The organism is Jiella mangrovi, from assembly GCF_017815135.1.
Lineage (GTDB): Bacteria > Pseudomonadota > Alphaproteobacteria > Rhizobiales > Rhizobiaceae > Jiella > Jiella mangrovi.
This window is the reverse complement of sequence record NZ_JAGJCF010000003.1, coordinates 111,889-223,223: the sequence shown is the minus strand read 5'-3', so window position 1 is coordinate 223,223 and position 111,335 is coordinate 111,889. Positions and strand designations below refer to the sequence as shown.

General features: G+C 64.7%; 112 protein-coding genes, 2 tRNA genes and 1 pseudogene (2 of these 115 only partly in view). 48 read left to right on the top strand and 67 right to left on the bottom strand.

Features of this window, described 5'->3' with window-relative positions; translation table 11 throughout:
* Window positions 1-444 carry the beginning of a tRNA dihydrouridine synthase DusB gene (gene dusB / locus J6595_RS06305; RefSeq protein WP_209593604.1) on the bottom strand. It extends 603 nt beyond the left edge of the window, so only the first 444 of its 1,047 coding nucleotides appear in the window; its start codon is at window positions 442-444; its stop codon lies off the left edge, out of view.
* Between the two features lie 154 nt (window positions 445-598).
* Between dusB and J6595_RS06300 the strand changes: the two genes are divergently transcribed.
* Entirely contained in the window at window positions 599-1,807 is a 1,209-nt protein-coding gene (locus J6595_RS06300; protein WP_209593603.1) for a bifunctional 2-C-methyl-D-erythritol 4-phosphate cytidylyltransferase/2-C-methyl-D-erythritol 2,4-cyclodiphosphate synthase, read from the top strand.
* Window positions 1,804-2,304: a CinA family protein gene (locus J6595_RS06295; RefSeq protein ID WP_209593602.1), complete on the top strand. Its 501-nt coding sequence runs from the start codon at window positions 1,804-1,806 to the stop codon at window positions 2,302-2,304. Before J6595_RS06300 ends, J6595_RS06295 begins: the two co-directional genes overlap by 4 nt.
* A gap of 142 nt (window positions 2,305-2,446) precedes the next feature.
* Here the strand turns inward: J6595_RS06295 and J6595_RS06290 are convergent, their stop codons facing one another.
* Window positions 2,447-3,469 carry a nucleoside recognition domain-containing protein gene (locus J6595_RS06290; RefSeq protein WP_245197657.1) on the bottom strand — a complete coding sequence of 341 codons (1,023 nt, stop codon included), beginning with the start codon at window positions 3,467-3,469 and terminating at the stop codon, window positions 2,447-2,449.
* 105 nt (window positions 3,470-3,574) lie between these two features.
* On the opposite strand from J6595_RS06290, the gene J6595_RS06285 reads away from it, so the two are divergent.
* Both J6595_RS06285 and J6595_RS06280 read left to right on the top strand, forming a co-directional pair.
* The gene (locus J6595_RS06285) at window positions 3,575-4,027 is read left to right on the top strand and encodes an Lrp/AsnC family transcriptional regulator (RefSeq protein ID WP_209593601.1); all 453 of its coding nucleotides are present in this window, start codon (window positions 3,575-3,577) and stop codon (window positions 4,025-4,027) included.
* A gap of 192 nt (window positions 4,028-4,219) precedes the next feature.
* Window positions 4,220-4,372, top strand: coding sequence for a hypothetical protein (locus J6595_RS06280; RefSeq protein ID WP_209593600.1), 153 nt, complete (start codon window positions 4,220-4,222; stop codon window positions 4,370-4,372).
* A gap of 98 nt (window positions 4,373-4,470) precedes the next feature.
* On the opposite strand, the gene J6595_RS06275 is transcribed toward J6595_RS06280, so the two are convergent.
* The 3 genes from J6595_RS06275 to J6595_RS06265 form a co-directional block, all read right to left on the bottom strand.
* Window positions 4,471-4,917, bottom strand: a complete 447-nt coding sequence (locus J6595_RS06275; RefSeq protein ID WP_209593599.1) for a type II toxin-antitoxin system RatA family toxin — start codon at window positions 4,915-4,917, stop codon at window positions 4,471-4,473.
* 12 nt (window positions 4,918-4,929) lie between these two features.
* Window positions 4,930-5,904: a lipoyl synthase gene (lipA, locus tag J6595_RS06270; RefSeq protein ID WP_209593598.1), complete on the bottom strand. Its 975-nt coding sequence runs from the start codon at window positions 5,902-5,904 to the stop codon at window positions 4,930-4,932.
* 114 nt (window positions 5,905-6,018) lie between these two features.
* A complete protein-coding gene (locus J6595_RS06265; RefSeq protein WP_209593597.1) occupies window positions 6,019-6,918 on the bottom strand; it encodes a DMT family transporter in 900 nt (299 codons plus the stop codon).
* A 94-nt stretch (window positions 6,919-7,012) separates the two neighbouring features.
* On the opposite strand from J6595_RS06265, the gene J6595_RS06260 reads away from it, so the two are divergent.
* Window positions 7,013-7,726, top strand: coding sequence for a pyrimidine 5'-nucleotidase (locus tag J6595_RS06260; protein ID WP_209593596.1), 714 nt, complete (start codon window positions 7,013-7,015; stop codon window positions 7,724-7,726).
* Between the two features lie 383 nt (window positions 7,727-8,109).
* On the opposite strand, the gene J6595_RS06255 is transcribed toward J6595_RS06260, so the two are convergent.
* Entirely contained in the window at window positions 8,110-8,400 is a 291-nt protein-coding gene (locus tag J6595_RS06255; RefSeq protein ID WP_209593595.1) for a hypothetical protein, read from the bottom strand.
* Window positions 8,401-8,706: 306 nt separating this feature from the next.
* Here J6595_RS06255 and J6595_RS06250 point away from each other — a divergent pair, with 306 nt between their 5' ends.
* Window positions 8,707-9,381, top strand: coding sequence for a fused DSP-PTPase phosphatase/NAD kinase-like protein (locus J6595_RS06250; protein WP_209593594.1), 675 nt, complete (start codon window positions 8,707-8,709; stop codon window positions 9,379-9,381).
* 56 nt (window positions 9,382-9,437) lie between these two features.
* Here the strand turns inward: J6595_RS06250 and J6595_RS06245 are convergent, their stop codons facing one another.
* Window positions 9,438-11,024, bottom strand: a complete 1,587-nt coding sequence (locus J6595_RS06245; RefSeq protein ID WP_209593593.1) for a trypsin-like peptidase domain-containing protein — start codon at window positions 11,022-11,024, stop codon at window positions 9,438-9,440.
* A gap of 222 nt (window positions 11,025-11,246) precedes the next feature.
* Entirely contained in the window at window positions 11,247-12,410 is a 1,164-nt protein-coding gene (locus J6595_RS06240) for a DNA recombination protein RmuC (protein ID WP_209593592.1), read from the bottom strand.
* 133 nt (window positions 12,411-12,543) lie between these two features.
* Between J6595_RS06240 and def the strand changes: the two genes are divergently transcribed.
* From def to truA, 3 genes are all read left to right on the top strand, one after another.
* Complete coding sequence (def, locus tag J6595_RS06235; protein WP_209593591.1) at window positions 12,544-13,059, top strand: peptide deformylase; 516 nt, start codon at window positions 12,544-12,546, stop codon at window positions 13,057-13,059.
* Between the two features lie 4 nt (window positions 13,060-13,063).
* A complete protein-coding gene (fmt, locus tag J6595_RS06230; protein WP_209593590.1) occupies window positions 13,064-14,029 on the top strand; it encodes a methionyl-tRNA formyltransferase in 966 nt (321 codons plus the stop codon).
* A 106-nt stretch (window positions 14,030-14,135) separates the two neighbouring features.
* Entirely contained in the window at window positions 14,136-14,915 is a 780-nt protein-coding gene (truA, locus tag J6595_RS06225; protein WP_209593589.1) for a tRNA pseudouridine(38-40) synthase TruA, read from the top strand.
* Between the two features lie 66 nt (window positions 14,916-14,981).
* On the opposite strand, the gene J6595_RS06220 is transcribed toward truA, so the two are convergent.
* Both J6595_RS06220 and dapE read right to left on the bottom strand, forming a co-directional pair.
* Window positions 14,982-15,572, bottom strand: coding sequence for a hypothetical protein (locus tag J6595_RS06220; RefSeq protein WP_209593588.1), 591 nt, complete (start codon window positions 15,570-15,572; stop codon window positions 14,982-14,984).
* Between the two features lie 4 nt (window positions 15,573-15,576).
* Entirely contained in the window at window positions 15,577-16,767 is a 1,191-nt protein-coding gene (dapE, locus tag J6595_RS06215; protein WP_209593829.1) for a succinyl-diaminopimelate desuccinylase, read from the bottom strand.
* A gap of 206 nt (window positions 16,768-16,973) precedes the next feature.
* Here dapE and J6595_RS06210 point away from each other — a divergent pair, with 206 nt between their 5' ends.
* Entirely contained in the window at window positions 16,974-18,047 is a 1,074-nt protein-coding gene (locus J6595_RS06210) for a lytic transglycosylase domain-containing protein (RefSeq protein ID WP_209593587.1), read from the top strand.
* 34 nt (window positions 18,048-18,081) lie between these two features.
* On the opposite strand, the gene J6595_RS06205 is transcribed toward J6595_RS06210, so the two are convergent.
* On the bottom strand, window positions 18,082-18,843 hold the full coding sequence (locus J6595_RS06205) for a phosphodiester glycosidase family protein (protein WP_209593586.1): 762 nt from the start codon (window positions 18,841-18,843) through the stop codon (window positions 18,082-18,084).
* Window positions 18,844-19,065: 222 nt separating this feature from the next.
* On the opposite strand from J6595_RS06205, the gene J6595_RS06200 reads away from it, so the two are divergent.
* Together J6595_RS06200 and J6595_RS06195 are read left to right on the top strand one after the other, a co-directional pair.
* Window positions 19,066-20,337, top strand: coding sequence for a hypothetical protein (locus J6595_RS06200; protein ID WP_209593585.1), 1,272 nt, complete (start codon window positions 19,066-19,068; stop codon window positions 20,335-20,337).
* 41 nt (window positions 20,338-20,378) lie between these two features.
* Complete coding sequence (locus J6595_RS06195; protein ID WP_209593584.1) at window positions 20,379-21,152, top strand: peptidoglycan recognition protein family protein; 774 nt, start codon at window positions 20,379-20,381, stop codon at window positions 21,150-21,152.
* A gap of 166 nt (window positions 21,153-21,318) precedes the next feature.
* Here J6595_RS06195 and dapD read toward each other — a convergent pair whose 3' ends face one another.
* Window positions 21,319-22,173 carry a 2,3,4,5-tetrahydropyridine-2,6-dicarboxylate N-succinyltransferase gene (gene dapD, locus J6595_RS06190; RefSeq protein ID WP_209593583.1) on the bottom strand — a complete coding sequence of 285 codons (855 nt, stop codon included), beginning with the start codon at window positions 22,171-22,173 and terminating at the stop codon, window positions 21,319-21,321.
* A 117-nt stretch (window positions 22,174-22,290) separates the two neighbouring features.
* Here dapD and J6595_RS06185 point away from each other — a divergent pair, with 117 nt between their 5' ends.
* On the top strand, window positions 22,291-23,145 hold the full coding sequence (locus J6595_RS06185; RefSeq protein WP_209593582.1) for an LOG family protein: 855 nt from the start codon (window positions 22,291-22,293) through the stop codon (window positions 23,143-23,145).
* Between the two features lie 30 nt (window positions 23,146-23,175).
* Here the strand turns inward: J6595_RS06185 and J6595_RS06180 are convergent, their stop codons facing one another.
* From J6595_RS06180 to J6595_RS06165, 4 genes are all read right to left on the bottom strand, one after another.
* Complete coding sequence (locus J6595_RS06180) at window positions 23,176-24,591, bottom strand: ChaN family lipoprotein (protein WP_209593581.1); 1,416 nt, start codon at window positions 24,589-24,591, stop codon at window positions 23,176-23,178.
* Between the two features lie 197 nt (window positions 24,592-24,788).
* Window positions 24,789-25,928: an acyl-CoA dehydrogenase family protein gene (locus J6595_RS06175; RefSeq protein ID WP_209593580.1), complete on the bottom strand. Its 1,140-nt coding sequence runs from the start codon at window positions 25,926-25,928 to the stop codon at window positions 24,789-24,791.
* A gap of 310 nt (window positions 25,929-26,238) precedes the next feature.
* Window positions 26,239-26,313 (bottom strand) — tRNA-Glu (locus tag J6595_RS06170).
* 254 nt (window positions 26,314-26,567) lie between these two features.
* On the bottom strand, window positions 26,568-26,927 hold the full coding sequence (locus J6595_RS06165; RefSeq protein ID WP_209593579.1) for a hypothetical protein: 360 nt from the start codon (window positions 26,925-26,927) through the stop codon (window positions 26,568-26,570).
* Between the two features lie 97 nt (window positions 26,928-27,024).
* On the opposite strand from J6595_RS06165, the gene J6595_RS06160 reads away from it, so the two are divergent.
* The gene (locus J6595_RS06160; RefSeq protein ID WP_209593578.1) at window positions 27,025-28,050 is read left to right on the top strand and encodes an RluA family pseudouridine synthase; all 1,026 of its coding nucleotides are present in this window, start codon (window positions 27,025-27,027) and stop codon (window positions 28,048-28,050) included.
* Between the two features lie 239 nt (window positions 28,051-28,289).
* Complete coding sequence (gene rpoH / locus J6595_RS06155; RefSeq protein ID WP_209593577.1) at window positions 28,290-29,192, top strand: RNA polymerase sigma factor RpoH; 903 nt, start codon at window positions 28,290-28,292, stop codon at window positions 29,190-29,192.
* A 230-nt stretch (window positions 29,193-29,422) separates the two neighbouring features.
* On the opposite strand, the gene J6595_RS06150 is transcribed toward rpoH, so the two are convergent.
* The gene (locus J6595_RS06150) at window positions 29,423-30,445 is read right to left on the bottom strand and encodes a DUF2125 domain-containing protein (protein ID WP_209593576.1); all 1,023 of its coding nucleotides are present in this window, start codon (window positions 30,443-30,445) and stop codon (window positions 29,423-29,425) included.
* Window positions 30,446-30,508: 63 nt separating this feature from the next.
* On the opposite strand from J6595_RS06150, the gene J6595_RS06145 reads away from it, so the two are divergent.
* Window positions 30,509-31,021 (top strand): gamma-glutamylcyclotransferase, encoded by a 513-nt coding sequence (locus J6595_RS06145; RefSeq protein WP_209593575.1) that lies wholly within the window; start codon window positions 30,509-30,511, stop codon window positions 31,019-31,021.
* Here the strand turns inward: J6595_RS06145 and J6595_RS06140 are convergent.
* The 4 genes from J6595_RS06140 to ftsE all read right to left on the bottom strand — a co-directional run bounded on the left by J6595_RS06140 (window position 30,997) and on the right by ftsE (window position 34,488).
* Window positions 30,997-31,806, bottom strand: coding sequence for a lysophospholipid acyltransferase family protein (locus J6595_RS06140; protein WP_245197656.1), 810 nt, complete (start codon window positions 31,804-31,806; stop codon window positions 30,997-30,999). The genes J6595_RS06145 and J6595_RS06140 overlap by 25 nt on opposite strands.
* 119 nt (window positions 31,807-31,925) lie before the next feature.
* Complete coding sequence (locus J6595_RS06135; protein ID WP_209593573.1) at window positions 31,926-32,651, bottom strand: YdcF family protein; 726 nt, start codon at window positions 32,649-32,651, stop codon at window positions 31,926-31,928.
* A gap of 195 nt (window positions 32,652-32,846) precedes the next feature.
* Window positions 32,847-33,836, bottom strand: a complete 990-nt coding sequence (locus tag J6595_RS06130) for a cell division protein FtsX (protein WP_209593572.1) — start codon at window positions 33,834-33,836, stop codon at window positions 32,847-32,849.
* On the bottom strand, window positions 33,829-34,488 hold the full coding sequence (ftsE, locus tag J6595_RS06125) for a cell division ATP-binding protein FtsE (RefSeq protein WP_209593571.1): 660 nt from the start codon (window positions 34,486-34,488) through the stop codon (window positions 33,829-33,831). The genes J6595_RS06130 and ftsE overlap by 8 nt, the downstream gene beginning before the upstream one ends.
* 164 nt (window positions 34,489-34,652) lie before the next feature.
* Between ftsE and J6595_RS06120 the strand changes: the two genes are divergently transcribed.
* From J6595_RS06120 to J6595_RS06110, 3 genes are all read left to right on the top strand, one after another.
* Window positions 34,653-35,399 carry a hypothetical protein gene (locus J6595_RS06120; protein WP_209593570.1) on the top strand — a complete coding sequence of 249 codons (747 nt, stop codon included), beginning with the start codon at window positions 34,653-34,655 and terminating at the stop codon, window positions 35,397-35,399.
* Entirely contained in the window at window positions 35,396-35,932 is a 537-nt protein-coding gene (hpt, locus tag J6595_RS06115; RefSeq protein ID WP_209593569.1) for a hypoxanthine phosphoribosyltransferase, read from the top strand. The genes J6595_RS06120 and hpt overlap by 4 nt, the downstream gene beginning before the upstream one ends.
* Before the next feature lie 272 nt (window positions 35,933-36,204).
* The gene (locus tag J6595_RS06110) at window positions 36,205-36,618 is read left to right on the top strand and encodes a response regulator (RefSeq protein WP_209593568.1); all 414 of its coding nucleotides are present in this window, start codon (window positions 36,205-36,207) and stop codon (window positions 36,616-36,618) included.
* Window positions 36,619-36,849: 231 nt separating this feature from the next.
* Here the strand turns inward: J6595_RS06110 and sciP are convergent, their stop codons facing one another.
* Entirely contained in the window at window positions 36,850-37,140 is a 291-nt protein-coding gene (gene sciP / locus J6595_RS06105; RefSeq protein WP_209593567.1) for a CtrA inhibitor SciP, read from the bottom strand.
* Between the two features lie 305 nt (window positions 37,141-37,445).
* Between sciP and mnmA the strand changes: the two genes are divergently transcribed.
* Window positions 37,446-38,636, top strand: coding sequence for a tRNA 2-thiouridine(34) synthase MnmA (mnmA, locus tag J6595_RS06100; RefSeq protein WP_209593566.1), 1,191 nt, complete (start codon window positions 37,446-37,448; stop codon window positions 38,634-38,636).
* Between the two features lie 270 nt (window positions 38,637-38,906).
* Here mnmA and J6595_RS06095 read toward each other — a convergent pair whose 3' ends face one another.
* The 5 genes from J6595_RS06095 to J6595_RS06075 form a co-directional block, all read right to left on the bottom strand.
* Window positions 38,907-39,854: a Gfo/Idh/MocA family protein gene (locus tag J6595_RS06095; protein ID WP_209593565.1), complete on the bottom strand. Its 948-nt coding sequence runs from the start codon at window positions 39,852-39,854 to the stop codon at window positions 38,907-38,909.
* A 299-nt stretch (window positions 39,855-40,153) separates the two neighbouring features.
* The gene (gene rpoD, locus J6595_RS06090) at window positions 40,154-42,175 is read right to left on the bottom strand and encodes an RNA polymerase sigma factor RpoD (protein ID WP_209593564.1); all 2,022 of its coding nucleotides are present in this window, start codon (window positions 42,173-42,175) and stop codon (window positions 40,154-40,156) included.
* 341 nt (window positions 42,176-42,516) lie between these two features.
* Complete coding sequence (dnaG, locus tag J6595_RS06085; protein ID WP_209593563.1) at window positions 42,517-44,478, bottom strand: DNA primase; 1,962 nt, start codon at window positions 44,476-44,478, stop codon at window positions 42,517-42,519.
* Window positions 44,479-44,620: 142 nt separating this feature from the next.
* A complete protein-coding gene (locus J6595_RS06080; RefSeq protein ID WP_342453109.1) occupies window positions 44,621-45,043 on the bottom strand; it encodes a type II toxin-antitoxin system VapC family toxin in 423 nt (140 codons plus the stop codon).
* Entirely contained in the window at window positions 45,040-45,468 is a 429-nt protein-coding gene (locus tag J6595_RS06075; protein ID WP_209593562.1) for a DUF7662 domain-containing protein, read from the bottom strand. The genes J6595_RS06080 and J6595_RS06075 overlap by 4 nt, the downstream gene beginning before the upstream one ends.
* 247 nt (window positions 45,469-45,715) lie before the next feature.
* Here J6595_RS06075 and J6595_RS06070 point away from each other — a divergent pair, with 247 nt between their 5' ends.
* From J6595_RS06070 to J6595_RS06060, 3 genes are all read left to right on the top strand, one after another.
* On the top strand, window positions 45,716-46,090 hold the full coding sequence (locus J6595_RS06070; protein WP_209593561.1) for a CidA/LrgA family protein: 375 nt from the start codon (window positions 45,716-45,718) through the stop codon (window positions 46,088-46,090).
* Window position 46,091: 1 nt separating this feature from the next.
* Complete coding sequence (locus J6595_RS06065; RefSeq protein ID WP_209593560.1) at window positions 46,092-46,814, top strand: LrgB family protein; 723 nt, start codon at window positions 46,092-46,094, stop codon at window positions 46,812-46,814.
* Between the two features lie 213 nt (window positions 46,815-47,027).
* Entirely contained in the window at window positions 47,028-48,713 is a 1,686-nt protein-coding gene (locus tag J6595_RS06060) for a DUF2793 domain-containing protein (protein ID WP_209593559.1), read from the top strand.
* Between the two features lie 57 nt (window positions 48,714-48,770).
* On the opposite strand, the gene J6595_RS06055 is transcribed toward J6595_RS06060, so the two are convergent.
* Entirely contained in the window at window positions 48,771-50,225 is a 1,455-nt protein-coding gene (locus J6595_RS06055; protein ID WP_209593558.1) for a RimK family protein, read from the bottom strand.
* Between the two features lie 9 nt (window positions 50,226-50,234).
* Entirely contained in the window at window positions 50,235-51,398 is a 1,164-nt protein-coding gene (locus J6595_RS06050) for a GNAT family N-acetyltransferase/peptidase C39 family protein (protein WP_209593557.1), read from the bottom strand.
* Window positions 51,399-51,840: 442 nt separating this feature from the next.
* On the opposite strand from J6595_RS06050, the gene J6595_RS06045 reads away from it, so the two are divergent.
* Window positions 51,841-52,326 carry a chemotaxis protein CheW gene (locus J6595_RS06045; RefSeq protein ID WP_425342127.1) on the top strand — a complete coding sequence of 162 codons (486 nt, stop codon included), beginning with the start codon at window positions 51,841-51,843 and terminating at the stop codon, window positions 52,324-52,326.
* 88 nt (window positions 52,327-52,414) lie between these two features.
* On the opposite strand, the gene J6595_RS06040 is transcribed toward J6595_RS06045, so the two are convergent.
* The 3 genes from J6595_RS06040 to J6595_RS06030 form a co-directional block, all read right to left on the bottom strand.
* Window positions 52,415-53,161 (bottom strand): SDR family oxidoreductase, encoded by a 747-nt coding sequence (locus J6595_RS06040; RefSeq protein WP_209593556.1) that lies wholly within the window; start codon window positions 53,159-53,161, stop codon window positions 52,415-52,417.
* 99 nt (window positions 53,162-53,260) lie between these two features.
* Window positions 53,261-54,130: a C40 family peptidase gene (locus J6595_RS06035; RefSeq protein ID WP_209593555.1), complete on the bottom strand. Its 870-nt coding sequence runs from the start codon at window positions 54,128-54,130 to the stop codon at window positions 53,261-53,263.
* 76 nt (window positions 54,131-54,206) lie between these two features.
* Window positions 54,207-55,613 carry a leucyl aminopeptidase family protein gene (locus J6595_RS06030; protein WP_209593554.1) on the bottom strand — a complete coding sequence of 469 codons (1,407 nt, stop codon included), beginning with the start codon at window positions 55,611-55,613 and terminating at the stop codon, window positions 54,207-54,209.
* Window positions 55,614-55,832: 219 nt separating this feature from the next.
* Here J6595_RS06030 and J6595_RS06025 point away from each other — a divergent pair, with 219 nt between their 5' ends.
* Window positions 55,833-56,657 (top strand): tetratricopeptide repeat protein, encoded by an 825-nt coding sequence (locus tag J6595_RS06025; protein ID WP_209593553.1) that lies wholly within the window; start codon window positions 55,833-55,835, stop codon window positions 56,655-56,657.
* An 81-nt stretch (window positions 56,658-56,738) separates the two neighbouring features.
* Here the strand turns inward: J6595_RS06025 and J6595_RS06020 are convergent, their stop codons facing one another.
* The 9 genes from J6595_RS06020 to J6595_RS05980 form a co-directional block, all read right to left on the bottom strand.
* Window positions 56,739-57,098, bottom strand: coding sequence for a DUF2934 domain-containing protein (locus J6595_RS06020; RefSeq protein ID WP_209593552.1), 360 nt, complete (start codon window positions 57,096-57,098; stop codon window positions 56,739-56,741).
* Between the two features lie 491 nt (window positions 57,099-57,589).
* The gene (gene gph / locus J6595_RS06015; RefSeq protein WP_209593551.1) at window positions 57,590-58,267 is read right to left on the bottom strand and encodes a phosphoglycolate phosphatase; all 678 of its coding nucleotides are present in this window, start codon (window positions 58,265-58,267) and stop codon (window positions 57,590-57,592) included.
* Window positions 58,267-58,824, bottom strand: a complete 558-nt coding sequence (locus J6595_RS06010; protein ID WP_209593550.1) for a thioredoxin family protein — start codon at window positions 58,822-58,824, stop codon at window positions 58,267-58,269. Before J6595_RS06010 ends, gph begins: the two co-directional genes overlap by 1 nt.
* A 161-nt stretch (window positions 58,825-58,985) precedes the next feature.
* Entirely contained in the window at window positions 58,986-59,192 is a 207-nt protein-coding gene (locus J6595_RS06005) for a hypothetical protein (protein ID WP_209593549.1), read from the bottom strand.
* A gap of 215 nt (window positions 59,193-59,407) precedes the next feature.
* Window positions 59,408-60,217 carry a formylmethanofuran dehydrogenase subunit C gene (locus J6595_RS06000; protein ID WP_209593548.1) on the bottom strand — a complete coding sequence of 270 codons (810 nt, stop codon included), beginning with the start codon at window positions 60,215-60,217 and terminating at the stop codon, window positions 59,408-59,410.
* Window positions 60,214-61,158, bottom strand: a complete 945-nt coding sequence (fhcD, locus tag J6595_RS05995; RefSeq protein ID WP_209593547.1) for a formylmethanofuran--tetrahydromethanopterin N-formyltransferase — start codon at window positions 61,156-61,158, stop codon at window positions 60,214-60,216. The genes J6595_RS06000 and fhcD overlap by 4 nt, the downstream gene beginning before the upstream one ends.
* Window positions 61,146-62,786 (bottom strand): formylmethanofuran dehydrogenase subunit A, encoded by a 1,641-nt coding sequence (locus tag J6595_RS05990; RefSeq protein ID WP_209593546.1) that lies wholly within the window; start codon window positions 62,784-62,786, stop codon window positions 61,146-61,148. The genes fhcD and J6595_RS05990 overlap by 13 nt, the downstream gene beginning before the upstream one ends.
* Before the next feature lie 28 nt (window positions 62,787-62,814).
* Window positions 62,815-63,927 (bottom strand): molybdopterin-binding domain-containing protein, encoded by a 1,113-nt coding sequence (locus J6595_RS05985; RefSeq protein WP_209593545.1) that lies wholly within the window; start codon window positions 63,925-63,927, stop codon window positions 62,815-62,817.
* Between the two features lie 173 nt (window positions 63,928-64,100).
* Entirely contained in the window at window positions 64,101-64,472 is a 372-nt protein-coding gene (locus J6595_RS05980) for a 4a-hydroxytetrahydrobiopterin dehydratase (protein ID WP_209593544.1), read from the bottom strand.
* A gap of 75 nt (window positions 64,473-64,547) precedes the next feature.
* Here J6595_RS05980 and J6595_RS05975 point away from each other — a divergent pair, with 75 nt between their 5' ends.
* From J6595_RS05975 to J6595_RS05940, 8 genes are all read left to right on the top strand, one after another.
* Window positions 64,548-65,531, top strand: a complete 984-nt coding sequence (locus J6595_RS05975) for a beta-ribofuranosylaminobenzene 5'-phosphate synthase family protein (RefSeq protein WP_209593543.1) — start codon at window positions 64,548-64,550, stop codon at window positions 65,529-65,531.
* A gap of 90 nt (window positions 65,532-65,621) precedes the next feature.
* Complete coding sequence (locus tag J6595_RS05970) at window positions 65,622-66,518, top strand: NAD(P)-dependent methylenetetrahydromethanopterin dehydrogenase (protein ID WP_209593542.1); 897 nt, start codon at window positions 65,622-65,624, stop codon at window positions 66,516-66,518.
* Window positions 66,515-67,639: an ATP-grasp domain-containing protein gene (locus tag J6595_RS05965; RefSeq protein ID WP_209593541.1), complete on the top strand. Its 1,125-nt coding sequence runs from the start codon at window positions 66,515-66,517 to the stop codon at window positions 67,637-67,639. Before J6595_RS05970 ends, J6595_RS05965 begins: the two co-directional genes overlap by 4 nt.
* On the top strand, window positions 67,636-68,607 hold the full coding sequence (mch, locus tag J6595_RS05960; RefSeq protein ID WP_209593540.1) for a methenyltetrahydromethanopterin cyclohydrolase: 972 nt from the start codon (window positions 67,636-67,638) through the stop codon (window positions 68,605-68,607). Before J6595_RS05965 ends, mch begins: the two co-directional genes overlap by 4 nt.
* Window positions 68,591-69,538 carry a RimK family alpha-L-glutamate ligase gene (locus J6595_RS05955; RefSeq protein ID WP_209593539.1) on the top strand — a complete coding sequence of 316 codons (948 nt, stop codon included), beginning with the start codon at window positions 68,591-68,593 and terminating at the stop codon, window positions 69,536-69,538. The genes mch and J6595_RS05955 overlap by 17 nt, the downstream gene beginning before the upstream one ends.
* Window positions 69,535-70,428, top strand: a complete 894-nt coding sequence (locus J6595_RS05950; protein ID WP_209593538.1) for a triphosphoribosyl-dephospho-CoA synthase — start codon at window positions 69,535-69,537, stop codon at window positions 70,426-70,428. Before J6595_RS05955 ends, J6595_RS05950 begins: the two co-directional genes overlap by 4 nt.
* A gap of 236 nt (window positions 70,429-70,664) precedes the next feature.
* Complete coding sequence (gene fae, locus J6595_RS05945; protein ID WP_209593537.1) at window positions 70,665-71,174, top strand: formaldehyde-activating enzyme; 510 nt, start codon at window positions 70,665-70,667, stop codon at window positions 71,172-71,174.
* 311 nt (window positions 71,175-71,485) lie between these two features.
* Window positions 71,486-72,259: an NAD kinase gene (locus J6595_RS05940; protein WP_209593536.1), complete on the top strand. Its 774-nt coding sequence runs from the start codon at window positions 71,486-71,488 to the stop codon at window positions 72,257-72,259.
* Between the two features lie 149 nt (window positions 72,260-72,408).
* Here the strand turns inward: J6595_RS05940 and J6595_RS05935 are convergent, their stop codons facing one another.
* The 3 genes from J6595_RS05935 to J6595_RS05925 all read right to left on the bottom strand — a co-directional run bounded on the left by J6595_RS05935 (window position 72,409) and on the right by J6595_RS05925 (window position 74,863).
* Window positions 72,409-73,536, bottom strand: coding sequence for a DUF2336 domain-containing protein (locus J6595_RS05935; protein WP_209593535.1), 1,128 nt, complete (start codon window positions 73,534-73,536; stop codon window positions 72,409-72,411).
* 119 nt (window positions 73,537-73,655) lie between these two features.
* Window positions 73,656-74,276, bottom strand: coding sequence for a flavin reductase family protein (locus J6595_RS05930; protein WP_209593826.1), 621 nt, complete (start codon window positions 74,274-74,276; stop codon window positions 73,656-73,658).
* Window positions 74,277-74,278: 2 nt separating this feature from the next.
* The gene (locus tag J6595_RS05925; RefSeq protein WP_209593534.1) at window positions 74,279-74,863 is read right to left on the bottom strand and encodes a nitroreductase family protein; all 585 of its coding nucleotides are present in this window, start codon (window positions 74,861-74,863) and stop codon (window positions 74,279-74,281) included.
* A gap of 225 nt (window positions 74,864-75,088) precedes the next feature.
* On the opposite strand from J6595_RS05925, the gene J6595_RS05920 reads away from it, so the two are divergent.
* On the top strand, window positions 75,089-76,264 hold the full coding sequence (locus J6595_RS05920; protein ID WP_245197655.1) for a hypothetical protein: 1,176 nt from the start codon (window positions 75,089-75,091) through the stop codon (window positions 76,262-76,264).
* A gap of 16 nt (window positions 76,265-76,280) precedes the next feature.
* Here J6595_RS05920 and J6595_RS05915 read toward each other — a convergent pair whose 3' ends face one another.
* From J6595_RS05915 to J6595_RS05895, 5 genes are all read right to left on the bottom strand, one after another.
* Window positions 76,281-77,057 (bottom strand): SDR family NAD(P)-dependent oxidoreductase, encoded by a 777-nt coding sequence (locus J6595_RS05915; RefSeq protein ID WP_209593533.1) that lies wholly within the window; start codon window positions 77,055-77,057, stop codon window positions 76,281-76,283.
* Window positions 77,058-77,327: 270 nt separating this feature from the next.
* A complete protein-coding gene (locus J6595_RS05910; RefSeq protein ID WP_209593532.1) occupies window positions 77,328-78,176 on the bottom strand; it encodes a PCC domain-containing protein in 849 nt (282 codons plus the stop codon).
* A gap of 2 nt (window positions 78,177-78,178) precedes the next feature.
* Complete coding sequence (locus J6595_RS05905; RefSeq protein ID WP_342453107.1) at window positions 78,179-79,813, bottom strand: acyl-CoA synthetase; 1,635 nt, start codon at window positions 79,811-79,813, stop codon at window positions 78,179-78,181.
* Window positions 79,810-80,982 (bottom strand): acetyl-CoA acetyltransferase, encoded by a 1,173-nt coding sequence (locus tag J6595_RS05900; protein WP_209593531.1) that lies wholly within the window; start codon window positions 80,980-80,982, stop codon window positions 79,810-79,812. Before J6595_RS05900 ends, J6595_RS05905 begins: the two co-directional genes overlap by 4 nt.
* Window positions 80,979-81,857: an IclR family transcriptional regulator gene (locus J6595_RS05895; RefSeq protein ID WP_209593823.1), complete on the bottom strand. Its 879-nt coding sequence runs from the start codon at window positions 81,855-81,857 to the stop codon at window positions 80,979-80,981. The genes J6595_RS05900 and J6595_RS05895 overlap by 4 nt, the downstream gene beginning before the upstream one ends.
* A 206-nt stretch (window positions 81,858-82,063) precedes the next feature.
* On the opposite strand from J6595_RS05895, the gene J6595_RS05890 reads away from it, so the two are divergent.
* The 3 genes from J6595_RS05890 (at window position 82,064) to J6595_RS05880 (ending at window position 85,034) form a co-directional block, all read left to right on the top strand.
* Window positions 82,064-83,080, top strand: coding sequence for a DctP family TRAP transporter solute-binding subunit (locus J6595_RS05890; RefSeq protein ID WP_342453106.1), 1,017 nt, complete (start codon window positions 82,064-82,066; stop codon window positions 83,078-83,080).
* A gap of 122 nt (window positions 83,081-83,202) precedes the next feature.
* On the top strand, window positions 83,203-83,694 hold the full coding sequence (locus J6595_RS05885; protein ID WP_209593530.1) for a TRAP transporter small permease: 492 nt from the start codon (window positions 83,203-83,205) through the stop codon (window positions 83,692-83,694).
* 2 nt (window positions 83,695-83,696) lie between these two features.
* The gene (locus J6595_RS05880; protein ID WP_209593529.1) at window positions 83,697-85,034 is read left to right on the top strand and encodes a TRAP transporter large permease; all 1,338 of its coding nucleotides are present in this window, start codon (window positions 83,697-83,699) and stop codon (window positions 85,032-85,034) included.
* Between the two features lie 139 nt (window positions 85,035-85,173).
* Here the strand turns inward: J6595_RS05880 and J6595_RS05875 are convergent, their stop codons facing one another.
* The 5 genes from J6595_RS05875 to J6595_RS05855 all read right to left on the bottom strand — a co-directional run bounded on the left by J6595_RS05875 (window position 85,174) and on the right by J6595_RS05855 (window position 90,549).
* Window positions 85,174-86,121: a CobW family GTP-binding protein gene (locus J6595_RS05875; protein ID WP_209593528.1), complete on the bottom strand. Its 948-nt coding sequence runs from the start codon at window positions 86,119-86,121 to the stop codon at window positions 85,174-85,176.
* Window positions 86,118-87,644 (bottom strand): amidohydrolase family protein, encoded by a 1,527-nt coding sequence (locus tag J6595_RS05870; RefSeq protein ID WP_209593527.1) that lies wholly within the window; start codon window positions 87,642-87,644, stop codon window positions 86,118-86,120. Before J6595_RS05870 ends, J6595_RS05875 begins: the two co-directional genes overlap by 4 nt.
* A 64-nt stretch (window positions 87,645-87,708) precedes the next feature.
* Window positions 87,709-88,695, bottom strand: coding sequence for a TRAP transporter substrate-binding protein (locus J6595_RS05865; RefSeq protein WP_209593526.1), 987 nt, complete (start codon window positions 88,693-88,695; stop codon window positions 87,709-87,711).
* A 22-nt stretch (window positions 88,696-88,717) separates the two neighbouring features.
* The gene (locus tag J6595_RS05860) at window positions 88,718-89,251 is read right to left on the bottom strand and encodes a TRAP transporter small permease (protein WP_209593525.1); all 534 of its coding nucleotides are present in this window, start codon (window positions 89,249-89,251) and stop codon (window positions 88,718-88,720) included.
* Window positions 89,252-89,262: 11 nt separating this feature from the next.
* A complete protein-coding gene (locus J6595_RS05855) occupies window positions 89,263-90,549 on the bottom strand; it encodes a TRAP transporter large permease (RefSeq protein ID WP_209593524.1) in 1,287 nt (428 codons plus the stop codon).
* 167 nt (window positions 90,550-90,716) lie between these two features.
* On the opposite strand from J6595_RS05855, the gene J6595_RS05850 reads away from it, so the two are divergent.
* From J6595_RS05850 to J6595_RS05840, 3 genes are all read left to right on the top strand, one after another.
* The gene (locus J6595_RS05850) at window positions 90,717-91,487 is read left to right on the top strand and encodes a TetR/AcrR family transcriptional regulator (RefSeq protein ID WP_209593523.1); all 771 of its coding nucleotides are present in this window, start codon (window positions 90,717-90,719) and stop codon (window positions 91,485-91,487) included.
* Window positions 91,488-91,596: 109 nt separating this feature from the next.
* Window positions 91,597-91,944 carry a RidA family protein gene (locus tag J6595_RS05845; protein WP_209593522.1) on the top strand — a complete coding sequence of 116 codons (348 nt, stop codon included), beginning with the start codon at window positions 91,597-91,599 and terminating at the stop codon, window positions 91,942-91,944.
* A gap of 56 nt (window positions 91,945-92,000) precedes the next feature.
* Window positions 92,001-93,239: an NAD(P)/FAD-dependent oxidoreductase gene (locus J6595_RS05840; RefSeq protein WP_209593521.1), complete on the top strand. Its 1,239-nt coding sequence runs from the start codon at window positions 92,001-92,003 to the stop codon at window positions 93,237-93,239.
* Between the two features lie 226 nt (window positions 93,240-93,465).
* Here the strand turns inward: J6595_RS05840 and J6595_RS05835 are convergent, their stop codons facing one another.
* The 5 genes and pseudogenes from J6595_RS05835 to J6595_RS05815 all read right to left on the bottom strand — a co-directional run.
* Entirely contained in the window at window positions 93,466-94,530 is a 1,065-nt protein-coding gene (locus J6595_RS05835) for a phosphotriesterase family protein (protein WP_209593520.1), read from the bottom strand.
* Between the two features lies 1 nt (window position 94,531).
* Window positions 94,532-95,845, bottom strand: a complete 1,314-nt coding sequence (locus tag J6595_RS05830; RefSeq protein ID WP_209593519.1) for an aminotransferase class III-fold pyridoxal phosphate-dependent enzyme — start codon at window positions 95,843-95,845, stop codon at window positions 94,532-94,534.
* 28 nt (window positions 95,846-95,873) lie between these two features.
* Window positions 95,874-97,385, bottom strand: coding sequence for an amidase (locus J6595_RS05825; protein ID WP_209593518.1), 1,512 nt, complete (start codon window positions 97,383-97,385; stop codon window positions 95,874-95,876).
* Window positions 97,386-97,695: 310 nt separating this feature from the next.
* On the bottom strand, window positions 97,696-97,950 hold the full coding sequence (locus J6595_RS05820) for a hypothetical protein (RefSeq protein ID WP_209593517.1): 255 nt from the start codon (window positions 97,948-97,950) through the stop codon (window positions 97,696-97,698).
* Between the two features lie 31 nt (window positions 97,951-97,981).
* Window positions 97,982-98,119: pseudogene (locus tag J6595_RS05815) on the bottom strand (transposase); the annotation flags it as partial.
* Between the two features lie 124 nt (window positions 98,120-98,243).
* Here J6595_RS05815 and J6595_RS05810 point away from each other — a divergent pair.
* Window positions 98,244-98,996, top strand: a complete 753-nt coding sequence (locus tag J6595_RS05810) for an alpha/beta fold hydrolase (RefSeq protein ID WP_209593516.1) — start codon at window positions 98,244-98,246, stop codon at window positions 98,994-98,996.
* Here the strand turns inward: J6595_RS05810 and J6595_RS05805 are convergent.
* From J6595_RS05805 to J6595_RS05780, 6 genes are all read right to left on the bottom strand, one after another.
* The gene (locus J6595_RS05805; protein WP_209593515.1) at window positions 98,962-99,681 is read right to left on the bottom strand and encodes a GntR family transcriptional regulator; all 720 of its coding nucleotides are present in this window, start codon (window positions 99,679-99,681) and stop codon (window positions 98,962-98,964) included. The two genes, J6595_RS05810 and J6595_RS05805, sit on opposite strands and share 35 nt — an antisense overlap.
* A gap of 61 nt (window positions 99,682-99,742) precedes the next feature.
* Window positions 99,743-100,510 carry a class II aldolase/adducin family protein gene (locus tag J6595_RS05800; RefSeq protein WP_209593514.1) on the bottom strand — a complete coding sequence of 256 codons (768 nt, stop codon included), beginning with the start codon at window positions 100,508-100,510 and terminating at the stop codon, window positions 99,743-99,745.
* Window positions 100,511-100,514: 4 nt separating this feature from the next.
* Entirely contained in the window at window positions 100,515-101,270 is a 756-nt protein-coding gene (locus J6595_RS22725; protein WP_209593513.1) for an ABC transporter permease, read from the bottom strand.
* A complete protein-coding gene (locus J6595_RS05790) occupies window positions 101,255-102,007 on the bottom strand; it encodes an ABC transporter permease (protein WP_209593512.1) in 753 nt (250 codons plus the stop codon). The genes J6595_RS22725 and J6595_RS05790 overlap by 16 nt, the downstream gene beginning before the upstream one ends.
* Window positions 102,004-102,852, bottom strand: a complete 849-nt coding sequence (locus J6595_RS05785) for an ABC transporter ATP-binding protein (RefSeq protein ID WP_245197653.1) — start codon at window positions 102,850-102,852, stop codon at window positions 102,004-102,006. The genes J6595_RS05790 and J6595_RS05785 overlap by 4 nt, the downstream gene beginning before the upstream one ends.
* Window positions 102,853-102,890: 38 nt before the next feature.
* Entirely contained in the window at window positions 102,891-103,904 is a 1,014-nt protein-coding gene (locus J6595_RS05780; RefSeq protein ID WP_209593510.1) for an ABC transporter substrate-binding protein, read from the bottom strand.
* A 244-nt stretch (window positions 103,905-104,148) separates the two neighbouring features.
* Here J6595_RS05780 and J6595_RS05775 point away from each other — a divergent pair, with 244 nt between their 5' ends.
* The 7 genes from J6595_RS05775 (at window position 104,149) to J6595_RS05745 (ending at window position 110,814) form a co-directional block, all read left to right on the top strand.
* Window positions 104,149-105,549, top strand: a complete 1,401-nt coding sequence (locus tag J6595_RS05775; RefSeq protein ID WP_342453105.1) for an amidase — start codon at window positions 104,149-104,151, stop codon at window positions 105,547-105,549.
* A gap of 77 nt (window positions 105,550-105,626) precedes the next feature.
* Window positions 105,627-106,589 carry a cupin domain-containing protein gene (locus tag J6595_RS05770; RefSeq protein ID WP_209593508.1) on the top strand — a complete coding sequence of 321 codons (963 nt, stop codon included), beginning with the start codon at window positions 105,627-105,629 and terminating at the stop codon, window positions 106,587-106,589.
* Window positions 106,586-107,923, top strand: a complete 1,338-nt coding sequence (locus tag J6595_RS05765; protein WP_209593507.1) for an LLM class flavin-dependent oxidoreductase — start codon at window positions 106,586-106,588, stop codon at window positions 107,921-107,923. The genes J6595_RS05770 and J6595_RS05765 overlap by 4 nt, the downstream gene beginning before the upstream one ends.
* 53 nt (window positions 107,924-107,976) lie before the next feature.
* On the top strand, window positions 107,977-108,762 hold the full coding sequence (locus J6595_RS05760; RefSeq protein WP_209593506.1) for an SDR family oxidoreductase: 786 nt from the start codon (window positions 107,977-107,979) through the stop codon (window positions 108,760-108,762).
* A 7-nt stretch (window positions 108,763-108,769) separates the two neighbouring features.
* Window positions 108,770-109,474, top strand: a complete 705-nt coding sequence (locus tag J6595_RS05755; RefSeq protein WP_209593505.1) for a maleate cis-trans isomerase family protein — start codon at window positions 108,770-108,772, stop codon at window positions 109,472-109,474.
* Window positions 109,471-110,007: a flavin reductase gene (locus J6595_RS05750; protein ID WP_209593504.1), complete on the top strand. Its 537-nt coding sequence runs from the start codon at window positions 109,471-109,473 to the stop codon at window positions 110,005-110,007. The genes J6595_RS05755 and J6595_RS05750 overlap by 4 nt, the downstream gene beginning before the upstream one ends.
* A 111-nt stretch (window positions 110,008-110,118) precedes the next feature.
* The gene (locus tag J6595_RS05745) at window positions 110,119-110,814 is read left to right on the top strand and encodes a Gfo/Idh/MocA family protein (RefSeq protein ID WP_245197652.1); all 696 of its coding nucleotides are present in this window, start codon (window positions 110,119-110,121) and stop codon (window positions 110,812-110,814) included.
* A 96-nt stretch (window positions 110,815-110,910) separates the two neighbouring features.
* Here the strand turns inward: J6595_RS05745 and J6595_RS05740 are convergent.
* Together J6595_RS05740 and J6595_RS05735 are read right to left on the bottom strand one after the other, a co-directional pair.
* Window positions 110,911-110,987, bottom strand: a tRNA-Pro gene (locus J6595_RS05740).
* 83 nt (window positions 110,988-111,070) lie between these two features.
* Window positions 111,071-111,335, bottom strand: partial view of a Fur family transcriptional regulator gene (locus tag J6595_RS05735; protein WP_209593503.1) — the 3' portion only. The gene runs 161 nt beyond the window's last position; only the last 265 of its 426 coding nucleotides appear in the window; the start codon falls outside the window, past its right edge — the gene reads right to left on this strand; its stop codon occupies window positions 111,071-111,073.

Genomic DNA, 111,335 nt, shown 5'->3' with positions numbered 1-111,335 from the left:
CACCGTGACCGGCACGTCGCCCGCGCCGGCGACCACGGCCTCGACGATGGCCAGCGCAAGCTCGGGCTCGCGCATCAGGGCCGACCCCGACAGACCGCCGACGACCTTCTTGGCCGGGCAGCCGAAATTGATGTCGATGAGATCCGCGCCCGCACCGGCCAGCCGCGCCGCGGCCTCGCCCATCACGGCCGGCTCGCGCCCAGCGAGCTGCACCGCATGAATGCCCGGCGCGTCGCGCAGCGCGCGAAGGCTCGTCTCGCCGACGCCTTTCAGATATTCTCCGCTCGCGACCATCTCGGAGACGACGAGCCCCGCACCGAACCGACGGGCGAGCCGGCGCAACGGCACGTCGCTGACGCCGGACATCGGCGCGAGCAGGACGCGATTGGCGAGCGTCAGCTCCCCGACCGCCAGAGGACGGGAAACGTCTTTGATCCTTCTCATTTCGCCTAAAGTCTGAGCGATCATCGCAACTGTCGATTCTTGCAGCACCTGGGCTGTACTTAATCGGAGCGTGCTCAAATGACAAGCAAATTGCTTGCCTTTGCTGACTGCTTTGTGCTCCTGCGAAGCGAGTTTTCGAACGAGGACAGACCGGATGACGACGAGCATCGCGGCGATCCTGGTGGCGGCCGGCCGGGGCGAGCGCGCCGGCCACACCACGGAGGGCCCCAAGCAGTATCAGAGCATCGGCGGCCGGGCCGTCCTCGCCCATACGGTCGCGCTGTTTGGCAGCCACCCGCGGATCGACAGGATCGTCGTCGTCATCCATGCCGATGACCGCGACCTGTGCGCCCGCGCCCTCGGCGAACGAGCCGACGGCCTCGAAATCGTCATCGGCGGGGCCGAACGGCAGATCTCGGTCTGCCGCGGCCTCGACGCTCTTGCGGCGGCCGGAACGGGCCCCGATCTCGTCCTCATCCACGACGCCGTGCGCCCCTTCGTCGACACGGCGACGATCGACCGTGTGATCGATGCGGCGGCAACAAACGGCGGTGCGATCCCGGCCGTTGCCATCGCCGACACAATCAAGCGTGCCAACAGCGACCGCTCGATCGCCGAGACGGTGCCGCGCAAGGGCCTTTATGGCGCGCAGACGCCGCAGGGCTTTCGCTTTGCGGCAATCCGGAGCGCCCATAGAGACGCTGCGAGCTCCGGCCGCTCGGATTTCACCGACGATGCCTCGATCGCCGAATGGGCGGGGCTGGCCGTCACGCTGGTCGAGGGCTCGTCCGGCAATGTGAAACTCACCACCCGCGAAGACATCGTCGCCGCGAACGACAGGCTGAAGGAGACCTTGCCCATGACCGCCCCTCAGATCGACGTTCGCACCGGCAATGGCTACGACGTCCATCGCCTCGTTGCTGGCGACCACGTCACGCTTTGCGGCGTCAGGATCCCCCATGACCAGACGCTCGACGGCCATTCCGACGCCGATGTCGGCCTCCACGCCCTCACCGACGCGCTGCTGGCCACCTGCGGGGCCGGCGACATCGGCGATCATTTTCCGCCGAGCGATCCGCAGTGGAAGGGGGCGGCGTCCCATATCTTCGTCGAGAAGGCCGTGGAGATCGTCGCGGCCAGGGGCGGGCGGATCATGAATGCCGACATCTCGCTGATCTGCGAGGCGCCGAAGATCGCGCCGCATCGCGAGGCGATGCGCGAGGCCATTGCCAGGATGACCGGGCTTTCGATGGACCGGGTGTCGGTCAAGGCGACGACCAACGAGACGATCGGCTTCGTCGGCCGCCGCGAGGGCATCGCCGCGATCGCGACGGCCTCGGTGGTCTATGGAGAGGCGCAATGACAGACGACCCGCTGGACACCGAGAACCGCATCACCGCCCTCGCCCGCGAGATCGTCGAGCGCTACACAGCTGCCGGCTGGACGATCGCCACGGTCGAATCCTGCACCGGCGGCCTCGTCGCCGGCGCGATCACCGACATCGCCGGCTCCTCCGCCGTGATCGACCGCGGCTTCGTCACCTATTCCAATCAGGCAAAGATCGAGCTCGTCGGCGTCGATCCGGCGGCGCTTGAGTCCCATGGCGCCGTGTCGGAGGTGGTCGCCCGGCAAATGGCCGAGGGCGGGCGAGAGCGTTCAGGAGTGACGGTAGCGGTGTCGATCACCGGGATCGCCGGGCCGGGCGGCGGGTCGGAGACGAAACCGGTCGGGCTGGTGCATTTCGCCTGCGCAGGGCCGGACGCTACGGTGTATCGGGAGAAGCGGTTCGGAGACTTGGGCCGCGCCGGAATACGGGCGGCATCGGTGATTGTAGCGCTGGAGATGCTGCTGAAAAACTAGCAACTTGAAGCTCCAACCGCCCGGGGTATGGCGAACACCGATTTCAGTATTTTGCAATTTATAGACGGTGGCGTAGGGGCCATTATGGAATCGCTGGGATGAGTGGTTTGCTGCCGCTCGCAGGGCCATGGTTCGATGTCAACTATGCAACCCGCTTTCGACGCCAGAAACGCCAGCCCCTCCTGTTTCTCTTTCGCTCATCGCGAAACGCCCATTTTCGGAAGCTTTCTTCGGAAAGGGCTCTGACACAGAAGGCGACGACGGCCGTGAAGGCGATTGCGACCGCCACCCTCCCCACGAGTACGCCCCAGATATCGGCTCCGAGCGCCACGACGACAAGCGTGTCCTCGATGATGCTGTGTGCGAAGCCCATGAAGACGCAGGCGACGAAGATCTGGCGAGGCTCGACGACATCTGATCTGGCTTCCCGGATCAGGAGCGCGCCTCCATAGGAGATGCCGAGCAAAAGACCGATTGCGGCGAATGGACCTACGTCCCTGCTCATGCCGGAAAGACGAAGCACCGGCCTGATCATTGCGATCAGTCGATCGAGAACGCCAAGTCGTTTTGAAAGCTCCAGTCCTACGGATAAAGCCCAGAGGATGGCGAACATCGAAATCAGGGTCTCGGCTAGACTGCCGAACATCGATACCCAGCCCCCTGTGGCGTCCTCCATCGGGACCCACGCAGGAGCGAGCGGTTGGGAGAGCCAACCCGTCGCCGCGAAGAGATGATGCAGCATGAATGCGTAGAGCAACCCGCCACCAAGGCGGAGAAGGGAAGTCAACAGGAATGACGGCCCGGCCTGCGCGATGATCCGCTGCTCCACCGGCAGGCCATGCGCGATCAGGAGAAGAGCCGAGAAGACCGTCATGTCGGCCGTGCTCAGCTGTTCCACCGGAACAAGGGTGAAGACGATCGGGACCGCCCCCCAGAGCCCGACTAACAAGCCAGTCAGCCAAGCGAGGCCGAGTTCTGGCGGTAGCCCGATAAGCGCCATAACCGGTCCGAAGGTCGGCGAAATGAAATCGAGCGCACCGAGTTCTTTTAAGAGTTCCGTCGCGAGGATGACGGGCACCATGATGCGCACGAGAAGCCAGTAAATCTCAAGCGTCTCGCGTGTCTGGCGAGCAAGAAATCGGACAAGCTTCATATCGACCTCCATGGAGTTGCTATCCATTGGATAGGCCGAGCGCGATCGAAGATGCGGTCAAAGATTGCAAAACGATGCAATTTTATTGCATGACGGGGCAGCTGTGTTGGGAGTCCGATGGACAGAATTGACAGAAAGCTGTTGGAGCTGCTGCAGCGAGACGCCTCGCGGACGAACGCCGATCTTGCAGAAAAGATCGGCCTGGCGCCTTCGAGCTGCCTGCGTAGGGTCCGGCGTTTGCGAAAGACAGGGGTTATCGACAGGATCGTCGCGATCTTGAACCCAGCCAAGGCGGGGCGCACTTTGAAGGCTGTCGTCACAGTGGAGCTCAAGCTGCACGGCGAGCAGCATATGCGTCGGTTCTTGGACTTTGCCACACGAGAAAACGCGGTATCGCAGGCCTACGCGGTTACCGGTCAGACCGATGTCATCCTGATCCTACGTCTACGCGACACGGAGGAACTCAACGCTGTTTGTGAGCGTCTCTTCGAGGATCAATCGAACGTGACGCGCTTCTACACGATGCTGGTCAGGCGGACTGCCAAGGATGACACGGCCATATCGATGTGACGCTCGACCTTTAGAACGCAGCCAAAGTCTGACGCCGACATTCGCCGCATGTTCTCGGAACGTCCCACAAGGGTCGAAATCCGCCGATCATCTCTTCTGAAACAGAATTGATGATTCCATTCCCATTATTTCGCCCCCTCAACGAAAGAGCATTTCACGCCATTTCAGAACGAAACCCAACGGCATCACGAAATGAGCGAAAGCGACGGGAAAATGCGTGATGCTCAAAAAGCCAATTCCAAACCGATTTCAAAGGAAAACGCCGCCAAGGCATCGACGGTAAGGAAGCTGTTGGTTATTGCTCTTGCAATTATTGTCGGAACTCTGCTCGGCCTTCTTGTTTAGCCGATCGGTGCGCTTTTGAAACCTCTTCATCGTATTCTGGTTCAAACGCGGAACTGGCGATTCGTTGATGATGGCAGGCCCTGCACCCGCCATGCCCTTCACCCATAGACCTTGTCCGCCCGCTCCTCGAACGCCACGGCGAACCGTCTGAACGCGTAGTCGAACATCGTGCCCATCAGCATGCCGAGGGTGCGGCTCTTGAACTCGTATTCGATGAAGAACTTGACGTCGCAGGTGCCCTCGCCCGTCGGCACGAAGTCCCAGCGGTTGTCGAGGAACTTGAACGGGCCGTTGACATAGGAGACCTCGATCCGCCGCTCCTCGGGCTTCAGCAGCACCTGCGACGTGAAGGTCTCGCGGACCATCTTGTAGGCGACCGTCATGTCGGCGACGAGCAGCCGCTTGCCGTCCTTCTCGCGCTCGGAGCGCACGGTCAGCGCCTGGCACAGCGGAAGGAATTCGGGGTATTTCTCGACATCGGCGACGAGGGCGAACATCTCGTCGGCGGTGTGATGGACGGGGCGGGTCGTTTCGAATTTCGGCATGATGCTCGGGGATCAGGCGGCGGACTGGCGCGCCAGGCGGGCGGCCTTCAGGCGTTCGAAATCCTCGCCGGCATGATGCGAGGAGCGGGTGAGCGGGCTTGCCGCGACGACGAGAAAGCCTTTGGTCAGCGCCACCGTCTCGAAGGACTTGAACTCCTCCGGCGTCACATAGCGGATCACCGCATGGTGCTTCTTGGTCGGCTGGAGATACTGGCCGATGGTGAGGAAGTCGACGTCGGCGGTGCGCAGATCGTCCATCAGCTGCAGAACCTCGTTCCGCTCCTCGCCGAGGCCGACCATGATGCCGGATTTGGTGAAGATCGTCGGGTCGAGCTCCTTCACCCGCTGCAGCAGCCGGATCGAGTGGAAATACCGCGCACCGGGGCGCACCGTCAGATATTTCGACGGCACGGTCTCGAGATTGTGGTTGAAGACGTCGGGCTTGGCCTCGACCACCCGCTCCAGGGCGCCTGGCTTCCTCAGGAAGTCCGGCGTCAGGATCTCGATGGTCGTGCCGGGCGCCGCAGCGCGGATCGCGCGGATCGTCTGGACGAAATGCTCCGCGCCGCCGTCGGCGAGATCGTCGCGATCGACCGAGGTGATGACGACGTGGTTGAGCCCCATCTTGGCAACCGCTCGCCCGACACTTTCCGGCTCGCTCTCGTCGAGCGCGTGCGGCATGCCGGTGGCGACGTTGCAGAAAGAGCAGGCGCGCGTGCAGATGCCCCCCATGATCATGAAGGTCGCGTGCTTCTTTTCCCAGCAGCCGCCGATATTCGGACAGCCCGCCTCCTCGCAGACCGTGACAAGCCTGTTCTCGCGGGCGATTTCGCGGGTCTCGAAATAGCCTTTCGAAACCGGCGCCTTCACGCGAATCCAGTCCGGCTTCGGCGGACTGGCGTTGGCGTCCGGCCGGTGGGCCTTTTCGGGGTGGCGAAGCCTCGGCCTGTCGGCCTCTGACTGGCGGGTATCGAGGATGGTGACCATGGAGCCTACTTAGGACGCAGAATGGCGTGATGCAATCGGCTTTGGCGCATGGTGGATATGCTTGGCGGAAGGACCACGTCCCGCCGGGCCGGCAGCGATGAGGCCGCCGGGCGATCAGGCGCCGGCGATGAGCCCGAAGATCGCAAGCACGATCACCGCCGCGCCGGCAAGCTCGAGGCGGGTGACGGTCTCACGAAACCAGAAGAGCGACGAGGCCAGGGTAAAGACGAGCTCGATCTGGCCCAGCGCCCGGACATAGGCGACCTTCTGCAATGTCATCGCAGTGAACCAGCCGGCCGAGGCACTGGCGCCGGCGAGGCCGACCAGAAGGCCCGGCGCCCAGGCCATCGCCACGCGACGCAATTCGCCGCGGTCCCGCAGCGTCATCCAGGCGAGCATCACGGAACTCTGGATGAAAAGGGTGACGACGAGCGTCAACGCCGCCCGCATCGCTACCGATCCGTCCGCGATCGCGAGGGCGGCCGCCCGAAAACACACCGCCGAAACGCCGAACAGGGCGCCGCAGGCGATGCCGATGAGCGCTTCCCGCGAGCCGAGCCCCCTGAGCACGCTGCCACCGCCCGAATTGCCGATCGATATGAGGACCACGCCGACCACGCCGGCGACGACCGCCAGAAGGCCGAAGGGCGAGACCGTCTCGCCCAGAATGAGGAAGCCGAACAGGGCTGCCTGGACCGGCTCTGTCTTGGAATAGGCCGTGCCGACCATGAAGTTTCTGAAGCCGAAGAGATAGACGAGGAGGAAGGTCGCACCGATCTGGGCGATGCCGCCAGCCGCCGCGGCCGCAAGGAATACGGCAGTCGGCCGGGGGACCGCCTCGCTGTTCACCCCCGCGACAAGGATCAGATAGACGATCGCGAAGGGCAGGCCGAAGCCGAAGCGCACGAATGTCGCGCCGGTCGTGCCCATGCGTCCCTTGAGACGCTTCTGCATGCCCGATCGCAGGTTCTGGCAGAAAGCCGCTGCGATTGTGATCGGAATCCAGAGGGGCATCAGACGAATCGTCCTGTCTTCGGCAAGGTCCGCCGTCTATCATCGGCGGATGTTTCAAAAATCAAACAGATCCTCGACACCAGCGGACACCCCGATGTCATCCAGCATCCAGAAGACCGAGGACGTGAAACGCGGCGATTTCGCCGGCATCCGTGATTGGGTGTTCGATCTCGACAATACGCTCTATCCGCGCCACTCAAACCTGTTTTCGCAGATCGATCAGCGGATGACCCTGTTCGTCGCCGATTTCCTCTCGCTTCCCAAGGACGAGGCCCGGCTTCTCCAGAAAGATTTCTATCGCCGCCACGGCACGACCTTGCGCGGGCTGATGCTGGAGCACGACGTCGATCCCGACGTGTTTCTCCAGTATGTCCACGACATCGATTACAGCTGGCTCAGCCCCGATCCGGCGCTCGGCGAGGTCATCGCAGCGCTTCCCGGCCGCAAGTTCATCTTTACCAATGGCGACCGGAGACACGCCGAGAGCGCCGCGCGCCAGCTCGGCATCCTCGAAAATTTCGAGGACATCTTCGATCTCGTCGCCGCCGATCTCGTGCCGAAGCCCGCCGCCGAAACCTACGACAAGTTCCTCGCGCGGCATGAAATCGACGCCCCGAACGCGGCGATGTTCGAGGATCTGGCGCGCAACCTCGAAGTGCCCAAGCGTCTGGGAATGCGGACCGTCCTCATCGTCCCGAACAATTTCGAAGACACCTTCGGGGACGTTTGGGAGCATGAAGGCCATGACGGCGACCATATCGACTATGTCACGGACGATCTCGCCAAGTTCCTGAAAGGCCTGACATAGGTCAGGCCCTGCCATGCCATGAGGCGACAAGGAGGGCTGATGCGGAGCCCCACAGTGGCTGACAGTCTCGTCGAACGGCGAACACCGAGTGACTGGCACTGCGCGATCAGGCGTCAGCTTTCATCACGCTCGTCGTGCTCGGGCGCCGCGCCGAGCATCCTGCGCACCACCTAAGCTTCTGTTTTTCCAAAGTTTCTGGATTCTCGGGACGGGGCCCGAGAATGACGAAGCGTTGAATGGTGCGCCTTCTCGATGAAGTCGTGGCCGGCCCTGGAGTACCGTGTCATCGGCTATGGCGGAGCATCCGAGAAAACGCCTAACTGGCTCTTATCCCTATGAAAATAGGGTGCCGGCAGTGATCACTCTAGCCTCCCGCGCCGACCTCAGCCGCCGAGGAGCGACCGCCCCCGTCTGACGAGCCCCTTCTTGGGGTGACCGGGCTCGGCGCTTTCAGGTTTCGAAGAGCCTTCCTTCGCGCCGTTCTGGCGCAGGATGGCGTCCATCTGGTCCTCCTGCGAGCCGCCTTCTCCCTCCAACGCAGCTTGCCGCTCTGCGGCGCTTTGCGCGTCGCTGTCGGCCTGCCGGCGCGCCCCGTCCTTCTCGCCAGCGTTTTCCTTCGTATCCCTGTCCTGCTGTTCACGCATCATTTTCGGGTCGGTGTCGAGGTCGGGCATGACGGTCTTCTTCTGCCTTGGCGTCGTTGGACGAAACGTTTGGTCACGGCGAAATCATCGTCGCGATCCATGGTCTCATGGGCGAACGAGGTGGGTGAGCGAGAGTTCCGTCGCAGCCAGCACGAACAGGGCTTCGCGCCACTCCTCGACCGCTAACAGGCGGACATGACGCCCCCGGACCGGCCAAGCGTTCCCGAATGACGCTTCCCTCGCGCGGCGCTCGGTCGCCAGATCCGCCATGGCTCTTAACGGCTTACCCCGTCAAGGAACCGTCAGAACGCCGGTCTTGCAACGGACATCAAAGCGTTGCCCGTCTGCCATGCAACTGTCAGCGCGATGAGATCGGCGGCCGCTATTCCCTCTTCCCGAAAACAAGGGGGAAGATGGATGAAGCAGCTGCGCTTGATCACGGTTTGCGTCACAAGCGTCTTCGTTGTGTGGATCGGCATCCTGATGGCGAATCTCGCTTATATTCATCTCACCGGCAATATTCATACGGTGGAAGCCGGACGTCTCTACCGGTCCGGAACTCTCTCGGCGGGTAGGCTCGAGCGGCTTGTCGAGACAGCCGGGATCCGCACGATCTTGAACCTGCGAGGCGACGAAGGCCGCCCGTGGTACGAGGCCGAGCGCGCCGTGGCCAGGCGTCACGGACTGGACTTCCTCAGCTTTCACCTGTCGGCGAAGCACGCTCCCGACATGAACACGGTCGAGGAACTCCTCTTCGTCCTGAAGACCGCTCCAAAGCCCATTCTCGTCCATTGCAGATCAGGCTCGGACCGTGCCGGCCTGGTTTCGGCCCTCTATGAACGGTTCGTCGCGGGCAAGAGCGTTTCAGAGGCGGAACGACAACTCTCGTTCCTCTACGGTCATTTCCCGTGGCTGGGGAGTCGAACGGTCGCCATGGACGAAGCCTTTGCGCAGATCACCGCACCACCGAAAATCCGCGAGGAAGAGAGCGTGCAGGTCGCGGCTGACTGATGGGAAAGCACCAACCGGGCGTCGTGAAAGAGGCCTTGGATAGTTCGGCTGGTGTCTCAGTCGGTGCAGACGACCGGATAGACCGAGTCCTTCACCTTCGCCGTGGCGTCCGGCACGCTTTCGAGTGCCGATTTCGGATTGGCCGTGCGGAAGGCGATCTTGTTCTTGTGAAGGAAGGCAGACACGGTATCGGGACGGATAGCGAAATTGATGGACTGCGGAATGTCCCCCGTCGCATCGGCGACCGCGACCGCATCGAGCTTTGCCGTGACCACTCCGACCACACGTCCGGCCAGATCGACAAGCGGGCCACCGGAATTGCCGGGCTGAACGGGCGCCGAGATCTGCAGATAGCGCGGATCGTTCATCAGCCCGAGAAGCGAGGAGACATTGCCGCGGGTGACGTTGAGGGAGTCCGCCAGGATCGAGCGCAGCGGAAAGCCGAGCGCCAGGATATCCTCGCCGAGGCGCGGCTTTGCCGCCGAAATCGCCAGGGGCGAGCCGAGGCTTTGCCCCACATGGACGAGAGCCAGGTCGTTGGAGGAGTCGATGCGAACCTCGGATGCGGGAATGTTGTTGCCGACCTCGACCTTGCGGCAGCCACGAACGACATGAGCGTTGGTCAGGAGCCAGCCATCCGAGACGACGAAACCGGACCCGGCCATGTCGAAGGCCGGTGCGGCGCCGGCTTGCCGGCCGGCTTCCTGAGCGGGCTCGATCGCCGCATTGTCGTAGCTGCGCTCGCGGGGCAACTCGAACAGATGGGAACGACGGCCGTCCGCGTCGTTGTCAGCCATCGCATATCGCGCCGTTCCCGACTTGTCTGCGGAACGCCGCCGTTCGAGCAGTGCGGAGAACGAATTGCCGCGATTGTCCGCAACGAGCGGCGCTTCGGGCTCGCCGGCGAAAGGCTCGAAGAGATTGGACGCAACCGTCACGAAAGAAGCGACTTCGCTCTCGTCGCTTTCCTTGTAGGAGACCGAAAACCCGCGCAGATCAGACTTCGACCCGGAAAACCGCATGAAGTACCGCCGGCCGGATTCGACCCCGGCGACAGTGAACCAGTCATCCGCCTTCTGTGCACCGAGCACCGAACGCTCGGCCGTCGCCTGGCTCAGCGTATCGTAGAGCCCCGACAAGGTCTGACCGGTATCGGCAATCCTGACCGTCTCGATCTCGACACTACCGTCTTGGGCGCGCCAGAGATGCCCGACCTCGGTCCGGCCGGCGTCCTTGACGAGATTGAGAGGAAGCGCGAGGCGCACACCGGTTTCACGATCATCGACGACGGACACACCAAGATCGGACTGCACGGCATCGGATAGTGCGATCAGCTTCTGCAGCATCGCCTCGGTGATGACGCCGTCGGCACGCAGACCGTGGCGGGCCTGGAAATCGCGGATGGCCCTAAGTGTGGCCGCCTCGATGACGCCCGAGAACGGCCCGGCATAGTCGCCCGTCCAGCCCAGCCTGATCTGCAGGCCGCGGCGGAAGGAAAGGTCCGTCTGCGTGTTGTAAGCGAGCGACAGATCTGCCGGCGAGGACGTGATAGCAGTCGTGCTAGAGGCAAAATCACGCGCAGATGCTGCCGGCGAAGCCGCCAGCACACATGCCGCCATGATGATCCCCAAACCGCGTCGCATATCATTCCCCTGCGGTGACCGACGTTTAGCCTATAATGCAGCCAGAGCTGGTTCGATCCGTCGAGCGTAATCTTTTTTTAAGGTTTCTCGACAGACTTAACCCTTACGCAGCGGAATTGACATCGCATCACGAAGCGTTGATGTCATACTGACGAAGGTTGCCGGCGATGACCGCCGTCGCACGGGGCTCCTCCACGGCAGCCTCAGCCATCGAGCGGAGCGTCAGTCGTTGGCGACCTGACGTTCGCGCGCGGACGCCTCCTCGCCGAGTTCGATGTCGGTGATACGGCGTCCCCTTCGCTGCAGCTTTTCGCTCGACACGGCGATCTGGTCGAGGTCCCGCGAGGTCTGGGCGAAGTGGCCCTTGAGGGCGGCGACGCGCGTTTCCAGCCGATCGAGATCTTCGGCGAAAAGCCGTACCTCGGCCTGAATGCGCCCAGCCGAAGCGCGCAGCCGCGCATCCTTCAGGACGGCCTGCACGACCTGTATCGAGAGATTGAGCAGGGACGGCGAGACGATGACGACGCCTGCCCGGTAGGCCCTTTGAACGATATCGTCGAACTCTTCGTGGAGCGTGGCGAAAATCGTCTCCGAGGGAACGAACATGAATGCCGTGTCCTGCGTCTCGCCGGGAATGAGGTATTTCTCGGCGATCGCCTTTACATGAACGTCCATGTCCCGGCGAAGCCGCGACGCGGCCGAGGCCCTCGCCTCGCCGTCCTGCGAGGCTTCGAGCGCCGAATAGGCCTCGAGGGGAAATTTCGCATCGACGACGAGACCGGGCGCGCCGTTTGGCATCTTGATCAGACAGTCGGGCCGGCGACCGTTGGAGAGCGTTGCCTGAAAGGCATAGACCGAGGCCGGCAGGGCGTCCGCGACGATCGCCTGCATACGACTTTCCCCAAAGGCGCCACGGGTCTGCTTGTTGGCGAGAATGTCCTTCAGCTTCACCACCTCGCCCGTCAGGTTGCGGATTTCACCCTGCGCACGGTCGATGACGGCCAGCCGCTCGGACAGGACCGAGAGCGACGCCTTCGTCTCCTTGGTGGTTGCGAGGATCGACTGGCCGACCCGGCTGGTCAGGCCGTCGAGCCTGTCCGACAGCGACCGCGTCAGATCGGCCTGACGCGCCCCGATGATCTCGGCCATGGTCTGCATCCGGCCGGACATCTCGGTCTGCGCCCGCATCAGAGCATCCAGCCTTCCGGCATCGGCCTCGGCGGCGTCGGCTGCGGCGTCGGCCGTCCTCGCCCGCGCGGCCGCCCGCAGCCACAGAGCCACGACGGCCAGCAGAAAGCCGCAAAGCAGGAGTGCGAGACCCGTCACCTCGACGCCGGCGACGAAGACGATGGGCTGGTTCAGGAAGGCGGTGATGTCGCGAATCATGGGGTCACGATAGCAGGGATTTCTTAACAAAGAGACCAAATCGGGAACAAATGCGCCGAAAGCTTCCCAGAAGGGTATTTTCCGCCGCACGAACCGGATTGACCCGTTTCACGCCAGCGACTACCTCACCGCCATGACGATCAAGCCGCTTATCATCCTGCCCGACCCCAAGCTGCGCGAGGTTTCCAAGCCCGTGGAGCGGGTCGACGACACCCTTCGCAAGTTCGCCGACGACATGCTGGAGACGATGTACGATGCGCCCGGCATCGGCCTCGCCGCGATCCAGGTGGGCGAGCCGCTCCGCATGCTCGTCCTCGACGTGTCCAAGGAGGACGAAGAGAAGGCGCCGCAGGTGTTCCTCAACCCCGAGGTCGTGGCGAGCGCCGAAGAGCGCAGCGTCTATGAAGAGGGCTGCCTGTCGATCCCCGACTACTATGCGGAGGTTGAACGTCCCGCCGGTGTCACCGTGCGCTATCTCGGCCTCGACGGAAACATGCACGAGCAAAGCGTCGACGGGCTCTTCGCCACCTGTCTGCAGCACGAGATCGACCATCTCGATGGCGTCCTCTTCATCGACTACATTTCGAAGCTGAAGCGCGACATGGTGATCAAGAAATTCACCAAGCAGGCGCGGATGAAGGCAGGCTGAGCCGGTGGCGCTCACCGTCACCTTCATGGGAACGCCGGCTTTCGCGGTGCCGACGCTCTCCGCCATTGCAAACGCGGGACACAGGGTGCCGGCGGTCTACTCGCAGCCGCCGCGAAAGGCCGGTCGCAGAGGCCTGAAGCTGACGCCCTCGCCCGTCCAGATCGAGGCCGAGCGGCTCGGGCTGTGTGTGCGCACACCGCTGAATTTTCGTGACCCGGCCGAAATCGAGGCCTTCGCCGCGCTGAAAGCCGACGTTGCCGTCGTCGTCGCTTACGGGCTGCTCCTGCCGCAGGCGCTGCTCGACGCCCCGCGCTTCGGCTGTCTCAACGGCCACGGCTCGCTGCTGCCCCGCTGGCGCGGCGCGGCACCCATCCAGCGGGCGATCGAGGCCGGCGACGCGCGAACGGCCATGATGGTGATGCAGATGGAGGCGGGGCTCGACACCGGCCCGGTCGCCCTCACGGCCGAAACGGCGATCGGACCCAGTGAGACCGCCGGCGAATTGCAGGAGCGGCTTGCGCTGATCTCCGCCGAGCTTCTGGTCGAGGCGCTGGCAAAGCTCGAAGCCGGCACCCTCGCCTTCGAGGATCAGGCCGAGATCGGGGCGCGGACCGGCCGCCAGCCTGTCTATGCCAAGAAGATCGACAAGGCGGAAACGCGGATCGACTGGCAGGCGGACGCAAGAGACATCGCGGGAAAGATCAACGGGTTTTCGCCCATGCCCGGCGCCTGGACGACGATCGCGTTTTCGAAAGAACCGGAGCGGATGAAGCTGCTGCGGGCCGAGGTCGCCGCGGGTTCGGGCCCGGCCGGAACGGTCATCGGCGACGATCTGACAGTCGCCTGCGGCACGGGCGCCGTGCGGCTCCTGGAAGTTCAGCGCGCCGGCGGCAAGAAGATCGCGGCAGGCGAACTCTTGCGGGGGACCCCGGTGCCCATCGGCACGGCGCTGGGTGGAGAGCCGGCGTGAGCCCGGAGCGCCCTCATGCTTCAAGACTGGCGCCGCGCAGCCACTCGCATCGCGGGATCGCGGGCGGTCGCCTCGATGCCCGGCCGCAATCGTCCCCCGCCAGCTGATGCCGCGCTACAAGCTCACCATCGAATATGACGGCACGCCCTATTGCGGCTGGCAGCGCCAGAAGAACGGCCTGTCGGTGCAGGAAGTGATCGAGACCGGCATCCACGGCTTTTCCGGCGAGCCGGCGGTGATCTTCGGCGCCGGGCGGACCGATGCCGGCGTCCATGCCACCGGCCAGGTCGCCCATGTCGATCTTTCCCGCGCCTGGGACGACGACACGGTGCGCGACGCGCTCAACGCCCATATCCGCGACGAGCCCGTTTCCATTCTCGCAGCCGAGCGTGTCGCCGATGATTTCGACGCCCGTTTTTCGGCACGCAAGCGCTGGTATCTCTACCGGATCTTCAACCGCCGGGCACCGCCCGCGATCGATCGCGGGCGGGTCTGGTGGGTCTCGAAGCGGCTCGACGTCGAAGCGATGCACGAGGCTGCGCAGGCACTCGTCGGAACCCACGACTTCAACACCTTCCGCTCCAGCCACTGTCAGGCCAAGAACCCGATCCGCACGCTGGAGGAACTCTCCGTCGCCAAGGGGCCGGGTGACGAGATCCACATCACCGCGATGGCCCAGTCCTTCCTGCACAACCAGATCCGCTCCTTTGCGGGAACGCTGAAGCTGGTGGGTGAGGAGCGATGGACGAAAGACGATGTGGTCGCCGCGCTGAAGTCCCGCGACCGCACGCGCTGCGGGCCCGTGGCGCCGCCGGACGGGCTCTATCTGACGAAGGTGGAGTACGGCAACGCGCCGAAGCGGACGTTGCCGACAACGGCGGTATGACGGGCGCAAGAGACGTATGCCGTAAGATCCGGCCTGCCTGCATAGAGCGCCTCCCCGGCCCGCCGGCTACACCAGCGGAACGCCGGTCACGTCCATCACCGCGCCGTAGCTCATCAGCGATGCGACGATCATCATCACTGTGATGGCGACGGCAGCGGCGAAATCCTTTCCCAGAGCGAAATAGATCAGCCGCATGGTGGCGGTCACGGTCGCGATGGTGACGATGAGGCCGATGAAGGAGGTGACCTCGCTGACGCCGAACAGGACGACGATCAGCCAATAGGGAACCACCGCCCAGGCGAGCAGCGCCCCGCCCCAGTTGGTGGCGACGACGAGTGGCACGATCTTCTTCGAATAGCCGATCCGCCTGGCCGCGAGCATCAGGATGAAGACCGGCAGGAGCCAGGCGAGAACGTCGGCGAAGGCATGAGCGCCGTAGGTGACGAAGCCGTTTGCCTCGTTTCCCGAAGGCTGGCTGCCACCGACTTCATAGGCGAGCCAGGACAGCGCCAGCGGCGGCAGGGCGACGAGCACCGCGGCGAAGGACTGCCAGAACCCGTCGGCCGAAAGGTCGAAGCGCCTCAACCCGTCGGGCCGTCCGGCCATCAACAGCACGGCAGCGGAAAAGAACCTGAGGACGTCATCGAAACTTGGCATGGACTCAGGCGTTGGCGGCGAACCAGCGGGCGATGAAGGCTTCATAGATTTTCGTCAGTCCCTCGAGGTCGGACAAGGCGACACGCTCATTGGACATGTGCATGGTCTTGCCGACAAGCCCAAATTCGATGACCGGGCAATAATCCTTGATGAACCTGGCATCCGACGTTCCGCCTGATGTCGACAGCTCCGGGCGGCGTCCGGTCGTTTCGAGGATTGCCCCGACGAGCTCGCCGGTCAAGGCGTCGGAGACGGTGGAAAAGGCCTCGGACGGCCGCTCGCGCCAGATGATCTCGTAGTCGGGTAACGCTCGCCCAGGCCGCAGCCGCTCGCCGGCCGCTCCCCGCGCCACCCGTTCCGCGATTTCGTCCTGAAGCGCCTCGATGCTCCAGAGATCGTTGAAGCGCACGTTGAAGAGGATCGAACAACGCGACGGGATGACGTTGACGGCGCCATTGCCGGTGTCGATCGCCGTGATTTCCAGATTGGATGGCTGGAAGGCATCGGTGCCCTGATCGAGCGGCGTCGCCAGAAGTTCGCCGGCGATCTCGACCGCGACGGGCACCGGGTTGTCGGCAAGATGGGGATAGGCGACGTGGCCCTGCCGCCCGGTGATCCGGATCTCGCCGGAAAGCGAGCCGCGCCGGCCGATCTTGATCATGTCCCCGAGAGCGTTCGGATTGGTCGGCTCGCCGACGAGGCAGGCATCGAACCGCTCGCCCCGCTCGGCCGCCCATTCAAGCAGCTTCACCGTCCCGTTGACCGCCGGCCCCTCTTCATCGCCGGTTATGAGAAAGGACAGCTGCCCCATCGAGGCGCCATTCCTGCGGGCGTGGCGTGCGCTGGCCGCAAGGAAGGCTGCGATGCCGCCCTTCATGTCGGCCGCGCCGCGGCCGACCATCTCGCCGTCGACGATCTGCCCAGCGAAGGGATCGACGCTCCAGTCGTCGAGACTGCCCGGCGGCACGACATCGGTGTGGCCGGCAAAGACGAGATGCGGGCCGGCATCGCCGAGCCGGGCAAAGAGATTTTCGACCGGATCCGTGCCCTCCTCTTCGAAGACCGGGCGGCTGACGGCGAATCCCTCTCGCGCGAGAAGAGCCTCAAGCAGCCCCAGCGCACCGCCTTCGCGCGGCGTCACCGAGGGGCATCGGATCAGGCCGGCGAGAACGGCGACGGGATCGGTGGGGTCGATGCCGGCGGCGATGGTTTCGGCCTCGGCGGCGGAATGGAATGCTTGCGTCATGATCGAGGGATAACCCAGTTGATGCTGCATCGCCACACCAGCCTGGCAGAGTGACCTTTTGTTAAGGTTTGTCGCGACCGGGAGCCGCCTTGCCACGATAGTGCCGCGATCGGCCGGGAGAGGCAGTCAGGGGATGATTTCGAGCGGGGACGAGTGTGCTGACTGAACGGATGGACCGCTGGATCGATCTGCACCGGGCGCGGGCGTCGGCCTCCTGCGCGCTCGTCGTCGCGCTATTGGCCGTATCGGGCTGTATCGCCGATGGTCCCGGCGGTTCGCCGCTCGGCGTCGCCTTCGCCGGCAAGGAAGACGGCGCGACGGAGGATCAGCCGGAGGAATCGGCAAAGACCGCCGAAGTCTCGACCCACGACGTCAAAAAATCCGACCGGGTGATCGCCAGACGCGAATCCGCACAGGCGGCCGAGAGCGGGACGATCTCCGGCAGCGCGGCCATCGACCGGATGATCGTCCAGCACGCCAGGGAAAATGGCATTCCGCCCGCCCTCGCCTTCGCGGTCGTCCGGGTCGAAAGCCGGTATAATCCCCGGGCGCGCGGCCGCGGCGTCTACGGCCTGTCGCAGATCAAACCGGCCACCGCGCGCAGTCTCGGCTTTTCGGGCTCCGCGAGCGACCTTCTCGATGCCGACACCAACCTCACCTACGGCATGCGCTATCTGAAAGGCGCCTGGGAAAAGAGCGGCCACGACGTCTGCAGAACCGCGATGAAATACAAGGGTGGCCACCGGGCAACGCGAATGAGCGCCTCGGCCCGCAGCTACTGTTCCAAGGTCAAGGCGCATATGGCCGAGCTCGACCTCTCCCGCCGCGGCCCGGCCCTTGCCGTGCCGGCTTCGATCACCACCCGCGCGTCCCGGCAACACGCAACGCCCGGCGTCGTTACGGCTGCGGCCTTCGCGCCGGGGGCAGAGCCGGACACGGCCATGGACGACAGGCAACGCTCCGCCCCGGTCGAGGCCGTGCCCCGGACCATCCGGGTGACGACGGGCCACAGGGACCCGGATGCCGTCTCCCGCAAGGCTGGACGCCTCGCCGCCTCGACGAAGAGCGAGCCCGCCACCGAGGCCGAGCGTCAGGCGTCGAAAGAACGGGACGAAAACCTCGCCGCGCGCTTCGGCGATGAGACGGGCGGCGACACGGGCAGCCGCGATACCGCCGACGCAGGCGGCTTTGTGCCGGTTCCACAGTTGCGGCCGTCATTGAACGACTGAGGCTCCCTGCCCCCGCGATACTGCGCGAATGCCCTCAGCGATCGGTGACGACCAGCATCGGACCGAGGCGATCGCGGCGATAGTCGATCCCGCCTTCGGGATAATATAGGCTTGAAATCGTGCCGTCGAAGAACAAAGCGTCACGGCAGCCGAGCTGATCCTTGAAGAAACTGCCGAAGTCCCAGAAATTCACTGGCGATCGGGACAGAACGAGGGTGACGAGCCGGCCACCCTCCCGCGCGCAGACGCCGTTGCGCACATGGCGGCTGTCGGAATTCTCGATGAAGCGCGGATGCAGCTTGCCGTCGATCACCAGCATCGGCCCGGACTGGGTGGCGAGGTCCGGGCGGTGATCGCCGCTCGTGTAGCGGGTCGATTCCATCACATGCGCCCGCCCGTTCTCGACGAAGAACACGCCGTTGGGGCGAAGCGAATAGTTGCCGCTGCCGGTGCCGAGCACCGCGCCGTGAACCTCCCTGCCGTCCTCGACCGCAAGCCCGACGGGCCGTCTGTCCGCGTGATACATGCCGGCATTCATGATCAGCCGCACATTCGCACCGCCCATCGAGGCCCTGGCCGCCTCGAAGGTCTCATAAGGCTTGCCGGCTTCGTCGACAGCGCGAAGCGATAGCCGATAGCGATCGAGCGGCACATCGCAGACGATATACTCGACGTTCCGGACCGTCTCCGTCCGGCAAAGGCCGGCATGACCCGCCGGCAGATCGGGAACGACCTGAAAGAAGCCGAACAGGCTGGTTGCGGCAGTGATGGCGGCAGCGAGACTGAGATGGAGCATGGCTTTCGGTTCTTAGGCCGTTTGCGAAACATCCTCAACCAATCGAGGATGTGCGGCCTCGATCGCGCGCCATGCGACGGGATGAACCGTGTCCACATAACTCGAACCGCGCAGGGAGTGTAGCTCCAAACAACAATTTTATATTGTAAGAACCACAACTTCCAATATACTCACCTTCCGTTGCGTCTCATGCGAGTGAGAGATCTCATGGCACCGTTTCGAGTGGCCGACATCTATGTGGGTGAGAAGGATTGCACGGGTAAGGTCGTGGACTTCGTCTATGCGAAAGTCACGGGGCGATATGCCGTCTACCGCACGCTCGAGCGGGTCCTCGTTCAATTCGCCGACGAAGAGGTCATGGCCGACAGCGGCACCCCTCTCGGCCGAGAGCAACGCCTCTCCTTGGCAAAGCTCGGCCCCGTGCGTGGGCAGATCAACGGCCTGATCGATGGCTGGCGCACGAAGAAACCCCGATCGAAACACGCGGCTCTCGCAAAGCTTTTCGATCGGCGTACGGCCGATGCGCTCGTCATCAGTCTCCAGGGTTACCAGGATGTCGCACTTGCCATCTTGAATGAGGTCAAGGCCGACATATTGGAAGAACGTCTGTCGCTTGGACGAACCCAACATCTCAAGGCGGCAGGATTGACCGCCATTGTCTTCCTGATCCCGGCATTGATCGAAATCTTATGGAAGACGTTTTTCACGTCTGTATTCAGCACGAATTTTTTTGAATACATCGGATCCAGCTATCCTTCGGACACCGGGAATGCGTCCGGACCTTCGGGGGATTTCTGGATCTATTTTCTCGAATTTGCTTCCTGGTTGACGCATTTCTTCGGTCTGTTTTTCGCAGAGGCCAGTTTCTGGCGTTTCGTATCAAGCAGCAACATAACGCTCGCGATCGCGCTCGGTGCCATCGGCGCGATGTTCTCGATAGCGATCAGTATCCGGGATCGCAGCATCAAGACCGATATCCAGAGACGGGACAATATCTGCGACGCCATTTTGCGGATATTTATCGGGGCGACGTCTGCCGTCATCCTGTTTTCGATCTTCAAGAGTGGCCTCATCTCGCTGACCATCGGCGAGCGACCGATCGATCTGACGATTGGTGGGCCATCCGGCGACTTTGCACCGTCGCGAATCACGCATCTTGAAATCGTCGTCGCATTTCTCGCCGGCTTTTCCGAGAGACTGGTCGGCGACGTGCTCAATCGGTTTGCCCGAAATCTTTCGAATGCCGAGAACCTCGCCGGCAGCGAGGGCATGGCCGTCGGAACCGATGGCAAGGCCGGCCAGGGCGAAATGAACCCCCTCGGATCTGCGGCCGAAGGACAGGCGGCCAATCAGCAGGCAGCAGCCTCGGCAAGCGCCTTCCAGGCCTCCGACGAGCTCGGCGATGGCTGCATCCACAAGAGCCCGCTGCGGGCGGCTGACATGACCAAGGACGAGAACCTCCCCGCTTCGACAGGCGGCGTGAAGGCGGCCTGACTGCGGTCAAGCGGTCGAAGAATGGGAGAAGGAAGACAAACTTGGCGTATGCTCTCACATGGTTGGCGGGGACGCTTCTTGATCACGGATTGAAAGTCGCGGAGGTCGACGGCTGGGAGGATCGTGGCACGGCACAGATCGGCAGACCGCTCGGCGTGATGTGCCATCACACCGGTTCGAAGGACGGCGCCAACATGCCTGCCCTCGACGTTCTGACCAAGGGGCGCCCCGGTTTTTCGGGGCCTCTCGCCAATATTGGCGTCGGCCGCGACGGCACGTTTTACGTCATTGCGGCGGGACGCGCCAATCATGCGGGTCGCGGATCGTGGAAGACCGTGACCAACGCCAATGCCGGCTTCATTGCGATATGCGCCGAACACAGCGGCCTTGCGCCCGACCCCTGGCCGGCGGCCCAGATGGAAGCGTTGCAGTGGGGTGCTGCGGCCCTTTTGAAGAAGCTCGGTGCCGGCGCTGAAATGTGCTGCGGACACAAGGAATATGCGGAGCCATTTGGCAGCTCCTCCGATCCCGCCTTCGACATGGAAGCCTTCAGGCGCGCGATCAGCGGCATCCTTGCCGGAGACGCGCAGACGGCGACGATGATCGAGGCCGTCGATCCGTCGTCGAAGAAACCCACCCTTCGCCGCGGCGCAAAGACCGAAGACGTAAAGATCATCCAGAGAAAACTCGGCTCGAGCGAGACCGGCGAGTTCGACCATATGCTCGAAGCCGGAGTGCGCGCATTTCAGCGCACCAAAAGCCTCAACCCGGACGGCATCGTCGGGCCGAAGACGTGGTCTGCCATTCTCAGATAGCGATGCATGTATCGGGCTGAACGAAGCAGCACGAACAACGCGCCGCCATCTGGAGCGTTTCCGGCGAACACGAGCTCGCCCGAAACCCTCGTCACTTTGTCGAGCCGCATTGTCCGCCGATGAAAGCCGAGCCGGCCTTCACGGGAAATGGCCCAGCCCGAGCGTATCAGCTGCGCAGCAGCTCGTTGATCGATGTCTTGGAGCGGGTCTTCTCGTCCACGCGCTTGACGATGACGGCGCAGTAGAGGCTGGGGCCGGGCTCGCCGTTACCCATCGGCTTGCCGGGCATCGCACCCGCAACGACGACCGAATAGGGCGGCACTTCGCCATAGCTGACCTCGCCGGTGGTGCGATCGACGATCTTGGTCGACTGGCCGATATAGACGCCCATGCCGAGGACGGAGCCCTCGCGCACGATGCATCCCTCGACCACTTCCGAGCGCGCGCCGATGAAGCAGTTGTCCTCGATGATCGTCGGCCCCGCCTGCAGCGGCTCGAGCACGCCGCCGATGCCGACGCCGCCGGAGAGGTGAACGTTCTTGCCGATCTGGGCGCAGGAGCCGACCGTCGCCCAGCCGTCGACCATCGAGCCGGTATCGACATAGGCGCCGAGATTGACGAAGGACGGCATCAGGACGACGTCCTTGCCGATGAAGGAGCCCTTGCGCACGATCGAGCCGGGAACGGCACGAAAGCCCGCCTCGCGGAAACGGTTTTCGCCCCAGCCCTCAAATTTCGACGGCACCTTGTCCCACCAGGTGGCGCCGCCGGCGCCGCCCTCGATCACCGTCATGTCGTTCAGCCGGAACGACAAAAGCACCGCTTTCTTCAGCCACTGATGCACCGTCCAGGCGCCGTCCGCCTCGCGGCTGGCGACCCGCGCCTCGCCGCTGTCGAGCAGCTCCAGCGCCGCCTCGACGGCCTCGCGCACCTCCCCGGTCGTCGAGGATGAGATGTCGGCGCGGGCCTCGAAGGCGCGTTCGATCGTGGCTTCGAGGGCGGCGCGGTCGGGCGCGGTCATCGGCATGGCTCCATATCAGGCAAGGAATGGACGGCGGCAGGCCCTGTCCAAATCGCCGCGGACCCTAGTTGCCCGACTTCGCAAGGTCAATCGAAGCAGAAAGATGCAGCGCCTGCCATGACAGACGAAACGCCTCGAAACCACGACGGCTGGGATCCCTTTCCAAGTTCGCGCCGCGACCGGAACGACGCCGCGGCCAAATCCGGCGGCACGCCGCAGACCCGCTCTCCGACCTACCGCCTCGCCTTCGACGATCCGGAATTCCTGACCCGCGAAGAAACGCGCGGCGTTCGGTTGCAGCTGGAACTGATGAAGCCCGAGCTCGCCTTTCTCGATGCCGGCATCCTGTCGACGGTGGTGCTCTTCGGCGGCGCGCGAATCCCGGAGCCGGGCAAGGACGCCTGGGCCGCACGCAACGAGACGCAGAAGAAGAACCTCGAAGCGAATTCGAAATTCTACGACGAGGCGCGCCGCTTTGCGCAGATCGCCTCGAAGCACTCGGCCACCTCGTCGGGAAGCAAGGAGTTCGTCATCGTCACCGGCGGCGGCCCCGGTGTGATGGAGGCCGGCAACAAGGGCGCGTCGGAGGTCGGCGCACCGTCCATCTCGCTCAACATCACCCTGCCGCACGAGCAGGAGCCGAACCATTTCGCGACACCGGAGCTGTGCTTCAACTTCCACTATTTCGCCATCCGCAAGATGCATTTCCTCCTGCGGGCCAAGGCGATGGCGATCTTTCCCGGCGGCTTCGGCACGATGGACGAGCTGTTCGAGGCGCTGACCCTCATCCAGACCAAACGGATGCAGAAGATCCCGGTGGTCCTGTTCGGGGAAAAATTCTGGAAGCGGGTGATCGACTTCGAGGCGCTGGCCGAGGAAGGCACGATCGCGCCAAGCGATCTCGACCTCATCACCTTCGCGGAGACAGCCGAGGAAGGCTGGAAAGCGATCCGGGATTTCTACGGGTTCTGACTGCGGCGGCTATCGGCTTTCGATACGCCGTCACTCGGAGGCGGTGCCCGCCTTGCCCTTCAGCCGGGCGCGCAACGCCTCGCACGGGTCATCGACATCGGCCCGAGGGGTGAAGATCGTGAAATCATAAGGCGCCGGCGCCTCGGCCGTCAGGCCGTAATCCGCCAGGTCGCCATCCTCGTCCGCGACTTCCATCATGCGGACCGAAAGCGTCTGCGCCTCCGGGTCGTTGCGCTTGATGATCGACGGGACGCCGCGATCGTCGCGGACATGGCCTGCCCCGGCGATCAGGACCGCCTTGTCGCCGGTCTTGGCAGCATCGACCATGGCAGCGGCAAGCGAACCGTCTCGGGCGCGCTGCGCATCGACCATCGGCATGATCGCAGCCTCCGGCATCAGGCCGCAATGGGCGCTGCGGACTTCTTCGCCGAGATCGGCGATCATGGCTGGATCAGCGGCGCCGTCGAGAGACAGGCGCGCGCGCTCTTCGGCCGAAAGGCCGGAAACGCCGTTCCTGGCGATGGCGCTGACCACGTCCCGGTCGAGATCACCGGCCTCGACGGACAGCCCCTGGCGCTTCGCCGTCTCGAACAGCGGCCGGTACATGGAAAATTCCGGCCAACCACGGTCCGACCATTCCAGCCGGTCCGCCATCGAATCGAGATCGATCGAACTGCTCCGCGACGTGCCAAAGCTCGCGACCGCATCGCCGAGGCGGTGGGGGATCATCTCGAAGACCAGCGCCAGATCGGTCGACTGGTCCGCAAGATCGGAAACGATGTCGCTTTGCAGGCGGTGGTGATCCGGATTGTCGTGGGTCTCGCCGAGCAGAACGTAGCGGGCCGATTTTGCCGCGCCGATCAGACGCTGGGCATCGGACCGGTTTCCGTCACCCTGGAAAATACCGCCGACGAGCGGGTTGTCGGCAAAGAAGCGTGATTGCCAGGCCGGTTCGTCATTATCGATCAGCCGGCTCGAAAGCCGCGTCGTCTCGAAGGCGGGAGCTTGCGCCGGCGCAGCATCGGTCTGATCGCCACTGGCGGCGGCATCGCCGGCCGCCGCGACCTTTCTCAGGAAGGCGGAGGCACCGTTCTGTGCCGGATGATCCGAACCTTTGGAAGCAAGCGCCGTCTCCCCGGCGATGTGTGCCTCCGACGTCGCGGCGATCCTCGCCGCGATATGATGTTCGACCGCCGAAGCACCGCCGAACGGCTCGACCGTCGCAACCTTCACTTCGGCGAAATTCTCATCGCCCTTGCGGCGATAGCTCAGCGAGACCCGGTCGGACGTCCCGGGCGTCTCGGCCTGCGCCAATGATTCCCGAACGGCGGGCGCAGCCGGCGTCGTATTGGCCATCTGCGCGGACGACATGTTCTGCGCGACCCCGTAGCCGATCCCACCGAGGGCGGCTGCAAGCGACGGAACGATCCAATGACGGCTCTTCAAGTCCTGTGACCCCCAACCCCGGCTGTCGCAAGCGACCCCATCCCCATGAGACCGCCGCGTTCCAGAGCATTACGAATTACGCCATGATGTGGCAAAACTATTGCAGATCCACCCTCGCAGCCAAATAAATCGCCATATTCGGGCAGGCGCGCCCGAAATCGCGGGTCTGCCCACCGATTCGCGGCGCCGGTCGCGGCTCAGTGCTCCGCAAGCACCGCCCTGGCGACGATCACCCGCATGATCTCGTTGGTGCCCTCGAGAATCTGGTGCACCCGCAGATCGCGGACGATCTTCTCGATGCCGTAATCGGCAAGATAGCCGTAGCCGCCATGCAGTTGCAGGGCCATGTTGGCGACCTCGAAGCTCGTATCGGTGACGAACCGCTTGGCCATGGCGCAGGCCTTGGTTGCGTCGGGGGCCTTGCGGTCGAGCTTCCAGGCGGCCTCGCGCAGGAAGATGCGCGCAGCGCAAAGCTCGGTCTCCATGTCGGCGAGGCGGAACTGCAGGGCCTGGAACTGCGTCAGGGACTTTCCGAAAGCCTGCCGCTCGCGCATGTAGCCGACCGATTTGTCGAGGGCGGCCTGGGCCGCGCCAAGCGCGCAGGCGGCGATGTTCAGCCGCCCCCCGTCGAGCCCCATCATGGCGTAGGAGAATCCCCGGCCCGCCTCACCAAGAAGGTTGGCCGCCGGTATCCGGCAGTCCTCGAGCCGGACTTCGGCCGTCGGCTGGGCGATCCAGCCCATCTTCTTCTCCTGAGCCCCGAAGGAAAGGCCCGGCGTTCCCGCCTCCACCAGAAAGGCCGAGATTCCTCTCGGCCCGGCCTCGCCGGTGCGGGCCATGACCACGTAGAGGTCGGAGAACCCCGCGCCCGAGATGAAGCTCTTGGTGCCGTTGAGGATGTAGCCGTCGCCATCCGCCCTGGCGGTGGTTCTCAGCGCGGACGCATCTGAGCCCGAGCCGGGCTCGGTGAGGCAGTAGCTGGCAATGGCCTGCATCGAGCAGAGCTTCGGCAGCCACTCGGCCCGCTGCTCTTGGGAACCGAAACCGTCGATCATCCAGGCGACCATGTTGTGGATCGACAGAAACGCCGAGACCGACGGATCACCATAGGACAGCGCCTCGAAGATCAGCGCAGCGTCGAGGCGCGAGAGGCCGGAGCCGTGATCGTCGCGGACATAGATCCCGGCCATGCCAAGGGCAGCCAGCTCTTCCAGAACCTCGCGCGGCAGCCGCTTTTCGGCCTCCCAGGTCGTAGCGAAGGGCGCCATCTTCTCGGTGGCGAAATCCCGCGCCATCGCAAAGATCTGCTGCTGCTCGTCGGTGAGTGAAAAATCCATGGCTGGCCTCCTCCCGCCTCGTTTGATCGTTCCATGGAAGCATAGTCGGCGTCCCACCGCCTTTTCGCAGCCTCATCTCGACCAAGGCGTCTGGCGGCCACCCAGCTTCTGTTTAAAGCACATATAGCTGCGCCGTCCGGCATCTATGCCAGGCCGGCCGCCTCGGGCCGAAACGGACAGCTATCCTCAGGCAATCGGTTGGCGACGAAGCCTTCGGTTACAGCGTCCTGGGAGAAGATCTCGTCAGACCGACGCTCACGGCAACGAAATGGCGATCGATTTCGCATTGGATGTCGAAGGGGGAGGTAATTGGTACGCCCAAGGGGAATCGAACCCCTGTTTGCGCCGTGAGAGGGCGCCGTCCTAACCGCTAGACGATGGGCGCGTGCCAATGCGGCGGGATATAACTGGCCGTTTCCGGATTGGCAACCCGTTTCGGCACGGTCCGCTGTGGAAATTCTCATTGCCCGGGAGGAGCCGGTGCCGTGCCATCGACAGCCGCTCCTTTCCAGCCGGCTTTACATGGCTTCCGGCGCGGTTCCGGCGAACACGAGTTCCCCTGAAACTATCCTCGCTTTGTCGAGCCGAATTGTCCGTACTTGAAACCCGAACCGGCTCTCACCGAAAAGGCTGCAGGGCCTACTGCCCGGCCGCTTCTGGCGCGATCTGCAATCGTTTGAGAATCCGGCCGTCGGCGATGGCGACGACATAGAGGTGGTCGGCACCGTTCGCCCGGGTGTGAATGAGGGCGCGATCGCCGTCGAGGCTCGTATCGACGATCTCTTCGCCCGGCGCCAGAACGACGGTCGCCGTTTCCTCGCCGAGGCCGCCCGCCTTCGGCAGGGTCTTGTAGACAACGACGCCGAGCACCGCCATAACGCCGATGATCATGATCCCGATCGAGACGACCAGAAGGCGCACCATCTTACGGCGCAGGCGCTCCGCTGCCGGGTCGAGGGGCTTGTCGTCCTCGACTGCGTCCTGATTGCCGAAACCCATGATGCGTCCCCTCGCGGTGCCATACGTTCTTTCCGGCACACCGCATCACTGGTGCGGCTGCCTCGTCGTTCCGGCCGCTCCTACAAGGCTTTAGACCATGCAGACAAGACGCTTCCTCGTCGACGACACTCAAGACGGCGAGCGCCTCGACGTGTTTCTGACCGAGGCCTTGGAGGGAGAATTGTCGCGCAGCCGCCTCAAGACGCTGATCGAGACGGGCCAGGCACGGCTCGGCGGTGCGCCGGCGCGAAGCGCCAAGCAGAAGGTCGTCGCCGGGGAAACGGTCGAGTTCACCCTCCCCGCGCCCGAGGATCCCAAGCCCAGACCCGAAGCCATCCCCCTCGACATCTGCTACGAGGACGACTGGATCCTCGTCCTCGACAAGCCTGCCGGCATGGTCGTCCATCCCGGTGCCGGCAATCCGGACGGGACGCTGGTCAACGCCCTCGTCGCCCATTGCGGCCCGAGCCTCACCGGCATCGGCGGCGTTCGCCGGCCGGGCATCGTCCATCGTCTCGACAAGGACACCAGCGGCCTCCTCGTCGTCGCCAAGACCGAGCTTGCCCATCGCGGCCTGTCGGAACAATTCGCCGCCCACGGCAAGGACGGAAGGCTCGTGCGGGCCTATCTGGCCGTGGTCTGGGGCGAGCCGCAGCCGCGCAAGGCGAGCGTCGATGCCGCGCTGGGGCGCTCGGCGACCAACCGGATCAAGCGCGCCGTGGTGCCAGCCGGGCGCCCTGACGCCCGGCATGCGATCACCCATTACGAAACGCTCAAGGTCGGCGATGCGGCTGCCAAAGCCTCGCTCATCCGGTGCCGGCTCGAGACCGGGCGCACCCACCAGATCCGCGTCCACATGGCCCATATCGGCCATCCGCTCGTCGCCGATCCGCTCTACGGCGCAGGGATGAACACCAAGAGCGCCAAGCTCGACCCCACCGCGCGGGCGACGGCTGAGGGCTTCGGACGGCAGGCATTGCACGCCGCCGAACTCGGCTTTCGCCATCCGCAGGACGCCCGACGCCTGTCGTTTCTTTCGCCGCTTCCCGCCGACATGGCCGCCCTCTGCCACGCATTCGAGATCGGCGTTCCCGAAAACGTGACCACCCGCTCCGACGGCTGAGCATGCAACACAATCGGCCATAGCCCGTTCATCTCGAACACTTGTGGCGCGCCGGATTCTGCCGGCCGCCTTCGATCAGCGATGCGGATAAATTGTCGGTCATCTTTGCCGCGCAAATGATGCAATCGATTGTCAGCATCCCCATATCACCACATGGGCGATTGCGGGCTGGCGACAGCGGCCTGCACGCCGGCCGGGTTCTTGACGAAGCGGCCGAATTCTAGCGATGGAGGGCGCATATGGCCCAGATGAATCTTCCCACCCTGTCTTCGGGTGACGGCGGACTGACCCGTTATCTGGAGGAGATCCGGCGGTTTCCCATGCTGCAGCCGCAGGAAGAATACATGCTTGCCAAACGCTATGCCGAGCATGACGACCGGCAGGCGGCGCATCGGCTCGTGACCAGCCATCTAAGGCTCGTCGCCAAGATCGCAATGGGTTATCGCGGCTATGGCCTGCCGATCGGTGAAGTGATCTCGGAGGGCAATGTCGGGCTGATGCAAGCCGTCAAGCGCTTCGATCCCGAGCGTGGCTTCCGGCTGGCGACCTATGCGATGTGGTGGATCAAGGCCTCGATCCAGGAATATATCCTGCGCTCGTGGAGCCTCGTGAAGATGGGCACCACGGCCAATCAGAAGCGGCTGTTCTTCAACCTGCGCAAGATGAAGAGCAGGATCCAGGCGCTCGACGAGGGCGACCTCAAGCCTGACCAAGTCAATCAGATCGCGACGACGCTCGGCGTTTCGGAGGCCGAGGTGGTTTCGATGAACCGCCGGCTTTCCGGCGATTCGTCCCTCAATGCGCCGATCCGCGCCACCGAGGGCGAATCCGGCGAATGGCAGGACTGGCTGGTCGACGATTCGGACTCTCAGGAGGACGTCCTGGTGCGTCAGGACGAGTACGACCAGCGGCGCGGCATGCTGCAGTCGGCGATGGATGTCCTCAACGACCGCGAGCGCCGGATCTTCGAGGCGCGGCGACTGTCGGAAGATCCGCTGACCCTCGAGGCCCTGTCGGGCGAGTTCGACATTTCGCGCGAGCGCGTCCGTCAGATCGAGGTTCGGGCTTTCGAGAAAGTGCAGAAGGCCGTTCGCGACAAGGCGGACGCTGCGAAGGAGGCTCTGACCCCCGTCAGCGCCTGATCGCGGTTGATAGTGAGCGATCGAGACGATGAGGCCGGGGCAGACGTCCCGGCTTTTGCGTGTCTGCTTTCCGGCGCGAGCCCTCGGACGAGCGGGCTACAGCATCGGCCCAAAAATCGGAATCGCTTTTTGGAAAGCACGATGCGTAGATTCAATAGGTTAGAGCGTCCTTTGTGCGTCCATTCGGATGCACGGCGCTCTAAGTCGTGAACGGCGTGCCGCCGGGGCCCTCACCGCAGCGACGGCAACTTGCCAATCGGGAAGATGCCGACGGCAACGACGCCGTTCTTCACCCGCAGCTCGATCGACGTGCGCCCGTCCGCCTGGCGTCCGGCCATCGGCAGCGCCGAGGCGATGCCGCTCGCAATGTCCTTGAGGTTCGGCGCAACGGTGGTGACGAGCCGGGCGATTTCCTTGGGATCGGCGATCGCGAGGTTGAACTTTCCCGAGACCCTCCCCTCGTCGTCGAAGGAGAAATCCCCGCTGAGTTCGGCATTCGCCGAGGCCATCTCGACCAGCAGCGACCGCAGCGAGACGTGGCGGCCGGCAAAGAGCTGCCGCCCCGTCAGCCCGCGCGCCGCCCCGGACAGCCAGTCGGCGGCGCCATCGATCGTCAGGTCTGTGCTCGCATCGAGCGGCGGGAGATCCGGCGCGCCGGGAAAGACGAGTTTGCCGCCCTTCATCAGCGTGAAAATGTCGAGATCGCCGTCCCTGCGCCGCGCGTGCAGCTCAGAATGATCCGCATCGACGAGCCCCTCATTGCCGGCGGCCGGCTGAACCATCGCGATCTTCGGATCGTCGGTCACGACCGAAAACCGGTCGAGCCCTTCGGTCCAGAACGTCGCCGAGGCCTGAGCCAGCGACCAGCGGATGTCGAGGGGCGGCAGGGACGGGCCGGAGATCAGAAGCGGCCCGTCGAGCTCTCCCACGAGACGGTTCGGCCGGTAGATCTGGGCGGCGGTCCGCACCGCCCCTGCGGAGGCCCGGCCAAGCCGGCCGTCATTCCTGATGACCGAGATCGCGTCGCACCGAAAACCGATCCGGAACGGAAAGCCGAAGACCTCGCGGTTGGGGCACTCGATCTCGGTGCCCCTTGCCCGCACCTGCTCGATCGCGCGCGTCAGCTCGCCATCGAGCCGGCTCGACAGGTAGAACCACGCGCCGCTGAGGGCGACGGCCAAAAGCACGACGACAGCCACGACCCAGAAGAGGGCGCGGCCGGCCTTGGAGGGACTGTCGCTTGACGAGGCCATCCCGTTATCCTCTTAGACGGAGCCGATTGTGCTGGATGCACGGGTCGGAAAGATTTGCAGTCAATGGAAGATTTTTGGGTATTCGGTTACGGGTCGCTGATTTGGCGTCCCGGTTTTGACTATGAGGAACGTTTAAAAGCAAGGCTTTCCGGCTTCCATCGTTCCCTCTGCGTCTATTCGCACGTCCATCGCGGCACACCGGAGCGCCCGGGCCTCGTATTCGGTCTCGACCGTGGCGGCTCCTGTATCGGTATGGCCTTTCGCGTCGCAGGATCCAAGCGCCAGGAGACGCTGGATTATCTGAGAGCGCGCGAACTCGTCACCAACGTCTACCGCGAGGCCAGCCTGCCGATACGCACCGCCGACGGCCGGCGGCTTGCAGCCGTCACATATGTCGTCGATCGCGGCCACACCCAATATGCCGGAAAGGTCGACGCCGCGCACGCGGCGGCGATCGTCGCGCGCAGCCACGGCCAGTCCGGGCCGAATGTCGAGTATGTCACGAGCGCCTTTGAACACATAGAAGCGCTCGGCCTGAAAGACCGCTGGCTTCAGGATGTCGTTTCGCGGCTTTGATCAGGCCCGTTTGTCGTGTCGGCGGGATGGCTGTCCGGCGCGCCGGACCGGGAAGGCCCCGGGTCGATCCAGCCGGCTTCCGCCATCAGTTCGCGCGAGCGCGTCTCGATGGCCGTTCGAAGCGTATCGAGAAAGCGGCGGCGGTCGAGCCCCGGCCCGATGGGGTCGAGGAAGTCGCCCCGGATCGTTCCGGACCGCTTCATGAAGCTGTTGCGGCCCCAGTAGAGACCGGAATTGAGCGCCACCGGAACGACCGGCAGATCGAGCGCCTCATACAGCCTGAAGACGCCCTGGCGATACTCGACGGCATCGCCCGGCGCGGTGCGGGTGCCTTCGGGAAAGATGATGATTCGCCGGCCATTGGCGATCGCGCCCTTTGCCGCTTCCATCATTTGCGGGATCGTGCCGCGCCCCTTCGCCCTATCGACGGGGATCATGCCCATGTGGCGCGCGAAGGCGCCGAACAGGGGAATGCTCAACAGCTCCTTCTTCAAGATGAAGGTCGGCCGATCGACGGCGACAAGGAGCGCCAGGATCTCCCAGACCGACTGGTGCTTGGCGGCGACGATCGCGGAACCTTGGGGAAGATGTTCACGGCCCAACAGGACGGACCGTGCGCCGGCGACATGTTCGAGCAGCCAGAGGCTCGACCGCGCCCAGTTGCGGACGATCCGCCATCCCGTCGCCTCGCTGCAGAAGAAGAAGAACGGCGACCAGAAAATCAGCTGCAAAGTGAGATTGCCGTAGAAGAGCACATTGAATGCGATCGAACGCAAAAGCGTCATGGCCGAACCAGTTCCCATCGGTCGCGCGCGCCGGAAGGCGCGCGTCGATCCGTTCATAATCGGCGATGGGCGCGACGCAAAGTCTCTGCCTGGAATGTGGGAAGCGCCCTGCCCGCTCGTCAGAGCTTCTGCAGGCTTGCGAGATAAGCGATGGCCTGTTCCTGCTCCTCGGGACCGAGGCCAAGTGCTCCGCGGACACGGGTCGCGATGAACTTGCCGTATTCCGTCAGAAGCAGCTTGAGGCCGGAGCCGGTCGGCAGCGTGTCGCGGCTCCACAGATCGGCCCTGCGGACCGCCACGGGAACGACGGATCGAATGCCCTCGACCCGGTCGAATTCGAGCAGCGAGCGCGGCATATGATAGTCGCTCGTCACCAGAATGAGGTCACGATAGCCGCGTCTTTCGGCCCAGCGCCCGGCGATCTCCGCATTGCCGATCGTGTCGGCGGCGACGTAGTCGATGTCGACACAGCAATCGAACCAGGATTCGTCGGTCTTCGTCAGGCGGGCCAGCGTCGCTACGCTGGTGCCCGGGTGAACGCCGCTGATCAGAAGCCGCTTGCCGTGACCGCTGCGGAGCAGGTCGAGCGCGTAGTCGATCCGCATCGCACCGCCGGTGAGAACCACGATCGCATCCGCGTTCGGGCTGGACGACGCGATCGAGAGCCGATCAACCTCCTCGGTAAACCGCCAGAAGCCTCCCAGGAGATAGCCGGAGACGGCGGCGAGAAGGAGCAGTGCGACGAGCCGTTTGCGGGCCTTCGGGATCGCTCGCCGCGCGCCTTTGCCGCTCGCCTTGCGATCACGGCGCACAGGATCAAGCGATGGGTCGACAGCAACCGTCATTGGATCTCCAAATCGACGGGGAACGAGGCTTGCGAACAAGGGCTCATGGTTTCGTCGATTAGCATCTGAAAATGGCACCAAGCTGAGCGGATTTCCATCCCATCGGCCATCTGCGCCTTGCAGGTCTCGTTCTTCCCTTGCCATCGGCGCTGGCCGACGCCGCTTCCAGCCTCGGCCAATCGAATGAACCGTTGCTTAATTTTCCACCGGCGAGATCATGTCGATCTCCGCCAGATGCCGGGTCACGGTCAGTCGCGACGTCAACGCCGTCAGGGTCGCAACCGTTGCAATGAGGATTATCACGCCGGCATAGCCTGTCCAGCCGATGGTGAAGGAGCCGAACAGCGCGCTAATCTGGTCGGCCTGCGGCGTCTGGCGGTTGACCTCGGTGAAATAGCCGATGAGGACGAAGAGAACGATCGCGACACTGCCGCCGGCCACTGCCCCCATCAGGCCGAGCCGGAGGAAGTGGCGCTCGAATTCGCGCGCGATGAAGCCGGACTGCGCGCCGACGAAATGCAGCACCTCGACGATATGGCGGTTGCCGGACATCGCGCCGCGTGTGGCGAAGACGACGGTCATCGTCGTCGCGACGATGACGAGGGACAGGACGAAAACGCCGATCAGCACGACCGTCCGAGCCATGGTGACGAGCCGCGACACCCAGGCCCGATGGTCGTCGAGCTCGGCCTCGGGCACCGCCTCCTTCAGCTCCTCGCGCATGAAGGCGAAGTTCGGCGGATCGTTGGTGTCGATCGAGACGATGACGAGACGCGGCACCGGCAGGGCGTCGAAATCGATATTGTCGCCCAGCCAGGGCTCAAGAAGCCGGCTCGTCGCCGCCTGATCGAGGATCGAAGCTCCGGTGACGCCGGGTGTCTGCAGCGCGATCTGCCGGGCCGTTTCGAGCGCCGTCGGCATGTCGATGCCCTCGGCGGGCTTCACCTGAACGGTCACTTCGTCGGAAATGTCGTTCTGCCAGCGCGACGCGGTATCGGAGACGAGGCTCACCGTGCCGACGGTCAAGGCCGCCAGAAACGTCATGATCGCAATCACCGTCGTCAGGGCCCTGCCGGCGACGTTGCCGGCCGGCACGATCGCGGTCTGGCGTTCGCCGCGCATCCGCGTGGCCAGCCGTTTGGCTCGCGCTACGAGGACGGCGGAAGAAGCTGCGGCGTCAGTCATAAAATTCCAGTCGTCCGTCGGAAAGCACCAGCCGGCGCGCGTCCACCTGATCCATCAGACCAAGATCGTGGGTGGCGATGACGACGGCCGTGCCGGACCGGTTGAGTTCGAGAAAGAGCCGCAGCAGCCGCCGCGCCAGCGGCGCGTCGACATTGCCGGTCGGCTCGTCGGCGAGCAGGATGTCGGGCTGGTCGATCAGCGCCCGCGCGATCGCCGCGCGCTGCTTCTCGCCGCCCGAAAGAACGATCGGCAGCGCGTTCATGCGCTCGCCAAGCCCCACCCACTTGATGAGGTCGACGACGTCCTGGCGGTATTCGCTCTCCTCCTTGCCGCGCACTCTCAGCGGCAGCGCGACGTTCTCGTAGGTCGTCATGTGGTCGAGGAGCCGAAAATCCTGGAAGACGACCCCGATTCGGCGCCGGATCGAGGGCAGGTCCTTGCGCGAAAGGGTCGCGACGTCACGGCCGAGAACGGTGATCAGCCCGCGAGTCGGCTTCAGCGCCAGAAACAGCATGCGCAGCAGGCTGGTCTTGCCCGCGCCCGACGGTCCGGTGAGAAACTGGAAGGACTGGCGGCGGATCTCGAAGGTCAGATCCCGCAGCACCTCCGGCCCCATGTCGTAGCGCAGACCGACATTTTCGAATCGTATCAAACCGGAAGCCCCATTTCCTTCTGATCTCGGCAGAACGACGCTCTGACGCCACCATGATGGCCATTTGACGATTGCCCGCCGCAGTGGTTTGCCGACACGAGCAATTTCACCGCTCGTTAACCATAAATCCTTACGGTTTTCTGGATCGGCGATCGGAGGCAGGCATGCGCGAGCAAAAAGACCCCGCGGTTTCCCGGATGACGGCGAGGGACGCAGCCACCGGCGCGACTTCCGGCGTGGGGTACATCGAAGGCGTCGCCGAAGTCACATCCCGGCGCTCCGGCTCCACGGGCAACTCCGCGCAGGCGAACCAGCCGCTTCCGGCCTTTGGCCGTCGCCGCACCGATGCGCCCCGGGAGTGGACGAGCATTCAGCCTCGCCAACCCGCCTCACCGGCAATCGGTGACACGGGCGCCGCCGGCGCAGAAGCGCTCGCCGGGGCCGAGACGACCCGCAAGCCCCGGTCCGGCCATCGCCGGGAACGAGCCCGTATCGCACCCGGCCGTCTCGGTCTCGTCGCATGTGCCTTCGCCTTCGGCCTTCTGCTGCTGCCGGCCTTTCTCGTCTCTTTTCCCGACACGCCCGTCGCCGCGACGGCGTCGAATGTCGGCGGCTACGCCGTCAGGCTCGACACCGTCAGCGCCAGCCTTGTCAGCCATGGCAATGGCCGGATCCTGAAGATCGCCGGCAAGATCTCCAATTCCGGAACCGCCATCGCCAGCGTTCCTCCATTGAGGATCGACTTCGCCGATCGCAGCGCGGGCTTGCGCTCGCGCACGCTTCAGACCAGTGTCGGCCGTCTCGGCGCCGGCCAATCCGTCGACTTCGTCTCGATGATCGCCGTGCCGGACAATGCGAAGGGAGATGTCCGGGTGGGCTTCTTCGGTACAAGCGGCAAAGGCGAGCAGTGATCACAGTCAGTGGAAGATCGATCGAGGTTCTGTTCAGCAGCGAACAGATTGCGGCAGAGGTCCAGCGGTTGGCCGAGGAAATTGCCGCTGCGGCCGATAAAGACCTCGTCGTCGTCTCGGTTCTGAAGGGCGCATTCGTCTTCGCGGCGGATCTCGTCCGGGCCATGCATCATGCCGGCGTCGCGCCGCAGGTCGAGTTCATCTCACTGTCGAGCTACGGGGCGGGAACGCAAGGCGGCGACGTGAAGATCATGCGCGACATTGACGCCGACGTTGAGGGCCGGCCGGTCCTTCTGCTCGACGACATCCTGGAATCGGGACGCACGCTCGCCTTTGCCCGCAAGCTGCTTCTCGGCCGCGGCGCGACCAAGGTCGAACTCGCCGTCCTCCTCGACAAGAAGGGCCATCGCAAGGCCGATATCGAGGGCGACTATGTCGGCTTCGACTGCCCGGACTATTTCGTCGTCGGCTACGGCATGGATGTCGGCCACGCCCTGCGCGAGCTGCCCTTCATCGGTCACGTTGTCGACTAGGCCAGCGCGAGACCACAGTCCTCCGGACGCCTGACCATCCCGCCACGACCGGCATCGCTGCGAAGGCTATCGCCGCAATCGCGATTTTCGTCTGAAAGCATTTGCCGGACCTCAAAACGCTGCCTCGGCGAACACGCGACGGTAAAGCTTTGGGGAAAACCCGGCGTCGTTGTCGCAGCGCTTCGCGCAATTCATTAAAAGCAAGCTCCACACAAGTGATTTCGGCGAAGGTCGTATATCTATCGATTCGTCGATGATTGAGGGAGTTTCACGTGGCCAAACTGCTGATCGCAGAAGATGACACGAGTGTGCGCCTCCTGGTGGAGCGTGCGCTGCGTCTGGAAGGCCATGAGGTCATTTCCGTCGAGGACGGCGAACTTGCCCTCGAAATGCTCGAGGAGCACGACGGCGCCTTCGATCTGCTTTTGTCCGACATCCGCATGCCGGCGATGACCGGGATCGAACTCGCCCATGCCGCAGCCAGCCGGTGGCCCGGCCTGCGCATACAGCTGATGACCGGCTATGCGGAGCAGAAGGAAGCGGCCGAGGATCTGGCGGCGATCATCGTTGGAGTGATCGACAAGCCGTTCAGCCTCGTCGATATCCGCCGCCATATCGGCCGGGTTCTCGCGTCACCGACCTCGAGATCGCACGGCGGCGAGACGGCCGAGCGCTTCTGCGCCTGAGGGGGAGTGCCCGACCATGATCGGCGGCGGGCAGAATCGATCGCCGGCACGAGCTGTGGCGGGCACGATCGACGGTCAAACTAATCCTCTCAAACGCCACGGGCGTGCCCTGCTTGCAGGGGCATGGGCCGACAGAGTTCTCGAAGTGGCTATGCGCCCGGCGGCCTTGCGGCTCGCCCGGCGATGTAAGGCACTGATCAAACGCGCCGGGCGATCTCGTCGCCCGCCGCGTCAGTGGAGATCCACCTTGCGGCGATACTCCTGAAGCTGGGTCGTCCGAAGCCCGGCCAGGCCGTGCTGATCGATCGACATCTGCCAGGAGACGAACTCCTCGACAGTCAGCGTGTAGCGGGAGCATGCCTCGTCGAGACTGAGCAACCCTCCCCTGACGGCCGCGACGACCTCCGCCTTGCGACGGATCACCCATCGCCTCGTGTTGGTCGGCGGCAAATCCGCCAGTGTCAGCGGGCTTCCATCCGGCCCGATGACATATTTTACCCGTGGTCTAACCTGATCGGTCATTGCACTCTCGATACGCTGATACTCTAATCACAGACCCAATCAGGCTGAGCGTACGCCCGGCTTCTAAAAAAAGAGTCAAGCCACGCGTAAGGTTTCGATAAGAAGTTGCTGAAAATCCTTGGCGAACTCAGTGCACTCGCATGCCTGAAGGTCGAAACTTGACCTTGCTTGCCAAATTTGCGCCCCATCCATGCGTTGAAAGGGCGGCGCAAATCGCCGATATGGCATCGGAACGATTGTTTCGGCTCGCCGCTTTTCAAGATTTTCAGACGCGCGAACGAAACGGACGTCACAAAGGTCCGAGCATGTCCCCGCACGTTTCGCTGAACAGCCTCGATATCGCCAAGCCTCCGGCCGAGACCCGAATTGTCGTCGCCATGTCCGGCGGCGTGGATTCGTCGGTGACTGCGGCGCTGCTCGCCGAGGCCGGCTACGATGTCGTCGGCATCACGCTCCAGCTCTACGACGCCGGAACAGCGCCGCGGCGCGCCGGCGCCTGCTGCGCCGGCCAGGACATCCACGACGCCCGCCGTGTCGCCGAGACGCTCGGCATCGACCATTACGTGCTCGACTACGAGGAGCGTTTCCGGAAGGCCGTGATCGACCCCTTCGCGGACAGCTATCTCTCAGGCGAGACGCCGATCCCTTGCGTCGCCTGCAATCAGACGGTCAAGTTCCGCGATCTTCTCGCCACGACCGAGGATCTCGGTGCCGACGCGCTGGCGACGGGCCACTACATCGAAACCCGCCAGCGCGGCCCCCACCGGGCAATGTACCGGCCGAAGGACCTCGACCGCGACCAGAGCTATTTCCTCTATGGCACCACCCAGGCGCAGCTCGACTTCCTGCGCTTTCCGCTGGGCACCATGACCAAGGACGAGACCCGGCAGGTCGCCGAGCGCTTCGGGCTTTCCGTTGCGGCCAAGCCTGACAGCCAGGACATCTGCTTCGTCTCCAAGGGCCGCTACTTCGATGTCATCCGCAAGCTGCGCCCAGAGGCGGGCGAGCCGGGCGACATCGTCCATCTCGACGGCCGCGTCCTCGGCCGGCACGAGGGCATTGTCCACTACACCATCGGCCAGCGCCGGGGCCTCGGCATCGCCGCCGGTGATCCGCTCTACGTCGTGGCACTCGATGCCGCGAACGCGACGGTGACCGTCGGCCCGCGCGAGGCGCTGATGACGCGGCGCATTCGCCTGCGCGACGTGAACTGGCTCGGCGAGCGGACGCCAGAGGCGTATCTCGGCGCCGAAGGCGATCTCTTCGTCAAGGTCCGCTCGACGCGCCCGCCCGCTCCCGCGCGCATCGTCGCGGTCGACGAGGGCTCGGTCGAGGTCGAGCTGGTTCTCGGCGAAGACGGCGTCGCGCCCGGCCAGGCCTGCGTCTTTTATGACGGCATGGAGGCCGGCGCCGAAGTGCTCGGCGGCGGCGTCATCGCGGAAAGCCTTCCGGCGGGCCGCCTTCCTGCACGCGAAGCGGTCGCGGCGAGCGCGTAGGGTTTCGCTCGAGGCTGGTTTTTGTGGTTTTGGCCGGTGGGTTCTGACAGGCAGCGGCTGTGCGCCCCCCTCTGCCTGCCGGCATCTCCCCCACGAGGGGGGAGATCGGCAGCTTCAGTGCCGTCGCTCTTTGCTGAAATGCCAGTGCAGAACGGAAACGCTGCAGGAAGACCACTGTCGCCGAAGCAAGATCAATCTCCCCCCTTGTGGGGGAGATGTCCGGCAGGACAGAGGGGGGTAAGACGCCAGCCGCAAGCCCCCACCCCACACTCACCCCAGCGGAGACGCCTCGTTCAAAATCCGCACCGTCTCCACGGCCTCATCCGCGCCGGTCTCCGGCTGACGGCGGTTGACGATGCAGTCGATGAAGTGCCGAAGCTCGCGGTCGAGCGGCAGTCCGGGCGAAACCGGCAGATAGGTGACCGGCGCATTCTCGAAGGCGAAGACCGCCCCGTCGCGCCAGACCTTATGGGGATAGAGACCGAGCTTCTCCCCCTCCGGCGCGAGGTCGTCGAAGACGATCATGCCCTCGGTCCCGATCACCGAGAAGCGCCGATCGCGATAGGGCGAGACGCGCGAGGCGTGAACCTCGGCCTTCAGCCCGCCGGCGAACTCCATGAGGATGTCGGCGATGTCGGTCGCATCGGACATGACCGTCCGGCGCATGGCCGTGACCGAGAGCGGCATGGAACCGGCCATCTTCAGGATCAGCGAAAGGTCGTGGGGGGCGAGATCCCAGACGACATCCATGCCGAGGAAGCGGCCGAGCCCCATGCGATTGGCGATGATGTGGCGCACCGTGCCGATCCGCCCTTCCGCCACGGTGGCGACGAGCTTCTGGAACACCGGATGAAAGCGCAGGACATGGCCGACCATGAGGATGCGGTCGGCCTTGCGGGCGACAGCGGCCGTCAGCTCGGCATCGGCGACGTCGAGCGCGATCGGCTTTTCGATCAGGACGTCCTTGCCGGCCGCGAAGGCCGCGCGCGCTACGGGCCCGTGAACGCTGGCAGGCAGGGCCAGGACGAGAGCATCGATCTCGGACGATGCGATCGCCTCGTCAGGGTCCATGGCGGCGACGCCATGGCGCTCGGCAAAGACTTCCGCCCTCTCGAGATTGCGGTCGGCGACTGCGGCGAGCGCCCCGATCTCGGCAAGAGTTCGAACGTGGTTCTGTCCCCACTGCCCGCAGCCGATCACGGCGATCCTTGGAAGCATGGTCCTCTGGCCCTTCGTACTCTGAGTTACTCGGTCGGCCGAAGGCGAATGTCGGGACAATCGCGCCAAGCCGCCCCCCTGAGGGGCAGCCAACTATACCCCAGGGCGGCCGAGGGCAAGGCTGAGGGGCCGGGCCCGGCATCCTCGGGTCCCGCCCATGTCGGGCTTTGCGGAACACCCGCACGGTGGCGACTGTCGCGACCGGGCGCGACCCGACCATCGATCGCGCAGGCAGAAACGGAGACGGCCCGCGCGATCGTCAGATCACACGGGCCGTCATCGATCTCTGTCGCAGGATGTCAGCTGTCGAGGAAGCTTCTGAGCTTGCGCGAGCGCGACGGGTGCTTGAGCTTCCGCAGCGCCTTCGCCTCGATCTGGCGAATGCGCTCTCTTGTCACCGAGAACTGCTGGCCGACCTCTTCCAGCGTGTGATCGGTGTTCATGCCGATGCCGAAGCGCATTCTGAGAACGCGCTCCTCGCGCGGCGTGAGCGAAGCCAGCACACGGGTCGTCGTCTCGCGCAGATTGCCCTGAATGGCCGCGTCGATCGGCAGGATGGCGTTCTTGTCCTCGATGAAGTCGCCGAGATGTGAATCCTCCTCGTCGCCGACCGGCGTTTCGAGGGAGATCGGCTCCTTGGCGATCTTCAGGACCTTGCGGACCTTTTCGAGCGGCATGGCGAGCTTTTCGGCCAGCTCTTCCGGGGTCGGTTCGCGGCCGATCTCGTGCAGCATCTGGCGCGAGGTTCGCACGATCTTGTTGATCGTCTCGATCATATGCACCGGAATGCGGATGGTGCGGGCCTGATCGGCGATCGAACGGGTGATCGCCTGCCTGATCCACCAGGTCGCATAGGTCGAGAACTTGTAGCCGCGGCGGTATTCGAACTTGTCCACCGCCTTCATCAGGCCGATATTGCCCTCCTGGATGAGATCCAGGAACTGCAGGCCGCGGTTCGTATATTTTTTGGCGATCGAGATGACGAGCCGAAGGTTCGCCTCGACCATCTCCTTCTTGGCCTGCCTCGCCTCGGCCTCGCCCTTCTTGACCATCTGGACGATGCGGCGGAACTCGGTGATCTCGAGGCCCGTCTCGGTAGCGAGGTTCTGAATCTCCTGGCGGAGATTCTTGATGCCGTCCTTGTCGTTCTGGACGAATTTCAGCCAGCCCTTGCCGGAGAGATTGGCGACGTGGCGGGTCCAGTTCGGATCGAGCTCGGAGCCCTGATATTCGCGCAGGAATTCCTCGCGCTTGACGCCGTGGGACTCGGCGAGGCGCAGGAGCTTGCCTTCGTTGCCGACGAGGCGCTTGTTGATGTCGTAGAGCTGGGCGACCAAGGCATCGATGCGGTTCTGGTTGAGCGAGAGGCTCTTGACCGCCGCGACGAGGTCTTCCTTCAGCTTCTTGTAGGAGCGCTCCTGGCTCGGCGACAGGGTGCCCTGGGCCGCGAGACGGTTTTCGACCTGCTGATCCTGGAGCTTGCGCAGACGCCGGTAGCCCTCGGCGATCTGGTCGAAGATGTCCATGACCTGCGGCAGGATCTCGGCTTCCATCGCCGCCAGCGACAGGTTGTTCTCGAGATCGTCCTCGTCGTCGTCATCGTCGGTCCCGGCCTGCGCGCCGTCGCCATTCATCCGCTCGCCGGAGGATGCCTCGGCGCCGGCGCCGTTCGCGCCATTGGCCCCGTTCGGCGCCGCAGCGCCCCCCTCGACGGCAGGCGCGGCCGGGGTCTTGGCCTCCGGGCCGGCATAGGTCGCTTCGAGATCGACGATCTCGCGCAACATGATGTTGCCTTCGTTGAGCTCGTCGCGCCAGATGATGATCGCCTGGAAGGTCAGCGGGCTTTCGCAAAGCCCGGCGATCATCGTCTCGCGGCCGGCCTCGATGCGCTTGGCGATGGCGATCTCGCCCTCGCGCGACAACAGCTCGACCGACCCCATCTCGCGCAGATACATGCGCACGGGATCGTCGGTGCGGTCTCCCGCCTCGCGCTTGGGGGTCGTCGCGACCTGGGTCGTGCCGGCCTCGGCGACTTCGGTCGATTCCTTTTCTTCGGATTCTTCCTCGCCGCCCTCTTCGTCGTCCTCGACGACGTTGATGCCCATGTCGTTGAGCATGGCCATCATGTCCTCGATCTGCTCGGACGTGACGTCGTCCGAAAGCATCGAGTTCAATTTGTCCATGGTCACGAAGCCGCGCTTTTTCGCGGCCTTGATCATTTTCTTGACGGCGTCGTCCGAAAGGTCGAGCAGCGGTCCGTCCGGCGTGTTGTCGTTACGCTCCTCGACGGCTGCTTCGCTTTCCTTGGCCTTTGTCGCCATACGTTTCATTCTCCAGTTCGCATGCCCGTCGGGCGGGCCCCTTTTTCAAAGGTCAGGGGCGGTCGCCACGCTGCGACCAGCTCGGCCACCAAATGCAACATGTGCCGTTAACGACGGCTTAACCATAACTCGACCGCGGCTTGGCGTGACAATTCGGCACTTTTGCCGCGAGGCGCCTTTAAGAAGGCGCAGTCGCGCGATCTTTCAAGCTCTGGCGTCTGATAGTTCGCCCTCTCGACCGAACAACTGTGTTCTGTCAAGCACCGATCCGCGATGGTCTTGGGCGATATTGCGGGGTTTTGCCCACGTCCCACACTCGACCAGAGCTCCCACCGGACCCCTCAAATGGACTTCATCGGCCGTCCTGACAAGAGGCCGAAGCCGTCGATCAGCGCTTCCGTGCCGTCGACGCGCTCGATCTCGCTCTTGATTTCCATCATGTGGGCATAGGTCGCATCGTTCACCTCGCGACCAAATGCCTCCTCGGCGAATTTGAGCTCGCGGCGAAGCGCCAGAAACCTGTGTTGCAGCTGCAACATCTGCTTCAGCGCCTCACGCGCATCCTCCGGCGCCGCATCGGCCAGGACCGGCCAGAGCCGCACCGCCTTCAGCTTCGTCTCGAAAGCCTCGAACAGACCGGCCGTGCCGTGAGCGCGCAACTGGGCCAGAAGCTCGTCCCGGCTGTGGGGCGGATTGGTGGCGTGGGCATCCAGCACCGAGGATCGAAGGCGGGCGAGATCACCATTCGGCAGATCGAGAGCGGCGAAGATCTCGAACTCTTCCTCCATCAGAAGCGGATGATTGACGAAACCGACGACGATCGCGATCTCCCGGAGGGAAGCGGCCGGCAAATTTGCCGAGGAGGCCAACCGCGAGCGCGCCAGACGATCGGAGATCGCCGCGCGGCCCGGCTGTCCCCGCCCCTTTGGGCCGTCGCGCCGGCCATAGCCCGAGCCGCCGCGATTGCCTGCGTCCCGGCCTTTCCATCCCTCGCGCTGCCCCCGCTCGGCGCGATGGCCGGAGCCGAAGAAGCTCGACAGGCGCGCCGAAAGGTCGTCGAGATAATGGCGGCGCACCGCTTCGTCGCCGATCGTGCGGAACAGGCCCTTCATCCGGTATTCGAGCTCGGCCCGGCGTTCGGGCGTGTCGAAATTTCCGCCCTGCGTCTCGCGCATCCAGACGAGATCTGCCAGCGGTCTTGCGGCCGAAAGCACCTGCGTGAAGGCTTCCGGGCCACCCTCGCGCACGAGATCGTCGGGATCCTTGCCCTGCGGCAACAGCGCGAACCGCAAGGATCGGCCGGGCTTCAAAAGCGGCATTGCGAGTTCGGCGGCGCGGTTCGCGGCCTTCAGCCCCGCCGCATCCCCGTCGAAGCACAGGATCGGCTCGCCGGCCGTGCGCCAGAGAAGCTCGATCTGGCGCTCCGTCATCGCGGTGCCGAGCGGCGCGACGGCGTGATGAAAACCCGCCTGCGCCAGCATGATGACGTCCATGTAGCCCTCGACGAGGATCAAGGTTCCGGCATCGCGTGCGGCTCTGCGAGCCTTGGCGAGATTGAACAGCATCTCGCCCTTGTGGAAGACCTCGGTCTCCGGGGAGTTCAGATATTTCGCCTGCGCGTCCGCGGCCATCGCCCGGCCGCCGAAGGCGACGACCTTTTCGCCGGCATCGAGGATCGGAAACATGATGCGGTCGCGAAACCGGTCGTAGGAAACCGAGATCCCCTCGCCATGGACGACGAGGCCAGCGCCCTCGATCTCGTCCTTGCCGAGCCCCTTGCCGGCCAGATGCTCCTTCAGCCGATTGCGCGAATTCGGCGCAAAGCCGAGGCCGAACGAGCTTTGCGTGCGCGGATCCATGCCCCGGTCGCGCAGATAGGCCCGGGCTTTCGCGCCATCGGATTCGTGCAGTTGCTGGCGAAAGAACGCTGCCGCCTCGCTCAAGGCGTCGAGGAGCGTGCCGCGCTTTGCCTCGCGCGCTTCGGACGCCGCGTCGCGCTCTGGCATGGCAAGACCCGCCTCGCCGGCCAGCCGCTCGACGGCTTCAGGAAAGGACAGGCCTTCGAGCTCGGTGAGAAACCGGAAATGATCGCCCGAAACGCCGCAGCCGAAGCAGTGGTAGCGGCCCTTCTGATCCTCGCAGTGGAAGGACGGCGTCTTTTCGCCATGGAACGGACAGCAGGCCCAGTAATCCCCGCGCCCCGGCTGGGATTTCTTGCGGTCGAAGGTCACCCGCCGACCGATCACCTCGGATATCGGCACCCGGTCTCTTATCTCGTCAAGGAAGGATGGTGGGAAGCGCATGGGACTTTCGAGTGATCGCGGAACCGACAGCGATAGCACAGGCGCCGTCCGAGATGGGGGCGCATTTCAACTTGTCACCGTCATTCAGCGACAGGAGTGCGTAGCGGCTCAAAAAGGACTCACCACCGGGGCTGTCGCCTGTTCAGCAGGCGATCGCTCGTACATAACCGGCAGCACTGTATGACAGGATGCCCCGGTCTCGGGTCAAGATCGTCAAACCGTGCTCCCTGGCCGTCGCCATGATGATCCGATCCATTGGATCGCCATGCACGGTCCCGGGAAGGAATGACGAGGCGACGAGGATCGAAGGTGTGACGGTCTCGACCCGAACGCCACCGACGCGAACGAACTGCTCGAACCACCGATCAGCCGGCAAGCTGGCCGGCAACCGTCCCTTCGCGACGAGCATTCCGAGTTCCCAAGCGGTCATGACGGAAACCCGCACTCCACCATCGCCGGACTTGCGAGCCTCCGCGATCGCTTCTGTTGCCGCATCAGAGACCTCCACTCCCTGCGAAAGCCAGATGACCGCGCAGGTATCGAGAAGCAGCGACTGATCGGTCACAGTGACAAGCTCTCGGACCAGTCCGATTCGAACGGCTCGGTCAGATCGACACCATCCAGGAGTTTCAACGTTCCGCTCATGCAGCCGAAAATCGGGTCGCGCTTCGGGAGGGCGTCGTCGCGCTCAGCGGCCACATCGTCGCTGCCTCCGCTGGGCTCCGGCGCTGACACCGGGAACGCCCCGCCCCCAGCACGTCGGAACGTCAACCGCTCGCCGGCGATATCGACGGCCTCGGTCTCGTAGCCGGCTTTCAGCCATTGATATGTCATGACGTTGTTACTGGGATTGTTGCTCCACCACGCCCGGTGCTGCTTCGAGCGCGGGAGCGGGAATGTGAGGATCTGCTCGATCTCACGAAACGTCATCGTGATGCGAGATTTGTGTTGAGTACCAAGATAGACGCCAAGGGGATCGTATTTGCTCATTGCGCCATCCTCTCTGGCCGCTCTCCAAATGCACACTTAAACACTTACACACCTGCATCAAGGGAGACGTTTGTCTAACTTGGCTTCGCCGGGATGGAACAAGGGCGGTGCGCTCAAATCTCGGAGGCGGTCATCGTTCGTCCAACCGGCCACGGCACGGCTGCTATCCCCATCTCCGCATTGCTGCGGCGCAATCCATCGCTAACATGGCATCGTCGGCAAACGTCCCGCTCGATAAGGTCTTCCCATGCTCCAGGCACTCACCGCCATTCTCCTCTGCCAGCTCGCGGGCGAGACGATATCCGCCGCGAGCGGCCTGCCTCTTCCCGGGCCGGTGATCGGCATGGTCATCCTGTTCGCGGTCCTTGCGATCCGCAAGGGCGTGCCGAAGGACATCGGCGCGGTCGGCGATACGCTGCTTTCGAACCTTTCGCTGCTGTTCGTGCCCGCCGGCGTCGGCATCATGCAGCATGCTGCGCGGCTGGAAGACGAGGCGCTGCCGGTGATCGTGGCCCTCGTCGTTTCGACGCTCGTGACCATCGCGGTCACGGCGCTCGCCATGAAGCTGATGGGCAAAGGACGGCAGGACGGCCCGGAGGCCCCGGCCGGAAGGGGGCAATAACATGCTGCCCGAAACGATCTCCGACATCTGGGTCTATCTCGCGGCAAGCCCCCTGCTCGCCCTGACGCTCACCCTCGTCGTCTACCAGGCGGCGGTGTGGCTCTATGTCCGGGCCAAGCGGCCGGCGCTGCTCAATCCGGTGCTCGTTGCCGTCGCCGCCCTCGTCGCGATCCTCGTTGCGACGGGCACGTCCTATCGGACCTATTTCGAGGGCGCGCAGTTCATCCATTTCCTGCTCGGGCCGGCGACCGTCGCGCTGGCGATCCCGCTCTACCGGCAGTTCGAGAAGGTCAGGAAGAGCGCCATCGCCGTCGTTGCGAGCCTTCTCCTCGGCTCGCTGACGGCGATGGGCACGGCGCTCGGCCTCGGCTACGTCCTCGGGCTCGATCACGTCAGCCTGGTCTCGCTGGCGCCGAAATCCGTCACCGCGCCGGTCGCGATGGGAATTGCCGAAAAGCTCGGCGGCCTGCCCTCGCTCACCGCCGTCTTCGTCATCGTGACGGGCATTCTGGGAGGCTCGCTGGGTCCGCTCCTGCTCGACCGCCTGAAGATCGGCGATCCGACGGCGCGCGGCTTCGCCCTCGGCACCGCCTCTCACGGCATCGGTACGGCGAGAGCCCTCCAGGAGAGCGAGGCGGCCGGAGCATTTTCCGGTCTCGCCATGGGGCTCAACGCGTTGGCGACCGCGATCCTCCTGCCGCTCCTGTGGGCGCTGTTCGCCTGAGCGGGTTGGCGCGGGCCGTCGGCCCGGATCGGCCGCGCCGCTCCGTCGAAACCGAGGATATCCAAGATCAAGCAATCTCTCATGTTTTTTATAAAAACCTCTGTTTTATATGGGAAATCATTGATTCAATTTTTGGCATTTTTGGAAAAGTAATCCGCGGGTGCCCGATCACAGGCGATCCTTGCGAAGATTCTTCTCCACAAGGACCTAACCATGCCCGACACAACGGATCGCCTCGCCCTTCCCGTCATCCTCGCCGATCAAGCCCAGAAGCACGTCACGCACAACGACGCGCTGATCCGGCTCGATGCCCTCGTCCATCTCGCCGTCCACGCCCGCGACCTGACCGAGCCGCCGGCCGATCCCCTCGCCGGCGATCGCTACATCGTCTCCAGCAGCGCCTCGGGAGACTGGATCGGACAAGGCGGCAACGTCGCGGTCTGGCAGGACGGCGCCTGGATGTTCCTCGAACCGCGGGCGGGATGGCGGGCCTGGTGTTCATCCGAGGGCAGACTGCTCCTTCACGACGGGGCCGGTTGGACATCCGCCGTCCCGGGCGCCGAGGAGTTCTCGTCCGGCACGCTCTCGCGTCTCGGCGTCAACACCGCGGCCGACGACAACAATCGCCTTGCCGTGAAGACCTCCGCCGTCCTCATCAGTCATGACGACGTGTCGGGAAGCGGCAATGGCAGCGTGCTCGGCACGTTCAACAAGGAGGGTGCCGGCAAGGATGCCGGCTTCAATTTCCAGAGCGGATGGTCGACCCGCGCCCTGATGGGGCTTTACGGCGACGACGATTTCCGCCTCAAGGTCTCTCCCGATGGCGCGACGTTCCACGATGCGATCGCGGTCGAGCGGACGACGGGGCGCGTCACCTTCCCCCAGACGGCCGCGCTCGAGCATCTGGCGGCGGGCCTTTTCCGCAAAGCCGACCCCGCGAGCGTCGCCTTCACGCGAACCGGAACGGGAACACTCAACATGAAGGCGGGCACGCTTGTCGGCGTCGCCGGCTTCGTTCACGCGTTTGCCGCGCCGACCGCCGTCGAGATGCCGGCGCTCGTTCCAGGGACCGACTACGCGATCTATGTCTGCTCCGACGGGTCGGTCAAAGCGGACGCGAATTTTCAGGCGCCGTCCGGACATACGACGGCGGACAGCCGGAAAGTCGGCGGCTTCCACTATGCGGCCGGCGGAAATGCCGGGGGCTACAACACCGGCGGCGATGGGACACCGCAGATCAATCCCTACAGCCTGTGGGACCTGAAATGGCGGCCGGCCTGCGCCGATCCGCGCGGCATGGCGCTGGTGGCGGGCCAGTTCTGGTGCGACATCTATCTGACCGGCACCAATGTCGACGTCGACGGATCATCGCGCGCCGGCGCGACGATCGCCACCGGATCGGTTCCACCGAAAGTGCCGGGGATGTTCGGCGGCGACGGCGTTGCGACCTACGGCTCGCTGACCTGGTACGAGGCGACGGAACTGCTCTCGTCCGTGGGCAAGCGGCTGCTCGGCTACGGCGATTTTTCTGCCGCAGCGTTCGGAACGCTCGAAGCGGCATCGCGCGGCAGCGATCCGGTGACGACCGGCCTTGCAACGACCAATGTCGGCGCATCGAACCACGATCGCAAATTCACCTCGAAATGGGGCGTCACCCAGGCGACCGGCTGCCTCTGGGTCTGGGGGAATGCATTCGGCGGCCCCTATGCCAATAACTGGGGCGACAACACCGAGGGCCGAGGCCAGACATTCAGCCAGCCCAATGCTGTCCGGCTCGGCGGCTCGTGGAGCAATACGGGCTATTCGGGCTCCAGGACCGCCTACTGGTTCAGCGCTCCCTCCGCCTCGATCGAAATCGTCGGCGCGCGCGGCCGCGCGGATCACATGCGCGAGGCCTGACGAGAGAGCGCGGTTCGAGGAACGCGAGCCCGCGCTCGAAAATCGAGGCGGCTCGATTTACCGCTCGATCCGGTCGATGAACCAGCGGGTGAGCCGGGTCCAGACCTCGTCCTTCTCGACCTGATCCTCGACACCGTGTTCGAGGTTCGGGTTGTCGTTGACCTCGATGACGAAGACCCCGTCGTCGGTTTCCTTGAGGTCCACGCCGTAAAGCCCGTCGCCGATGCAGCGGGCGGCTCGCAGCCCCGCATCGAGGACGTGAGGCGGCGTATCGCCGAGCGAGAAGGTCTTGAAGCCACCTTCGAGCGGGCGACCGCCGGTCTCGTGATTGATGATCTGCCAATGGTTGTTGGCCATCAGATACTGGACCGCGAAGAGCGGCTCGCCGCCCAGAACGCCAATCCGCCAATCGAATTTCGTCGGCATGAATTTCTGCGCGATCAGAAGGTCGGAATCTTCCAGCCACGCCGTCGCCAAAGTTTCGAGGCCGGCAAAATCGGCGACTTTCTTGACCCCGCGCGAGAACGAGCCGTCGGGAATTTTCAGCACCATCGGAAAGCCGAGTTCGTCGGCGGCGCGTTTGAGGTCCTCGCGGCCGGCGATCATCAGGCTCTGCGGACAGGCGACGGCGTTCGCCGCCATCAGCTCGTTGAGATAGACCTTGTTGGTGCAGCGGATCATCGAAATCGGATCGTCGATGACCGGCATCCCCTCCTGCATCGCCCGGCGGGCAAAGCGATAGGTATGGTTGGAGATCGAGGTGGTCTCGCGGATGAACAGGGCGTCGAAATTGGCGAGCCGCGGCAGGTCCTTTCTGGTGATCGGCTCGACGTCGACACCGAGCCGGGCCGCGACCCGGGACCAGTGCTTGAGCGTATCGACCGAGGACGGCGGCAGCTCCTCGCGGGGATCATAGAGGGTCGCGAAGGCGTATTTCGCCGGCGTCTTGGTCTTGGCGGCGCGCCATTCACGCGCCGTATAGCGCTCCATCGCGGCATAGAGCCGCGCCATCTCGCCGTCGTCGAACTTGCCGAGCGGCGAAAACGCAATCCGCTTGATGGTCGGCACGGCGGCGTTCGGTTCGATGTGAATGTCGAGTGCCGGCGCCCGAAACCAGTCGAAGACCAGCTTGGCAAATCGCTCGAGCCGCGCGTCGCAGGCATAGCCGAAATAGATTCTTATCGGCGACGAGACCGTCTCACCTTTGGCACAGGCCTTGCGAAGCACGGAATCGAGTTCGGGCAGCGCGTTTTCGTAGAGCTTCTTCTCCGACAGGTCGATCATCGTCTCGACCGAGGGAATGATGCGATGGCCACGCGCCTCGGCCAGCAGCGAGGCGTAATAGCCCCGGCTTTGATAGGTGTAGCTGCGCGACAGATTGATGATCTTCGGGCGCTGTCCGCGAAACAGGCCGGGACGGGCAAGATAGTCCCGGCTGGTCATCACCTTGTGCGGGGTGGCGCTGTTGTCGAGGTCGGACAAGCGACCGGCGAGGACGACCCATTGGGACATGAAGGAGGTTCAGCTCCGGCGCGGTGAGAGAAAAACGGCCGCCCGCAGGACGGACTTCCCGAAGCGCGCCATCTTGTCAAAGGTTGCATAAGGCAGCGGCAAATAGGCCGCGTCGGCGATGGATTCGCCCTTTTCGTCAGCGACCCAGGGGTCGTGGATGACAATATGGCGACCATCGTCCCCATGGGCGAGCACCCAGTGCGGCACCTTCTTGGCGAACATGTGGTAGCCGGAAACGAGCACGATCGCCGTGCCGCCTTTCTTCAGATGAGCCGAGAGCAGATCGAGGGTGAACGGCTCGACGACGGTCGGGATCTCATACTCTGCGGCCCGCCGGCGGAAATCCTCCTGGGCGAGCATCATCACCTTCTGCTTGTGGACGTTTCTGACGCCCTCGAGAAAGAGATCGCCGGCCTGAGAGACGTGTATCTGCGCATCGAGGCCGAATTCATGGGCCGTGACGGCGAGGCCAAAGGGGTCGCAGCCGCCAGGGCCGGACATCATGAAAATCGTCGTCGCCTCGCGCCAGAGGCGGATTTCCATCACCGGATCGAGACGAAATCCCGGCACGTCCCGCGCCATCGCCATCATCAGACAGCATGACCCACAGGTGAAATCGGTGGTCTGCTCGTAATAGGGAACGCCGGTCTCGAAGAGCTTTTCGCCGCGCAGGGTCTTTTCGAAGCGCAGCGCCGGCATGTGGTCGTCGTAATAGTCGAGATAGCGACCGATCGGCCGATAGCCGTTGGCGCGGTAGAGCTTGATCGCCCGCTCGTTGTCCTCGCGCACCTCCAGCCGCAAGAGGATGCGGTCGCGCTCGAAGGCCTCGGTCTCGGCGGCCTTCAACAGCGCGCGACCGATGCCCTTTCCGGCGGCGCCGACCGCCACCGCGAGCGAATAGAGCCGCGCCAGCGCGGTGCCCCGGCGAAACAGCAGCGCGGCATAGCCGGCGAGCGTGCGCTGGTCGCCGCCACAGGCAACGATGATGAGCGCACTCGGCGAACCGATGAGGTTTCTGAACGATCGGCGGGTGATGCGGTCCGCGACGAAGGAGGCCTCTTCGAGCGCGACCAGCGCATCGATGTCTTCCGCGGTCGCCGGCCGCAGACGGGCCAGCGGTTCTTTTTCACGGGATGGATCAAGTGCATCGATCGAAGCGCTGTTTGCGAGCATGGCAGTCATAATCCGCGAACATCCATACCGGCCGCACGACTGCGCCCTTATGCCTTGATGCGGGCTGAAAAGCGACGGAGAAATTCATCGCCATCGCCTGCTTGCAACCTGCCGCTATCGCCACCGCGCAGCTTCCCATCGGTGTCTAGCCGCTCCCTCCAGCCAAGCGCCAGAAAGAACCGATAAGGTTTTGCCTGCTAACATTCCGCTGCCGACATCCGGCCGAGTGCCGGAACGTGACGCAACGGATTTCGGTATCGAAAGGACACGCGGTGAAGATCTGATTTCGTGTGGTGTTTTGGAAATTCAGCCTCGCCTTCGCGCCTTTCCGGCGAAGAGAGCCACTTCAAGCCGAACACACCAGCATCTGTGACCGAAACTCTCAAGGCGAGCGCACGAACCAAGTGGCAATCCGCGCAACACTTTCAGTGGAACCAATGAAATGATGACAGCAGAAGCCCCCGCCAGCCAAAGCCACGCGAGCGAGCCCCCGATCGAGATCATCGCCTTTTATCTCGGCGAGCAGCAGTTCTGCGTGCGCACCACGTCGATCCGCGAGATCCGCGGCTACGCCAAGTCGACGCCGCTGCCGCATGCCCCGCCCGAAGTCATGGGGATGATGAATCTGCGCGGCGCAGTGATTCCCGTCATCAATACCGCCCGCAAGCTCGGCCTCGGCCGCTCCGAGCCCACCGAGCGCAGCGCCATCGTCGTCGCCGAGCTCGGCGGCGCCATCTTCGGCCTGATGGTCGATCGCGTCTCCGACATCCTCTCGGTCGCCACCGAAGTGATCCAGCCCGTGCCCGAAATGAATTCGGGCTTCGACAAGAGCTTCGTCGAGGGCATCATCCCCCAGCAGGGCGAGATGATCTGTTTCCTCAATCTGGAGCGGATGTTCTCCGAGACGAACAAGGCGGAATTCTTCTGATTGTCGTCTCGCCGCTGCCTCCTATCAGCGGCAGATTCGGCGAAGGACAGCCGGCGCGAGCTTTCTGGCGGGCGCGCCGGCCTGTCGCTCAGCCACGCCCGACAAAGGGCATCTGGTTGGCCATCACGGTCATGGTGAAGACGTTCGCATCGAGCGGCAGGCTCGCCATGTAGGAAACCGCCCGCGCGATGTGGGCGGCGTCGATGGTCGGCTCGGGGCGCATCTCGCCATTCGCCTGCATGACGCCGCCGGACATCTTCGATGTCATTTCGCTCGCGGCATTGCCGATGTCGATCTGGCCGACGGCGATGTCGAACTTGCGCCCGTCGAGGGAAGCCGCCTTGGTGAGGCCGGTGATGGCGTGCTTGGTCGCCGTATAGGGCGCCGAATTCGGCCGGGGCGTCGTTGCCGATATCGAGCCGTTGTTGATGATCCTTCCGCCGCGCGGGCTCTGCGCCTTCATGATGCGGAAGGCTTCCTGGATACAGAAGAACGAGCCGGAGAGATTGGCGCCGACGGCCTTGTTCCACTCCTCCGCCGGCAGCTCCTCGAGCGGCACGGAGGGCGAAAAGACGCCGGCATTGTTGACGAGGAGATCCAGCCGGCCAAACTTCTCCTCGACCCTCGCAAACAGCGTCGCGACGGCGGCCCGATCGGAGACGTCCGCGGCGACGGCATGAACCGCGCTTGCATCGATCTCTTTGGCAGCCTCTTTCAGCACACTCTCGCGCCGGCCGGTGATCACCACCTGAAATCCGTCGGCGACCAGTGCCCTGGTGATCGCCTTGCCGACGCCCGTCCCGCCGCCGGTCACAACCGCAATCTTATCGCTCATCTCTTCCTCCCATCGGCGCCTCACACACAGGGGCGCCCATAGGACGAGAACTAGACGATCAGTCCCGCCGAGCCAACGGCGCGACCTCGCCATTTCGCCTCAGCCGGCTTGAAGCCGCCGGATGCTGGTGACGGGAACCCCTTTTGCTTCCAGCCGCTCGACCGTGCTCGACAACGGCTCGATCGCCGTCATCATGTGATGGGCATTGGCATGGAGGAGATGCTGTCCGTCGGCCATGATCCCGAGATGGCCCTTCCAGAAGACGAGGTCGCCGCGCTGCAGCCCCTCGATGCCGGCGAGCCGCGTTCCAAGTGCGCGCTCCTGGACGCCGCTGTCTCGCGGCGCCCGCCGCCCGGTCATCTCCAGAGCGATCTGGACGAGGCCCGAACAGTCGATGCCGAGCACGCTCTTGCCGCCCCACAGATACGGGACACCGAGGAATTTCTCTGCCACCGCGACGAAATCCGCCTGCAGCGCATCCAGCGGGGCGAGATGCTGCACCACGACGTAGCCGCCGGAGGAAAGCTCGGCATAGTCGGCGTTGTGGTCGCTCGCGCCGCCCGTCACCGTCACCAGGGCTCCCATCGGCAGGGCGCCGAGCGGCTTGAGCTTGATGTCCGGGCCGGAGAAGACCAGCGTTCGCGGAGCCACGACCCGCGCGGTGGGAACCCGATCGTCCTGTGGCCCGAGGCAGGAGGCCGGAAGATAACCGACATAGCCGTCGGCTTCGGCCTGCACCCAGGACCAGCCGTCCGTCGTCGTCTCGAAGACGAGGACGCGTTCGCCCATCAGGAGTTCCGTGTCGAGCGGCGCCTCGTCATGCGGCCGGCGCCTGAGCGGCGCGAGAGGCACGACCACGCGCTGCGCCTGCCCCTTCACGAAACGCTCGGCCTCGACCCTTCCTTCCAACCGAGCATCGGCCAGATCGCCGCGAAAGGCGTTCAGCCGAGGGTTCAGTCCATCGGACATTCTCATCCCCTTTCGAGGGCCCCGTTCGAAGGCCCCGTTCTAAGGCCATGTCAGCCCGCCTGCCGGACGATCACGCTCAGGACACCGTCCCGAAGCGCTGCTGCAACACGGCATAGATCGCGCGGATTGCCTGAGCCTCACCGCCGACGGGTCCGATCGGCGAAGCCTTCGGCCTCCAGCCATAGACGTCGAAATGCGCCCAGCTCTTGGCCCGTTCCACGAAGCCTTCGAGGAACAGCGCGGCCGTGATCGACCCGGCGAACCCGTCGCTGGTGACATTGTTGATGTCGGCGATCTTCGAGGAAAGGTTTTCCGCATAGGGCTGGTAGAGCGGCAGCTGCCAGACCGGATCGGCAACGGCGACCGACGCTGCGGCAAGGCTCGCCGAAAACTCCGCATCGGAGCTGTAGAAGGGCGGCATGTCCGGGCCGAGCGCCACACGCGCCGCGCCCGTCAGCGTCGCCATGTCGATCAGGATCTCCGGCGTCTCCTCATCGGCGAGTGTCAGGGCGTCGGCGAGGACCAGCCGGCCCTCGGCATCCGTATTGCCGATCTCGACCGTCTTGCCCTTGCGGCTTTGAAGCACGTCGCCGGGGCGGAAGGCCGAAGCGGAGATCGAGTTCTCCACCGCCGGAATCAGCACCCGCAGACGAACGTCGAGCCGGCTCGCCATGATCAGGCGGGCAAGTCCGAGCACATTGGCGGCGCCGCCCATGTCCTTCTTCATCAGGAGCATCGAGGAGGACGGCTTGATGTCGAGGCCGCCGGTATCGAAACAGACACCCTTGCCGACCAGTGTCACCTTGGGCGCGTCGGCGCGGCCGCAGGAAAAGTCGATCAGCCTCGGCGCATCGGCGCTCGCCCTGCCGACGGCGTGGATCATCGGGAAGTTTCGGGCGAGGAGCTCGTCGCCGGTGATGACCGAAAACTCGGCGCCGAATTCGTCGGCAAGCTTGCGCGCGGCGGCTTCGAGTTCGGCGGGTCCGAGATCGTTCGTCGGCGTGTTGATCAGATCGCGCGCCAGAAAGACCGCGTCGGCCAGGCGGTTCGCCTCTTCTAGGTCTGCCTCTTCTCCGGCGAAGACCTCGACATCGGCCTCGTCCTTCCCGGCCGCCGCCTTGTAGCGCGAAAAGCGGTAGCCGCCGAGGCGCATTGCGAGCGCGCGCAGCGTCGGGTCCCCGGCACCGTCGTCGGCTTCGACATGCCATTGCCCGGCCGGCAGCTTGCCAGAAAGAGCGCCGAAGCTGAACGGGACGGCGGCCTTGCGCCAAGCGTCTTTCTGGGACGCCCCGATCCCCAGAAGCGCCGAGACGGGCTCGCCGCCCTCGCCCGGCACGACCAGGAACGACCCCGCCTCCCCGGAAAAGCGCATCGTCTTCGCCCACTTACTCTCGGATCCGGAAAGACTGTCCAGGCCGGCAGGCGTCACGGCGCGTATGGGGCGCGATCCGGCTGCGGGGCGAGAGGTAAGCTTGATGGTCATTATGGAAAGCTCCGAGAGGAATGCGCCGTTTATGGAAGGTCTCGTAAGGCCCTTCCATGCGGCAGAACGAAGGCTGGCGCGGACATTGCGAAAGGGTTTTTGACGAGCCCGACCCAGCCATGTGGTTAACCGCTCGTTAGGGTTAACGAAATATTGTCGTCCGCGAAACCGGCTCTCACGGCGGGTCGGCGACAAGATTTTCACGATGGAGATGATCAGATGGCCCTGCGCGCCCACCGTCCGACGCGGCACTTCAAGCGCGGCGGCATTTGCGCCGCAACGCTGGCGCTTTTGGCGATTCAGGGCTGCGCCTCCGTCTCGAGTGAAACGACGGGCTCCATCGGTCGCAGCAATCCGGCGCAGACGGGACAGCCGGCTTCGGGGGTTCCGGCCGCGCAACTCGATGGCGCCGTCAGATCCTACGGGCAGGCCTACCAGAAAAATCCCAAGGACAAGGGCACCGGGCTCTCCTACGCAGCCCTCCTGCAGATGGTCGGCCGCAACGACCAGTCGCTCGCGGTGATGCAGCAGGTCGCCATCGCCCATCCGGACGATCGCGATGTCCTGTCCGCTTATGGAAAGGCTTTGGCGGCAGCGGGCAATCTTCCCAAGGCGCTCGAGACGATCCGCCGCGCGCAGACGCCGGATCGACCGGACTGGCGGCTGTTTTCAGCCGAAGGCGCGATCCTCGATCAGATGGGAAAATCGGACGAGGCGCGGACGTTCTATCGCAAGGCTCTCGAAATTCAGCCGAACGAGCCGACCGTCCTGTCCAATCTCGGCATGTCCTACGTTTTGACGAACGACCTCGCCTCCGCCGAGCGCTATCTAAAGCAGGCGGTGCAACAGCGCGGCGTCGACAGCCGCGTGCGTCAGAACCTGGCGCTGGTCGTCGGCCTGCAGGGACGTTTCGCCGAGGCCAAACAGATCGCCAGCGCCGAACTCGACCCGCAGCAGGCGGAGGCGAATGTCGCGTTCCTGCAGTCGATGCTGGACCAGCAGAACACCTGGTCGCAGCTCAAGGAAAAAGACAAGCGCAGCTGATTATGCCCTGTCCGCGGCGCTCGCTCGAGCACCGCGGCACCAGCCATGGGCTTGCCGCCAGTTCCGGTCGCTCGATCCAGCTCAGCCGCTTCGGCGCATGCGCGGCGGAGCGTCCTGCAGGATCGCCGGATCCGGCATCGGCCTCGGACGCCGCCAGGCCGGTCGCTGTGAGACGACCTCGTTGGGATAAAATTCTCTGCCGAAGGGCTCGGGTGTCCACAGAGCCTGTCTCAGTCGTTCGACTTCCGAGAGCCCGGCAGTGAACGCCTCCGGCTCGATTTCCCGCGCCATGACGGGCGTTGCATCGACCGGGTGAAGCTCGGCATAGATCCGATTGGCCTCGGCCCAGTGCTCGTGCTCGCGCCCGGTGGGGCAGCCTTCCTGTTCCCAGATTTGGTATGCAAGAGCCCGGATCTCGGCCGCGTCGTCGATCCTCGGCATGTTGTCTCCTCCCTGCCCGCCCGTCGGCAAGAGTTGTGATTCAAGTCGCTCCGCAAAAAGTCCAAGCGCCGGTAAATGGTTGCATCACCAGATCGCCAAGTTTGCCTAAACTCTTTGGCTGCATAAGCTTTTTTACGCCCGCCACCTCTTGCGAACACCGTCCCGCGCTGAATCGCCTCGCGCGAATCACCGCGAACGTGCATTATCCGCTCAGTGCGCAGGCTACTGCAACCACCACGAGCCATAGACCGATTGTCGCAACGAGGATGCTGTCCTCGGCTCTTCTGTAGTTCATCATGATTGCCCGATCTCCCGCCGCGTTCCGGCAACAGTGCGAGCCGCATCTAGGGTAAACATCTAGGGCATTGAAAAGAAAATCAAATACGGCGGGCAAGCCGCAAGTCGCGTGGACGATTGGCGCAACTGGATTTGCCCAGATAAGGTTCGTTTTCCTTACGGAATTGGCCGCCAGCATCTCTGGCGCTACTGTCTCAGCGAAGCGTCTGGAACAAAGCCGGCAGATCAGCGAGGCTGTCGACCGCGGCATCCGGGGCAAGCTCTTCCGGCGACAGAGTCGTATAGCCGCCGATGACGGCGACGACGGTGATCTTCGCGGCTTTCCCCGCCCCGACATCGTTCTCGCTGTCGCCGACGAAGACGACATCGGCGGGATCGAGGCCGAGTCTCTCGCAGGCGAGAAGAAGGAGCCCCGGCGCCGGCTTGGTCGGCGGCCCGGCATCGCCGCCGATAATGATATCCATCAGCTCGAAGAGCCCGAAATGCTGCAGGATCTCCTTCGTCGCATGGCCGGGCTTGTTGGTGACGATGCCGATCTTTCGGCCATCGGCCTTCAGGCTTCGCGTCACCTCGCTGGCGCCGGCGCAGAGCGTCGTGAGTTCGGTGCTGCGCGGCTCGTAGATCTTGAGGAAGCGATCGACGATCCTGTCGCGTGTCGCCGGATCGAGCTCCTTGTCCAGCGCGGCATAGGCGCGCTCAACGAGCTTTGGCACGCCGGCGCCGATCATCCGCGTGACCGCCTCGAGCGTGAAGGGCGGCTCGCCATAGCTCTCCAGCGTCTGATTGAGCGCGGCGTGAAGATCCGGCGCCGAATCGATCAGCGTTCCGTCAAGATCGAACAGAACCGCCTTCGGCCAGTCGGCGCGGGCCATCAGGCGGCCTCCTTCCATTTGATCGAGCAGCCGATCGAGGGGATCTGCCCGGAAGGTCCCTCTCCCGTCTCGGCGACCCGTCGCATCGCGTCGAAGAGGTCGCGGGCGGTGCCTTTGGGCGCCTCCTCCTTGCGGGACGCGTCGATCCGGCCGCGATATTGCAGCTTCAGCGCCTTGTTGAAGCCGAAGAAATCCGGTGTGCAGACGGCGCCATAGGCCCGCGCGACGCTCTGGTCCTCGTCATGAAGATAGGGGAACGAAAACCCGTGGGCCTGGGCAAAGCGCTTCATGTTCTCGAACGAGTCCTGAGGATAGGCCTCGGCGTCGTTGGAGGAGATCGCGACCGTGCCGATCCCGATCGCGGAAAGCTCTGCGGCGTCGCGGACCAGCCGGTCGATCACCGCCTTCACATAGGGGCAGTGATTGCAGATGAAGGCGACCAGCAGACCGTTCTCGCCGCGACATTCGAAGATCCTGTGCTTCTTGCCATCGACGCCGGGAAGCTCGGCATCGACGGCCGGCCAGCCGAACTCGCAGACGGGGGGATGTGCGGCCATTCGTGATACTCTCGTTCCAGACGGGTGCCCCGCTGCATTATGGGGCGTCACGCCGAAGTGGAAAGCGCAACGAACGGTCAAGGAGCCCCAAGGTCAACCGGTCGAGTCTCGCCGGGTCGGCGTTACGCCCGGGAGCCGTCAGACGGCTGGCCCGTCGCCGGTCAGATCGGATCCTGCCGCTGCCCGGGCCATTCACAGCGCCACTTGGTCACCTTCCATTTGGGGTGATTGCCGGCCCATTCGGCGACATAGGGCGAGGACAGCATCATGCACTGCGCCGTCGTTCCCCGCGCCTGATACGTCAGACGCTCCTCCTTGCAGCTCGCCGGGTTGGCGACTAGGCAGACGGTCATGACGAGATCGATCATCGGCTGCGTTTCCTTCCGATCAACACGGCGCCCACCGTGCAAGGGTCAGGTCCCGGAGTTTCGCAGAAAATAGCGACATGGATGCATGGTGGCAGGCGGCGCGGTGCCGCAGCGGGCCATCCGGCGCTCGACAGGGCATATTCGCCGGTTTCGCGGCGCCAACTGCCACTGGACGACGGGCAGCGGATGCCAAATGCCCTCGCCTTGCCGCCGGCTCAAAGCGGCAGGAAGATCTCGCCGAGCCCCAGAACCGCCGTGTCGCCGCCAAGCCGGCGCATCGCCATCCCGTCGAACCCGACCGGCCCGACCACCCCTTTTGAAAATTCCCGCGCCATCACGCTGAAAATGAGGAGATCGGCCGGCCCGTTGTCGAGAAAGGTCGGCGCGAGATGCTCCGCCCCGCCGCACAGGAACAGCGTGCCGCGCTTCATCAGCCGGCCGGGTGTGCCGCCCGCCCGCCCCCCGACGATGATGCTGCCGGCGATCATCCGGCTGCCGACATCGTCTTCGGCATCGCCCATGATCGAAATCACGCCGCGGCGCATGCGATCGCCGGCCCGAGGCCCGGCCTTGCCGGCAACGACGATCGTGCCGCCTTTGATGCCGGCCATCTCGCCCGCCAGCGGGCCGCCGAGGCGCTCGCCGCAATCGCCCGCGATACGGATCACGCCACCGGACATCGCCGAGCCGGCATGGCCACCGACCGAGCCCTCGACGGTGATCCGACCGCCGCTCATCGCCCGCCCGAGCCGGTTGCCGGCGTCGCCATCGACGCGGATTTCGCCGGCATCCATCGCCTCGCCGATCCGGTCGAAACGCGGCGAACCGCCCTCGAAGCATATCTCGGCCGCATCGTCGCCGGAAATGTCGAACAGGTCTCCGACGGTCAGGCGCAGCCGCGTGGTTCCGACGACGACCCCCGCCATGTCCTTCCGCGTCAGGCCCTTGAGCCGCGACGGAACCAGTGGCGACAGGTCCAGCCGCTCCTGCGGCTCGCTCTTCTTGCGAAAGGTCAGCCCGGTCATGGGAGCAGATCCTTCAGATGGAAATGATGGGGCCCGAGATTGCCGCCGTAATTGCCGGCGCCGATCCGCAACGCCCCGTCCTGCGGCCCGAGTTCGGTGATCGCCTTGATGCCGACGCGCATCGCATCGGACACCGCCCCGGCCGTCAGCCCGTCGATCACGATCTCCAGCACCGAGCCGATCTCCGGCCCGAGCTCGGATTTCGTAACGCCCTTTAGCGTCGGGCAGTAGGCGTCGTTGGTGGAGGCCATCATGCCCTCGTACTTGCCGCCGACCTTCGAGCCGGAGCGCACGATCCCGCCGGGAAACGGCATGATCACGTCTGGCACCTTGCGCATGGCGGCGATGGCGGCTTCCGATGCGGCCAGCGCCTGGGCGCTCGTCGCGGCCATGATCAGGAGATTGCCGCCGCCGACGCCGTTGGTGGTGACGCCCGTGCGCGCCTCGCAGAGGAACTCCCCCTCCATGACAGGCATGCGCCAGAAATGCCTACCCTCGAACTTCTTCGAGATCTGCCAGCCATCGGCGAAATAGCGGATCCCGGAGCCCAGATCGATCTCCGCCTCGCCTTCGAGATCGGCGTAGCAGGCCGATGACGGGCTGGTGAGGACGCACTGGCCAAGGCGGGTGGTGACCTGCTTTTCGAGCCCGCCGGCATCGAAGGAGAAAAACAGGACGCGCACGCCCGGCCGGCCGTCGCGGGTCTCCTCCGGCGAAAGGACGCGGTCGATCCCGCCCTCGCAGCCGCAGGCGATGACCGAGGTGGCAAAACCGGTCATCGAGCGGGCCGCCTCCAGAGCCCATTTCTCGTTGACGGCGGTGATCTGCAGGGCCGTGCCGGCCATGGGAAAGGCCTCGGCGAAGCCGTCGTCGATACGAACGCCGTTGACGACCGACGCGACGCCGCCCTCACCTACCAATGTCTCGTTCACGCCCGGCATGGCATCACCTTGAACGGCTCCTCGCGTCCGAGCGCGCCTTCGGGCACTTCGAACCATCGGGAGGACAGCCCATATTTGTCGTCGAAATACCGGTCGAGACGGGTCTGCATCGCCTTGTCCGGTTCCGGCCTGAGGGTGAGCGCCCGGCCGAACTTGCGCTTGACCACCGCGCCATCGCGCACGACCAGATCCCCGTCCTTCAGGACATAGGCGGCCCTCGCGAACATCGCCGCCTTGTCGTCGCCCGGCCGGTAGACCGAGACATCGCCGACGGCGCCAGCGCCCAGATGGCCACGATCGGCCGTCCCCAGCAGCCTTGCTGGGGCAGCTCGCGTCATCGTCGCGATCTCGCCAAGCGTGTATTCGCGCTCGATCTCGGGCAGCGACGTCATCTTCGCGACCGATTTCGGCAGCGCTTCGAGCCATCGGGCCCTCACGCCCCGATCCATCAAAAGCGCGAAAATGTCAGGATAGGTGGTGAAGGGCGCGCCGTTCGGGTGGTCCGTCGTGAAGAACACGCGGGACGGATCCTCGATCAACAGGAATAGCTCGAGCCCGATCGCCCATTGCAGGGCGTTGTGGAAGCTCTTCTTTTTGTAGTCCATCGGCACGACGCCGCCGCCATTGGCCTCGTGGTCGAAGATGATGCTCTTGCCGGGGCTCGCCTGCTTCGCCCCGGCGAACTGGCGCAGCTCGTCCGACGAAATGGTCACGGTCTGACCGAACATGACCTGGCCGATATCGACGGTGACCTCCTTCGTCGCATTCACGAGCTCGGCAAGCTTCTGCCCCCGCGAGGAGAACCGTCGCTTGCCCTCGGTGCCATAGCCGTAGAACTGGATATGGGCGAGATGCAGAGGATCGCCCTCGGCGGCCTTGATCGTCGCCTCGATCGCGTCCGAGGAAGCGCCGGGCACGCCGAGATTGTTGCAGTGGACATGCAAAGGGTGCGGGATGCCGAGGGTCTTCACTGCGCTCTGCAGCGTCTTCATGATCTGGCGGGACGAGACGCCGTAATCGGGCACCACGTCGTCGAAGTCGAATTTGCGGACGTTCTCCTTGAAGGCCGCCGAGCCCCCGGCATTGATGCATTTGACGCCGAGTGCCCGGCTGGAGGCGACCGTCCAGGACACGTAGTCGGCGATCGCGGCGTCGCTCTCGCCAGCGCGGATCATCTCGAGCAAGAGATCGTCATTGCCGAGGACGACGAGCGTCGCCTTGTCGATGATCGGCGTGTCGGCCAGTTCGAGATGGGCATGCAGGGCCGAGGACGGCGCCATGGCGGGTTCGACCACCGTGGTGAAGCCCATCTCGGCGTAGCGAAGCCCGGTCTCCTCCGTCGTCCAGCCGACCTTCGACAGCGCCGTCTCGCCGGGCCGCGACGAAAACGCCCTGTGCCACTCCGGCAGGAGCAGGCGCGCCGTGTTCACATGGCCGCCGGCGATGTGCGAATGGATGTCGATGGCGCCCGCCATGACGACGAGGCCGGTGCAGTCGATCGTCTCGTCGGCCTCTCTTGCGGGCGCGGGCGCCTCGACTACCGTCCCGTCTTCGATGAAGACGTCACCAACGCCATCACGATCATTCGCCGGATCGACGACGTGACCGCCCTTCAGCCGTGTCAGCATGGCCGATTTCCCTCCCTGCCGCTGCCCATCAGGCCGCTTTCTCCGCGTTCTCGCCAAGCTGGCTGGCCAAAGCGTCGAGAATGCCCGCCGCCGTCGGCAGCTCGCTTTTCGTCTCCGCGGATGTCGCGACGAAATCGCCGAACCGCGCATTGTAGAGAACGCCATCGTGGTCGCGGCCGGCCGCCCCGACCTTGAACGCGACCTTGGCTCCGGACGTCTGGCCCGAGCCGGCGGCGATCAGGATCGTCGGCTTTTCGGGCGGAGGGAGAGAGGTATCGGCGCCGGCCAGGGCATCGACATAGACGACGACATCCGCCTCTCCCTCTTTCGCAATCTGCCGCTCGCTGGAAAACAGCGCCGGATCGTGTTCCCACTCGCCGCGGCCATGGGAAATCCGCAAGGGAAAACCGCTGGTCCAGGTCGCCTGCAGCGCCGCGCCGAGCGCGTCGGGATCAGCGACGACGAGAAGCGTGCTTGCGCGGGTGGTCTGGTTGAGGTCTTCGGCCAGACCGAAAATCTGCTCGGTCCCGATCTCGCCGAATTCCGACGGCGAAAAGATGATGGCGGCAAACCCCGCTTCGGAAAGAAACCGGGCGACAGTCTCGACCACTTCGTCGCCGACGGCGCCCTCGCCCACCCTGCGGCCGCCGAGCTTTGCTCTCACCATCCCGAGAAGATCGACGACGTCGTCGCTGGCGCAGTCGAGATGGTCACTTTCCACGCCCCCCGGCAGCGTCACGGTCTGACGCGAAACAGCCATGAAGCTGCGGCCGGCGCCGCGGCTACGCACGCCGAGATCGGGTGTGGTTTCGGCCAGCATTCTCAGGAGGTCGGCGCCGATCGTTGCGGGCTCGTCACCGACGATCAGAACCCGGTCGGCGCGCCGGCGCATCTCGCCGGGTGCCGCGAGAAAGGCGCCGCCGTCGCGCGCGGCGGCGATGAACGGGTAAAGACCCGCCGATTTTGCATGGTCGACGATCCCGCCGGCGCGGAGGGCGAGCAAAAAGGCCGCCCTCACCCCTGCAACATCGGTGCGAAGGCCGGTGACCAGCGGCTGGCGCGCCTTTCCCAGCAGGGTTCCAGCGGCACGCAGCGCCTCTTCAAGAGACGCCGGCTTTCCGTCTATCCACGCAGTCTCCAAGACGACTCGCTTTCTGTGCCCCAGGCGAAGCTATTGTCTGCGAAGCGAAGGTCAATCGACCTTCGCCTTGCCTCGAGCAGGATGCCCGCGCGCTTGGCGCCGTAAGAAGGCGGAAATGGCAAGTCGCCACCCGCAGCGTGCGCCGAATGTGAACCCGCGGTTCGGACGGGCGATCAGCCCTCGTCGTATTTGATGTAGGCAAAGCGCGGATCGTCCGGCGTTCCCTGCAGCGGGCCGTCTTCCTTGCCCGGTTGCCACATCACCACGTCCTCGATCTTTCGGGCGAGGGCGAAGTCCGCATCGGTGATGCCCTTGGCGGCATGGTTCATCAGCCGAACCTCGACCCAGGCGTAGGAGGCGGTGAGGTCCGGATGGTGGAAAGCCGCCTCGGCGAGATGGCCGACCGTGTTGATCAGCATCAAGGTGCCCTTCCAGCTGTTCGTCTTGTAGGTTCGGCGGATCCAGCCCTCTTCGAGCCGCCATGTCGGCAGCTCCGCTTTCAGCCTGTCCTCGACCTCGGCATCGGAATAGGTCTTCGCTGCCATCGCAATTTCTCCCTTGCCCCGTCATCCAAGGCCACAATAATAGGACTCGGGCACCTATCAAGGCAGGATAACTCTTTGAGCGAAGACGCAGTCACCGTCTCGGCGCCTGCCCGGCTGCATTTGGGATTCCTCGACCCCGGCGGATCTCTCGGCCGGCGTTTCGGCGGTATAGGCCTTGCTCTCGAAGCCCCGGCGACGACCGTCACGCTTCGGCGCGGCAGCCGCGACGTGGTGCGCGGCGACGACGCCGAGCGGGCGCTCGGCCATGTTGCCGATATTCGCGAGATGCTCGCGCTGTCATCAGGCTACGACGTCGCCATCGAGACGGCGATACCCGCCCATGCCGGCCTCGGTTCCGGCACGCAGCTCGCATTGGCCATCGCCTGCGGATTGCGCCGCCTTGAAGGGCTCGAGCTCGACCCCGAGCGCGACGCCGCGCGGCTCGGGCGGGGCAACCGGTCCGGCCTCGGCGTCGCCTTCGTCACCGGCGGCGGCGTCGCCGTGGATGGCGGCAAGGGCCAGTCGGACAGGCCCCCGCCCCTGATCGCGCGGCTGCCATTTCCGGAAAACTGGCGTGCCATCCTCGTCATGGACCCGCAGCGGGAAGGCATTCACGGTCCGGACGAACTCGAAGCCTTCGCCGCGCTCTCGCCCTTCCCCTCGAGCCAGGCCGCGCGCATCTGTCAGCTCGTCCTCTTGCGCGCGCTCCCAGCCCTCGCCGAGCAAGACCTTTCGTCCTTCGGGGCTGCGATCAGCGAGGTCCAGAATAAAGTCGGCGCCCATTTCGCCGCGGCGCAGGGCGGCATCTTCACCAGCGCGAAAGTCGCGGCGGCCTGCGAATGGCTGGGGGCGAATGGCGCCCACGGGATCGGCCAGAGCTCCTGGGGACCGACCGGTTTCGCCTTTGCCGAAAGCGCCGATACCGCAAAACGGCTGGTCAGCCATCTGAGCCGTTTGGGCCTTGCCGACAGCCTCGACATTCGCATCGTCAGCGGCCGCAATCGCGGCATCGAAATCAGCCGCAGCGCCTTGGCCGCGCGCCGCCTCGGCACGGGCTGACGCCCCGCCCCATCGCGGCACTCGCCGCCACGAGATCAGCCGCTTCCGCAAGACAGACCGCAACGACAAGAACGAATGGAGAAACACCCGATGGCAGCAAAGAACATCCTCCACATGCTCACGCCGCACAAGCATGTCAGCCCGTTCGACGTCAACATGGCTCTCGATGCCGGCTACGATTCCGTCACGCCCTATGAAGACGTGACGATGGAGGACGTCGCCGATCTCGTCCAGGACGTGATCTTCTCGCGCCCGCCCGATCGCGGCGTCCACTCGGCGGTGTTCTTCGGCGGTGACGACGCGGTGCTCGCCCTCGACATGATCGAGACGGCGAAGGGCGCGCTCGTGCCCCCGTTCGGCTGCAACATCATGGCCGATCCCGCCGGCTCGTTCACCACCGCCGCCGCGATGGTGGCCCTCGTCGAAAAGACGCTCAAGGACAAGATGGGAAAGGCGCTTTCCGACGTCTCGATCGCCGTCTTCGGCGCCACCGGCGTCGTCGGCTATTGCGCCGCGGTGATATCAGCCCTCGAGGGCGCCCGGGTGAAGATCGTCGGCTATTCGGGCCTCGAGCGCGTTCAGAAACGGGCCGACGAGATGAAGGAGCGCTTCGGTGTGACGGTCAAGCCGGTCGACGGATCGAGCGACGAGAAGAACACCGCCATCATCGCGGACGTCGAGGTGGTCTTCTCCGCGGCCAGGGCCGGCGTGCAGGTTCTCAGCCTGGAGCAGCTCCAGACCGCCGAAAAGCTGCTCGTCGCGGCCGACGCCAATGCCGTGCCGCCGCTTGGGCTGGATGGGATCGAGGTGATGGCGAATGGCGAGCCGATCGAGGGAACGAACGCGCTCGGGATCGGCGCGCTCGCCGTCGGTCCGATGAAGTCGAACACGGAGCAGGGTCTGCTCAAGCGCATGATCGAGGCCAAGGAGCCGCAATCGCTCGATTTCCGTGACGCATTCCAGCTCGCCCGCAGCCTCGTGTCATGACCGACATGGGCCGGCCGACGATCCTTGCAGCGGCCTTTTCGGCGCGGCAGATCGCGGCGAGCGCGAAACTCGCCGGAATCGACTGTCTCGCGGTGGATTTTTTCGGCGATCTCGATCTGCGCGATCACGCGCGCAAGAGCGAGGTTCTGCGCGGGCATTATCCGGATGGCTTTTCCAGCGACGCCCTGCTCGCAGCTCTGGAGCGTCTGAGCGAAGGCGAGGAACCGCTCGGCTTCGTCTACGGCGCGGGCTTCGAGGACCGGCCGGAGCTTCTTCAAAGCGTCGCCTCCCGCTGGCCGATCCTCGGCACCGACCCCGAGACCGCCCGCCGGCTGAAGGACCCGGAGGCCTTCGCGGCAGCCTGCCGAAAGGCCGGCGTCGCCCATCCGACGATTTGCAGATCGCGACCCGCCGACCGCGAAAACTGGCTGTCGAAGAAGATCGGCGGCTGCGGCGGCAGCCATGTTCGTCATGGCGATGCCGATGAGGCTCCGGATCGCTACTACCAGCGCTTCGTCAGCGGCGAGCGAATCTCCATGGCTTTCGTCGCGGCCGGCGAGCTTTATGCGTGTCTCGGCTATTCGCGCCAATGGAGCGATCCCTCCCCCGAAGAGCCGTTTCGCTACGGCGGCGCCGTCGGCCCGGTGAAGGTGGCGGCCGGACCGGACGAAACCATGCGGGAAGAGGTCGCCGGCGTGCTTTCGACCATGCCCTTGCGCGGGCTCTGCAGCGCGGACTTCGTCCTCGATGGCCGGGATGCCGTTCTGCTCGAGATCAATGCCCGGGCCGGGGCGACGATCGACGTCTTCGACCATCCCGAGCGTCCGCTCCTCGGCCTGCATCTTGCTGCCATGCGGGGCGAACTGCCCGAACTGGATACCGATCCGTATGGCGAAACCCGCGCAAGCGGGCTCGCCTGGGCGGTTCGGACGGTGGTCATCGCGGACAGCTTCCGCTGGCCCGGATGGACACGCGACCGCACCGACCCGCCAGCGCGGTTCGAACGCGGCGAACCGATCTGCACGGTGGTCGCTTCGGCTGCCACTGCCGAAGCCGCCGAACGGCTGTTTCGTGATAGAACGCGGGAAATCAACCAGATGCTGGGGAGTAAGGCGGCATGAGTCAGACGAGGGTCCTATCCGTGAACGCTGGCGCCCTGCCGCTCGTCGAGGAACTCCGCACGAGAGCGCAGGAACTGAAGCTGGCCGTGTCGACGGGCGCGGCCGGTGAGACGGTGATCGACGCCGGCGCAAGCGTTCCCGGCAGTATCGAGGCCGGCCGCTTGATCACCGAAATCTGCCTCGGCGGGCTCGGTTCGGTGACGATCGGCGCCTCGGAGCGACTGCCGCGCTGCCCCTTCGCCCTGACGGTACGCTCGTCGAACCCGGTGATCGCCTTTATGGGCAGCCAGTATGCCGGCTGGCAGCTGACAAACGAGGAGGGCGAGGAAAGCTACTTCGCCATGGGATCCGGCCCCGCCCGCGCCCTCGCCGGCAAGGAGACGCTGTTCACCGACATCGCCTATGCCGACCAGAGCGAAGCGGCGACGCTCGTGCTCGAAGCCGCCAGCTCGCCGCCGGAGGCCCTGGTGCGACGCATTGCCGACGCCTGCGACATCACGCCGGAAAACCTCACGGTGATCTTCACGCCGACCCAATCGCTGGCGGGAAGCATCCAGATCGTCGGCCGCGTCGTCGAAGTGGCGCTGCACAAGGCGCATGAGCTGAAGTTCGACATGCAGACCATCGTGGAGGGGATCGGCACGGCGCCGCTGGCGCCGCCCCATCCCGACTTTCTCACCGCCATGGGCCGCACCAACGACGCGGTGATCTATGGCGGGCGGGTGATGCTCGCCGTCACCGGCCCCGCCGATGCCGCAAGGGCCCTCGCCGAGAAGCTTCCGAGCAGCCAGTCGGAGGATTACGGCAAGCCGTTCAAAGAGATCTTCTCGCGCTATGACGGCGATTTCTACAAGATCGACGGCATGCTGTTCTCGCCCGCCGAGGTGCATGTCGTCGCGCTGGAGAGCGGCGAGACCTTCTCGGCCGGCAGGGTCGATGCGGAGCTGATCGATGCCTCTTTCGGCTGAGCCGGGAGGCGCCGGCAAGCCGCGCATCCTGCTCGTCACGGCCAATCTCGATCGACATGCGCGCGAACTGAAGGACGCGTTCGAGGCAGGAGGCGCGCTGGTCGTCACCTCGGGCCTTGCCGATGTCGGCTTCGACACTGGCGCGCGCCATGGGCTCGTCTTCCCCGGCTTCGGCGAGACGCTTCCCGACGCCGTGTGCGTCCGCACCATGGACGGCGGCAGCTTCGAGGCGGTGACCCGGCGGCTGTCGATCCTCCACGCCCTCGGCAGACTGGGCGTCCTCGTCTCCAACGATGCGCGGGCGATCGAGAACTGCGTCGACAAGGCGATGACCAGTTTCCTCATCGCAAAGGCCGGCCTGCCGACGCCGCGCAGCTGGACGGTGGAATCGCGCGCCGAGGCCGAGCGGATCGTCGCGGCGGAAAACCGCGCGCTCGTTCTCAAGCCGCTGTTCGGGGCGCAGGGCAAGGGCCTGAGGCTGATCGGCAGCATCGACGACCTGCCGCCGCATGACGAGATCGCCGGCGGCGTCTTCTATCTCCAGCGCTTCATCGGCCATTCGTCTGACGGGCGATGGTCGGACTACCGCGTCCTCGTCTCGCAGGGGCGCGTCGTCGCCGCCATGCGCCGCGAGGCGGCATGCTGGATCACCAATATCAAGCAGGGCGCCTCGGCCCATGCGATCGAGGCCGACCGCGAGCTCGAAGACCTCGCCATAGCCGCCACCACGGCGGTCGGCGGCGACTTTTGCGGCGTCGATCTCTTGAAGGATGCAAGCGGCCGGCCAAACGTTCTGGAGGTCAATTCCATGCCGGCCTGGACCGGGCTGAAAAAGGCGAGCGGCCTCGACATCGCAGCTGTTCGGGCGAAGGACCTTCTCGGCGCCCTCGCCGCCCGGCGCCGGGTCCGCGAGCATCCAGCCCTGACATGAGCCTTTCTTCGGCAACGGTCGAAGCAGCGTTTCTCGCCGCCTGTCACGCGGAGATCGAGACGCTGAAGCCCGGCAACGTCCATCGGTTCGCCGCCGGCCACGGCATGACGACGGAGACCTTCCGGGCCGCGGCCAAGGCGGCCGCGCCGGCCATCGCCCGCACGGGAGCACCGGTCGGGGCGCGGATCCTCGCGGCGACCGAGGCGAGTTTCGCCGCCGTCGGGGTCAATGCCAATCTCGGCATCCTTCTCCTTTGCGCCCCGCTCGCCGCAGCGGCCGAGACCACGGCTGCCGAAAGTGCCAAGGCTTCGTCATCGCGGGATCTTGTCGCGGCGCTCCGCTCTGGCCTCGACCGCGTTCTGGCGGATCTTGGCGCCGACGACGCGAAGGCAGCCTTTGCGGCGATCGCCCTCGCCAATCCCGGCGGGCTTGTGCGCCGGCCGGAAAACGACGTCCGCGATGCGCCGACAATCTCTCTCGTCGAGGCGATGGCTCTCGTGTCCGACAGCGATCTCGTCGCGCGCCAATATGCCAAAAGCTTCGAGGACATCTTCGAGACCCGCCTTGCGGCCGCCGACGTGACCGTACCAACCCCGATCGACGTTCTGGGCGACGCCCGGACGGTTCGGGTCTTTCTTTCCTTTGCCGGCAAATTTCCCGACAGTCACATCGCCCGAAAATTCGGCTCCGAAACGGCAGAGGCGACCCGCGTCCGGTTTCAGGAGTTCAGTAACACCTTGAACGGGCTAAGCGATCCCCAGGAGATCCTGACGGTTGCACTCGGTTTCGATAATTCGCTCAAGCAGGAGGGCCTCAATCCCGGCACTTCGGCGGACCTGACGGTCGCGACCCTGTTCGCGAGAAATCTTGCGGAAGCGCTGCGAGGGTGATTGACTGTCAGGCGCAGGGGTCCATCTGGCCCCAAGCTATCTGGCAAACCGGTCCCATGCGGACGCCGCGAACAAGGATAGTCTCAGCCGGGTTTTGCTCGGCGACCGGGAGGAGGACGATCCAACGCGGCCGCAAAGTCGCGCGATCGGTTCGAAATCTTCTTTCGGATCGGAACGTCTTCGCGCGGCCGACTGTGTCGGACGCAGTAGCAAACGGATTTTGGAGGAATAGCTCAATGGCGACAATCAACAAGGTCATGGTCGGCGAGTCGCTCGTCGGTGAAGGCAACGAAGTTGCGCATATCGATCTGATCATCGGTCCCCGCGGCTCGGCTGCCGAGTCGGCGTTCTGTAACTCTTTGACCAACAACAAGGACGGTTTCACCACCCTCCTCGCAGTCGTCGCGCCGAACCTGCCCTGCAAGCCGAACACCGTGATGTTCAACAAGGTCACCATCAAGGGCGCCAAGCAGGCCGTCCAGATGTTCGGCCCGGCCCAGACCGCCGTTGCCCGCGCCGTCGCCGATTCGGTCGAAAAGGGCATCATCCCGGCGGCCGAAGCCGACGACCTGTTCATCTGCGTCGGCGTCTTCATCCACTGGGAGGCCGAGGACGACGCCAAGATCCGGGACTACAACTATCAGGCCACGATGGAATCGATCGAGCGCGCCATCAAGGGCACGCCGACGGCCGCCGAGGTCGTCTCGAAGAAGGGCTCCGCCGCGCATCCCTTCGCAGGCGCTTAGACAAGAGACCATCCCGGGGAAGACGACAAGTCGGCGATGCCCGCCGGCCTTCTCCGGCGATTGGCCGCCAAACTCGGTTTCCAGTAGGAAGCTTCATCACGCGACGTCTGTCGGAAGGGGCCGCAAGGCCCCTTTCGTCTGCCAGAAGGACGTCGGGCCATGGCCGGCCGGCCGCGGACGGCACGAGAGGGATTGGGCGTTCTGTGCGGTACCGCAAAGCCCGGAGTTCGAACCGCCGACACTAGCTCGTCGATAGTCGAGCCGTTAGAGTCCGAAAAATCACATTCCAAGCGATGGCCTGAAGTTCCACGATGCCCCGCTCGTTCCACTCCATCGCCTTCGTCGCCAGCGAGACTGCGCATGCGCAGGAAGCCGCGCGCCGGCTTTCGGCCCTTTACGGCAACGCCTCGAGCGAGACGGCGGACGTCGTCGTCGCGCTCGGCGGTGACGGCTTCATGCTCCAGACCCTGCACCGGTTCATGGATACGGCGCGGCCGATCTACGGCATGAACAAGGGCACCATCGGCTTCCTGATGAACCACTATCGCGAGCAGGGGCTGCGCGAGCGCCTGGCGGCGGCCGTCGAAAACGCCATCCATCCACTGGAAATGGTCGCGATCGACGCCGAGGGAACCGAGCACCGGGCCCTGGCGATCAACGAAGTGTCGATCTTCCGCCAGTCCTATCAGGCGGCGCGACTGCAGATTTCGATCGACGGCAAGGTGCGGCTCGACGAGCTCGTCTGCGATGGCGTGATGGTGGCGACGCCGACCGGGTCGACCGCCTATAATCTCTCGGCTCAGGGGCCGATTCTGCCCATCGACGCGCCGCTGCTGGCGCTGACGCCCGTCAGCCCGTTCCGGCCGCGGCGCTGGCGCGGTGCGCTTCTGCGCAATCATCAGACCGTCTCGATCGTCGCCCTCGAGGACGAGAAACGGCCGGTCAACGCGGTCGCCGACGCGACGGAGGTGAAATCCGTCAGACAGGTCACGATCCGCGAAGCGGCCGACGAGGTCTGCACCATCCTGTTCGATCAGGATCATTCCTGGGACGAGCGCATCCTGACCGAACAGTTTCGCTACTGAGCGATCCGGTCTTGAGCGTTTCGACCGAACACGAGTTCACGCGAAACGTTCGATTGCTCCGTCGAGCCGCATTGTCCGCACGTGAGAGCAGAACCGGCTTTGACCGGAAATGCTCGCGGAACGCGTCTCAAGGCTTGCGAACCGTCGGTTCAGGCCGCGACCTGCGCGGTGTCGCGGGCCGCGTCGCGCTCTGCCTCGCGGGCAAGCTGGCGCAGAAGGATCATGGCTTCGGGCAGGATCTTGCCGTTCATGCCCGCAGCGCATGCCCGCGCGAGCAGGACGGCTGGCACGGCGGCGGGGCGCATCGTGCTGTCGCCGCGGGCAATCGACCGCCACAGCGAAATCGCCTCGGCGAAGAGGAACGCCTGACCCTCGGCAATGCCGCAGCTGAGAACCAGCGCTCTCAGAGCCGGTGAGCGCCCGCCGGCGACGATCGTGGCCACCCGGCGCTCGGAACGGCGCGACAGGCTGGCGAGAAGGGTCGTGAAAAGCTCGATGTTGCCCGTACAGACGGCGCGAAGCAGCAAGGAGGGCGTGACGCCGCCACTGACGCGAAGATGCTCGCCGAACTGCGCCGTCTGGCGGCTCGTCAGTTTCTCGGCGAGAAGATTAGTGCCACGCTCCGACGCAAAATAGGCGACAGCGGCCGCTCGGCTGGCGCCGAAAAGGTTTTGCAGGAGATCTGATTGCGCCAGTATCTCTCCCACGGCCACCATCAGCTGGTGACGCACGGAGGCCGGCAGGTCCGAGCGACCCAAAAGCGCGTCGCGGATAGGGCCATCGCCGCAGAAGCGCTCCACCAGCCGTGAAAAGCTCTGATCGGAAATCGCCGCTCCATCGTTGCGGGCAAGCGCCAGCGCCGCTTCGGCCTCTCCGGTTTCGGCGATCACCGCACTGACGGGAAGCGGCACGACCGGCCGCTCGGCGATCGCGCGGCGTGCCGCCGCCGAACCGACGGCGGCAAGATCGACGAGCTCGTCTTGGGACAGATCAGCGCTGTTGCCGACGATTTGCGTGGCAACGGGCTGAATGTCCGCCGCAAGCGCGAAGAGGAGCGAGCGCGGAACGTTACGACCGCCCGAAAGCACCCGTGCCATCGCCAGCCGCACGGAAGCGGCCGGATCGTCTAGAAGAAGCGTCAGGGAGGCGACGATGACGTCGCGGTCTGTGCCTTTGGCGCCGCCATGAACGAGCGTCTCGGCAAGCATCGTCGCCGCCTCGCAGCGCTCGCGGGTCGTCGCTTCACGGGTCCATTTGGCAAAACGCTGTACGATCATGGAAGCTGACACCCCTCGCCCGAGATTCGAATGGTCAGCGCCATGATCGGGGCAAAAGGTTTAGCTTTCGTTCACCATGTTCCTTGACGGAAAGAAAACCGTCAGCGTCACGACCGGATTCACACGTCCGATGCGTCGGGCATCCGCGGCCGGCGCATTTGAAAGACCTCGTCGCTGACCGAATAGTCGAGATAGCCGAGGCGGGCGAGCGGCGCGGCGAGCGCCATGTCGATCATCCCGTCCTTCAAGATCGCCTCGTCGATATGGATTGCCACCACCTGTCCGATGACGACCGTATTGTCCGAGACCGCGCCATCCAGCCCCTCGGGACGGAAAGAATGGGTGACCTTGCATTCGAGCGCCGCCGGGCTTTCGGCGACGCGCGGCGCGGCGACGATGCGGCACGGCGCCTCAGTGAGGCCGGAGACCGCAAATTCGCTGGTCCCGCGGGGCGCTTGCGCCGACGTCTTGTTGAGCTGGACGGCGAGATCGCGGGTAGCCAGATTGGCGACAAACTCGCCGCTCTCGATCGCGAAACTCGCCGTGTCCTTCATGCCGGCGGACGAGAACATGACGAGCTTGGGCCGATCACTGATCGCATTGAAGAAACTGTAGGGAGCAAGATTGACCGCGCCCTCCCGGCTTTTCGTCGAGATCCATCCGATCGGGCGCGGCGAGACGATCGCCTTGAACGGATCATGCGGCAGGCCGTGCGCGTTGTTGTCGGTCGTGTAGTACAGCATCACTCGCTCCCCGGCCCTTTCGCTTCCGAAACGATGGCCGAAAGCTCCGGCCTCGGGCGCTCGGATGGTGGCTCCGTCGGGGTTCCGATATGGACGAAGCCGATCACCTTTTCCTCTTCGGAAATGCCGAGAACTGCCTTGGCCTCCTCGTCATAGGCCACCCATTCGGTCACCCAGTTCGCTGCATATCCATGAGCATGCGCCGCATGGACGAGGTTCATCGCAGCTGCCGCGCCGGAGAGCTGCTGCTCCCACACCGGGATCTTCACATGCTCGCTCGCAGTGGAGACGACGCCGACGACGAGCGGGCTGCGGCTGAAGCGCTCGGCTTCGACCTTGTGCCGGTTCTCCGTCATCCGCTCGCCCTCGCGACCTGCGACGATCGAGGCCAGCCTCTCGCCGATCGCGCGCGCCGCCTCGCCGCGATAGAGGATGAAGCGCCATGGCGCGAGCTTGCCATGGTCGGGAACCCGGGCGGCGATCGTCAGGATGCGGTCGAGTTCCTCGCCGGACGGGGCGGGCGCCGCGAGCATCGGGATCGGGATCGAACGGCGCGTGGCCAGGAGTTCAGTGGCTTCGGTCAAGATAGGGTCTCCGTCAGTCTTGCCGCAGAGCTAGGCCCGATGCCTCGGCTTGGCAATCGCGAAGGACGATGAACGGGCCGTTCTGCCGTCTGTGCACAGGCACGATCACTGCCTTGAATTTGTCGAGGATTTGCGGTCAAGGATGATGGCATGGGGGAAATGCCAACGATCGCCGCGCGCGCGCGGGCTTGCAAGCTTGTCGATGCCGTCTTGAGAGCGGTCACGATGCGCAGAACCGCACCGTGCCTCGCGGCGGCCCTTCTTGCGGCCGTACTGACGGCGGTCCCCGCCACCCACCCGGCATTCGCGCAGCCAGCCGGCGGCGGCGGCGGTGGGGACCGCGGTGGCGGTGGCGGCTTCCTGGGTCTCGGTGACATTTTCGGTAGCGGCTCCGACCGGCCGGGGCCCTACGTCTCGCCCTCGGCAAGAGAGCTTTTGCCGGATGCCGGCGATGTCGGCGCACCGCCTTCGAGCCCGTTGCGGCATTTCGAGCCGATCGCCCTGCCGAAACTGCCCGGCAAGCCGCTCGCCCCGACGATCGACCTGCCCGGCCTTCCGGCCTATGCGCCGACAAACGGGCCGGACAAGAATTTCCTGCAGCGGCGGCAGACGCTTTCCCTTCGAGCGGTTCTGTCCGAAGGTGGTGCGCAGGTTCCCAACGGGCTCGTATGGCGGCTGTTCTCGGCCGTTCCACCGATCGACGGAAGCTCCTCGCTGATCGCCTCGTCGCAGAGTGCGACGCCCGATTTCGACGTGCCGCCCGGCACCTACATCCTGCATGTCGGCTTCGGACGGGCCGGCATCGTCAAGCGGATCGACTTTGCCGGGGTGAAGATCCAGGAGACCGTCGTTCTCGACGCCGGCGGCCTGAAGCTGAACGCCGTCGTCGGCGACGATGGCAAGCCCGCGGCATCGCGGCTGAGCTTCGACATCTACTCCGAGGACGAGAACGACGAGGTCGGCCGCAAGCTCGTCGCCAGCGACGTTCCCCCCGAAAAGGTTGTGCGGCTGAACGCCGGCTCCTACCAGGTCGTTTCCCACTACGGATCGGCAAACGCCGTCGTCAGGGCGGACATCCGCGTCGAGGCCGGCAAGATCACCGAGGCGACCCTTACCCAGAGGGCCGCGCTCCTGACGATGAAACTCGTGCGCGAGCACGGCGGCGAGGCAATTGCCGACACCGCCTGGACCATCACCACGGCCTCGGGCGATCTCGTGCGCCAGAGCGTCGGCGCCTTCACCACGATCGTCCTTGCCGAAGGCGACTACGTCATTGCCGCCAAGAATAGCGAGAAGATCTATCAGCGCCCCTTCTCGGTCGAGGCCGGCCACGATGCCGACGTCGAGGTCCTGACCTCCGACCTCGCCGCGACGAGCGACGCGTTCGGGACCGGGGACTGAGCCGGCGCGCCCTCCCTCAGTTGCCGCGCCGCAGGGTCGGCAGGCCGATGCCGGCCGCTTCGAAGCCGCCGTCGACGGCGAGCGTCTGGCCGGTCACATAGCTCGAGCGACTGGAGCACAGATAGTAGATGGCGTCGGCCAGTTCCTCCTCGAGACCGTAGCGTTCGAGCGGGATGGTGTCACGATAGTCGCGGCGGATCTCCGGGCTGTGGACGGCCTTCGCCATGGCGGTCTCCACCGGGCCGGGCGCGACGGCGTTGACCCGGATACCGAGCCCGGCAAGTTCCACCGCCTGCTGCTTGGTCAGATGCGCCAGTGCGGCCTTGGAGGTGCCGTAGGCGACGCGAAGGGTCGAGGCCCTCAGGCCGGAGATCGAGGTGATGTTGACGATCGCCCCGCCCCCGGTCTTCGCCATCACCGGCGCAGCGGCATTGGTCATCATGAACGGCCCGCCGAGATTGACAGCGAGCACCCGCTGCCATTCCTCGTTCGTCGTTTCCAGCAGCGGCTTGAACACCGCCGTGCCGGCATTGTTGACCAGCGCGTCGAGCCGCCCGAACCGCGCTTCCACCGCCGCCACCGTCCGCGTCGCGGCCTCGGGTTCGGAGACGTCGGCGCTGAGCGCCAGCGTATCCTCCGGCCGCTTCAGCGCCGTGACGGCCGCCTCCTGCGCCGGCCCATCGATGTCGAGCATGGCGACGAGCCAGCCTTCCGCCAGAAACCGCTTTGCGGTCGCAAGGCCGATGCCCCGCGCTGCGCCGGTGACGAGCACGACTTTCTTGATTTCCGTCATGGTTTCGTCCCTCCCTGTATGAGATTCCTCTGAACCGCTGCGGCAGCGGCTACCCCCCTCTGCCTGCCGGCATCTCCCCCTCAAGGGGGGAGATCGACGGCGTCCGCCGCCTTCGCTTCTCCTGAAACGCGAGTCACCGCTCGACCGTCGGGTCCGTGGGCGCCGCCCCCACAGCCGCCTGATCTCCCCCCTTGAGGGGGAGATGTCCGGCAGGACAGAGGGGGGTGCGCAGGGCGCGAGGCCGTCGGAGCAACAGCTCCCAATTATCCCTCACCTCTCCGGCACGATCACCAGCTCGAAGGTCACGCAGACCGGATTGTCGCCGCGCACCAGCACCCCCTCGAAGATCGCACCGTCCATGGCGACCACCGCAACGTCGAGGCGGGCGCGACCCTCCGCCAGACGCCCGTCGCGGATCAGGAGTTCCGAGGCGTAGGACTCCATTGCCGGGCCGCTTTCGAAGCGGGCGCCGTTGAGGCTGCCGATGCCGTGGATGCGGGCGGCGGTGATGCCTTGGTCTGCGCAGATGCTTTCGATGGCGAGGGCGACGTCCTGGTTCGGCCGCAGCGTCACCGCCAGCGCCCGGGCACTGCCATTGCCGGGCCGGCCGGCGGATTGCGCGGCGAACAGGCGAAAATTGGTCTCCTCGTCCTGCCTTGCCTCGAAGACGGCGCCGCACAGCCCGAAGCCTTTGACGCGGACGGGCTCGGCGGCAATGCTCTCGGCCGGCAGCATGTGGCCCATGGCGATCGGCTCGCCCTCGGCCTGCCACAGGCCATGGCAATGGACGAAGGGGGCGCCGTCGCGCCAACCGACGATGGCTCCCGCCTCGCGGACGGTGACGAAACCCTCCGGCGCATAAGTCTGCGAATACCAGGCGGCATGGCTCGGCCCGGGCGATCCGGCCGGCATGACATAGCGAAACGGATCGAGGGTCGCGCCGGCGATGGCGACATAGGCCGCGTCGCAGCCGGCGGCGATGACGCCCCTGCCGAGGCCGGCTTCCATCGTCTCGCCAGGTTCGACGGTGAAGTCGAGCGCCACCGCCTCGCCCCAGGCCCTGGCATGGCGGACGGGTGCGACGGGTCCCGGATGGCGGATCTCACGCAGCGCCGCCATCGTCACCCCACGGCCTCACCGGAGAGGAGGCCACGCTCTTCCAGCGCCTGGCGCACCAGCTTCTTGGTGATCTTGCCATAGGCCGACTTCGGCATCTCGTCGAAGAAGACGAAGCGTTTCGGCAGCTTGTAGCGGGCGATCTTCTCAGCGAGAAACGCGCCGATCTCCGCCTCCGTCACGGGCTCGCCGGGCACCGCCACCAGCACCGCGATGCCGACCTCGCCCCAGGCCTCGTCCGGCACGCCGACGACGGCGGCTTCGGAGATTTTCGGGTGGGCGAGGATCTTCTCCTCGATCTCGCGCGGATAGATGTTGGAACCGCCGGAAATGTACATGTCGGAGGCCCGGCCGGTGATGTAGAGATAGCCCGCCTCGTCCCGGTGGCCGAGATCGCCGGTGCGGAACCAGCCGTTGCGGAACGCCTTCGCATTGGCTTCCGGGTTGTCGTAATAGCCGGCAAAGACCGCCGGCCCGGTGACGCAGATCTCGCCGCTTGCCCCGAGCGGCAATTCGTTGCCGTCCTCGTCCTGGATCGCAATTTCGATCCCCGTGCGCTCGAAACCGCAGGTGCCGAGCCTTGCCACTTCGTCGTCGAGGCTGTGCTCGGCGCAGGGAAGAACCGTGATGTTGCCGGTCACCTCGCCGAGGCCGAAATACTGGACGATGACGGGGCCGAGCTTTTCCAGCGCCCGCTTCTGGTCCGCCCGGTACATCGGCGCGCCGGCATAGATGACGTGGCGCAGCGAGGAATGGTCGAAATCGTCCACGGCCGGATGCTCCACCAGCCGCTTCACGATGGTCGGCACGGTGAACATGTTGGTGATCTTCAGCCGCTCGACGAGGCGCCAGGCCTCGGCGACGTCGAAGCGCTCCGAGGGCATCAGGACGGTGGTCGCGCCGGCCGCGACCTGGGTGAGCTGGTGGACGCCGGCGCCGTGGGAGAGCGGCGCGACGACCAGCGAGGCGTCGTTTGGCCCGGTGCCGGGCATCAAGTCGTTGAGGTGGTTGACGGCGACGAAGGCCATCTGGCCGTGGGTCAGCACCGCCGCCTTCGGCCGTCCCGTGGTGCCGGAGGTGAAGAAGAACCAGCACGGGTCGTCACGATCGACCGGCGCGTTGGGCACCGTCTGGCCGAGATGGGCCGCGACCAGTTCGTCGTAATCCTCGCCGAAGGCCGCCTTGCCGATGGCGATGACGAAGTCCGGCGCACTGGCCGACGTCAGGCAGGCCTCGGCATGGGCAGGGAAGCCGGCGTTGCAGATAAGGCCCCGCGCGCCGCTGGCCGCGAGCAGGTAGGCGACCTCGCCCGGCGTCTGGCGGTAGTTCGTCGGCACATAGACCGCGCCGAGCCGGAAACAGGCGAACATCGCCTCGAACATCTGGTTGCAGTTCTGCGACTGGACGAGGATGCGGTCGCCTTTCGTCACGCCGAAGCGCTCCTTCAGCGCCGCCGCCATGGCGTCGATGCGGGCGTCGAACTCCCGCCAGCTCCATGTCCGCTCACCCCAGACGAGCGCAGGACGATCACCGAGCCGGCGGCTCGTCCGCGTGACGAGATGGGCGAGATTGGAGACGCGGGTCGATTGCGGCGCGACGCCTCCCTTCGGATCGTTCGCCGAGGACAGGCCTGCCGTCACTTCACTCGCTCCAGGATCGAAACGTAGTTGGCGACGGCCGCCCCGCCCATATTGAAGACCCCGGCGGTCTTGGCATCCTTGATCTGCATGTCACCGGCCTCGCCCATCAGCTGCATCGCCGCCATCACATGCATGGAGACGCCGGTGGCGCCGATCGGGTGGCCCTTGGACTTCAGCCCACCCGAGGGATTGACCGGCAGCTTGCCGTCCTTGCGGGTGATACCCTCGCGTATGACCTTGTAGCCCTCGCCGCGCTTCGCCAGCCCCATCGCCTCGTATTCGATCATCTCGGCGATGGTGAAGCAGTCGTGGGTCTCGACGAGATCGAGATCGTCCAGCGTCAGCCCCGCCTGTTCCAGCGCTTTCGCCCAGGCGATTTGGGCACCGGCGAATTCGGTCGGATCCCGCCGCGAGATGGCGAGGACGTCGTTGGCATGGTGGCGGGCCTTGAAGGCGATCGCCCGCTCGAGCGTCTCGGCGGTTTCCTCGTCGGCAAGAACGATCGCCGCCGCGCCGTCGGAGACCAGCGAACAGTCGGTGCGCCGTAAGGGGCCGGCGACATAGGGGTTCTTGTCGGAGACGGTGTTGCAGAAGTCGAAGCCGAAATCCTTGCGCATGTGGGCGTAGGGGTTGGCCATGCCGTTGGAATGGTTCTTCGCGGCGATCATCGCGAGTTCTTCCGACCGGTCGCCGAACTTCTGGAAATAGGTCTGGGCGATGCGGCCGAAGATGCCGGCAAAGCCGCCCTCGACCTCGGCTTCTTCCTCGCGGTAGCTCGCGCCGAGCAGGATGTCGCCGACCTCGACGGTGGGGATCGCCGTCATCTTCTCGGCGCCGACGACGACGGCGATGCGGCCTCTGCCCGATTCGATGAAGTCCATCGCCGTGTAGAGCGCCGCCGAGCCGGTGGCGCAGGCGTTTTCCATCCTGACCGCCGGCACCTGGCCGAGCCCCTCATGGGCCATCCCGACGAGGGCGCCCTGAAAGTCCTGCTTGGAAAAGCCGTTGTTCATGACGCCGACGAAGATGCCGTCGACATCCTTCGTCTCGATGCCGGCATGGACGATGGCGGGGCCGACGACCTCGCCCATCAGGGCCTGCGTCGAGGGCGCCTCGACCTTGCCGAAATGGCTGTGCGACCAGCCGACGATGCGTGCCTTGCTGCTCATGATCCGATACCTCCCATCAGAATGTCTTTTCCGGGCGCTTCGCGCCGTTCGCCGTCTGCCCTGCGGGCCGCATCGCCGGTCTGCCGGCCATCGGCAGATCCCTCAAAACGGCTGCGCAGGCGCGCTTCAACCCGGGCCGTCTCGGCAGCCAGAAGGCTTGCCAGTTCACGCTGGCGCCCCTCGCCCATGCGACTGTCGATGGCGGCGATGGACAAGGCGCCGGCCACCCGGCCGTCCGGATAGCGGACAGCCTTGCCGATCGCCCAGGAATTGGCCAGCACCCGCCCCGGATTGAGCGCGAAACCCTGCCGCCTCGCAAAGGCGATGTCGGAGGCGATCGCCTCCGGCGTATAGGCCGGAAAGTGTTCGGCGAGGGCCGCCGCATTGACGGCCAGCACCCGCGCGACCTCGTGATCGTTCAGCGCCGCCAGCATCGCCATGGCCCCGGCGCCGACGCCGAGCGGGTGGCGGTAGCCGGGCAGAAGCGCATGGGTGCGGATCGGAAAGGCGCCCTCCTCGCGGTGCAGGCAGACCGAATAGTCGCCCCGGCGGATGGAGGCGAAGCTGGTATCGCCGCTTTGTCTCGCGAGGGCGGCGAGGCTTTCCTGGGCGCAGTCGAGAAAGCCGAAGCGATTGGAGGCGAGAATGCCCAGCACATAGGCTTCCTCGCCGAGGAAATATCGCCGCGTGACGCCATCCTGCTCGACCAGCCGCGAGCGCATCAGAGCGAGGACGAGGCGCCGCGCCGTCGGCCGGTTGAGGCCGCTACCGTCGACGATGGCCGACAGGGTTGCGCCGTCCTCGCAATGGCGGCCGATCAAAGAGAGCAGCATCAGCGCCCGATCGACGCTTTGCGCTCCCCCTCCCTCCGACATGGCCTTCGACAGCGTATCCAACCCTCGACTCCGTCCAGATTGTGGACTTCAAATTCCAGATGTCATTGTCGGACAGGCGATAAGAACTTGCAAGTGCCTCACAGCAATGGCAACCTAGCCCTCATCGGCGGCATGCAGTGTCCATGATGTGGACCCCTTGGAGGAGGGAGATGCGGCCGGCAGACATCGACCCGGGAGGAATCAACGTGACATTCAAGCATCTGGCTGCCGCAGCAGCCCTCATCGCCGCATTCGCGACGACCACGATGACACCGGTGAACGCCGAGACGTTCCGCCTGTCCCACAACACCAACGACACGACGACCTGGCAGAAGGGCGCCGAGAAGTTCAACGAGCTGCTGAAAGAGCAATCGGGCGGCGAGATGGACGTCAGGATCTTCCCCAACGCCCAGCTCACCGGCGGCGACCAGATGAAGCAGGCCGAGATGGTCGGCCGCGGCGCGCTGGACTTCGTCGTCACCTCGGCGATCAACGTCACCCCGCTGGTGCCGGAAATGGCGGTGTTCTCGCTGCCCTATCTCTACAACGACTATGACGACGTCGATGCGACCACCGCTGGCAAGCCCGGCGAGCGCATGACCGAGATTCTGGCAAAGAAGGGCATCGTCGTCCTCGCCTGGGGCGAGAACGGCTTTCGCGAGGTCACCAACAACGTCCACCCGATCAAGACGCCGGCCGACATGAAGGGCCTGAAGATGCGCGTCGCCGGGCCGATGTATATCGACGTGATGAACGCGCTCGGCGCCAACCCGCAGCAGATGCAGTGGACCGAAACGTTCTCCGCCCTGCAGCAGGGCGTCGTTGATGGCCAGGAAAACCCGATCGGCGCGGTGATCATCCCGCAGCGCGTCTACGAGGTGCAGAAATACATCACGCCCTGGCACTATTCCTACGATCCGATCTTCATCGGCGTCTCGCAGAAGCGGTGGGATTCGTGGGACGACAAGACCAAGGCGATGGTGAAATCCGCTGCCGAGGAGGCGATGACCTATCAGAAGAAGATTACCCGAGAGGACACCGCCAAGGGAATCGACTTCCTGAAGGAAAAGGGCATGGAGGTCTACGAGCCGAGCGCCGAGGAGATCGACGCGTTCCGAAAGGCGACCAAGCCCGCATTCGACACCTGGGCAGAGAAGGTCGGACCGGATCTCGTCGCCTTGTTCCAGGACACGATCTCGGCCGGCTCGAAGCCCGCCAACTGACCTCGAGGGCGGCGGCGCCCAGATTGACGGCCCGCCGCCCTTCCCGTCTCGCCGCCCGGCAGATCGCCGCGACGATCCGGCCGGCTCTTTCGAGCTCATCTCCACCCAACCGAGAAGCCCCCATGCGTCATCTCCTCGACGAGGCGGAGAAGATCGTCTGCGCCGTGATCTTCCTCGGCATGACGGCGCTCGGCTTCACCAATGTCGTGGTGCGATACCTGACGAGCTATTCCTTCGCCGCGACCCAGGAGCTCCTGCTCGACGGCTTCCTGCTTCTGACCGTCTTCGGTGCGGCGATTGCAGCGCGGCGCGGCGAGCACCTCGCGGTGACGCTCTTCACCGACATGCTGCCGGCCGGCGGGCGTCGCATCGCCGTCGTCTTTTCAGGCGCCCTGTCGGTCCTGCTGCTCGTCCTGTCGGCCTGGTTCACCTGGCAGCTGGTTCAGGACCAGTATCAGAGCGGCGTCACCTCGTCGGGCATGCAGATCCCCGAATGGTACGTTTCGGTCGGCCTGCCGGTCGGCTTTCTGCTCATCGCTTTCCGGCTCGTCCAGACGGGCCTTGCCGCCTGGCGCCAGCCCGGCGGCGTCCCCGATGACGGCAAGGGGATCTGACGATGGTCGAACTCGATCCCGGCACCGCGATGGTGGTGGTGTTCTTCCTTCTCCTGTTCCTGCGCGTGCCGGTCGCCTTCGCGCTCGGCCTCTCCTCGCTCTATGCCATGTGGCAGATGGGCTTCGGCCTCGATCTCGTCGGCGATCTTCTGGCCAGCGGCATCGCCAAGTTCTCGCTTCTGGCGATCCCCTTCTTCATCCTCGCCGGCACCTTGATGGGCACGGTCGGCATCGCCGAACGGATGATCCGCTTCTTCCGCGTTCTCGTCGGGGCGCTGCCGGGGGGCATGGGCGTCGTCGGCACGGTCGTCTGCCTGTTCTGGGGCGCGGTGTCGGGCTCCGGCCCTGCGTCGGTGGCGGCGATCGGCCCGCTGATCATTCGCGGCATGGAGGAGGACGGCTATCCCAAGCCCTTCGCCGCCGCGCTCGTGTGCACGGGCGCGGCGCTGTCCATCGTCATTCCGCCCTCGATCGGTCTCGTGATCTACGGCGTCATCGCCGAAACCTCGATCGCCCAGCTCTTCATCGCGGCGATCATTCCCGGTCTCGTCATGGGCCTTTTGATGGTCGCGACACTGCCCTTCGCCGGCAAGGCGCGCCATGCGGCAATGACCACCGCCGCAGGGACGGGCGGCCTCGCGGCGCTTGCCCCACCCCCCTATGAGGGCATGGGCTACCTGCCGCGCCTCGGCCGCTCCTTCCTCGACGCCTTCTGGGGCCTGCTCACCCCCGTCGTCATTCTCGGCGGCATCTATGGCGGCGTCTTCACGCCGACCGAGGCGGCGATGGTCGCGACGGTCTACGCGCTCTTCGTCGGCCTGTTCATCTATCGCACGCTGACCTTTTCGACGCTCTATGGAGCGCTGGTGGAGGCAAGCGCCTCCTCCGCCGTCGTCATGCTGGTCGTCACCTTCGCCAGCCTGTTCGGCTGGGTGGTCACGGTGGACGATCTCGTCGGCAAATATTCCGGCGCCCTGCTGGCGCTCAGCGACAACCAGTGGGTCATCCTCGCCGTCATCATGCTGGTGGTGCTGATCGCCGGCATGTTCATGGACGCCATCACCATCATGTTCATCGCCTTGCCGATCTTCATGCCGGTGGTGCACCATCTCGGCTGGGATCCGGTCTGGTTCGGCGTCGCGCTGATGGTCAATCTGGCGATCGGCCTGTTCACGCCCCCCGTCGGGATCAACCTCTTCGTGGCGGCGAACATCACCCGCATGTCGCTGGAAAAGATCGCGCTGGGAGCCGTCCCATTCCTGATCACCAGTCTCATCGGACTTGCGATCATCGCGGCGTTTCCCGGACTTTCACACCTGCTTCTGGGCTGGATGCAGTAGACCGGCAAAGCAGCACTTCCGTCAGCGCGAAGGGCGTCTCGGTCTCGTTGGCGAGCGCTGCGATGACCATGACCAACTCCAGCCCCCTGCCCGTCCTTCATCTTTCGCGCCGTTTTTTATCTTTCGAAAGGACGGGACTTCAGGACCGCTTAGAGCCGCCTGCGCTCAGACTATCGAGAATGTGCCGTGTCTTCTCGGGATCGAAGCGCGTGCGTTCCCCGATCAGGACGAGGCTGCAACCGGCCTCGCCGGAATGATCCGCGGCCGGTGAGACGGAGGCGCGGCTTCCGACCATCTGGAACAGGAACCTGCGGCCCGGCTGCTCGTCAAATCGCAGGAAGCCCTTCGCCCGAACAAGGTCCGGGGCAAGCCGGCCGATCGCCGCCTGAAAGGCCGCCATCGTCACGGCCGATCGGCAGCGCCATTCAAAGGTCTCGAAGCGGAAGGCGCGTGTCGCGGGCGAAGGGGCGGCAGGCGGATCGCGCTGACGATCGGCAAAGGGCGCGAGCAGGACGTCCAGCGGCAGGCCTTCCCGGTCCGGATCGAAGATCAGACGCTTCGTCTGCAAAGCCAGCGCGGCGCGCAGGTCGGAAATGGCCGCGGCTTCCAGCCGGCTCGTCTTTGCGAGAAACACGAAATCCGCTGCGCCCAGCTGGGCGAGCCAAAGCTCGTCGGCCAACCGCTCCGGACCATCAGACACGTCCTCGGCATCGACGACGCACAGGACCGAATCGAGATTGGCGCTCTGCCAGATGACCGGATCGAGCAGCGCCTCGACGATGCCGCGCGGATCGGCGACACCGCTCGCCTCGATGACGATCGCATCCGGCTGCGGTTTGCGTGTCAGGACCGTCTTCAGCGTGCGCAGGAGATCGCCCTGCAGCGAACAGCAGATGCAGCCGTTCTTCAGTCCGATGACCTCGTCATTCGCCTCGGCAAGGATCTCCGCATCGATGTTGATCGAGCCAAAGTCGTTGACGATCGCAGCGATGCGGCGGCCATGCCCGGCTTGCAGGAGCGCGTTGATCAGCGTCGTCTTTCCGGCACCGAGAAACCCGGTGACCAGAATGATCGGAACGCCGCTCACCGCGGCTCGCGCCGCACCGGCCGCCCGGGTGCGGCCTCGCGATCGAGCGTCCCGTCAGCGATCACGCTCCGGCCGTTCACCAGCAGATGGACGACGCCCTCGGACGTGCGGTTCATCGCCTCGAAGGTCGCCTTGTCCGTCACCGTCTCGGGATCGAAGACGACGATGTCGGCGTCGCAGCCGGGTTTCAGCCGGGCCTTCCTGCTCATCTGCGGCGCGCATCCCTCGATGACCCGCGCCGGAATCAGCGTGCATTTGGCGATCGCCTCCATCAGGGAAACGGCGCCGCGCTCGCGCACATATTGCCGAAGGAACCGCGTGAAGGTCCCCGAGGATCGCGGATGGGAGGACACCTCTTCGGGAAGCGGCCATTCCTCCCCGAAATAGAGCGATCCGTCCGGCAGGGTCCAGGGAACGGCATCCGAGGCGATCGCCCCGCCGGGGTAGGTTATCGACACGTCCAGAAGCTCGCGGTGGCGGTCGTTCGCCTCGACATCGAGGAAGTGCCAAAGCACCAGATCGGACGGGTCCTTCTCCCGCGCCGTCACCAGATCGTCGACATCCGTGAAGCGGTGGCCATTGCGCACCAGCTGGATATCGTCATAGCCGGTTCCGGTGCGCCTGATGAATTCGGGATCGGTGAAGAACCCGGCGCCGACGACCGTCGAGCCGGTACCATACGGATAGGCCTCGACCGTCACGGGCAGGCCTTGCGCCTGCGCCCGCTGGAGGATCTCGGCGGCGCGCTCGATGTCCTGAAGGCTGGTGGAATTGAGGTGGCACACATGCATGTGCGCGCCCGTTGCGCCGGCGAGCCCGATCAGCCGCACATAGGATTCGACCGCGCTCTTCGGATCGATGTTCGAGGCATAGGGAATGTGGGTGTAGGTCGGACAGCCGGTCTCATAGGCCTGATCGCAGATCCGGGTCAGTTCCTTCAGCCCCGCCCCCGGCGCGTAGCCATTGGGAATGCCGATGCCGATGGCGCCTTCGTCGAGACCCTGACGGACCAGCGCGACGATCTCCTCGACCTCGCGGTCCCCGGCGGTCTCGACCGACCAGCGCATGTCGTGCGAGCCGGCGCCCATGAAGGCGATGGAGGATTGGCTGGCGTCGAGATCGAGGCCGATCATCACCGCCTTGCGGGCGAACAGCCAGGCCGCCGCCGTTCCGTAGTTCAGGACACGGCCCATGCGGGCATGGACGTCGTACCACTCGCCCACCGGCAGGGCGCCGACTTCGAGCTCCAGCGTCGTGGTGACGCCGTCGAAGGCCTGCATGCGGTCGGCCGGCACGGATTGGCCATGAGCATGGAGATCGACGAAGCCCGGCGCGACGACGAGGCCCCTGGCTTCGATGACCCTTTCGGCGGGACCGAGATCGGCCCCCACCGCCGCGATCGCGTCGCCGCGGATCGCGACGTCGGCGATCTCGTCCCGGCCGCTTTCGGGATCGATGACCCGGCCACCGCGGATCACGATGTCGAACAGGCCGCCGCCGGTCTCTTCTCGGTTCGATGCCATGCTGATCCCGCCTTGTATCTCAGGCCTCGGGGAAGGCCTCGACCCTCCCCGAGGGAATGCCGAATTACTGGGCGTAGCCGTCGACTGACTTGATGATCTCGTCGACGCGCGCCTGGTCCACATTCGCCACGTCCTTGGACATGCCGGCGGTCGCGTCCCGGAAGGTCTGCAGCTCTTCCGGCTTCGGCTCGTAGACCGCGACCCCGGCCTTCTCGAGATCCTTGACCTGCCGGTCGTGAACCTTCGGCACCCAGTCGAGAACGTCCTTCGAGGCGGTCGCCGCCGCTTCCGTCACCTGCGCCTTCTCCTCGTCCGACAGCCCGTTCCACCAGGAAAGCGACGCGAGGGCGACACGCATCGACGGGAAGACGCGGGCATCCGTCGCGTTCGTGAACAAATCGGCCTGGCCGAAGGTCAGGGGAACGCCGAGCGGATTCACATAGCCGTCCGCAACGCCGGTCTGGATCGCATTGGGAACCTCGGCGAACGGAATGACGACACCGGACGCGCCGAGCGCCTTGAAAAGCACCATCTGCGACTCGTCGAGGGCGCGCATGCGCAGGCCCTTCATGTCGTCGGCCGTCTTCACTTCCTTCTTGTTGTTGAAGATCGCCATGAACGGCCCGAGCGGCACGATCGCCAGGACCCTCAGATCGTCGCCGGCGAGTTTTTCGTTCGCGGTATCGAGAAAGTCCGATTCCGTCATGAACCGGGCGAACTGTTCCTGGCTCTTGAAGAGATAGGGCAGCCGGAGAACCAGCATTTCAGGATCGAACTGGACGGCCTTCTGGTAGTCCGACATCGACACGTCGAGGATGCCAGAGCGGATCTGATCCAGGCGCTCGTCCTCTCCGCCAATGGTGTTGACCGGGAAGGTCTCGGTGTCCCACCCCTTCTGGTCGAGCGCTTCGATAAAGGTGTGCGCCCAGCGTGCCGTGCCGGAATTTTCCAGGTCCGTGACGCTGTCCTCGGCTAGGCTCACCTGTTGTGCGAATGTCGGGGTGGCCAGCATCAGGCTCAGGAAGGCGCAGGTAGTCAAAAGTGATTTCATCATGTTCTCCGGTCGCTTGAGGCTAGATTTCGATTTCGAGTTCGCTCTGGCCGCTCTGCGCTTGGACGGATCTCTGGTCATAGAGCGAAAGGCTGAGAAGGCCCGAGAGCGCGTGCAGGCAGGTGAGGATGGCGGAGATCGGCAGGGCCATGGCCATCCAGGCCGTGGAGATGTGCAGGCCCTCCGAGGGCCGGTCGATCTGACGAAGGACGAACGGGTAGCAGAACCAGATCACCGGCAGGAAGAAGAGCCACGCGGCGACGAAGCGCGAGACGATCTGTACCTTCTGGCGGCCGGGATGATCCTTGGGCGGGTTGACGATCGCAGGGTCGGTGCGCGTGTGGAAGGCGACCGTCGCCCCCAGAAGCCCGCCCCAGACCATCAGCCAGCGCGCCAGCTCCTCGGTCCAGAACGGGGGCGAGTGGAAGATGTAGCGGGCAACGACCTGGAGCAGCACCGTCAGCAGCATGCCCAGGAACATCAGGGCCGACAGGAATTCCGCCGCCAGGTTCAGTCGGTCCGACAGACCGTGCAGGATCATCGCCAGCCGCTTCATCGCCGCACCTCTCAGTTCACGTAGCCGAGGGCTCGCGGCAAAGCGAGCGTGATTTCCGGCACGAAGGTGAGGACGCCGAGCAGCACGAGTTGAACGGCGAGGAAGGGAAGCGCCGCCCTGGCGATCGACCAGTAGGGCGCATTGCTGACCGCCGAGACGACCAGCAGCGCGGCGCCGAAGGGCGGGGTGACCATCCCGAGCGTCAGATTGACCACGATGACGATGCCGAGATGGATGGGATCGGCGCCCGAGGCGATCGCCGGCGGAACGAGAAGCGGCACGAACAGCGCGAGCGCTACCGGCACCTCCAGGAACATGCCCGCGACGAGGAAGATGCCGTTCAGGAGCAGGAGATATTTCCAGCCGTCGAGGCCGAGCGAATCGAGGAGTCTCGCCAGGGCGAGCGGGATCTGCTCGATCCCGGCCAGATAGCTGAAGATGGCGACGGCAGCCAGAAGGATGAAGATCGAGCCCGACAGCGAGGCCGTCCGCTTCAAGGCCTCATAGAGCGCCGACACCGACATCGACCGATAGACCATGCCGGCCAGGATCGCGCACAAGACGGCGACGGCCGCAGCCTCGGTCGGGGTCGTCACGCCGAAGATGATGCCGCCCATGATCACCAGCGGGATGACCAGCGCCGGAACGGCCCGCACGAACCGCCTGGAGAATTCGGGAAGATCGACGCTTTCCCCGCGCGGATGGTCATGCTTGTGGGCGAGATAGCCGTTGGCGAGAAACAGGACGACCGCCATCAAGAGCCCGGGCAGAATGCCGGCGATGAACAGCGCCGTGACCGAGGTCTGAACCAGCGCGCAGTAGAAGATCATGATGATCGAAGGCGGAATGATCGGCCCGATCACCGAGGACGCCGCCGTGATCGCGCCGGCATAGCTGAGCGAATATCCCGATTTGTGCATGGCCGGGACGAGCGTGTTCGAGATCGAGGCCGCGTCGGCGACGGCCGATCCCGAAATTCCGGCGAAGAACACCGAGGTCAGGACGTTGACGTGCCCGAGACCGCCCTTCAGCCGGGCGGCGATCGACATGGCGAAATTCAGAAGCGCCTCGGTGACGCCGGCCCGGTTCATCACCTCCCCCGCCAGGATGAAGAGCGGCATCGACATGATGGAGAACAGGTCGATGTTGGCGATGATCCGCTGCGGCACCGCCGCCAGGAAGCGCGCACGATCGGCCGCGATGAAGCTGGCGATCGAGGCAGCGCCGATCAAATGTGCCAGGACCGCTCCGGTCATCAAAAGAGCGGCGGACACGAAGACGATCGGCAGTGCTGCCATTCAATTCGACCTTTTGCGTCAATCCCCCACGGACGGACCGTAGGTGGTAAATCATTGCCTGCCGCAGCTTTTAGTCCTCGGCTGAAAGCAGCATGCATGCTAATTGTACTTTGTGCAATTGTGCGGCTGCGGTTTTTTTGTGCGCGCCTTTTTATGAGCAGGAAGTGATGGCCAAGAGGGAAAACAGCGGTGTTCGCGCACCGGCGAAGGATCAGGCGCAGGCATCCCGCCAGCTCGGGCGTGCGGCAGCGGTCGGCCTGACGCGCGAGCGGATCGTCGACGCGGCGATCGACCTGATCGATCGCAAGGGCCTCGACGCCCTGACGATGCGCGAACTCTCGCGCCAGCTCGACGTCTACCCGACTGCCATCTACTGGCACATTGGCGGCTCCAAGGCCGATCTCTTCTCCGATATCGCCGGCGCGCTGACGGCCGGAATGATCGACCCTGAAGACACCTGCGCCGACTGGCGCGACACGCTGCGACTGTTGTTCCGCCGGTTTCGCGAGCGCGTCCATCGCCACCCCAATGCGGCGCCGCTTCTCGGCGCACAGATGCGCTCGAACGGCGCACCGAACGCGCCCTGGGTGGAAATCATCCTCGCCGCGCTGAGCCAGGCCGGCTATCGCGACCAGGCCATGGTCGATGCGTTCAATGCCCTTGTCGGCGGGCTGGTCGGCTTCGTCACCATGGAACTCGCGCCCGGTCCGGCGGAGCAGACCGCCGAATGGGAGAAAAGCTTCGAGGTCCGGCTCGACGAGCTCGACGACGAACGCTTTCCGCACACGCGCAGGGCTCTCCCGCTCATGCTGAACCGGGCCTTCGTCATGCGCTGGAAGAACGGATCGGAATGCCCTCTCGACACCGGGTTCGACGCGCTGCTGGAATCGCTCCTCAAGGGGCTGGAGCTGCGCGCCCCTGCCAACACCCCACCATGACCCCGAGCATTCCGGGAAAGGACTCGGGCGTTGCCGTTAATTGTACGACGTGCAATATCTGGCCGCTGTCAACGACGATCCATCCGACAGATACGCAAGGAGCTCCCTCATGTCCGCACCCGCCCTTCCCTTTTCCAAGGTCCGCCGCGTGGGAACCACGGTCTATCTGTCCGGCGAACTCGGCCTCCTCGACGACGGGACCGTGCCGGCCGGAATTGAGGCGCAGACCCACCAGACGCTGGACCGCATCGCCGCCACCTTGAAGGGCGAAGGCCTGACGCTCGCCGACGTCGTCTCCTGCACCTGTTACCTCGCGAACAAGGCCGACTTCGCCGCCTTCAACGCGGCCTACAAGACCTATTTCACCGATCCGCTGCCTGTGCGCACCACCGTCGAGGCGCCGCTGATGATCGACGCTCTCGTCGAGATCACCGTGATCGCCGCCGCCTCGGCCTAAGGCCTTCGCCGTTCGGCAGGACCTCTCGAGCCCGTCCGCAAACGCGAGTGACGTCAATGGCCGATGTAATCGTCCTCGGCGCCGGCATGGTCGGCGTCACGTCGGCCCTGGCACTTCAGGCCCGGGGCCGGTCGGTCCTTCTGATCGACCGCCGCGAGCCGGGGCGTGAGACCAGCTACGGCAATGCCGGGATCATCCAGGCCGAAGCCGTCGAGCCTTACGCCATGCCCCGGGATCTGGCGACGCTCTTCCAGATCGCGCTGAACCGCGACAACTCCGTGCGCTACAGCCTGCGGGCTGTGCCGGGCGTCGCGGCGAGCCTTGCCCGCTATTTCTGGCACTCGGCGCCGAACCGTCACCGGGCGATCTCAGCCGCCTACAGCAAACTCGCCGAACGGGCGACGACGGACCACGCCCCGCTCATCGCCGCCGCGGGAGCCGACAACCAGATCAAGCGGGAAGGCTTTCGCCAGGCCTATCGGTCCGAGGCGGCGTTCGACGCAGCGTGGACGGAAGCCGAAAGGCTGCAACGCGACTATGGTGTCGGCGCAAGGCGGATCAGCGGCCCCGACCTCGCGGCTGCGGAGCCGGTCCTCATGCGTCCGCTCGCCGGCGCGGTGCACTGGACGGATTCGTGGACCTCTTCAAATCCCGGCGGTCTCGTGACGGCTTATGCCGAACTCTTCGAGCGTCGAGGGGGAACGATCGCGACGGGCGACGCGATGTCGCTCCGCCCTGACGGTAAGGGATGGCGGGTCGAAACAACGGACGGGCCGGTTTCCGCGCAGGCCGCCGTCGTTGCCCTCGGGCCTTGGTCTCCGGACCTCCTCGGCCCGTTCGGCTACCGCATCCACATGGTGAAGAAGCGCGGCTATCACGCGCATTACGCCTGCGAACCGAGCCTGAACCTTCCGCTGATGGATGTCGCCAACGGGGCGGTCCTTTCCCCGATGAAGGACGGCCTGCGCATTGCCACAGGCGCCGAACTGACGGCGATGGGCGCGCCGTCGGCGCCCCGTCAGCTCGCAGTCGCCGAGACTGCCGTGCGCGAGCTTCTGCCTCTCGGCAACCGGGTCGAAGACACGCCCTGGCATGGGACGCGCCCCTGCCTGCCGGACATGCTGCCGCTCGTCGGCGAGGCCCCACGGCATCCCGGACTGTGGATGAATTTCGGCCATGGGCACCAGGGCTTCACCCTCGGCCCCACCACCGCCGCGCTTCTTGCAGACGCGATGGATGGCGCCGAAGACAGGCTCGCGCGCATGCTCGCCCCGGCCCGGCTGAGTTCTGCCTGACCGCGCTTCCTGCGGCTTGGCGAAAGCCGGATAGGCCGGAAAACTCTTCCGTTTTCAGGCAATGATGGTGCCGCAACAGGGGCGCGACGTCACGGCCTCTCGCTACACCGCAACCTTTTGAGAGAAATGCGATCTAACGGAGTCGCCATTTCGCTCTGAGTCATCGTTTATGCCCATGATGGTATCCGAGAAGTCATGCAACTTTTCGGCATCCTGCTTTAAGCCGTCAGCCCGGCGCGACGAAGGTCAGCAGGCGTTTCGGCGTCTCGACGAGGATCGTGCGGATGTCCTCCTCGCTGAAGCCGCGCCGGCGCATCAACGGCACGACATTGGCGAAGATGTGTTGGTAGCCGTGCCCGCCGAAATGCTCCAGCCGGCCCTTGGTGCAGATGTCGTGGCTGATCAGGATCTGGTCGCGATGGCCGCGCTCGATCAACTGCCGCAGCCATTTCAGCCGCATCGCGTCATTCGGCAGGTCGATGTCCGGATTGGGGAAATAGTGGCTCTCCTCCCATCCGAAGAGGTCGTATTCGAGGACACAGCCGGTGTCGGCAAGGCGGAAGAGACGATCGGCGTCGAAGATCGTGCGGTCGATATGGCTGATGATCAGCCGGTCCATCGGCCCGCCGGCCGAGCGCACGAAATCCGCCACCTCCTGCGGCTGGTCTTCGTGGCGGCCGGGATGGACGTTGAGCGCGGCCCCGCTCGCCTTCTGGGCCTCCAATGCGCCTTGCATCACCCGCTTTTCCTGGTCGGTCCAGGGTGACTGGCAGCCGATCTCGCCGATGATGCCGGCTTTCACATTCGTGCCCCAGGCGCCTTCGAGAAGCTGGGCGATCATCAGCGCGGCGAAATCATCGACGGATCTGCCGGCATTCTCGCCCGGCTGGTACTCGTCGACATAATAGCCGCAGCCCATGACGATGTGGACGTCGGCATCTTCCGCCATCCGGCGCAGATGATCGGGCCGAGGCGCGAGCCCGCCGACGGTCAGGTCCACCACCGTCCGGCCGCCCGCCCGGCGCATCTCGCGCAGTTCGTTCGTGACCACATCCTGGCAGTCGAGGCGGAAATTGTCCCGGAAATAGGTCTGGCCGTAGCGCGCCCGGAAGCAATTGCACAGGTCGATCGGGGCGTCCGAGGCGCCGTCCGGGATCGTCTCGGTGCGAAACCGTGGCGCGTTGAGGTCGATCGCCAGATGTTCGTGCATCAGCGTCATGCCGAGTTCGCCCGGATCGATCAGTCCGGTGACGGTCTGGACCTTGCCCGTCAGGTCGCTGAACGAGGCCATCTCAAGCGCTACGGTCAACGGATGAGAAGACGGCCGCGCTTTCATCAAGAAAGGCGGCCATGGCGTTCAGAAAGCCGTCGATCTCGGTGTCGCCGACTGCCAGCGACAGGGCGATCAGCCCTCGCGAGGCGAAGTAGTAGCCGCGCTCGGCGAGCGCAAAATGCGCGAGCTTCAGAAGTCGTGCGGAATCGCCGTGATCGGCCGCCGCGCCGTGAATGTTCATGATCGAGCCGAGACCCGTAACCGTGTACGGCGCCTTGCGGTCCGCAAACAGTGCCTCGAGGCGCGAGCGCAGCGCTTCGCCACGGTCGAACAGCGCGTCCAGCTTTTCCGCCGTCAGATAATGCTCCGCCGCCGCGATGCCGGCGGCCATCGTCAGCGTGTTGTTGTTGAAGGTGCCGGCGTGGGAGATCGCGTCCGGTCGGCGCGGATCGAGCCGCTCCATCAGGCCTCGCCGGCCGCCGAAGCATCCAAAGCCGAGCCCCCCGCCGAAGAACTTGCCGATGGTCGTCAGGTCCGGGATGATTCCGAGGCGCTTTTGCAGCCCGCCTTCTCCCATGCGCGCCGTCTGGACCTCGTCGAAGATCAGCACCGCCCCGCTCTCGGCGGTCAGGTCGCGCAGCGCCGCAAGAAACGCGCGCGAGCCCACCCGGCAGCCGCCGGCCCCCTGCATCGGCTCGACCAGGACGCAGGCGATCTCGGCACCTTTCGCCGCAAACAGTGCCCGTGCGGCGTCGACGTCGTCATAGGGCAGAATCTCGAACTTATGCGGCGCGTTGACCTTCGCGCTGGCCGCCCCGAAGGTAAGAAGCCCGCCATGATAGCCCTTCTCGAACACGACGACGCGCTCGCGCGAAGTTGCGATCTTGGCGAGCGCGACCGCCATGAGATTGGCTTCCGTTCCCGAATTGCAGAAGCGCAGGAGATCCATCGACGGAAAGCGGGCGGTCAGGAGTTCGGCGAGACGCACCTCGTAGGTATTGTGCGAGGAAAGGTTGATGCCGTTCGCATGGGCGGCACTAACGGCATCCTTGAGCACGGCCGAGGAATGCCCGAAGATGCCGGCGGTGAACTCGCCCAGAAGGTCGACATAGCTGTGTCCGTCGGCGTCCTTGAGACGGCAGCCCTCGCCCGAGACGAAATAGAGCGGGAACGGGTCCGACCACAGCGACGAGCGCGTGTTTCCGCCCGGCATCACCGCCGACGCCCGCTCGAGCAGCGCCCAGCTCTCGGCATTTCGGTCCCGGTAGCGCTGCTCGACCTCTTCCAAAGCCGTCGCCAGGGCGCTCGAGGCTACACCAGACTGCATCGCCATGGACATGTTCCCAAGATCTTTGAGGGGGTCACGCCGTTTCGCCGGCACCGGCTGCCGGCATGAAATCCGGCATGGCGGCGATCGGCGGCGCCGCCTTCAGCCGCGCAATGTCCGGGACCGGGCGCTTGAGCGAGGGATCGGCGGCAAGCACGCTCTCCAGCTCCGCCGCCATGGCGAGCAGGGCCAGATCGCCGCCGCGCGGACCCACGATCTGCAGCCCGAACGGCATGCCGGCATGATCGAGGCCGACCGGCAGGCTGATCGCCGGATGGCCGGCAAGCGTCGGCGCATAGGCCATCGCCAGCCAGTGGTAGTAGCTGCGTGTCGGCACGCCGTCGATTGCCGCCGGATAAAGCTCTGTCCAGGGACGCGGGCTGACCGTGACGGCCGGCGAGACGACGAAATCATAGTCGTCGTAGAAGCTCTGCCAGCGGCGATAAAGTGCGGTCTGCAGCTCGAAGCCTTCGGCGATGTCGGCCGCCGAGTAGCCGAGCCCCTCCTCGACGTTCTGGCGAACATTCTCTCCGACCAGGCTCGAATCCTTTTCGAGGAGCCGCCGGTGCGGGCCCAGAAACAGCACCGCCCGCAGGCGGGCGAAGGCGTCGTCGGCGCCGCTGCAGTCGGGATGGGCGGCATCGGCAGCCCTGAAGACCGACTTGAACCCGTCGAGCTTTTCAAGAAACGCGGCGGCAAGCGCCTTCTCGGTGGGCGCGAAACCGAAATCGCTCGTATAGGCGATCTTCAGCGAGGAAAGATCCACGCTCGGAAGCCTCGCGAAGCGATCCATCCCCCTCATGGGCTCGCCATGAACGGTTCTTGCGAGCGGGTCGCGCTTGTCGTCGCCGACGATCGTCGACAGCATCAGAGCGACGTCCTCGACGCAGCGGCCCATCGGACCGAGGGTCGAAAGCTGCAGCCACGCCATGCCGCGCAGTTCCGAGGGAACGAGGCCGGCGGTCGGACGAAAGCCGACGATGCCGCAATAGGCGGCGGGATTTCGCAGCGAGCCGCCGGTATCGGAACCCGTCGCAAGGGGAACCATGCCCGTCGCCAGCGCCGCCGCCGATCCGCCGGAGGAGCCGGCGGCGTTCTTCGACGGGTCGAACGGATTGCCGGTGGTGCCGTACACGGCATTACGGGAATTTCCGCCGGCGCCCCATTCGGGAACGTTGGTCTTGCCCATGACGAGCGCGCCGGCCGCCCTGAGGGCCGCCACCATGCGCTCGTCACCCGCCGCGACATTGTCGCGATGAGCCGGGCTGCCGAAAGAGGTCACCAGCCCTTCGGCGTTGACCATGTCCTTGACCCCGAGGGGAAGCCCGTGCAGCGGACCGAGGCCAGCGCCGGCGGTCACCGCCTCTTCATGCTTACGGGCGACATCTCTCGCCCGCTCGAAGTCACGAGCGACGAAGGCGTTGATGGCAGGGTCGACGGCCTCGATCCGGGCGATGCAGCTTTCGACGAGCTCGACCGGCGAGAGCTGCTTGCGGCCGATCAGCCGGCGCGCCGTCACAGCAGAAAGATCGCAGGGTTCCGTCATGAATCCGCCTCCGCCAACCGAGCGCTTACCGTGGCGCTGAGAATTTCGAGCGTCATGCAATGCAAGACCGTGTTGTAGAGGCATAGCCAGTTCATGGTATATTGTACAGCGTTCAATAGCCCGAGTGATTGCGCTACGACGCTTGAAAGCCCCGATTTCGTGCGTTCGGACGTTGTAGAGCGCCTCCCGTTTCAACGCGTTCAGCGGCATCGCCTGCTGATCGGCGTCGGAATGCGACGCGGCTCCACAACCATGCAACCGTGTGCCCGCAAAAGCCGGCAGCAGCCAACGGCCTGCCACCCGGGGCAAGTCACTTCGAGCGAAGGCTTTCAACGACCTCAACCAGCTTGGCGTCGCGCTCGACGGCGAGCTGCGAGACGTTTTTGCCGTCCGCGTCGCTCAGCGTTTCCGCGATCAGCTTTGCTCGCAGCGCCTTCGTCAGTGTCGGAGTTCCGAGATCGTCCCAGCGTCGCTGCTGGCTGTCGCCAAGATGATCGAGGTAGGAGGCGATCCGCTCTCGCCTCCGCCGAGATGATAGGTCATGTGCGGACCGACCGCCGCCCATCTGAGGCCCGGTCCGTTGCGCACCGCGGTAGCTTCTTACAAGCCCTGATCACCGTCTGATGGATGCCGTCCTTCGCAGAAAGCTGCGCCAACGTCATCTCGCCCCGGATCGCCTCCAGCGCGACCTCAGCCTTGAAGTCCGATGAGTCTCGCTTCCGTTTTCCCGTCATAACCTCCGCCCCCTCTTTCGGGGGAACCAAGCTTATCAAACTGTCCGGGAAAGCTGGACCACCTCAAACCGCATCAGATACAATCCGTGAGCATGTCTCGCCGTAAAGCCATGCAGACCGACATATGACGATAATCCTGATTCACGGATGGTGCGGCGATCGAACAATCTGGCGCGAGCAGACTGGAATTTCCTGGTCCGCCGCTGCGAAGGTTTTAGCTATCGACCTGCCAGGTCACGGCGTTGCGGCAAGCAACGACAATGAAAAGAACGCGTCAATCGCTTCATTCGCATCTCATGTCGTCAGCGTCGTGAATGAAACGACAAGCGATCCTGTGGTGCTGGTCGGGCATTCCATGGGTGGGCCGGTTGCGCTGGAAGCGGCGATCGCGCTGGGCCGTCGATGCAGGCTGCTCGTCGGCGTCGATACATTCACCGATTCACGGTTCTACGCATCGCGCCCGCCAGGCGAGATCAGGCTTCGGCTTGCGGCCTTCGATGCGGATTTCGAAGGCACGCTCCGCTCCATGATCGAGCATATTGTAGCGCCTCGAGTTTCGCGGGAGATCCGCGGCGAGATCACGGCATCCATGATGCGGATGCCGAAGGCGACGGCGCTGGCGGCTCTACGATCGCTCCTCCTTTATGACATCGAGGCTCGGTGGCCGAAACTTCGCGCGCCCGCCATCACGATCAATTCCTCGCTGCTAACGGATCCGGCGACACAGTTGCATCTTCCTGACCTCGTCGTTCACGCAATGGCCGATGTCGGTCATTTTCCGATGATCGAGGCGCCGCAGGCCTTCAACGAGATCCTCGCCGCCGTCATCGGCCACGGCACTGTCATCCCTCAGCCATCGAGGGCAGACCCGCTATGAAATCCGCCATATCGTCGCCGAGGAGATTGACGTGGTCGAGGGCGGCCTTGAAGGCCTCCTCGGCGTCGGCCCGCTCTATGGCGTCGAGGATGCGCTCGTGCTCACCGATCGTCGCCGCCATGCGTCCCGGCTGATGCGTCACCGACCGCCGATAGGCGCCGATGCGTCGCCGCAGACTGCGGGTCTGGCTGGCGATGAACTGCGCGTGCGAAGCATCGTAGAGGAGCTCGTGAAATTCGAGATTGATCGTGTAGAAGCGCTCCGGACTGCCGTCGGACAAGGACTGGATCAGGCGGCTATGGATCTCGCGCAATGCCCGGCGTTCGGAGATCGTTGCCCGCCGCGCCGCGAGCTTGGCGCAGAGACCTTCCAGAGCAGCCATCATCTGGAACATCTCGAGAAGCACCGGTATCGAAATCGTTGCAACCGTAACGCCCTGGCGTGGGCGCATTTCGAGAAGGCCCATGGCGACGAGCGACTTGACGGCCTCGCGCACCGGGGTCCGTGACATTCCGAAGCGGCTTGCCAGCTCCGCTTCATCGAGCCGTTCGCCGGGAGACAGACTGCCGGCGACGATCATCTCCTCGAGTGTGGCGCGCAGGTCCTCCGAGAGGGTGCTGCCCGGCGCACGCGCACGTGGCTCCTCCACTGGACGCGTCTTTTCCCCCGCTCTCATCGTCGTCATGTCGTCATCCGCTTTTCCCCCAGGTCTTTTCCCGAACGCTCGGGAACGTGGAGAGCCCGTTTCAATTGCGCCACGACGGATCGATACGGTCGAGCAGACGGATGAAACCAGGCCACTCGCGCGACCCAGGTGCTTTTATGTCTCCGTGGTACTCGTTGAACTGCCGGGCGGCTAGATTTGTCACCTCCGGTGCTGGAAGCGACAGCAGAGCCGTGCCCGCGGCTTGCGCAAGCAATTGAACTCGCGCTGCTTTTTCGAAATAGTACATCAGAATGAAGGCTTCCTGGATGGTGCGACCTACAGTTAGCACGCCGTGATGACGCAAGACGAGCGTGTTGTGCGGGCCTATATCTGCGATGAGCCGTTCGCGCTCGCCCATGTCCATCGCGACGCCCTCGTAATCGTGGAAGCCCGTATAGCCCTGATAGCGCATGGCAAACTGGCTCAGCGGCAGAAGCCCCTCCTTCAGGGCCGAGATGGCGGTGGCCGCCTCTGAATGCGTGTGCAGCACGCAGAGCGCGTCCTCGCGGCCCGCATGGATGGCGCTGTGGATGACGAAACCCGCCCGGTTCACCGGGTGGGAGGACGGTTCCACGAGATTTCCTTCAAGGTCGATCTTCACAAAGCTCGACGCGGAAATCTCGGAAAAGAGAAGCCCGTACGGATTGATCAGGAAGTGGTGGTCGGGCCCCGGAAGGCGGACGGATATGTGGTTGTAGATCAGGTCGTCCAGCCCATAATGGGCGACGAGCCGGTAGCACGCGGCCAATTGCAGCCGAAGAGCGCCCTCGTCCTGTGTGCCGACAGCGAGCGCAGGATCATTTGTCATCACTTTATCTCCACCAGACCAGTTTGCGGTCGAGGGCGACGAGAAGTCCGTAAAGACCGAGACTCGCCATAGAGGCGACCACGACGCCCGCCCAGACCGTGAGGGAATCCATCATCGCCGTCGCTTGGTATATGACCTGGCCAAGCCCGCCATATCCGCCCATCATCTCCGCCACGATCACGACGATCGTGGAGCGGGCGAGCCCGACGCGAAGGCCTGTTACGAGAAACGGCATCGCGGCCGGCAACCGGAGACGGAAAAGGATGCCGAAGCGCGAAGCGCCGAACGAACGCAGAAGGTTGATCGCCTCGGATTCCGGCCGCTTCAGTCCTTGCAGCGTATTGAGAAGAACGACGATGGCGACGGCGAAGGCGGCAAGCGCGATCTTCGAAGCCATGCCCAGCCCGAACCAGAGAAGGACAAGCGGCACGAAGGCGACCGAGGGCACCGAGTTGATGGCGATCACCAGGGGAATTGCCATGAGTTCGAGAGGCGGCACAAGGACGAGGACGATCGCGAGCGCCACCCCGATGAACGTGCCGATGGCGAAGCCCCCCGCAACTTCCGTGAGTGTCACGAGGAGGCCCGCAGAGAGGATGTTCGACTTTTCCGCGATGGTCACAAGAATGCCGCTCGGACCCGGCAGCACGAAGGCGGGAACGCCGAACAGTCGCACCGCGGCTTCCCAGGCCAGGAGCAGTCCGGCGAGCGCCAGCCCCACGGGAAGTGCGGTCCGCAAACCGTTCAATCGAATTGCCACCAGACATACCTCCGTTCGATAAGCGACAAGGCGCCGTACAGCAGCGCGCCAAGGAGGCCGCAAGCGATGATCAGCACCCAGACCCGCGTGACCTGTTCGAAATAAAGCGCCTGCAGCAGGAGCACGCCGAGCCCGACCGTATCTCCGAACCATTCGCCGACTATCGCGCCGGCCAGGCTCAGCGAAATGCCGAGCTTCAAGCCCGTCATGATCACCGGCGCCGCGCTCGGAAGCGCGAGCATGAGAAAGCTTTGCCAGTTCGAGGCGCCGAAGGATGAGAGAAGCGCCGCGCGCCCAGGATTGACTCCGGACAGGCCGCGCAGCGTGTTTACCGCCACCGGGAAGAAGGCGAGGTAGAGAGCAATCACCACCTTGGCGAGGATGGTGTTCCCGAACCAGATGACGACAATGGCGCCGAAGGCGATGACCGGCACGGATTGGAGGGCGACGAAGATCGGAAAGAATGCCCGTTCGAGGAGACGAACATAGGCAAAGGCGGTTCCGAAGCCGATACCGATCAACGCGCCCGCGATGAAGCCGATGAAAGTTTCCAGGAAGGTGCGCCAGAAGCCGGCCAGGAGATCAGGCCAGAGCTTCACGGCCTCTGCATAGACGTCGCCGAGCGGCGGCAGGTAGCGAGGCTCGATGTTGAAGAGCGGAACAACCGCGAGCCATGCGAGAGCGACGAGCAGAACCGTGACAGGCGGCGAGGTCAATATCCGGCCGCGCATCGTCATGACATCGTCTTTCTGTCGGCCGCATCGCGGGAAAGCGCGAACGTCTTCATGCTTTCCTCCTCGACGCTCGCGAGGAGGCGGCGCTTGATCTCCATGAAGTCCGGGCTCGTGATCACGGAAGCATCGCGCGGGCGCGGCAGCGCGATCGTCTCGGTCTGCTTGATCGTGCCCGGACGCGCCGTCATGACCATCACCTTGTCACCGAGGAAGATTGCCTCGTCGATGTCGTGGGTGATGAAGAGCACGGTCCGCTTGTGACGTTCCCAGATATCGAGCAGCCAGCGCTGCATCATGGCACGCGTGAGGGCGTCGAGTGCGCCGAAGGGTTCGTCGAGCAGGATGAGGTCACGTTCGAAAAGGAAGGTGCGCATCAGCGCCACGCGCTGCCGCATCCCGCCGGATAACTCGTGCGGATAATGGCGCTCGAAACCCATGAGGCCGAATTCGGGAAAGAGACTTTCCGCTTTGGCGCGTGCCTTGCGCCGTGACATTCCCTCCACCTCGAGGGCGAGCGTGGCGTTATCGAGTACCGTGCGCCAGGGAAAGAGCAGGTCCTTCTGCGGCATGAAGGCGATCTTGCCCAGAAGCGCGCCATCGGGCTGGGGCTGGCCTGACAGAAGTATCGAACCATCGGAATCGGGGGGCAAAAGCCCCGCGATCATGTTGAAGAGCGTCGATTTTCCGCATCCGGATGGGCCGATGAGCGTGACGAACTCGCCGGGTGCGATCGACAGGTCGACATTCGATACGGCCACGGTGCGATTGGGCTCTGATCCGAACCGCTTCCAGACATTGACCAGCTGGAGATGCGGAGGAATGACGGAGGCTTTTGACCGCGCAGCCATTCCCCCGTTTTGGATGCCTTCGGAACTCATCGCCGACCTCAGAGCTTCTTGTCGTCTGCCGGAACCTTGTTCCAAAAGCTCTGATCGAATGTGGCCTTCAGATCGACGGGGCCCTTGAGCCCTCCGAACTTGATGAGGCTCGCCTGCACTTTCTCGATCGACGCCATGTCGATGGCTCCGAGCCCTTCCGTTTTGGCGACGCCCGCCGTCATCAGGTTCTCGATCTCGTCGAGCATCAGCTCTTGATGCTTCCGCTCAAGCCCTGAGCCCGCGGCCAAGACAATATCCACCGCTTCGGCCTTGTGCTGGAAGGCATATTTCCAGCCCTTCAGAGTTGCGTTCAGAAAGCTCTGGACGATTTCAGGCTTCTCCTTGATCATCCTTTCGGAGGTAACGATCGCATCCTGTTGTGTCGTGACACCGGAATCGTCGGGCCGGAACAGCTTGATGTTGTTGATGCCCTGCTCCCGCAGCGTGTTCAGCTCATTGTACAGCGTGACGGTTGCGACCTGATATTGCCTGTCAATGAAAGGCTGCATGGAGAAGGGCTGCGAGACGATCTGTACGTCCGACTGCGGGATGCCCTCATGCGCGAGCACCGAGAAGAGCGTGTACTGCGTGCCGGTGAACCAGGTTGCGACCGATTTGCCCTTGAAGTCCTTGACCGAGTTGATGCCGCTATCGTCGTAGGTCACGTAGGCATAGGGCGTCTTCTGTTGAGACATGGCGATGCACACCAGAGGCAGGTCGCTCGCCCGCGCGTTCAGCATGCCTTCCGTGCCGCTGACGACGCCGAATGTGTCGCTGCCGGAGGCGACCAGCGTGGCCGCATTGATGTTCGGACCTCCGGGGTTGACCGTGACGTCGAGCCCGGCCGCCTCGTAGAAGCCCTTTGCCTTGGCCACGTAGATGCCGGCGAACTGGGCCTGCGCAACCCACTTCAGTCGGACCGACACTTTTTCAGCGGCTGCGGCCGATCCGGTGGCACCGATCATGGCGGAGGCCATCATCAAACCCGCGGCGAGCCCACTCATCACATGCTTCATCATCATGACAAACCCCATCGTTATGTATGCGAAAATGTAAAAGCAATATACGTGCCAACCCGTGTCAGCCGCCAATTCGCAGCGATGCGGCACAGTTTTGAAGCGAACTAGGCCAAAATTCGCTATTTAACGGCGTTAAAGGGGCCAGTAGATTGCGTGCGTAAAAGGCAGGCACGCATAAAATTAAGGCATTGCGTATGCAAAAAAGTGTGTCATGTATATTTCTGTCATTGGTTCATGAGGCCGAGCAGTGTCAGCATCTCGAGCAACCGCTTCGTTCACGTCGCTTTCAGCAGAACTCCGCGTCCGCGCCGTCTCGCCGGTCGACCTTGTGGAGGACATGCTCTCACGCATTGATGTGCACGACAGCCGGCTAAACTCCTATGCACATGTCGCTGGCGAGATTGCGCGCGCCGAGGCCAGGCGGGCCGAGACCGAGATTGCGCAGGGCCGCCGGCTGGGGCCGCTTCATGGCATACCGATCGCGGTCAAGGACGTTTTCTACACCACCGATATGCCGACCCGCTTCGGCAGCCCCGTCCATGACGGGTTCGATGTGCAATTTGAGTCCACCGCGACGGCACGGCTGCGAGCCGCGGGCGCGATCCTTCTCGGCAAGCTCACCCTGACCGAGGGTGTCTATGCCGACCATCACCCAAGCACCGTGCCGCCGGTCAATCCGTTCGGTGCGGCGCATTGGACTGGCACCTCGTCGAGCGGCTCCGGTGTCGCCGTCACGGCCGGACTGGCATACGGAGCTCTCGGCACCGATACCGGCGGTTCGATCCGGCTCCCTTCCGCCTGCTGCGGTATCGTTGGAATCAAGCCGACCTGGGGGCGGGTCAGCCGTCACGGCGTCTTCGAGTTGGCAGGATCGCTTGATCACGTCGGCCCGATGACCCGCAGCGTTGCCGATGCCGCCGCGATGCTCGCCGCCATCGCCGGCCCCGATCCCGCAGACCCGACGGCCTCACCTGTTCCTGTCCCGGACTATGTGGAGGCCGCAGCTGAGGGCAGCGTCGAGGGTCTGGTCGTCGGAATCGACTGGGGGTTCCTGCGCTCGCGCGCCGACGACACCGTGCTCGCCTCGATCGCGGAAGTGGTCGAGGTTCTCGCGAGGCTCGAAGCCAGGATCGTCGAGGTCAGCTTCCCCGATCCGGATGCGGTTCTCGAAGGATGGGCGGTGCAATGCGCGGTCGAGGCGGCTTTGGCGCATCGCGCGACTTTTCCGGCCCGCCGGGATGAATACGGGCCGCGCATGGCGGGCCTGCTCGACCGGGGCGCCGGCCATTCGGCGGCCGACCTCGCCATCGCCTATCAGGACCGCAGAGCCTTCAACGGCCGGATGGCGACTCTCTTCGACGGCATTGATCTTCTCCTGATGCCGGGGCTGCCGGTTGCTGGCCCGTCCCTCGATTACATGGCCTCGCTTGGCGAGGACCCCGCAGGCATCCTCGCCATCGGCCCCTTCACCGCACCGTTCGACGTCTGCGGCTATCCAGCGATTTCGCTTCCATGCGGGATGAGCCGCCAAGGCATTCCGATCGGCTGCCAGCTCGTCGCGCGCCCTTTTGCCGAGGATCGTCTCTGCCGGGCCGGCGCCGCCTTTCAGCGCGCGACAGACTGGCATGAAAGGCGGCCGAAACTTTGATCGAAAAAACGGCGCTATCGAATTGATTGACCGAAACTTTTCAAGCCTCATCCAATGACGCGAGGATGCCGGATTCTATGACGAGCGAAACAGCGAATGCCTCAAAGATCACCATCGACATGGCCGACATGCCGGTCCAGCTTCCCTGCGATCCCGGTTCGGCTGCGCAAGGACGAGCGCGCTTTTTCAATTCCGGCAACGCGTTCAACCTGAAGCTCGCGGCCGTGCCGGCTGCCGCTTTCCGGGAGGAGGCAACGGCAGCCCTTGCACTCGAAGCGACCGGATTCACGCTTTGCGACCAATCCGCGGTCATCGGCTCCCCGTTTCCCGCGACGACACCGCTCATGCTGGCTCGCTACGCGGCCATCCGGCCGGACGAGCGGCTCGACGCCGATTTCAATGCGACGGGCGCGATCTGGTACGTCATGGCAGGCGCGGCGACGGCTTCGACGGCCGGCGAAAAACTTTCGATCGCCGCTGGTGACGTGGTCCTGACGCCCGGTGGCGGCAAGGTTTCCCTCGAAGCCGGCAGCCATGGCGCGGTGCTCTGGGTGGTGACCAACGAGCCTCAGCTGGCTTTCGAGGGCGCCCGTCCAGACCCATCCTTGATGGCGCCTCCCGTGCATTATCCCGCCGCCGAGATCGAGCGCCAGCTCGAGCGGGTCGTGGAAGCCTCGACCAATGCCACGACATCGGGCATCGCCCTGATCTTCTCGACCAAGGAGCAGGAAGCGCGGCGCAACATTTTGCCGTCTCTCACTCTATCCCTGAACACGGTGCCGGCTGGCGAACAGCAGCGCGCCCATCGGCACAATTCTGCGGCGGTCACGCTCATTCTGAAAGGAGAGGCAGCCTATTCCAAAGTCGCGGACGCGCGCTGCGAATGGTCACCTTTTGCGACGCTCGTCACTCCCGCCGGAGATCCGCACTCCCATCACAATGACGGCGCCGACCGCGCGGCCTTTCTGATCGTCCAGGACGGAGGCCTTCATTACCACGCCCGCACGATGGGCTTCGCCTTCATGGAGCCTTTGGCATGAGCGCAATTCCTGCGACGCGTCGCATGATGCATCTGGGGCTTTTCATCCTCGGAACCGGCAGCCACGTAGCGGGCTGGCGCCAGCCGGCAGCGGTGACGAGTTTCGAAGACTTCTCCGCCGTCCAGCAGATCGCTGCGACCGCCGAACGAGGGCTGTTCGACCTGATCTTCATGGGCGACAACCTCTATGCCGACCCCGCCGCACATCCGTCCTACACGTCGCGGCTCGAACCGTTGACCATGCTGTCCGCGCTTGCGACCTCGACGAGCCGAATAGGCCTCGGCGCGACCGCATCGACGACCTACGGTGATCCCTTCACGGTGGCGCGCGCCTTTGCCTCGCTCGATCATATCAGCGGGGGAAGAGCGGCCTGGAACGCGGTGACGACGGCAAACGCCGTCTCTGCCGCCAATTTCGGGCGGGATCATCCCGATCACGGACAACGCTACGCGATCGCTGAAGAGTTTCTTTCCGTCGTGCGCGGTCTCTGGGATTGCTGGGACGACGACGCAGTGGTCAAAAACCGGGCGAGCGGACTCTACATCGATCCAAAGAAGGTCCGTGCCCTCGACCACGAAGGCCCGTTCTTTCAGGTGAAGGGGCCCCTCAACATATCGCGCAGCCCGCAGGGACAGCCGGTCGTATTCCAGGCGGGAGGGTCCGCGCCGGGTCAGCGGCTGGCCGCACGCACCGCCGATGTCGTCTTCTCCGTCGTTCAGGATCTCGCCGAGGCGCGCGTGCAATATGCCGGCTTCAAGGCGCAGCTTTCCGCCTTCGGGCGGCAAGCAGAGCATGTCGCTCTCCTGCCGGGCGTCATGCCTGTCGTCGGGCGCACCGACCGCGAAGCCTTCGACCGGCTTGGCGCGCTTCAGGGTTTCCTCTCCGACGAGAGCGCGATTCAGCTTCTCTCCGATCGCTTCGGTACCGACATGAGCATTTATGATCTCGACGGTCCGGTGCCCGATCTCGAGCTTCCCGACAGCTACCATTCCTTCGCCGGCGTTATGCTCTCCAAAGCACGGCGGGACCGTTTCAGCCTGCGCGACGTGTACAACCTCATGGGGGCCGCGCGTGGCCACTGGGTGCTCTGCGGCTCGGCCGAGCGGATCGCTGACACGCTGCAACTCTGGTTCGAGACCGGCGCGGCCGACGGGTTCAACGTCATGCCGCCCTTCTTCCATGAAGGCTTCACGGATTTCGTCGATGGCGTCGTACCGATCCTGCAGGAGCGCGGCCTGTTCCGCACGGCCTACGAGGGCGAGACCCTGCGTGACCATCTCGGTCTGGAGAGGCCTGCCCGCGGTGAATGGCCTGCAAGGCTCGGCCGCGTCTGACTTCAAACACTCAAAGCCGCCCATCGAGGGCGCACAGGACAACAGGAGATAACATGGATCTGCGCCTCACCGGAAAGACAGTTCTCATTACCGGCGCTTCGCAGGGCATCGGCGCCGGTCTCGCGCGCGCCTTCGCGGACGAGGGCTGCGCTCTCATTCTCACAGCCCGGAGCACCGACAAGCTGGAAGCCCTCAAGGCCGAGATCGAGGGAGCGCATCCTGAGGCCACAGTCCGGCTCGTCCCCTGCGACCTGACGGAAGAAGGCGCTGCCGAGGCGCTCTGCGAAGCGGCTGGCGACGTCGACATTCTCGTCAACAATGCCGGCGTCATTCCCTCGGGCTCCCTTTTCGACGTGGACGAGGCGAAATGGCGAGCCGGCTGGGAGTTGAAAGTCTACGGCTACATCAATCTCTGCCGCCTCTACTATCCGCGCATGAAGGCGGCGGGCGGCGGCGTCATTCTCAACAATATCGGCAATGGCGGCGAGATCTCGGACCCGCGCTACATTGCCGGCGCGGTCGGCAATGCCAGCCTCATGGCCTTCACGCGCGCGCTCGGCGGCTCCAGTCTCGACGACAACATCCGCGTCGTCGGCGTCAACCCCGGTCCGGTCAATACCGACCGCATATACAACATGCTGAAGAAGCGCGCGGTCGACCTTTACGGCGATGAGTCGCGCTACGGCGAACTCGCGGGCACCTATCCGCTCGGCCGCCCCGCTCATGTCCATGAGGTGACCGATCTCTTCGTCTTCCTCGCCTCATTCCGCTCCGGCTACACGTCAGGCACGATCATGACGGTCGACGGTGGCATCGCGTCCCGCCGCTCGATCGTATGATGAGCCTATGACCAGAACGCTTCCCAAGAGGCTGGGCATGCTCGCGCCCTCCTCCAACACGGTGCTCGAACCGGAAACCGCCAAGCTCTTGCCGGCGGATGGATCCGTGACGACGCATGTGTCGCGCATCCGCGTCCGCCATATCACGGCCGACGCGTCATCGCGCAGCCAGTTCGATCTCGCCTGCATGGTCGAGGCCGCCGAGCTCCTGTCCGACGCGGACGTCGATCTGATCCTGTGGAACGGCACCGCGGCGAGTTGGCTTGGCTTCGATCGGGACGAAGCGGTGGTGGCAGCCATCGAAGCGGCGACGGGAACGCGGACCACGACTGCCGTGATCGCGATCAATGAGGCCCTCTCCCGGCTCGGCGCCAGCCGGATCGGCCTCGTCACGCCGTATGTCGCCGAACTCGAGGCCGACATCACTGCCAACTACGCCGGGATCGGGATCACCGTCGCCTCGGCATGTCGCCTGGACCTCACGGTCAACACCGACTATGCGGCGGTCTCCCCAGAGCGCCTCGCCGAGATGGTGCGGCAGGTCGCGAGCGTTGACGTGGACACCGTCGTGATCCTGTGCACCAATTTGGCCGGTTCCTCGATCGCCCCGCGTCTCAGCCACGAACTCGGCATTCCTGTCATCGATTCCGTTCGCATCGCCCTTGAACACAGTCTCTCGATCCTGACAAAGGCCAGGGAGAAGGACGCATGACCGGACCATCCGCTTTCAGGACGGAGGATCTGCCACTCGCCCCCGTCGATGCCACGATGTTCAAGGAGGGCATGTCGCGGCTCGGCGCGGCGGTTGGCGTCGTGACGACCTCGACGGCGAACGGCCCCGTCGGGTTCACGGCCACTGCCATCTGCAGCGTGACGGACACGCCTCCCACGCTGCTTGTGTGCCTCAACCGCTCGGCATCCGTTCATCCGGACTTCGACCGCGCAACGACCTTGTGCATCAACATGCTTGCCGCCAACCAGGAGGTCGTCGCCCAACTCTTCGGCGGCCGCACGGCGATGGTCGAGCGCTTCGACGGCTCCACGTGGAAAACCCTCCGCACGGGAGCCCCCGTCCTTTCGGGAGCCGCTCTCAGCGCCGACTGCCAGATCACGGAGCGCCTCAGCGTCGGATCGCACGATATCCTGTTCTGCCGTGTCCTGGCCCTGGAGTTCAGTGATGATGCTCCGGCGCTGGCCTATCATCGCCGCCAGTTCCACAGTCTGCCGGCCTGTGTGGGGCGGTGAGAAACCACGCCAAGAAGCGGCTGATCATCCCCCGGCCCGGGGGACACGCTGTGTCAGCCGGCCATTGCGTGTTCGGATCGATCGGGCATTAGATAGCCGAGGGCCAAATGCATGCGGTGCCGGGACGCTTCGAAAAAGGCCGCCAAGCCGCTCCTCGTCGGCTTCATGAAGCGCTATTCGGTCGGCAACAAGATCGCCAAGAACATTCTTGCTTCGGGCCGTTTCGGCGATGTCCTCGGTCTCACCGGATATTACATGACGGCGCCCGGCTATTTCGAGGGCAACGTCGACTATACCGGCTTTCTGCTGCACCACGGCGTCCATTACATGGACCTCGTCTCGCATCTCGTCTCGCCGGTGGTCGGCATGAATGCCAGAAAAGTCGAGAAGACGCCGGGCCGGATCCTCTTCCATGTCGGCTTCGATTTCGAATGCGGAGCGATCGGCACCATCGCCATGGGCACCGCCCAGAGCCGCGGTGCACCCGTCGAACGGATGGAGATCATGGGCGATCATCAGCGCATCGAGGTCGAGGACGTCGTCGAGGTCCGCTGGCACCGCAACCCGCCCTTCAAGGTCGCAGATCCTCAAGCGACGCTTATCGATACCGAGGACACGCTGACCTGGAAGCCAAACTTTACCGCTGCGGCGAACGAGGACTACGAGGGCTATCATGCCCTCCTGTCCGATGTCGCCCCGGCGCTGAAGGGTGAGAACACGGCCGCGCCGACGACCTCGTCGCAATGGAAAGGCTCGACGAGATGCGCCGACAGCTCGACGTTTAGGGGAAGGTCGCGGGGTCTGTGAGACCTGTGCCGATCGACAATCCGCTCCGCCCGAGATTGTCACCCATGTCTTAGGAACGTTCTGTCACCCATGTCTCCGGGCCGGACAGGAAATGGCTGGTCGGAGTGGCAGGATTCGAACCTGCGACCCCCTCGTCCCGAACGAGGTGCGCTACCAGGCTGCGCTACACTCCGTGACCTGCGGCGCGGTATATAACGAGCAGCTTCCCAGACCGCAAGCGGGCATCGCAGATTCCGGACAATTCTGCGCAAAACCTTCAGACGCCCGGGCCGGCGGGGCCCTGCGCCTTGCGGCAGGCGGCGCAAAGGCCGGAAATTTCGAAGGTCGTGGTCTTGGTCACGAAGTCTTCGGCGGCCGCCCAGGCGGCAAAGCGGTCCTCGATCTTCGAATCGGAGAACTCCCACACCCGGCCACAGCTTTCGCAGATCGCAAATGCCACCATCGCCTCGTCGGCGTGTTCGTGCGGATGCGCGCAGGCGACGAAGGCCTTCAGACTGTCGAGCCGGTGAACGAGACCGGTC

Coding starts and splice junctions, on each gene's coding strand:
- J6595_RS06300 (WP_209593603.1), top strand. CDS start 599: ATGACGACGAGCATCGCGGCGATCCTGGTGGCGGCCGGCCGGGGCGAG.
- J6595_RS06295 (WP_209593602.1), top strand. CDS start 1,804: ATGACAGACGACCCGCTGGACACCGAGAACCGCATCACCGCCCTCGCC.
- J6595_RS06290 (WP_245197657.1), bottom strand. CDS start 3,469: ATGGAGGTCGATATGAAGCTTGTCCGATTTCTTGCTCGCCAGACACGC.
- J6595_RS06285 (WP_209593601.1), top strand. CDS start 3,575: ATGGACAGAATTGACAGAAAGCTGTTGGAGCTGCTGCAGCGAGACGCC.
- J6595_RS06280 (WP_209593600.1), top strand. CDS start 4,220: ATGAGCGAAAGCGACGGGAAAATGCGTGATGCTCAAAAAGCCAATTCC.
- J6595_RS06275 (WP_209593599.1), bottom strand. CDS start 4,917: ATGCCGAAATTCGAAACGACCCGCCCCGTCCATCACACCGCCGACGAG.
- lipA (WP_209593598.1), bottom strand. CDS start 5,904: ATGGTCACCATCCTCGATACCCGCCAGTCAGAGGCCGACAGGCCGAGG.
- J6595_RS06265 (WP_209593597.1), bottom strand. CDS start 6,918: ATGCCCCTCTGGATTCCGATCACAATCGCAGCGGCTTTCTGCCAGAAC.
- J6595_RS06260 (WP_209593596.1), top strand. CDS start 7,013: ATGTCATCCAGCATCCAGAAGACCGAGGACGTGAAACGCGGCGATTTC.
- J6595_RS06255 (WP_209593595.1), bottom strand. CDS start 8,400: ATGCCCGACCTCGACACCGACCCGAAAATGATGCGTGAACAGCAGGAC.
- J6595_RS06245 (WP_209593593.1), bottom strand. CDS start 11,024: ATGCGACGCGGTTTGGGGATCATCATGGCGGCATGTGTGCTGGCGGCT.
- J6595_RS06240 (WP_209593592.1), bottom strand. CDS start 12,410: ATGATTCGCGACATCACCGCCTTCCTGAACCAGCCCATCGTCTTCGTC.
- def (WP_209593591.1), top strand. CDS start 12,544: ATGACGATCAAGCCGCTTATCATCCTGCCCGACCCCAAGCTGCGCGAG.
- truA (WP_209593589.1), top strand. CDS start 14,136: ATGCCGCGCTACAAGCTCACCATCGAATATGACGGCACGCCCTATTGC.
- J6595_RS06220 (WP_209593588.1), bottom strand. CDS start 15,572: ATGCCAAGTTTCGATGACGTCCTCAGGTTCTTTTCCGCTGCCGTGCTG.
- J6595_RS06205 (WP_209593586.1), bottom strand. CDS start 18,843: ATGCTCCATCTCAGTCTCGCTGCCGCCATCACTGCCGCAACCAGCCTG.
- dapD (WP_209593583.1), bottom strand. CDS start 22,173: ATGACCGCGCCCGACCGCGCCGCCCTCGAAGCCACGATCGAACGCGCC.
- J6595_RS06185 (WP_209593582.1), top strand. CDS start 22,291: ATGACAGACGAAACGCCTCGAAACCACGACGGCTGGGATCCCTTTCCA.
- J6595_RS06175 (WP_209593580.1), bottom strand. CDS start 25,928: ATGGATTTTTCACTCACCGACGAGCAGCAGCAGATCTTTGCGATGGCG.
- J6595_RS06165 (WP_209593579.1), bottom strand. CDS start 26,927: ATGGGTTTCGGCAATCAGGACGCAGTCGAGGACGACAAGCCCCTCGAC.
- J6595_RS06160 (WP_209593578.1), top strand. CDS start 27,025: ATGCAGACAAGACGCTTCCTCGTCGACGACACTCAAGACGGCGAGCGC.
- rpoH (WP_209593577.1), top strand. CDS start 28,290: ATGGCCCAGATGAATCTTCCCACCCTGTCTTCGGGTGACGGCGGACTG.
- J6595_RS06150 (WP_209593576.1), bottom strand. CDS start 30,445: ATGGCCTCGTCAAGCGACAGTCCCTCCAAGGCCGGCCGCGCCCTCTTC.
- J6595_RS06145 (WP_209593575.1), top strand. CDS start 30,509: ATGGAAGATTTTTGGGTATTCGGTTACGGGTCGCTGATTTGGCGTCCC.
- J6595_RS06140 (WP_245197656.1), bottom strand. CDS start 31,806: ATGACGCTTTTGCGTTCGATCGCATTCAATGTGCTCTTCTACGGCAAT.
- J6595_RS06135 (WP_209593573.1), bottom strand. CDS start 32,651: ATGACGGTTGCTGTCGACCCATCGCTTGATCCTGTGCGCCGTGATCGC.
- J6595_RS06130 (WP_209593572.1), bottom strand. CDS start 33,836: ATGACTGACGCCGCAGCTTCTTCCGCCGTCCTCGTAGCGCGAGCCAAA.
- J6595_RS06120 (WP_209593570.1), top strand. CDS start 34,653: ATGCGCGAGCAAAAAGACCCCGCGGTTTCCCGGATGACGGCGAGGGAC.
- sciP (WP_209593567.1), bottom strand. CDS start 37,140: ATGACCGATCAGGTTAGACCACGGGTAAAATATGTCATCGGGCCGGAT.
- mnmA (WP_209593566.1), top strand. CDS start 37,446: ATGTCCCCGCACGTTTCGCTGAACAGCCTCGATATCGCCAAGCCTCCG.
- J6595_RS06095 (WP_209593565.1), bottom strand. CDS start 39,854: ATGCTTCCAAGGATCGCCGTGATCGGCTGCGGGCAGTGGGGACAGAAC.
- rpoD (WP_209593564.1), bottom strand. CDS start 42,175: ATGGCGACAAAGGCCAAGGAAAGCGAAGCAGCCGTCGAGGAGCGTAAC.
- dnaG (WP_209593563.1), bottom strand. CDS start 44,478: ATGCGCTTCCCACCATCCTTCCTTGACGAGATAAGAGACCGGGTGCCG.
- J6595_RS06075 (WP_209593562.1), bottom strand. CDS start 45,468: ATGAGCAAATACGATCCCCTTGGCGTCTATCTTGGTACTCAACACAAA.
- J6595_RS06070 (WP_209593561.1), top strand. CDS start 45,716: ATGCTCCAGGCACTCACCGCCATTCTCCTCTGCCAGCTCGCGGGCGAG.
- J6595_RS06065 (WP_209593560.1), top strand. CDS start 46,092: ATGCTGCCCGAAACGATCTCCGACATCTGGGTCTATCTCGCGGCAAGC.
- J6595_RS06060 (WP_209593559.1), top strand. CDS start 47,028: ATGCCCGACACAACGGATCGCCTCGCCCTTCCCGTCATCCTCGCCGAT.
- J6595_RS06055 (WP_209593558.1), bottom strand. CDS start 50,225: ATGTCCCAATGGGTCGTCCTCGCCGGTCGCTTGTCCGACCTCGACAAC.
- J6595_RS06050 (WP_209593557.1), bottom strand. CDS start 51,398: ATGCTCGCAAACAGCGCTTCGATCGATGCACTTGATCCATCCCGTGAA.
- J6595_RS06045 (WP_425342127.1), top strand. CDS start 51,841: ATGATGACAGCAGAAGCCCCCGCCAGCCAAAGCCACGCGAGCGAGCCC.
- J6595_RS06040 (WP_209593556.1), bottom strand. CDS start 53,161: ATGAGCGATAAGATTGCGGTTGTGACCGGCGGCGGGACGGGCGTCGGC.
- J6595_RS06035 (WP_209593555.1), bottom strand. CDS start 54,130: ATGTCCGATGGACTGAACCCTCGGCTGAACGCCTTTCGCGGCGATCTG.
- J6595_RS06030 (WP_209593554.1), bottom strand. CDS start 55,613: ATGACCATCAAGCTTACCTCTCGCCCCGCAGCCGGATCGCGCCCCATA.
- J6595_RS06025 (WP_209593553.1), top strand. CDS start 55,833: ATGGCCCTGCGCGCCCACCGTCCGACGCGGCACTTCAAGCGCGGCGGC.
- J6595_RS06020 (WP_209593552.1), bottom strand. CDS start 57,098: ATGCCGAGGATCGACGACGCGGCCGAGATCCGGGCTCTTGCATACCAA.
- gph (WP_209593551.1), bottom strand. CDS start 58,267: ATGGCCCGCGCCGACTGGCCGAAGGCGGTTCTGTTCGATCTTGACGGA.
- J6595_RS06010 (WP_209593550.1), bottom strand. CDS start 58,824: ATGGCCGCACATCCCCCCGTCTGCGAGTTCGGCTGGCCGGCCGTCGAT.
- J6595_RS06005 (WP_209593549.1), bottom strand. CDS start 59,192: ATGATCGATCTCGTCATGACCGTCTGCCTAGTCGCCAACCCGGCGAGC.
- J6595_RS06000 (WP_209593548.1), bottom strand. CDS start 60,217: ATGACCGGGCTGACCTTTCGCAAGAAGAGCGAGCCGCAGGAGCGGCTG.
- fhcD (WP_209593547.1), bottom strand. CDS start 61,158: ATGCCGGGCGTGAACGAGACATTGGTAGGTGAGGGCGGCGTCGCGTCG.
- J6595_RS05990 (WP_209593546.1), bottom strand. CDS start 62,786: ATGCTGACACGGCTGAAGGGCGGTCACGTCGTCGATCCGGCGAATGAT.
- J6595_RS05980 (WP_209593544.1), bottom strand. CDS start 64,472: ATGGCAGCGAAGACCTATTCCGATGCCGAGGTCGAGGACAGGCTGAAA.
- J6595_RS05970 (WP_209593542.1), top strand. CDS start 65,622: ATGGCAGCAAAGAACATCCTCCACATGCTCACGCCGCACAAGCATGTC.
- J6595_RS05965 (WP_209593541.1), top strand. CDS start 66,515: ATGACCGACATGGGCCGGCCGACGATCCTTGCAGCGGCCTTTTCGGCG.
- mch (WP_209593540.1), top strand. CDS start 67,636: ATGAGTCAGACGAGGGTCCTATCCGTGAACGCTGGCGCCCTGCCGCTC.
- J6595_RS05955 (WP_209593539.1), top strand. CDS start 68,591: ATGCCTCTTTCGGCTGAGCCGGGAGGCGCCGGCAAGCCGCGCATCCTG.
- J6595_RS05950 (WP_209593538.1), top strand. CDS start 69,535: ATGAGCCTTTCTTCGGCAACGGTCGAAGCAGCGTTTCTCGCCGCCTGT.
- fae (WP_209593537.1), top strand. CDS start 70,665: ATGGCGACAATCAACAAGGTCATGGTCGGCGAGTCGCTCGTCGGTGAA.
- J6595_RS05940 (WP_209593536.1), top strand. CDS start 71,486: ATGCCCCGCTCGTTCCACTCCATCGCCTTCGTCGCCAGCGAGACTGCG.
- J6595_RS05935 (WP_209593535.1), bottom strand. CDS start 73,536: ATGATCGTACAGCGTTTTGCCAAATGGACCCGTGAAGCGACGACCCGC.
- J6595_RS05920 (WP_245197655.1), top strand. CDS start 75,089: ATGCGCAGAACCGCACCGTGCCTCGCGGCGGCCCTTCTTGCGGCCGTA.
- J6595_RS05915 (WP_209593533.1), bottom strand. CDS start 77,057: ATGACGGAAATCAAGAAAGTCGTGCTCGTCACCGGCGCAGCGCGGGGC.
- J6595_RS05910 (WP_209593532.1), bottom strand. CDS start 78,176: ATGGCGGCGCTGCGTGAGATCCGCCATCCGGGACCCGTCGCACCCGTC.
- J6595_RS05900 (WP_209593531.1), bottom strand. CDS start 80,982: ATGAGCAGCAAGGCACGCATCGTCGGCTGGTCGCACAGCCATTTCGGC.
- J6595_RS05895 (WP_209593823.1), bottom strand. CDS start 81,857: ATGTCGGAGGGAGGGGGAGCGCAAAGCGTCGATCGGGCGCTGATGCTG.
- J6595_RS05885 (WP_209593530.1), top strand. CDS start 83,203: ATGCGTCATCTCCTCGACGAGGCGGAGAAGATCGTCTGCGCCGTGATC.
- J6595_RS05880 (WP_209593529.1), top strand. CDS start 83,697: ATGGTCGAACTCGATCCCGGCACCGCGATGGTGGTGGTGTTCTTCCTT.
- J6595_RS05870 (WP_209593527.1), bottom strand. CDS start 87,644: ATGGCATCGAACCGAGAAGAGACCGGCGGCGGCCTGTTCGACATCGTG.
- J6595_RS05865 (WP_209593526.1), bottom strand. CDS start 88,695: ATGAAATCACTTTTGACTACCTGCGCCTTCCTGAGCCTGATGCTGGCC.
- J6595_RS05860 (WP_209593525.1), bottom strand. CDS start 89,251: ATGAAGCGGCTGGCGATGATCCTGCACGGTCTGTCGGACCGACTGAAC.
- J6595_RS05855 (WP_209593524.1), bottom strand. CDS start 90,549: ATGGCAGCACTGCCGATCGTCTTCGTGTCCGCCGCTCTTTTGATGACC.
- J6595_RS05850 (WP_209593523.1), top strand. CDS start 90,717: ATGGCCAAGAGGGAAAACAGCGGTGTTCGCGCACCGGCGAAGGATCAG.
- J6595_RS05845 (WP_209593522.1), top strand. CDS start 91,597: ATGTCCGCACCCGCCCTTCCCTTTTCCAAGGTCCGCCGCGTGGGAACC.
- J6595_RS05840 (WP_209593521.1), top strand. CDS start 92,001: ATGGCCGATGTAATCGTCCTCGGCGCCGGCATGGTCGGCGTCACGTCG.
- J6595_RS05835 (WP_209593520.1), bottom strand. CDS start 94,530: ATGGCCTCGTTCAGCGACCTGACGGGCAAGGTCCAGACCGTCACCGGA.
- J6595_RS05830 (WP_209593519.1), bottom strand. CDS start 95,845: ATGGCGATGCAGTCTGGTGTAGCCTCGAGCGCCCTGGCGACGGCTTTG.
- J6595_RS05825 (WP_209593518.1), bottom strand. CDS start 97,385: ATGACGGAACCCTGCGATCTTTCTGCTGTGACGGCGCGCCGGCTGATC.
- J6595_RS05820 (WP_209593517.1), bottom strand. CDS start 97,950: ATGGGCGGCGGTCGGTCCGCACATGACCTATCATCTCGGCGGAGGCGA.
- J6595_RS05810 (WP_209593516.1), top strand. CDS start 98,244: ATGACGATAATCCTGATTCACGGATGGTGCGGCGATCGAACAATCTGG.
- J6595_RS05805 (WP_209593515.1), bottom strand. CDS start 99,681: ATGACGACGATGAGAGCGGGGGAAAAGACGCGTCCAGTGGAGGAGCCA.
- J6595_RS05800 (WP_209593514.1), bottom strand. CDS start 100,510: ATGACAAATGATCCTGCGCTCGCTGTCGGCACACAGGACGAGGGCGCT.
- J6595_RS05790 (WP_209593512.1), bottom strand. CDS start 102,007: ATGACGATGCGCGGCCGGATATTGACCTCGCCGCCTGTCACGGTTCTG.
- J6595_RS05785 (WP_245197653.1), bottom strand. CDS start 102,852: ATGGCTGCGCGGTCAAAAGCCTCCGTCATTCCTCCGCATCTCCAGCTG.
- J6595_RS05780 (WP_209593510.1), bottom strand. CDS start 103,904: ATGATGATGAAGCATGTGATGAGTGGGCTCGCCGCGGGTTTGATGATG.
- J6595_RS05770 (WP_209593508.1), top strand. CDS start 105,627: ATGACGAGCGAAACAGCGAATGCCTCAAAGATCACCATCGACATGGCC.
- J6595_RS05765 (WP_209593507.1), top strand. CDS start 106,586: ATGAGCGCAATTCCTGCGACGCGTCGCATGATGCATCTGGGGCTTTTC.
- J6595_RS05760 (WP_209593506.1), top strand. CDS start 107,977: ATGGATCTGCGCCTCACCGGAAAGACAGTTCTCATTACCGGCGCTTCG.
- J6595_RS05755 (WP_209593505.1), top strand. CDS start 108,770: ATGACCAGAACGCTTCCCAAGAGGCTGGGCATGCTCGCGCCCTCCTCC.
- J6595_RS05750 (WP_209593504.1), top strand. CDS start 109,471: ATGACCGGACCATCCGCTTTCAGGACGGAGGATCTGCCACTCGCCCCC.
- J6595_RS05745 (WP_245197652.1), top strand. CDS start 110,119: ATGCGGTGCCGGGACGCTTCGAAAAAGGCCGCCAAGCCGCTCCTCGTC.